The organism is Vibrio sp. S/42/10 (assembly GCF_029890535.1).
Lineage (GTDB): Bacteria > Pseudomonadota > Gammaproteobacteria > Enterobacterales > Vibrionaceae > Vibrio > Vibrio cyclitrophicus.
Genome location: NZ_JAKMZC010000007.1, coordinates 1 through 115,343 on the forward strand (window position 1 = coordinate 1; position 115,343 = coordinate 115,343).

92 protein-coding genes, 3 tRNA genes, 1 other RNA gene, 1 pseudogene and 1 riboswitch (1 of these 98 running past the window's edge) are annotated in these 115,343 nt (G+C 43.3%); of the genes and pseudogenes, 49 read left to right on the plus strand and 48 right to left on the minus strand.

Annotated elements, in window-relative coordinates; translation table 11 throughout:
- Window positions 1-35 precede the first annotated feature (35 nt).
- The 4 genes from L8S15_RS09615 (at window position 36) to L8S15_RS09630 (ending at window position 1,574) form a co-directional block, all read left to right on the plus strand.
- Window positions 36-120: transfer RNA gene (locus L8S15_RS09615), tRNA-Leu, on the plus strand.
- Window positions 121-152: 32 nt separating this feature from the next.
- Window positions 153-229 (plus strand) — tRNA-Met (locus L8S15_RS09620).
- A 55-nt stretch (window positions 230-284) separates the two neighbouring features.
- Window positions 285-369: transfer RNA gene (locus L8S15_RS09625), tRNA-Leu, on the plus strand.
- Window positions 370-527: 158 nt separating this feature from the next.
- Window positions 528-1,574, plus strand: coding sequence for a lactonase family protein (locus L8S15_RS09630; protein WP_016787610.1), 1,047 nt, complete (start codon window positions 528-530; stop codon window positions 1,572-1,574).
- A gap of 68 nt (window positions 1,575-1,642) precedes the next feature.
- On the opposite strand, the gene L8S15_RS09635 is transcribed toward L8S15_RS09630, so the two are convergent.
- Window positions 1,643-2,818 carry a 2-octaprenyl-3-methyl-6-methoxy-1,4-benzoquinol hydroxylase gene (locus tag L8S15_RS09635; protein WP_010439139.1) on the minus strand — a complete coding sequence of 392 codons (1,176 nt, stop codon included), beginning with the start codon at window positions 2,816-2,818 and terminating at the stop codon, window positions 1,643-1,645.
- 308 nt (window positions 2,819-3,126) lie between these two features.
- Here L8S15_RS09635 and miaB point away from each other — a divergent pair, with 308 nt between their 5' ends.
- From miaB to lnt, 5 genes are all read left to right on the plus strand, one after another.
- The gene (gene miaB, locus L8S15_RS09640) at window positions 3,127-4,551 is read left to right on the plus strand and encodes a tRNA (N6-isopentenyl adenosine(37)-C2)-methylthiotransferase MiaB (RefSeq protein WP_010439137.1); all 1,425 of its coding nucleotides are present in this window, start codon (window positions 3,127-3,129) and stop codon (window positions 4,549-4,551) included.
- Between the two features lie 164 nt (window positions 4,552-4,715).
- A complete protein-coding gene (locus L8S15_RS09645) occupies window positions 4,716-5,837 on the plus strand; it encodes a PhoH family protein (protein WP_010439135.1) in 1,122 nt (373 codons plus the stop codon).
- Complete coding sequence (ybeY, locus tag L8S15_RS09650; RefSeq protein ID WP_016768321.1) at window positions 5,838-6,299, plus strand: rRNA maturation RNase YbeY; 462 nt, start codon at window positions 5,838-5,840, stop codon at window positions 6,297-6,299.
- Between the two features lie 120 nt (window positions 6,300-6,419).
- Window positions 6,420-7,310: a CNNM family magnesium/cobalt transport protein CorC gene (corC, locus tag L8S15_RS09655; protein ID WP_010439130.1), complete on the plus strand. Its 891-nt coding sequence runs from the start codon at window positions 6,420-6,422 to the stop codon at window positions 7,308-7,310.
- A gap of 32 nt (window positions 7,311-7,342) precedes the next feature.
- Window positions 7,343-8,866: an apolipoprotein N-acyltransferase gene (gene lnt, locus L8S15_RS09660; protein ID WP_016768322.1), complete on the plus strand. Its 1,524-nt coding sequence runs from the start codon at window positions 7,343-7,345 to the stop codon at window positions 8,864-8,866.
- Window positions 8,867-8,965: 99 nt separating this feature from the next.
- Here lnt and L8S15_RS09665 read toward each other — a convergent pair whose 3' ends face one another.
- Window positions 8,966-9,436 (minus strand): zinc ribbon-containing protein, encoded by a 471-nt coding sequence (locus tag L8S15_RS09665; protein WP_016768323.1) that lies wholly within the window; start codon window positions 9,434-9,436, stop codon window positions 8,966-8,968.
- Window positions 9,437-9,702: 266 nt separating this feature from the next.
- On the opposite strand from L8S15_RS09665, the gene leuS reads away from it, so the two are divergent.
- The 12 genes from leuS (at window position 9,703) to lipA (ending at window position 22,486) form a co-directional block, all read left to right on the plus strand.
- Window positions 9,703-12,279: a leucine--tRNA ligase gene (gene leuS, locus L8S15_RS09670; RefSeq protein WP_010439121.1), complete on the plus strand. Its 2,577-nt coding sequence runs from the start codon at window positions 9,703-9,705 to the stop codon at window positions 12,277-12,279.
- Window positions 12,280-12,461: 182 nt separating this feature from the next.
- Window positions 12,462-13,118, plus strand: coding sequence for an LPS assembly lipoprotein LptE (lptE, locus tag L8S15_RS09675; protein ID WP_010439119.1), 657 nt, complete (start codon window positions 12,462-12,464; stop codon window positions 13,116-13,118).
- Between the two features lie 9 nt (window positions 13,119-13,127).
- The gene (gene holA / locus L8S15_RS09680) at window positions 13,128-14,153 is read left to right on the plus strand and encodes a DNA polymerase III subunit delta (RefSeq protein ID WP_016768326.1); all 1,026 of its coding nucleotides are present in this window, start codon (window positions 13,128-13,130) and stop codon (window positions 14,151-14,153) included.
- A 66-nt stretch (window positions 14,154-14,219) separates the two neighbouring features.
- Complete coding sequence (gene rsfS, locus L8S15_RS09685) at window positions 14,220-14,537, plus strand: ribosome silencing factor (protein WP_004735247.1); 318 nt, start codon at window positions 14,220-14,222, stop codon at window positions 14,535-14,537.
- Window positions 14,538-14,540: 3 nt separating this feature from the next.
- Window positions 14,541-15,011 (plus strand): 23S rRNA (pseudouridine(1915)-N(3))-methyltransferase RlmH, encoded by a 471-nt coding sequence (rlmH, locus tag L8S15_RS09690; protein ID WP_004735246.1) that lies wholly within the window; start codon window positions 14,541-14,543, stop codon window positions 15,009-15,011.
- A 6-nt stretch (window positions 15,012-15,017) separates the two neighbouring features.
- Complete coding sequence (mrdA, locus tag L8S15_RS09695) at window positions 15,018-16,910, plus strand: penicillin-binding protein 2 (RefSeq protein ID WP_016785975.1); 1,893 nt, start codon at window positions 15,018-15,020, stop codon at window positions 16,908-16,910.
- Window positions 16,910-18,031 (plus strand): rod shape-determining protein RodA, encoded by a 1,122-nt coding sequence (gene rodA, locus L8S15_RS09700; protein ID WP_010439095.1) that lies wholly within the window; start codon window positions 16,910-16,912, stop codon window positions 18,029-18,031. Before mrdA ends, rodA begins: the two co-directional genes overlap by 1 nt.
- 3 nt (window positions 18,032-18,034) lie before the next feature.
- Complete coding sequence (locus L8S15_RS09705; protein ID WP_016785976.1) at window positions 18,035-18,877, plus strand: septal ring lytic transglycosylase RlpA family protein; 843 nt, start codon at window positions 18,035-18,037, stop codon at window positions 18,875-18,877.
- A 93-nt stretch (window positions 18,878-18,970) separates the two neighbouring features.
- On the plus strand, window positions 18,971-20,152 hold the full coding sequence (locus L8S15_RS09710; RefSeq protein WP_010439089.1) for a serine hydrolase: 1,182 nt from the start codon (window positions 18,971-18,973) through the stop codon (window positions 20,150-20,152).
- Between the two features lie 231 nt (window positions 20,153-20,383).
- Window positions 20,384-20,662 (plus strand): DUF493 family protein YbeD, encoded by a 279-nt coding sequence (gene ybeD, locus L8S15_RS09715; RefSeq protein ID WP_026084358.1) that lies wholly within the window; start codon window positions 20,384-20,386, stop codon window positions 20,660-20,662.
- Between the two features lie 194 nt (window positions 20,663-20,856).
- The gene (gene lipB, locus L8S15_RS09720; RefSeq protein WP_010439081.1) at window positions 20,857-21,516 is read left to right on the plus strand and encodes a lipoyl(octanoyl) transferase LipB; all 660 of its coding nucleotides are present in this window, start codon (window positions 20,857-20,859) and stop codon (window positions 21,514-21,516) included.
- A gap of 4 nt (window positions 21,517-21,520) precedes the next feature.
- Window positions 21,521-22,486, plus strand: a complete 966-nt coding sequence (gene lipA / locus L8S15_RS09725; protein ID WP_010439078.1) for a lipoyl synthase — start codon at window positions 21,521-21,523, stop codon at window positions 22,484-22,486.
- Window positions 22,487-22,658: 172 nt separating this feature from the next.
- On the opposite strand, the gene L8S15_RS09730 is transcribed toward lipA, so the two are convergent.
- The 3 genes from L8S15_RS09730 to L8S15_RS09740 all read right to left on the minus strand — a co-directional run bounded on the left by L8S15_RS09730 (window position 22,659) and on the right by L8S15_RS09740 (window position 25,689).
- Window positions 22,659-24,020, minus strand: a complete 1,362-nt coding sequence (locus tag L8S15_RS09730; protein ID WP_016768331.1) for a sodium-dependent transporter — start codon at window positions 24,018-24,020, stop codon at window positions 22,659-22,661.
- 313 nt (window positions 24,021-24,333) lie between these two features.
- Complete coding sequence (locus tag L8S15_RS09735) at window positions 24,334-25,128, minus strand: YggN family protein (protein WP_010439072.1); 795 nt, start codon at window positions 25,126-25,128, stop codon at window positions 24,334-24,336.
- 87 nt (window positions 25,129-25,215) lie between these two features.
- Complete coding sequence (locus L8S15_RS09740; protein ID WP_010439069.1) at window positions 25,216-25,689, minus strand: GreA/GreB family elongation factor; 474 nt, start codon at window positions 25,687-25,689, stop codon at window positions 25,216-25,218.
- Window positions 25,690-25,834: 145 nt separating this feature from the next.
- Between L8S15_RS09740 and L8S15_RS09745 the strand changes: the two genes are divergently transcribed.
- The gene (locus L8S15_RS09745; RefSeq protein ID WP_010439066.1) at window positions 25,835-27,769 is read left to right on the plus strand and encodes a RecQ family ATP-dependent DNA helicase; all 1,935 of its coding nucleotides are present in this window, start codon (window positions 25,835-25,837) and stop codon (window positions 27,767-27,769) included.
- A 95-nt stretch (window positions 27,770-27,864) separates the two neighbouring features.
- Here the strand turns inward: L8S15_RS09745 and dinB are convergent, their stop codons facing one another.
- Complete coding sequence (gene dinB, locus L8S15_RS09750) at window positions 27,865-28,941, minus strand: DNA polymerase IV (protein ID WP_010439064.1); 1,077 nt, start codon at window positions 28,939-28,941, stop codon at window positions 27,865-27,867.
- A 163-nt stretch (window positions 28,942-29,104) separates the two neighbouring features.
- Here dinB and L8S15_RS09755 point away from each other — a divergent pair, with 163 nt between their 5' ends.
- Window positions 29,105-30,355: a response regulator gene (locus L8S15_RS09755; RefSeq protein ID WP_010439062.1), complete on the plus strand. Its 1,251-nt coding sequence runs from the start codon at window positions 29,105-29,107 to the stop codon at window positions 30,353-30,355.
- Between the two features lie 94 nt (window positions 30,356-30,449).
- Here the strand turns inward: L8S15_RS09755 and nqrM are convergent, their stop codons facing one another.
- From nqrM to bolA, 9 genes are all read right to left on the minus strand, one after another.
- Window positions 30,450-30,704: a (Na+)-NQR maturation NqrM gene (nqrM, locus tag L8S15_RS09760; protein ID WP_010439061.1), complete on the minus strand. Its 255-nt coding sequence runs from the start codon at window positions 30,702-30,704 to the stop codon at window positions 30,450-30,452.
- Between the two features lie 16 nt (window positions 30,705-30,720).
- A complete protein-coding gene (locus tag L8S15_RS09765; protein WP_010439058.1) occupies window positions 30,721-31,725 on the minus strand; it encodes an FAD:protein FMN transferase in 1,005 nt (334 codons plus the stop codon).
- 173 nt (window positions 31,726-31,898) lie between these two features.
- The gene (gene nqrF, locus L8S15_RS09770) at window positions 31,899-33,125 is read right to left on the minus strand and encodes an NADH:ubiquinone reductase (Na(+)-transporting) subunit F (protein ID WP_010439056.1); all 1,227 of its coding nucleotides are present in this window, start codon (window positions 33,123-33,125) and stop codon (window positions 31,899-31,901) included.
- Between the two features lie 29 nt (window positions 33,126-33,154).
- Window positions 33,155-33,751, minus strand: coding sequence for an NADH:ubiquinone reductase (Na(+)-transporting) subunit E (nqrE, locus tag L8S15_RS09775; RefSeq protein WP_009848375.1), 597 nt, complete (start codon window positions 33,749-33,751; stop codon window positions 33,155-33,157).
- A gap of 7 nt (window positions 33,752-33,758) precedes the next feature.
- Window positions 33,759-34,391, minus strand: a complete 633-nt coding sequence (locus tag L8S15_RS09780) for an NADH:ubiquinone reductase (Na(+)-transporting) subunit D (protein WP_010439052.1) — start codon at window positions 34,389-34,391, stop codon at window positions 33,759-33,761.
- A complete protein-coding gene (locus L8S15_RS09785; RefSeq protein WP_010439050.1) occupies window positions 34,391-35,158 on the minus strand; it encodes a Na(+)-translocating NADH-quinone reductase subunit C in 768 nt (255 codons plus the stop codon). The genes L8S15_RS09780 and L8S15_RS09785 overlap by 1 nt, the downstream gene beginning before the upstream one ends.
- A complete protein-coding gene (locus tag L8S15_RS09790) occupies window positions 35,148-36,392 on the minus strand; it encodes an NADH:ubiquinone reductase (Na(+)-transporting) subunit B (protein ID WP_010439046.1) in 1,245 nt (414 codons plus the stop codon). Before L8S15_RS09790 ends, L8S15_RS09785 begins: the two co-directional genes overlap by 11 nt.
- 5 nt (window positions 36,393-36,397) lie before the next feature.
- Window positions 36,398-37,738, minus strand: a complete 1,341-nt coding sequence (locus L8S15_RS09795; RefSeq protein WP_010439044.1) for a Na(+)-translocating NADH-quinone reductase subunit A — start codon at window positions 37,736-37,738, stop codon at window positions 36,398-36,400.
- Window positions 37,739-38,257: 519 nt separating this feature from the next.
- Entirely contained in the window at window positions 38,258-38,566 is a 309-nt protein-coding gene (gene bolA, locus L8S15_RS09800; protein WP_010439043.1) for a transcriptional regulator BolA, read from the minus strand.
- A 173-nt stretch (window positions 38,567-38,739) separates the two neighbouring features.
- Here bolA and L8S15_RS09805 point away from each other — a divergent pair, with 173 nt between their 5' ends.
- The 4 genes from L8S15_RS09805 to L8S15_RS09820 are packed head-to-tail and all read left to right on the plus strand — an operon-like array spanning window position 38,740 to window position 42,478.
- Window positions 38,740-39,891, plus strand: coding sequence for a methyltransferase (locus L8S15_RS09805; protein WP_280572871.1), 1,152 nt, complete (start codon window positions 38,740-38,742; stop codon window positions 39,889-39,891).
- 57 nt (window positions 39,892-39,948) lie between these two features.
- Window positions 39,949-40,518, plus strand: a complete 570-nt coding sequence (locus L8S15_RS09810; protein WP_010439040.1) for a YajG family lipoprotein — start codon at window positions 39,949-39,951, stop codon at window positions 40,516-40,518.
- On the plus strand, window positions 40,518-41,066 hold the full coding sequence (locus tag L8S15_RS09815; protein ID WP_010439038.1) for a peptidylprolyl isomerase: 549 nt from the start codon (window positions 40,518-40,520) through the stop codon (window positions 41,064-41,066). Before L8S15_RS09810 ends, L8S15_RS09815 begins: the two co-directional genes overlap by 1 nt.
- A gap of 53 nt (window positions 41,067-41,119) precedes the next feature.
- A complete protein-coding gene (locus L8S15_RS09820; protein WP_010439036.1) occupies window positions 41,120-42,478 on the plus strand; it encodes an MFS transporter in 1,359 nt (452 codons plus the stop codon).
- A gap of 68 nt (window positions 42,479-42,546) precedes the next feature.
- Here L8S15_RS09820 and L8S15_RS09825 read toward each other — a convergent pair.
- Window positions 42,547-43,892, minus strand: a pseudogene (locus L8S15_RS09825) (DUF4397 domain-containing protein).
- 583 nt (window positions 43,893-44,475) lie between these two features.
- Between L8S15_RS09825 and L8S15_RS09830 the strand changes: the two are divergent.
- From L8S15_RS09830 to csdA, 3 genes are all read left to right on the plus strand, one after another.
- Window positions 44,476-45,291 carry an outer membrane protein OmpK gene (locus L8S15_RS09830; protein ID WP_016784788.1) on the plus strand — a complete coding sequence of 272 codons (816 nt, stop codon included), beginning with the start codon at window positions 44,476-44,478 and terminating at the stop codon, window positions 45,289-45,291.
- A 110-nt stretch (window positions 45,292-45,401) separates the two neighbouring features.
- A complete protein-coding gene (panE, locus tag L8S15_RS09835) occupies window positions 45,402-46,295 on the plus strand; it encodes a 2-dehydropantoate 2-reductase (protein ID WP_102360681.1) in 894 nt (297 codons plus the stop codon).
- Window positions 46,296-46,382: 87 nt separating this feature from the next.
- Window positions 46,383-47,594 carry a cysteine desulfurase CsdA gene (gene csdA / locus L8S15_RS09840; protein ID WP_016790317.1) on the plus strand — a complete coding sequence of 404 codons (1,212 nt, stop codon included), beginning with the start codon at window positions 46,383-46,385 and terminating at the stop codon, window positions 47,592-47,594.
- Window positions 47,595-47,677: 83 nt separating this feature from the next.
- Here csdA and csdE read toward each other — a convergent pair whose 3' ends face one another.
- The 4 genes from csdE to L8S15_RS09860 all read right to left on the minus strand — a co-directional run bounded on the left by csdE (window position 47,678) and on the right by L8S15_RS09860 (window position 50,738).
- A complete protein-coding gene (gene csdE / locus L8S15_RS09845; protein ID WP_016768336.1) occupies window positions 47,678-48,106 on the minus strand; it encodes a cysteine desulfurase sulfur acceptor subunit CsdE in 429 nt (142 codons plus the stop codon).
- Window positions 48,107-48,147: 41 nt separating this feature from the next.
- Entirely contained in the window at window positions 48,148-48,957 is an 810-nt protein-coding gene (gene tcdA / locus L8S15_RS09850; protein WP_016768337.1) for a tRNA cyclic N6-threonylcarbamoyladenosine(37) synthase TcdA, read from the minus strand.
- 113 nt (window positions 48,958-49,070) lie between these two features.
- A complete protein-coding gene (gene mltA / locus L8S15_RS09855) occupies window positions 49,071-50,183 on the minus strand; it encodes a murein transglycosylase A (RefSeq protein ID WP_016787619.1) in 1,113 nt (370 codons plus the stop codon).
- Between the two features lie 81 nt (window positions 50,184-50,264).
- Window positions 50,265-50,738 carry a DUF2850 domain-containing protein gene (locus L8S15_RS09860; protein WP_010438996.1) on the minus strand — a complete coding sequence of 158 codons (474 nt, stop codon included), beginning with the start codon at window positions 50,736-50,738 and terminating at the stop codon, window positions 50,265-50,267.
- 161 nt (window positions 50,739-50,899) lie between these two features.
- Here L8S15_RS09860 and argA point away from each other — a divergent pair, with 161 nt between their 5' ends.
- Together argA and L8S15_RS09870 are read left to right on the plus strand one after the other, a co-directional pair.
- Window positions 50,900-52,237, plus strand: coding sequence for an amino-acid N-acetyltransferase (gene argA, locus L8S15_RS09865; protein ID WP_010438993.1), 1,338 nt, complete (start codon window positions 50,900-50,902; stop codon window positions 52,235-52,237).
- A gap of 279 nt (window positions 52,238-52,516) precedes the next feature.
- On the plus strand, window positions 52,517-52,708 hold the full coding sequence (locus L8S15_RS09870; protein WP_008223046.1) for a hypothetical protein: 192 nt from the start codon (window positions 52,517-52,519) through the stop codon (window positions 52,706-52,708).
- Window positions 52,709-52,821: 113 nt separating this feature from the next.
- Here the strand turns inward: L8S15_RS09870 and recD are convergent, their stop codons facing one another.
- The 4 genes from recD to L8S15_RS09890 all read right to left on the minus strand — a co-directional run bounded on the left by recD (window position 52,822) and on the right by L8S15_RS09890 (window position 63,715).
- Window positions 52,822-55,062 carry an exodeoxyribonuclease V subunit alpha gene (gene recD / locus L8S15_RS09875; protein WP_029189382.1) on the minus strand — a complete coding sequence of 747 codons (2,241 nt, stop codon included), beginning with the start codon at window positions 55,060-55,062 and terminating at the stop codon, window positions 52,822-52,824.
- The gene (gene recB / locus L8S15_RS09880; protein ID WP_010438988.1) at window positions 55,059-58,733 is read right to left on the minus strand and encodes an exodeoxyribonuclease V subunit beta; all 3,675 of its coding nucleotides are present in this window, start codon (window positions 58,731-58,733) and stop codon (window positions 55,059-55,061) included. Before recB ends, recD begins: the two co-directional genes overlap by 4 nt.
- 427 nt (window positions 58,734-59,160) lie before the next feature.
- Window positions 59,161-62,637: an exodeoxyribonuclease V subunit gamma gene (gene recC / locus L8S15_RS09885; protein WP_280572879.1), complete on the minus strand. Its 3,477-nt coding sequence runs from the start codon at window positions 62,635-62,637 to the stop codon at window positions 59,161-59,163.
- A gap of 127 nt (window positions 62,638-62,764) precedes the next feature.
- Window positions 62,765-63,715, minus strand: coding sequence for a TDT family transporter (locus L8S15_RS09890; RefSeq protein WP_016797246.1), 951 nt, complete (start codon window positions 63,713-63,715; stop codon window positions 62,765-62,767).
- A gap of 207 nt (window positions 63,716-63,922) precedes the next feature.
- On the opposite strand from L8S15_RS09890, the gene L8S15_RS09895 reads away from it, so the two are divergent.
- From L8S15_RS09895 to L8S15_RS09915, 5 genes are all read left to right on the plus strand, one after another.
- Window positions 63,923-64,819, plus strand: coding sequence for a LysR family transcriptional regulator (locus L8S15_RS09895; RefSeq protein WP_280572882.1), 897 nt, complete (start codon window positions 63,923-63,925; stop codon window positions 64,817-64,819).
- A gap of 88 nt (window positions 64,820-64,907) precedes the next feature.
- Window positions 64,908-65,201, plus strand: coding sequence for a YebG family protein (locus L8S15_RS09900; protein ID WP_010438976.1), 294 nt, complete (start codon window positions 64,908-64,910; stop codon window positions 65,199-65,201).
- Between the two features lie 154 nt (window positions 65,202-65,355).
- A riboswitch (Fluoride riboswitch) is annotated at window positions 65,356-65,439 on the plus strand.
- Window positions 65,440-65,633: 194 nt separating this feature from the next.
- Window positions 65,634-66,326, plus strand: a complete 693-nt coding sequence (locus tag L8S15_RS09905) for an iron-sulfur cluster assembly scaffold protein (protein WP_016768344.1) — start codon at window positions 65,634-65,636, stop codon at window positions 66,324-66,326.
- A 24-nt stretch (window positions 66,327-66,350) separates the two neighbouring features.
- Window positions 66,351-67,340 carry a GGGtGRT protein gene (locus tag L8S15_RS09910; RefSeq protein ID WP_016790314.1) on the plus strand — a complete coding sequence of 330 codons (990 nt, stop codon included), beginning with the start codon at window positions 66,351-66,353 and terminating at the stop codon, window positions 67,338-67,340.
- A 232-nt stretch (window positions 67,341-67,572) separates the two neighbouring features.
- The gene (locus tag L8S15_RS09915; protein WP_010438967.1) at window positions 67,573-68,214 is read left to right on the plus strand and encodes a MarC family protein; all 642 of its coding nucleotides are present in this window, start codon (window positions 67,573-67,575) and stop codon (window positions 68,212-68,214) included.
- Window positions 68,215-68,285: 71 nt separating this feature from the next.
- Here L8S15_RS09915 and ushA read toward each other — a convergent pair whose 3' ends face one another.
- Window positions 68,286-69,986 (minus strand): bifunctional UDP-sugar hydrolase/5'-nucleotidase UshA, encoded by a 1,701-nt coding sequence (gene ushA / locus L8S15_RS09920; protein WP_016792172.1) that lies wholly within the window; start codon window positions 69,984-69,986, stop codon window positions 68,286-68,288.
- A 505-nt stretch (window positions 69,987-70,491) separates the two neighbouring features.
- Between ushA and dapD the strand changes: the two genes are divergently transcribed.
- Window positions 70,492-71,523 (plus strand): 2,3,4,5-tetrahydropyridine-2,6-dicarboxylate N-succinyltransferase, encoded by a 1,032-nt coding sequence (dapD, locus tag L8S15_RS09925; protein ID WP_016785980.1) that lies wholly within the window; start codon window positions 70,492-70,494, stop codon window positions 71,521-71,523.
- 98 nt (window positions 71,524-71,621) lie between these two features.
- Here the strand turns inward: dapD and L8S15_RS09930 are convergent, their stop codons facing one another.
- Both L8S15_RS09930 and purL read right to left on the minus strand, forming a co-directional pair.
- On the minus strand, window positions 71,622-72,155 hold the full coding sequence (locus L8S15_RS09930) for a DUF3332 domain-containing protein (protein ID WP_010438960.1): 534 nt from the start codon (window positions 72,153-72,155) through the stop codon (window positions 71,622-71,624).
- Window positions 72,156-72,408: 253 nt separating this feature from the next.
- On the minus strand, window positions 72,409-76,320 hold the full coding sequence (purL, locus tag L8S15_RS09935; protein ID WP_102424104.1) for a phosphoribosylformylglycinamidine synthase: 3,912 nt from the start codon (window positions 76,318-76,320) through the stop codon (window positions 72,409-72,411).
- Window positions 76,321-76,649: 329 nt separating this feature from the next.
- On the opposite strand from purL, the gene mltF reads away from it, so the two are divergent.
- Complete coding sequence (gene mltF / locus L8S15_RS09940; RefSeq protein WP_016784801.1) at window positions 76,650-78,218, plus strand: membrane-bound lytic murein transglycosylase MltF; 1,569 nt, start codon at window positions 76,650-76,652, stop codon at window positions 78,216-78,218.
- Window positions 78,219-78,594: 376 nt separating this feature from the next.
- Window positions 78,595-78,729 carry a hypothetical protein gene (locus tag L8S15_RS09945; RefSeq protein ID WP_010438952.1) on the plus strand — a complete coding sequence of 45 codons (135 nt, stop codon included), beginning with the start codon at window positions 78,595-78,597 and terminating at the stop codon, window positions 78,727-78,729.
- Between the two features lie 67 nt (window positions 78,730-78,796).
- On the opposite strand, the gene tadA is transcribed toward L8S15_RS09945, so the two are convergent.
- The 7 genes from tadA to L8S15_RS09980 all read right to left on the minus strand — a co-directional run bounded on the left by tadA (window position 78,797) and on the right by L8S15_RS09980 (window position 85,561).
- The gene (gene tadA / locus L8S15_RS09950) at window positions 78,797-79,321 is read right to left on the minus strand and encodes a tRNA adenosine(34) deaminase TadA (protein WP_010438950.1); all 525 of its coding nucleotides are present in this window, start codon (window positions 79,319-79,321) and stop codon (window positions 78,797-78,799) included.
- Between the two features lie 135 nt (window positions 79,322-79,456).
- Complete coding sequence (locus L8S15_RS09955; RefSeq protein WP_010438948.1) at window positions 79,457-80,746, minus strand: hemolysin family protein; 1,290 nt, start codon at window positions 80,744-80,746, stop codon at window positions 79,457-79,459.
- Between the two features lie 209 nt (window positions 80,747-80,955).
- Complete coding sequence (locus L8S15_RS09960) at window positions 80,956-82,518, minus strand: AbgT family transporter (protein ID WP_010438945.1); 1,563 nt, start codon at window positions 82,516-82,518, stop codon at window positions 80,956-80,958.
- Window positions 82,519-82,788: 270 nt separating this feature from the next.
- The gene (locus tag L8S15_RS09965; RefSeq protein ID WP_016768353.1) at window positions 82,789-83,199 is read right to left on the minus strand and encodes a prepilin-type N-terminal cleavage/methylation domain-containing protein; all 411 of its coding nucleotides are present in this window, start codon (window positions 83,197-83,199) and stop codon (window positions 82,789-82,791) included.
- Window positions 83,189-84,484, minus strand: a complete 1,296-nt coding sequence (locus L8S15_RS09970; protein WP_010438941.1) for a hypothetical protein — start codon at window positions 84,482-84,484, stop codon at window positions 83,189-83,191. The genes L8S15_RS09965 and L8S15_RS09970 overlap by 11 nt, the downstream gene beginning before the upstream one ends.
- Window positions 84,481-85,083 (minus strand): hypothetical protein, encoded by a 603-nt coding sequence (locus tag L8S15_RS09975; protein ID WP_010438939.1) that lies wholly within the window; start codon window positions 85,081-85,083, stop codon window positions 84,481-84,483. The genes L8S15_RS09970 and L8S15_RS09975 overlap by 4 nt, the downstream gene beginning before the upstream one ends.
- Window positions 85,061-85,561: a GspH/FimT family pseudopilin gene (locus tag L8S15_RS09980; protein ID WP_010438937.1), complete on the minus strand. Its 501-nt coding sequence runs from the start codon at window positions 85,559-85,561 to the stop codon at window positions 85,061-85,063. The genes L8S15_RS09975 and L8S15_RS09980 overlap by 23 nt, the downstream gene beginning before the upstream one ends.
- 102 nt (window positions 85,562-85,663) lie before the next feature.
- Here L8S15_RS09980 and L8S15_RS09985 point away from each other — a divergent pair, with 102 nt between their 5' ends.
- A complete protein-coding gene (locus tag L8S15_RS09985) occupies window positions 85,664-86,095 on the plus strand; it encodes a type IV pilin protein (RefSeq protein WP_010438935.1) in 432 nt (143 codons plus the stop codon).
- A 129-nt stretch (window positions 86,096-86,224) separates the two neighbouring features.
- Here L8S15_RS09985 and dnaJ read toward each other — a convergent pair whose 3' ends face one another.
- From dnaJ to grpE, 5 genes are all read right to left on the minus strand, one after another.
- Entirely contained in the window at window positions 86,225-87,373 is a 1,149-nt protein-coding gene (gene dnaJ / locus L8S15_RS09990) for a molecular chaperone DnaJ (protein WP_010438932.1), read from the minus strand.
- 306 nt (window positions 87,374-87,679) lie between these two features.
- Window positions 87,680-89,593 carry a molecular chaperone DnaK gene (gene dnaK, locus L8S15_RS09995; protein WP_010438931.1) on the minus strand — a complete coding sequence of 638 codons (1,914 nt, stop codon included), beginning with the start codon at window positions 89,591-89,593 and terminating at the stop codon, window positions 87,680-87,682.
- A 371-nt stretch (window positions 89,594-89,964) separates the two neighbouring features.
- Window positions 89,965-91,002, minus strand: a complete 1,038-nt coding sequence (locus L8S15_RS10000; protein ID WP_010438927.1) for a polysaccharide lyase family 7 protein — start codon at window positions 91,000-91,002, stop codon at window positions 89,965-89,967.
- Between the two features lie 259 nt (window positions 91,003-91,261).
- Window positions 91,262-92,536, minus strand: a complete 1,275-nt coding sequence (locus L8S15_RS10005) for a dicarboxylate/amino acid:cation symporter (protein ID WP_010438926.1) — start codon at window positions 92,534-92,536, stop codon at window positions 91,262-91,264.
- A 359-nt stretch (window positions 92,537-92,895) separates the two neighbouring features.
- Window positions 92,896-93,477: a nucleotide exchange factor GrpE gene (gene grpE / locus L8S15_RS10010; RefSeq protein ID WP_010438924.1), complete on the minus strand. Its 582-nt coding sequence runs from the start codon at window positions 93,475-93,477 to the stop codon at window positions 92,896-92,898.
- A gap of 143 nt (window positions 93,478-93,620) precedes the next feature.
- Here grpE and nadK point away from each other — a divergent pair, with 143 nt between their 5' ends.
- The 3 genes from nadK to bamE all read left to right on the plus strand — a co-directional run bounded on the left by nadK (window position 93,621) and on the right by bamE (window position 96,979).
- Window positions 93,621-94,505, plus strand: a complete 885-nt coding sequence (gene nadK / locus L8S15_RS10015) for an NAD(+) kinase (RefSeq protein ID WP_010438923.1) — start codon at window positions 93,621-93,623, stop codon at window positions 94,503-94,505.
- A gap of 282 nt (window positions 94,506-94,787) precedes the next feature.
- The gene (gene recN, locus L8S15_RS10020; protein WP_010438921.1) at window positions 94,788-96,452 is read left to right on the plus strand and encodes a DNA repair protein RecN; all 1,665 of its coding nucleotides are present in this window, start codon (window positions 94,788-94,790) and stop codon (window positions 96,450-96,452) included.
- 167 nt (window positions 96,453-96,619) lie between these two features.
- Complete coding sequence (gene bamE, locus L8S15_RS10025) at window positions 96,620-96,979, plus strand: outer membrane protein assembly factor BamE (RefSeq protein ID WP_010438918.1); 360 nt, start codon at window positions 96,620-96,622, stop codon at window positions 96,977-96,979.
- A gap of 199 nt (window positions 96,980-97,178) precedes the next feature.
- Here bamE and L8S15_RS10030 read toward each other — a convergent pair whose 3' ends face one another.
- Window positions 97,179-97,490 (minus strand): RnfH family protein, encoded by a 312-nt coding sequence (locus L8S15_RS10030; RefSeq protein WP_010438916.1) that lies wholly within the window; start codon window positions 97,488-97,490, stop codon window positions 97,179-97,181.
- A 3-nt stretch (window positions 97,491-97,493) separates the two neighbouring features.
- Window positions 97,494-97,922: an SRPBCC family protein gene (locus tag L8S15_RS10035; RefSeq protein WP_010438915.1), complete on the minus strand. Its 429-nt coding sequence runs from the start codon at window positions 97,920-97,922 to the stop codon at window positions 97,494-97,496.
- A 119-nt stretch (window positions 97,923-98,041) separates the two neighbouring features.
- On the opposite strand from L8S15_RS10035, the gene smpB reads away from it, so the two are divergent.
- The 5 genes from smpB to L8S15_RS10060 all read left to right on the plus strand — a co-directional run bounded on the left by smpB (window position 98,042) and on the right by L8S15_RS10060 (window position 103,358).
- Window positions 98,042-98,527, plus strand: a complete 486-nt coding sequence (smpB, locus tag L8S15_RS10040; protein ID WP_004735156.1) for an SsrA-binding protein SmpB — start codon at window positions 98,042-98,044, stop codon at window positions 98,525-98,527.
- 66 nt (window positions 98,528-98,593) lie between these two features.
- Window positions 98,594-98,960, plus strand: a transfer-messenger RNA (tmRNA) gene (gene ssrA / locus L8S15_RS10045).
- Window positions 98,961-99,052: 92 nt separating this feature from the next.
- Window positions 99,053-100,327, plus strand: coding sequence for a site-specific integrase (locus L8S15_RS10050; protein ID WP_280572892.1), 1,275 nt, complete (start codon window positions 99,053-99,055; stop codon window positions 100,325-100,327).
- A gap of 239 nt (window positions 100,328-100,566) precedes the next feature.
- Window positions 100,567-101,739: a site-specific integrase gene (locus L8S15_RS10055; RefSeq protein ID WP_280572894.1), complete on the plus strand. Its 1,173-nt coding sequence runs from the start codon at window positions 100,567-100,569 to the stop codon at window positions 101,737-101,739.
- Window positions 101,736-103,358 carry a DUF3987 domain-containing protein gene (locus L8S15_RS10060; protein ID WP_280572896.1) on the plus strand — a complete coding sequence of 541 codons (1,623 nt, stop codon included), beginning with the start codon at window positions 101,736-101,738 and terminating at the stop codon, window positions 103,356-103,358. The genes L8S15_RS10055 and L8S15_RS10060 overlap by 4 nt, the downstream gene beginning before the upstream one ends.
- A 135-nt stretch (window positions 103,359-103,493) precedes the next feature.
- Here L8S15_RS10060 and L8S15_RS10065 read toward each other — a convergent pair whose 3' ends face one another.
- The 7 genes from L8S15_RS10065 to L8S15_RS10095 all read right to left on the minus strand — a co-directional run.
- Window positions 103,494-104,513, minus strand: coding sequence for a hypothetical protein (locus L8S15_RS10065; protein WP_280572898.1), 1,020 nt, complete (start codon window positions 104,511-104,513; stop codon window positions 103,494-103,496).
- A 4-nt stretch (window positions 104,514-104,517) separates the two neighbouring features.
- Entirely contained in the window at window positions 104,518-107,787 is a 3,270-nt protein-coding gene (locus L8S15_RS10070) for a DEAD/DEAH box helicase family protein (RefSeq protein ID WP_280572900.1), read from the minus strand.
- Window positions 107,780-108,532, minus strand: a complete 753-nt coding sequence (locus L8S15_RS10075; protein ID WP_280572903.1) for a hypothetical protein — start codon at window positions 108,530-108,532, stop codon at window positions 107,780-107,782. Before L8S15_RS10075 ends, L8S15_RS10070 begins: the two co-directional genes overlap by 8 nt.
- Window positions 108,519-109,880: a restriction endonuclease subunit S gene (locus L8S15_RS10080; protein WP_280572904.1), complete on the minus strand. Its 1,362-nt coding sequence runs from the start codon at window positions 109,878-109,880 to the stop codon at window positions 108,519-108,521. Before L8S15_RS10080 ends, L8S15_RS10075 begins: the two co-directional genes overlap by 14 nt.
- Window positions 109,880-112,243, minus strand: a complete 2,364-nt coding sequence (locus tag L8S15_RS10085; RefSeq protein WP_280572906.1) for a class I SAM-dependent DNA methyltransferase — start codon at window positions 112,241-112,243, stop codon at window positions 109,880-109,882. Before L8S15_RS10085 ends, L8S15_RS10080 begins: the two co-directional genes overlap by 1 nt.
- Entirely contained in the window at window positions 112,240-115,128 is a 2,889-nt protein-coding gene (locus L8S15_RS10090; RefSeq protein WP_280572908.1) for an N-6 DNA methylase, read from the minus strand. The genes L8S15_RS10085 and L8S15_RS10090 overlap by 4 nt, the downstream gene beginning before the upstream one ends.
- A gap of 82 nt (window positions 115,129-115,210) precedes the next feature.
- Window positions 115,211-115,343, minus strand: the 3' end of a protein-coding gene (locus L8S15_RS10095) for a hypothetical protein (RefSeq protein ID WP_280572910.1). It continues 254 nt past the right edge of the window; only the last 133 of its 387 coding nucleotides appear in the window; the start codon falls outside the window, past its right edge; it ends in the stop codon at window positions 115,211-115,213.

Sequence of the window (115,343 nt, forward strand, 5' to 3'; positions counted from 1 at the left end):
TTAACTATACTCTTCGCTAGAGTAAAAGCTTTGCTGCGGTCGTGGCGGAATTGGTAGACGCACCAGATTTAGGTTCTGGCGCCGAGAGGTGTGAGAGTTCAAGTCTCTCCGACCGCACCATTATTTAATAATGAATCTATTAGATTTATTATGGCTACTTAGCTCAGTTGGTTAGAGCACATCACTCATAATGATGGGGTCGCAGGTTCAAATCCCGCAGTAGCCACCACTTATACAACGTCTTATTGAAGCACCAATATTCGATATGACTATAAAGATTTGCTGCGGTCGTGGCGGAATTGGTAGACGCACCAGATTTAGGTTCTGGCGCCGAGAGGTGTGAGAGTTCAAGTCTCTCCGACCGCACCATCATTAAATAGAACCCAGCTTTTTAGCTGGGTTTTGTTTTATCTGGAATATGCAAATCTGCTAGCCAAGTCACCAAGTATTCTCTTCTATAACCTCACTTTTAATACAATTTTATAAGACAATGTCAGCTCCATTTTCTAATTGAGTATGACTAGCCTATGAAAACCCTCCCTTTAACGATCGGTTGCTACACGGATACGCCAAGTAAAAGCCAAGGTGTTTATCAAACTCAGTTAGATCTAGAAACTGGAAAACTATTATCTCTAGAGCTGATCAGAAAATGCACTAACCCCTCTTTTGTTACTGCAACAAAGACAGGGATCTATACTGCATCTGAAGTTAATCAGCAAAAACAGCCCCAGCTCATTCATATACCTAATGTTGATTCGCAGATAACGTCCAATGCAAGTCCCATCTCAGGAAATCACCCCTGTCACATCGCGATAGATCCACACAATAAGTTTGCTATCACGTCGCAATACTCATCAGGCACATTCGATATCTTTAGCTTGAGTATCAATGGCAGCATCGATAAGCGACTCAAAACAATCAAGATGGTTGGTTCCGGGCCAAACAAAGAGCGACAAACCAGCCCACACGCCCATCAATGTCTGTTCCTACAAAACTCACCACAGTTTGTGACCGTCGATCTCGGCACCGATCGCATCAACTTCTATTGCTTTGATGAAGAACAAGAAGAGTTCCTTGATGAGCCAATGCAGTCTATTAAGGTGCCCGCCGGCAATGGACCTCGTCATTTAATCTTTAACAAAGCTGAAGACAGAGCCTATGTGGTCTGTGAACTCTCTGAAACGTTACTGATTTTGGAAAAGGTTTTAGGCATTTGGAATGTAGTGGAAGAGATTGATGCATTGCCTAATATGGAGAAGGGAGAAGCCGCAGCTGCGATTAAGCTATCCCCTGATGAGCAATTCCTTTATGTGTCATGTCGACACCAATCAAGAATCAGCAACTTCAAAATCGACTCTGAGACTCAAAAACTGAATTTCATTGAAAGCTACGACACTGAAGGTAAATTCCCAAGAGACTTCCATATAACTGACGATGGGAAATGGCTTATCGCCGCCAACCAACACTCCAACAACATCACCTCATTCAAGCGAGATAATGAGGACGGTTCTTTGGTTTATACAGGCTACTCGTTAGAGCTAGATGCGCCTGTTTGTGTGACGCAACAGCGATAGTAATCACCAGATACAAAAAAGGAGAGCATCAGCTCTCCTCTTCTTTTGTAACCAATTAAACTAGCGACTTAAAGACCCAAGGCGTATTTCAATACTTGAGTTTTAATCGGCCCAGAGTTCTCTGCTAGTTTTAGTGCGGCATTACGTACAAACTTAAGCGGACCAATGTCGTTGCTGAATGTCTTGTAGAAAAAATCCATGCCACTCTGCATCATAAGGTTGTCGCCTCTTCTTATCACTTCGTAGCGTCTTGCTACAGACTGATTCAATTCCCCCTTTTCTTTGGTGACATCCAACAATACTGATACATCTTTGAAGCCCAAGTTAACACCCTGCCCAGCCAAAGGGTTGATCGTATGCGCAGAGTCTCCGACTAAAATACAGTTATTCTTCGAGTATGATTGAGCATGACGCCGAGTAAGGGGGAACGAACCAGAGTTGAGGACTTTGATGTCTCCCAATTCCGTAGGGAAATTAACAAGTACTTCATTACGTAACTTTTCAGGGGTCATCGATGATAATTGCTTAATGCGAGATGGGGAGTCATACCAAACCAACGATCCCTGCCCGACTTCTTGACCGTCAGAGATTAAAGAACACAAAGGCAGAAATGAACGAGGGCCACTTGGTAGAAATTGTTGCCAAGTAATATCTTGCTGAGGTTGTTCTGTTTCGACATTGATAAGCATACAGTGTTGTCGATAATCCCAAGCCGTAATGCCAATTCCAGCATGTTGACGAACGACTGAGTTAGCACCATCAGCACCAACCACCCACTTCGCTGATAACTCAGTTCCTGATTGAAGCTTAACGATATTGGTTTCACCATACTCAATCTCATCCAACTTTTCTGGACATAACAGTTCGAGATTGTCATGGGCATCAAATTGAGACCATAAGCCTAACTGAATCAGTCTGTTCTCGACAATATAGCCTAGACGGGGCAGATCCAGTGATGCAGCATCAAAACGAGTACGACACTCTGGATGTTCCCAAGTTTCCAATCGCTTGTAAGAACAAACGCGCATCGCTGCAATACTTTGCCATGCACCAAGAGCTTCAAGTAAATCGACCGATGCTTGAGAAATCGCCGACACACGAATGTCCATCGCTTGCGACTCATCAAAAGCTTGTGGGGCAAAACCTTCAATCACAGCAACACTCAGCCCTTGTTTCGCAAAGCCGATCGCTGTTGCCGCACCAACCATGCCACCACCAACTACCACAATATCGTAACTGTTCATATTTTGTACTTATCAGTTTGATTCTTTGACTATTTTTGATTGTACTTTTTCATAACTAACTTGTAACCAAAAACCTTATTTGAAAAAAGGGTTATCCCTTATGGTATATGGCGTTAACGATAATAAAAACCAAGACAAAAGAGATTTGTTCAGACTACTAGTCAGTCGGTTTTGAAACCAGTACAATACGCCGCTTGCCGCTATAGACCGTCATAAGATTGAATACCGATTTATGACGAACCAGACTAGCGGATGAATAATGGGCGATTTGCTCCCTTAAATTAAACTAACGATCGAGCGAACATATAATGAGTAAGAAACTGCTAATTAAAACTTGGGGCTGTCAGATGAATGAATACGATTCATCAAAAATGGCCGACCTGCTTAACGCTGCAAATGGCTATGAGCTAACTGAAGTACCTGAGGAAGCAGACGTACTACTACTGAATACTTGTTCTATCCGCGAAAAAGCGCAAGAAAAAGTATTCCACCAGCTTGGTCGTTGGAAAACGCTTAAAGATAAAAAAGAAGGTGTAGTGATCGGTGTGGGTGGCTGTGTAGCCACTCAAGAAGGTGACCATATCCGTCAACGCGCTCCGTACGTAGACGTTATCTTTGGCCCACAAACATTACACCGCCTGCCAGAAATGATTAAGTCATCACTGTCTAACGAAAAGCCTGTAATGGACATCTCGTTCCCTGAGATCGAAAAATTTGATAACCTGCCAGAGCCAAAAGCAGACGGTGCAACTGCATTTGTTTCAATTATGGAAGGCTGTTCGAAGTACTGTACTTACTGTGTTGTGCCGTACACACGTGGTGAAGAAGTTAGCCGCCCAATGGATGATGTACTATTCGAAGTTGCTCAACTTGCAGAGCAAGGCGTACGTGAAGTTAACCTACTTGGTCAGAACGTAAACGCGTATCGAGGCCCAACACACGAAGGCGATATCTGTTCATTCGCAGAGCTTCTTCGTCTTGTTGCTTCAATTGATGGTATCGACCGTATTCGCTTCACGACAAGCCACCCACTTGAGTTTGGTGACGACATTATCGAAGTTTACAAAGATACACCTGAACTTGTGAGCTTCTTACACTTACCAGTACAAAGTGGTAGTGATCGTATTCTTACAATGATGAAGCGTCCACATACGGCTATCGAGTACAAGTCTATTATCCGTAAACTGCGTAAAGCTCGTCCTGATATTCAAATTAGTTCAGACTTTATTGTTGGTTTCCCAGGAGAGTCTAAACAAGACTTCCAAGATACGATGAAACTGATTAAAGAAGTTGATTTCGATATGAGCTTCAGCTTTATTTTCTCTCCGCGCCCAGGCACACCAGCAGCAGATTACCCATGTGATGTACCAACACAAGAGAAAAAAGATCGCCTGTGGGAACTGCAACAGACAGTAAACACACAAGCTATGCGCTTTTCCCGCCTAATGCTAGGCACAGAGCAGCGCATCCTTGTTGAAGGTCCATCAAGAAAGAACCTAATGGAACTGCGTGGCCGTACTGAAAACAGTCGTGTTGTGAACTTCGAAGGTTCTGCTGACCTAATCGGCCAGTTCGTAGATGTGAAGATCACCGAGGTGTACACCAACTCACTACGTGGTGAGTTAGTTCGCACAGAAAAAGATATGGGCTTACGCGTTGTAATGACTCCAGCAGAAATGATGGAAAAAACAAAACGCGAAGATGAGCTAGGTGTAGCCACGTTTACGCCATAGGTAATACAACTGTTTGAGCACAAAGCTCAAACACAAAGCTTGAAATTACCTAACTAAGTGACCATCTTAGAAATAGGGAATCACCATCAGAAGCCCGGTCTAAATCGGGCTTCTTGCTCTTTTTTTTTTATTTAAGAGAGAATGGTACAAAATGAGAGGCTAATTTGAGCAATAAAATCGTTACCTTAGAGATAAATCTAGAACCAGCAGATAACAAGCGCTTGGCAAGTTTATGCGGACCATTCGACGACAACATAAAGCACCTTGAGCGTCGTCTTGGCGTTGAGATTAACTACCGTAGCAACTTCTTCACTATCGTCGGTAAACCTCACACTACAGCCGCAGCTTTAGACATCATCAAGCACCTCTATGTTGAAACGGCTCCTGTTAAAGGCAACATAATTGATATCGAACCAGAGCAAGTGCATCTAGCGATCGCGGAGTCTGGTATTTTGGAGCAACACGTCGAGTCTGAGATTGACTACGGCAAAGAAGTGACCATTAAGACTAAAAAAGGCGTCATTAAACCTCGTACGCCGAACCAAGCACAATACCTAATGAATATGGTCACTCATGACATCACTTTTGGTATTGGACCTGCTGGTACGGGTAAAACGTACTTAGCTGTTGCGGCTGCGGTTGATGCACTTGAACGTCAAGAAGTTCGCCGAATCCTACTAACTCGCCCAGCCGTCGAAGCAGGTGAGAAGCTTGGTTTCCTTCCTGGAGATCTAAGCCAGAAAGTCGATCCATATTTGCGTCCACTTTACGATGCGCTGTTTGAGATGCTCGGCTTTGAACGAGTTGAGAAATTGATTGAACGTAACGTAATTGAAGTTGCACCACTGGCTTACATGCGTGGTCGTACATTGAATGATGCGTTCATCATTCTTGATGAGAGCCAAAACACTACGGTAGAACAGATGAAAATGTTCTTAACGCGTATCGGCTTTAACTCACGCGCTGTCATCACAGGTGATATCACTCAAATCGATTTACCTCGAGGGGCAAAATCAGGCCTACGCCATGCAACTGAAGTGCTTAGTGAAGTTGATGACATTAGCTTTAACTTCTTCATGTCTGAAGACGTCGTTCGTCATCCTGTCGTTGCTCGTATCGTTAATGCCTACGAGAAGTGGGAAGCCAAAGACCAAAAAGAGCGTAAAGAGTTTGAGGCCCGTAAACGTGAAGAACGAGAAGCCAAACTTCTTGAGGCTCAGCAAGCTGTTACGACACAATTAGCAACACAAAATAGTTCTGTCATTGCAGAGCAAGGTGATAAATAGATGTCTATTGAACTAGACCTACAATTAGCGGTCGAAAATGAGCAAGGTCTTCCAACCGAACAAGATATTCAGCTTTGGTTAAATAAGACTATTCCTCAGTTTCAAGAGAACGCCGAGTTGACGGTTCGTATCGTAGATACACAAGAAAGCCACCAGCTTAATCATGAATACCGTGGAAAAGATAAGCCAACTAACGTGCTGTCTTTTCCATTCGAGGCTCCTCCAGGGATAGAGTTAGATCTACTTGGCGACCTCATTATCTGTCGCCAAGTCGTCGAAAAAGAAGCAGAAGAGCAAAATAAGCCTCTGTTAGCACACTGGGCTCATATGGTTGTACATGGCAGTCTGCATCTGCTAGGTTATGATCATATCGAAGATGATGAAGCTGAAGAGATGGAGTCACTCGAGACAGAAATCATGCAAACTATGGGGTTTGAAGACCCGTATATTCTAGAAAAGTAAATTGATTCTAGTAAAGTAGGTTGCAGAGAAACAATAACTCATCGAACCTGTGGTTTTCGCAGGAATCTGAGTTGTAACGTGTGCTATCACACTTCTGATAGCGTTATTTTTTGAGAAATCATGAACGAAGGTAACCCCCCCACTTCTGAGGGAAGTAAAAAATCTGAAGGTCCGAGTAGAAAGTCCTTCTTTGAACGCCTAGGCCAACTATTTCAAGGTGAAGTAAAAGATCGCCAAGAGCTCGTAGATGTAATCCGCGACTCAGAAATTAATGACCTAATTGACCACGACACGCGCGACATGCTCGAAGGTGTTATGGAAATTTCAGAGATGCGAGTACGCGATATCATGCTACCTCGCTCTCAAATGGTTACAGTTGAACGCACCGATGATTTAGATACATTGATTGCGCTTATTACTGATGCTCAACACTCTCGCTACCCGGTGATCAGTGAAGATAAAGACCATGTAGAAGGCATTCTATTAGCGAAGGACCTACTTAAGTATTTGGGTTCAGAAAGCGCCCCATTTGACATCGAACAAGTGATCCGCCCTGTTGTAGTTGTACCTGAAAGCAAACGCGTTGATCGCCTGCTCAAGGAATTCCAAGAAGAGCGTTACCACATGTCTATCGTTGTGGATGAATTTGGCGGTGTATCTGGCCTAGTAACCATTGAAGATATCCTCGAAGAAATCGTTGGTGAAATTGAAGACGAGTTCGACGATGAAGAAGAGTTAGACATTCGTAAGCTGAGCAAGCATACCTTCTCTGTTAAAGCTTTAACCACTATTGAAGATTTCAACGATACATTTGGAACCACCTTTAGTGATGATGAAGTGGATACAGTTGGCGGTATGGTGATGACAGCACTCGGTCATCTACCGGTTCGTGGAGAAATTGTAGAAATTGGAAGCTACCATTTCAAAATAACGTCCGCAGATAATCGTCGTGTGATTCAGCTACAGGTAACTATACCTGATGAGCAACCTCTTCCGACTATCGAAGAATAACAACTTCTCTCTAAAGAGATGACAGAAATTAGATGACTAAGACCTTTATTCATCGCCTATTACGGCCGCTTGCGGCCGTTTTTGTTGGCGCTATAACCACCCTTTCATTCGCTCCATATTCCATATGGCCTCTTGCTATTATCAGCCCTGCTTTGTTGCTGCTATTGATCCACAACCGCTCTCCTAAAAGTGCGCTTTGGATTGGCTACGCATGGGGTTTAGGTCAGTTCACAACAGGTATTAGCTGGGTATACGTCAGCATTGATGGTTTTGGCGGCATGCCACTTGCGGCCAACCTGTTTTTGATGGCATTGCTTGTAGGCTATCTAGCCGTATATTCAGGCCTCTTTACCTGGAGTCTAAACAAATTCTTCCCTGCTAATAACCTAAGTCGCTTTTTCCTCGCGGCCCCAGCATTGTGGTTAATCTCTGACTGGTTACGCGGTTGGGTAATGACAGGATTCCCTTGGCTTTGGTTAGGCTACAGCCAAATCGACTCTCCACTAAGTTCATTCGCACCGATTGGTGGTGTCGAGCTTGTGACGCTAGCGATTATTGTGTCAGCTTCTGCACTCGCTTATACGATCATAAATAAAGCGTGGAGTGTCGGCATCATACCTGCAGTTGTCTTAAGTGCAGGTTTCGGTCTTCGAAATATCGATTGGGTGACACCGAACCCTGAAAAAACCACCTCAGTGGTATTGATTCAAGGTAACGTCGACCAAGACAGCAAATGGCTACCTAGCCATCGCTGGCCAACGATGATGAAGTACACCGATTTGAGTAGAGAAAACTGGGACGCTGATATCATCATCTGGCCTGAAGCCGCTATTCCAGCATTCGAAGTTGAGATTCCATCTTTCCTACGTAACTTAGATAGCGCAGCGAAAATGAACAACAGTGCAATTATCACAGGTGTGTTAAATCAATCTGAAGATAAGAAGTACTACAACAGTGTTCTTTCTCTGGGAGTCAATCCATACGGTGAGTACAGCTATGATCCAGACGAACGCTATCATAAACATCATCTTCTACCATTTGGTGAATTTGTGCCGTTTGAGGATATCCTACGCCCGTTAGCACCGTTCTTTAACTTGCCAATGTCATCATTTAGCCGTGGCGATTTCGTTCAGCCAAACATCGTGGCAAATGGTCGTCATCTAGCACCAGCGCTTTGTTATGAGATCATCTTCAATGATCAAGTGAGACAAAACGTAACGGATGAAACTGACTTTATTCTAACGCTCTCTAACGATGCGTGGTTCGGCCGTTCGATTGGACCATTACAACATATGGAAATCGCACAAATGCGTGCTCTGGAGCTTGGTAAGCCACTAATTCGCTCTACCAACAACGGTGTGACGGCTGTAACAGATTACAAAGGCAATATCATCAAGCAAATACCTCAGTTTGAAACTGCCATTTTAAAAGCAGAGCTTGTTTCAACCGACGGTCAAACCCCTTATAGAGTCGTGGGTACTTGGCCGCTGTATATCTGGGCAGTACTGAGTTTAATTGCAGGCTGGATTATGAGAAGACCAAAAACTGATACGTGATACGTGATACGTGATACGTGATACGTCGAAAATTTTAAGGTTGACGTGAGAGCGTCAACCTTTTGTTTTATGGTACTTAAACGATTTGGAAGAAAACGTTTAAGGTTTTAATGACTTGCGGCTAAACCCTTTCGAGCCGCATTTAATACAAGGAATAATCATTGTAGGGTGATTATATTCGGTTTGATGCCCACATTCATCACATACCAATGTGCCTAACCCTATCACTTCATCTGCTTGATATAATCCTTGATGCTCTAGATCTTGGAACAGCTCAACCCACTCCACCTTAGTACGATCAGTTATGTCCAGTAACCCTTGCCAAATAGAGTCAGTAATCATCAAATAGAATGGGCCATTTTTGCTCTCTTCATAGCTTTCTGAGAACTCTTTCAAGTCCGACTTCACATAAGCTGAGATCAGCGACAGCTCATCTTTGGTCATGTCGTTGGCCGCTTTTGCTAACTTACCTGATGTTTCAATTTTGTTGTTGAGTTCTTCAGGACTATGCTTCAGCGTTTCAATCACCTCTTCGACAACTTCTTCATAAAGTGCTTTTTTCTTCGGCATAAAAAACCTCCTCAAGATTACATACTTTTATCTTAGTTAACGTGTGCAAAGTTAAGCGACGAATCCTTAACAAACAAATGCAATTCGTACCTTTAAGCATAGCTGTCGTGAGTAATTAGGTGGAATTTACGTAATCAACCATGCAGCAACTGCAAGTATGACGGGTATAACTATTGTTGTACTCAGCTGCTTTAGGTATTCTATGACGATCTGTAAGATTCTGTTCTAACCGAACTCACAAATTCCAAGATAACCGGATACCATCGATGCAAGAACAATATAACCCGCAAGAGATTGAACAAAAGGTTCAACAACACTGGGATAACAGCGAAACTTTCGTTGTAAGTGAAGACCCAAACAAAGAAAAATTCTACTGTCTTTCTATGTTCCCATACCCAAGTGGTCGACTGCACATGGGCCACGTGCGTAACTACACCATCGGTGATGTGGTATCTCGTTTCCAACGTCTACAAGGTAAAAACGTAATGCAACCAATCGGTTGGGATGCATTCGGCCTGCCTGCAGAAAATGCAGCTGTAAAAAACAACACGGCGCCTGCACCATGGACTTACGAAAACATTGAGTACATGAAAAACCAACTAAAGCTTTTAGGCTTTGGTTACGACTGGAACCGTGAATTCGCAACGTGTACACCTGAGTACTACCGTTGGGAGCAAGAGTTCTTCACCAAGCTTTACGAAAAAGGCCTAGTTTACAAGAAGACCTCTTCTGTGAACTGGTGTCCAAACGACCAAACTGTACTTGCAAACGAGCAAGTGGAAGACGGTTGCTGCTGGCGTTGTGACACCCCAGTAGAACAAAAGAAGATTCCACAGTGGTTCATTAAAATCACTGAATACGCTCAAGAGCTACTAGACGATCTAGATAACCTTGAAGGTTGGCCTGAAATGGTTAAAACCATGCAGCGTAACTGGATCGGTCGCTCTGAAGGTGTTGAGCTATCTTTCGCTGTTAACGGCGAAGAAGCACCGCTAGAAGTTTACACAACACGTCCAGACACGCTAATGGGTGTTTCTTACGTTGGTATCGCTGCTGGTCACCCACTTGCAGAGAAAGCATCGAAGAACAACCCTGAACTTGCAGCATTCGTTGATGAATGTCGCAACACGAAAGTGGCTGAAGCCGAATTAGCAACAATGGAAAAGAAAGGTATGGATACTGGCCTAACAGCTATCCACCCTCTTAACGGTCGTGTTGTGCCAGTTTACGTAGCAAACTTCGTTCTTATGGATTACGGCACAGGTGCGGTAATGGCGGTTCCAGCTCACGATCAACGTGATTACGAATTCGCAACTAAGTACGGTATCGATATCATTCCGGTAATCAAACCTGAAGATGGTTCTGAACTGGATGTATCTGAAGCGGCTTACACAGAGAAAGGTGTACTGTTCGATTCTGGCGAATTCGATGGTCTTGCGTTCCAAGAAGCATTCGATGCAATAGCTGCGAAACTTGAAGCTGAAGGCAAAGGTAAGAAAACAGTAAACTTCCGTCTACGTGACTGGGGTGTTTCTCGTCAGCGTTACTGGGGCGCTCCAATCCCAATGGTAACGACAGAAGACGGTGAAGTTCACCCAGTACCAGCAGACCAATTGCCCGTTATTCTTCCTGAAGACGTGGTAATGGATGGCGTTACTAGCCCAATCAAAGCAGACAAGTCTTGGGCTGAAACAACATTCAATGGCGAACCTGCGCTGCGTGAAACTGATACGTTTGATACTTTCATGGAATCTTCATGGTACTACGCACGTTACTGTTCACCACAAGCTGACGACATTCTAGATCCAGAGAAAGCAAACTACTGGCTACCGGTTGACCAATACGTTGGTGGTATCGAGCATGCTTGTATGCACCTGCTTTACTCTCGTTTCTTCCACAAGCTTCTACGTGATGCTGGTTACGTGACATCTGATGAACCGTTCAAGCAACTTCTATGTCAAGGCATGGTTCTGGCTGACGCGTTCTATCACGAAAACGAAAAAGGCACCAAAGAGTGGATTGCTCCGACTGACGTAACGGTTGAACGTGACGGTAAAGGTCGCATCGAAAAAGCAGTCGACGCTCAAGGCCGCGAAGTTGAACACTCAGGCATGATCAAAATGTCTAAGTCTAAAAACAACGGTATAGACCCACAAGAGATGGTAGACAAGTACGGCGCTGATACTGTACGTCTATTCATGATGTTTGCATCACCTGCAGATATGACTCTTGAGTGGCAAGAGTCTGGCGTTGAAGGTGCAAACCGTTTCCTTAAACGTGTTTGGAAACTGGTTCATGCTCACTCTTCTAAAGGTGCTGCTGAATCTGTTGATGCTTCTGCGCTATCTGGCGACCAGAAAGCACTTCGTCGTGATATCCACAAGACTATCGCGAAAGTAACGGACGATATCGGCCGTCGCCAAACGTTCAACACAGCCATCGCTGCAATCATGGAACTGATGAATAAGCTAGCGAAAGCACCTCAAGAATCTGTACAAGATCGTGCAATCCTTGATGAAGCACTAAAAGCTGTCGTTCGCATGCTTTACCCAATGACGCCACACATCTCTTACGAAATGTGGATTGCACTGGGTGAATCAAACGTAGATTCAGCAACATGGCCAACCTTCGATGAGAAAGCGCTAGTTGAAGACGAGAAGACTATCGTTGTAATGATCAACGGTAAGCTGCGTGCGAAACTGACTGTTGCTGCTGACGCAACCGAAGAGCAAGTTCGTGAACTTGGTCTAAACGATGAGAACGCTAAAAAGTTCCTAGATGACCTAACGATCCGTAAGGTTATCTTCGTACCTGGTAAGCTTCTAAACATCGTTGCTAACTAATTTCGTTAGCACAATGCAATTGCTAAAGAATTAACGAACTTAATTCATCAAAAGCAGTCTGTAGACAGGGTAGCTAATTACCCTGTCTACTTATTTAAGCGCTTTACTTTCAGTGACTAACCCCACGCCAAAAAGCTAAAGCCTTTAAATAAGTATTCTACCTTCATGAGAGCCATCAAATAATGCGCCTGATTTCACTATCTTCATTGAAAGTTACTATTGTTATTCTAACCGTTAGCCTATTGAGTGCCTGTGGTTTCCACCTACGCGGTGATTACTCAGTGCCAGAAGAACTTAACAAGATCTCTGTGACCAGTTACGACCAATACAGCACGTTTACACGTATGATGAAAGGTCAGCTGCGTATGAACGATGTAGAAATTATCCCACCAGCTGGAAACACACCGAATTTGCATATTATTAGCGAAAGCGTGAGTGAGCGAACTCTATCTCTTTATCAAAATACTCGTGCGGCAGAGAAAGAGCTGACGTTCAGAGCTAGGTATCGCGTAACGATACCAGAGCTTGGTGATAAAACATTCTCGACTAGCGTAACCCGTAGCTATCTAGATAACCCGTTAACTGCACTTGCGAAGTCGGTTGAACGAGACATGATCGAAGATGAAATGCGTAAGTTGGCAACAAGCCAAATCCTTCGTCAGATGGCTCGATTAAAAGCCAACATAGCGGCAGATAACATGGACCTAGAAGCGTTAGAGCACGTTCAAGTAAAAGAACTTGAGAAGCAATACAACATCAAAAACATCGAAATTGAAGACGCAGAAACAGTACCGACTTCCGAAGAGCAGTCAACACTAAGCGAATCGGCTGAACAATAGGTTTATTTGATGCGTATTTTTGCCGATCGTTTACCTGAGCAACTTGCAAAGCAGCTAAGTAACGTTTATCTGATTTTTGGCAACGAGCCTTTGTTGCTACAAGAAAGTAGAGAATCGATTCAAAAGGCAGCTAAAGAGCAAGGCTTCGATGAACGCCATCGCTTTGCGATTGATAATAGCCTCGACTGGAATCAAGTCTACGACTGCACTCAAGCGCTAAGCCTATTCTCTAGCCGTCAGATCATCGAACTTGAGCTACCAGAATCAGGAGTCAATGCCGCGATAGCAAAAGAGCTTCTCGCGATCTCCGAGCATATCCACAGTGATATATTGTTGATCTTGGTGGGCACTAAACTCACTAAAGCTCAAGAGAATGCAAAATGGTTTAAGGCGCTCTCGAATCAAGGACATTGGGTCAGCTGCCTAACTCCGGATGTTGGCCGACTACCTCAGTTTGTTCAAGCGCGCTGTCGTAAAATCGGTTTACTGCCAGATCCTGAAGCTATTCAAATGCTGGCACAATGGCATGAGGGTAATCTATTTGCTCTAACACAAAGCTTAGAAAAATTGGCGCTTCAATATCCAGACGGAAAGCTTACGTTAGTACGCTTAGAAGAGTCTCTAAGCCGCCACAATCACTTTACTCCCTTCCATTGGAGTGATGCATTACTGGCAGGTAAAGGCAATCGAGCACAACGAATTCTGAGACAATTGGAAGCGGAAGGTGTCGAGCCAGTTATCTTGCTGCGTAGCATACAGCGTGAACTTGCTCTGCTATTGCAAATGCAGCAACAAATGAAACAGATGCCGATCAGCCAAGTCTTTGAAAAGCACCGTATCTGGCAATCTAAAAAGCCTCTTTATAACGCCGCGCTAACAAGAGTTTCAATTTCTCAATTACACTCTTTGTTTGCGCTGCTCACACAAGCAGAATTGATGACAAAAACTCAATATGAACAGTCGCCTTGGCCACTAATTCATCAGTTAAGTGTAGAGTTTTGTCTCCCTACAGCTTCAATACCATTTCACGCATAAAAGCGTGTTATATTCTAGGGTCAATAGATCCTAAACAAAGCTAATTTCAGATTAAAGGAACACCCTGTGTTACGTGAAGAACTAAAAGATTTTCTTGCAGACAAAGCCGACGACATGAAAGCAGAATCGATTGTTACCATCGATGTAGAAGGCAAATCAAGTGTTACTGATTACATGATCGTTTGCACTGGTACTTCTAAGCGCCATGTTGCCTCTATTGCACAACATGTTGCTGATGAAGTCCGTAAAGCAGGTATGCAGCCACTAGGTATGGATGGTCAGCAAGAAGGTGAATGGGTTGTTCTAGATATGGGCACCAGCATGCTTCACGTTATGCAAGAAGAACATCGTGAACTTTACCAACTAGAAAAACTTTGGGGCTAAGCGTTGAAGATCCAGTTAATCGCAGTTGGTACAAAAATGCCAAAGTGGGTTGAAGAAGGGTTTAAAGAATATAAACGCCGCTTCCCTCATGATATGCCATTAGAACTCATTGAGATCACTGCGGGGAAACGCGGTAAAAATGCTGATATTGCACGAATTCTTCAAAAAGAAGGCGAAGCAATGTTAGCAGCGGTTCCAAAAGGAAATCGCATTGTCACGCTCGATATCCCAGGTAAAAAATGGGATACACCACAACTGGCTGAGCAATTGGAAAGTTGGAAACTGGATGGACGTGACGTTTCTATCCTGATTGGCGGGCCTGAAGGATTAGCTCCTGCATGTAAAGCGGCAGCAGATCAAAGCTGGTCTCTGTCTGCGCTTACTCTCCCTCACCCATTAGTACGCGTTATCATGGCTGAAAGCTTGTATCGAGCTTGGAGCATCACTGCTAACCATCCTTATCATCGAGAATAAGCGTTAATGTTACGTAAACGTAGCCAAATCCGTGATTACAAAGCAGAAGCACGACTATTTACTAGCCGTGCTTTTGTTGCGTTTATGGGGATCATAGTGATGATGTCGATGTTGGTCGTTAACCTGTATAACATTCAGGTCAACCAATATCAGGACTATAAAACTCGCTCTAACGACAACCGCATCAAGGTCGTGCCAATTGCACCTAACCGTGGTCTAATTTACGACCGAAACGGTGTACTCCTGGCTGAAAACCGTCCTGTTTTCAACCTAGAGATCATACCTGAAAAAATTAAAGATATGGATGATACGATCATCCGTTTGCAAACATTAATCGAGATTCCGCCAGAACGAATCGAACGATTTAACCGTGAGCGTCGCAACTCACGACGTTTCAAATCAGTACCCATTCTAAATCAGCTTACCGAAGAACAGGTTGCGATCTTCTCTGTAAACCAACATAAATTCCCGGGAGTTGAAGTGACAGGAACGTTGAAGCGTTTCTATCCTTATGGTGATGTGCTGACTCACGTCATAGGCTATGTATCACGTATCAATGATCGCGATATGCAACGCTTAGTTCGAGAAGAGAAAGACGCTAATTACCAAGCTACACGCGATATCGGTAAGCTTGGTATAGAGCGCTATTATGAAGATATGTTACACGGCACGGCTGGTTATCAAGAAGTCGAAGTAAACAGTCGCGGGCGAGTGATCCGCACGCTCAAGTTTGTTCCTTCCGTTCCAGGCAAAGATATCGTGCTGAACTTAGATATCAAGCTGCAGTTATACGTACACAAACTACTCGATGGTCGACGTGGTTCGGCGGTCGTTCTCGATCCCAAAGACAATGGCGTACTAGCGATGGTCTCTAGCCCAAGCTATGATCCCAATGCATTTGTGCATGGTATTTCCTCTAAAGGTTATAACGCGCTATTGCAAAACAAAGATCGACCTTTGGTTAACCGTGCCACGTTGGGGATTTATCCGCCAGCGTCTACGATCAAACCGTTCATCGCGGTAGCTGCTTTACAAGAAGGCGTGATCACGCCAAATACAACACGTAATGACCCTGGTTATTGGAAAATACCAAACTCTAAGACAAAACCTTTCCGTGACTGGCTTCGCTGGGGTCACGGAGTCGTCGATATAGAGAAAGCAATTGAAGAGTCGGTAGATACCTTCTTTTACCAAATAGCCTTTGATCTAGGCATCGATCGCCTATCTAAATGGATGATGATGTTTGGCTTCGGTGATTACACTGGCATCGATATTCACGAAGAAAGTAAAGCCAATATGCCAACGCGTGAATGGAAAATGGCAAGACACCGTGTGCCTTGGTATCAAGGTGATACGATCCCTGTTGGTATTGGCCAAGGCTACTGGACAGCGACACCGATGCAAATCGCGAAGGCAACCTCAGTATTAGTTAATGAAGGGGAAGTAATCGCCCCTCACTTGTTGCGCTCAACAATTGATAATGGTCAGCCATTCGATGAACAAACAGTATCGGAAATCGAAACCTATCCACCGGTCACTGGGGTTAAACAAAAATATTGGGATATCGCACAAGAAGGCATGAGGTTGGTAAACCACGGACGCAAAGGAACGGCAAGGCGTTCGTTCCAGAATATGTCTTACCAAACCGCTGGTAAATCAGGTACCGCACAAGTCTTTGGCCTAAAAGAAGATGAAGAGTACAACGCTGACGAAATCGCAGAGCATTTACGCGATCACGCACTCTTTACTGGTTATGCGCCTTTTGAAGATCCGGAAGCGGTTGTGACTATCGTATTAGAAAACGCAGGTGGTGGTTCATCAAATGGCGGCCCTGTCGTCAGAAAAATATTGGACCACATAATCCTCGCTAAAGAAGATGAAAGTAAGGCAACGAAATAATGAAACTTGATCCTTCTACCGGACGAAATAGAGCCTTGTTTGAAAGGCTGCATATCGACCTACCACTATTACTCGGCATTCTTGTCTTAATGGGTTTTGCCTTATTGATCATGTATAGCGCCAGTGGACAAAGCCTCGCGATGATGGACCGCCAAGCGATGCGTATGGTGCTGTCTTTAGGTGTGATGATCTTCTTAGCGCAACTTTCACCCCGAACCTATGAAACCTTGGCACCGCTACTGTTTGCAGGCGGTGTCATCTTGTTGTTAGGCGTGTTGTTCTTTGGTGAAGCCTCTAAAGGTGCTCAGCGCTGGTTGAACTTTGGCTTTATCAGATTCCAGCCCTCAGAACTGCTGAAGCTTGCAGTACCTTTAATGCTGGCTCGATTTATCGGTAAGCGCTCACTTCCACCGACTTTCCAAACTTTGGCTATCTCGTTGGTAATGGTGTTTGTACCCACGATTCTTATCGCTAAGCAGCCCGACTTAGGCACTTCAATACTCATTGCAGCATCTGGTATCTTTGTGATATTCCTTGCTGGTATCAGCTGGAAAATTATAGCGAGTGCTGCGATTGCCCTGGGCGCATTTATTCCGATTTTGTGGTTCTTCTTGATGCGCGAATATCAAAAAGTACGTGTAAGAACCCTTTTTGATCCTGAATCAGATCCATTAGGTGCGGGTTACCACATTATCCAAAGTAAGATTGCGATAGGTTCTGGTGGGATATCAGGAAAAGGTTGGTTGCAAGGTACTCAGTCCCAACTGGAATTCATTCCAGAAAGACACACCGACTTCATCTTTGCTGTCATTGCAGAAGAGTGGGGCATGATCGGAATTTTGTTCTTACTTGCTATCTACCTATTCATTATTGGACGTGGCTTAGTACTTGCTAGCCAGGCTCAAACAGCATTCGGTAGAATGATGGGCGGCAGCATTGTACTGAGCTTCTTTGTCTATATATTTGTAAACATAGGCATGGTAAGTGGCATTCTTCCAGTGGTTGGGGTTCCTCTTCCTTTGGTTAGCTATGGTGGTACTTCAATGGTTACCCTAATGGCTGGTTTTGGTATTTTAATGTCAATCCATACACACAGAAAAGCATTTTCAAAGGCGACTTAATCGATGTCTATCAATACAACGTTAATCAAAAAAGCCCCCTTTGTTGATAGGCTGTCAATCAAAAAGATAGTCTCGATAGTAGGCTTAGCGATGGTAATCAACGGTTGTTCTTCTCAGAAACCAACAGGCCGCTATGACATTGATTCGGATATTGCGCCAGATACGCCAATATCAGTCGAGCACTTAGAAGATGCTCACCCTCAGTATGAACCTTACAGTTTAGGCGGTAATAATAACTACACTCTGCGTGGTGAAGATTACAAAATCGTCAGGAAAACAGAAGGGTTTACCGAGAAAGGAAAAGCCTCTTGGTACGGTAAGAAATTTCATGGTCATTTAACATCAAATGGTGAGATCTATGACATGTATTCGATGTCTGCTGCTCACAAAACCTTGCCAATTCCAAGCTATGTAAAAGTGACGAATACCGACAATAATAAAACGACGATTGTTCGTATCAATGACCGAGGTCCATTCCATGAAGGCCGAATTATTGACCTTAGTTATGCGGCGGCTTACAAGCTCGATGTTTTGAGAACGGGCACAGCTAATGTTGAGATTGAAGTCATCACTGTGGCTATGCCAACTGACGCAAATAAAAAGGCGGCTTTACCGCAATTTATTATTCAAGTGGCCACATCACCTCATAAAGATAGAACTGAGAAGTTAGCCAAAAATTTAGGCGAAAAGCTAGCAGTAGCAACGTTTTTGCAGCCAAATGATGACAACTACCGATTGATGCTTGGGCCATTTCATGACTATGCTCTGACTCAAGAGAAATTGGAACAAGTTAAGCTAATGGGTTACCCGTCAGCTTATATAAAGAAACACACGCTAACCCGCTAATTAATCTAACAGTTACTTCTGGTAATCAGCGCTCTGGTGTGACAGAGTGATTCTGTTAATATATGAATAGTTCACCAAATAATTGCATTCAAAATGATTAAATCTAATAAACTTGTTAAATCGATTTTTGCTACTTCTGTTGCTCTTTCTGCAACGATAGCTACATCGTCATTCGCCGCTCCTATTGTTGTTCCTGATGCACCTCAAATCGCCGCTAAGGGTTTTGTTCTGATGGATTACCATTCAGGCAAAGTACTAGCAGAGAAAGAGATGAACACTCAGCTTTCTCCAGCAAGTTTAACCAAGATGATGACGAGCTACGTGATCGGCCAAGAGCTGGATCGTGGCAACATCAATCTAACCGATGACGTTGTTATCAGTGAAAATGCTTGGGCTAAAAACTTCCCTGATTCTTCTAAGATGTTCGTGGAAGTGGGCACAACCGTGAAGGTTGAAGAGCTGAACCGTGGCATCATCATTCAATCAGGTAATGATGCTTGTGTTGCGATGGCTGAGCACATTGCAGGTTCTGAAGATGCATTTGTTGACCTAATGAACGCATGGGCAAGCTCTATCGGCATGAAAGACACGCACTTTGCTAATGTGCACGGTCTAGATAACCCGAATCTGTACTCTACCCCTTACGATATGGCTCTACTTGGTCAGGCACTCATTCGTGACGTTCCTGATGAGTACCGTATCTACTCAGAGAAAAAATTTACATACAACGGCATCACCCAATACAACCGTAATGGTCTGTTATGGGATAAAAGTATGAACGTTGATGGCATCAAAACGGGCCACACAAGTAACGCAGGTTACAGCCTAGTAAGCTCAGCGACAGAAGGCAAAATGCGCCTAGTTGCTGTTGTTATGGGCACTAAAAATGCTAACGCTCGTAAAACAGAAAGCAAAAAGCTACTAAGCTACGGCTTCCGTTTCTTCGAAACAGTGGCACCGCACACAGCTGGAGAAACCTTCGTAGAAGAAAAGATCTGGATGGGTAGCCAAGATACTGTGGCACTGGGTGTAGACGAAGATACATTCGTTACTCTACCTCGAGGCCAAGCTAAGAACCTGAAAGCAAGTTTCGTTCTTGAAAAAGAACTTGAAGCACCAATCAGCAAAGGCGATGTAGTTGGTAAACTATTCTACCAAGTCGACGGTGAAGACGTAGCTGAATACCCACTACTAGCACTTGAAGATGTCGACCAAGGCAGCCTATTCAGCCGTCTATGGGACTACCTAGTTCTTCTGTTCAAGGGTTTATTCTAAACAAGCTAAAGGTTTGTTCTAAGTAAAACCGAATTTGTTGTATAGCTAACCTAATGAGTAAGTTCATGATTTACTCATTAGTGAACTAAAAGCCGCTCTGTGCGGCTTTTGTTGATCTTGAGTTCGGTGATATTTACACGTAATATTCCGCCTTATTATTCGTGTCTGTTGACCGAAAACGTTTTTTATCGACATTTCGCCTATTTGCGAGATTCTAGCCTTTTGGAGCTAATCATGAACATCAATTCTGATGCAAAACTAAAAGATCTCTTAGAGTTCCCTTGTTCATTCACTTATAAAGTTATGGGCCACGCGAAGCCAGAACTGACTGAGCTAGTGCTAGAAGTGATTCAGCGTCATGCTCCTGGTGACTACAGCCCAACGCTAAAACCGAGTGCAAAAGGTAACTACCACTCTGTTTCTATCAACATTACAGCGACATCAATTGAGCAAGTAGAAACGCTATATAAAGAACTGGGCGAGATCGAAATCGTTCGTATGGTTCTGTAATCTTCGATTACACATGAAAACAGCGGCTTATTGCCGCTGTTTTTGTTTAAAGCGACCTATCAGCACCCAAAACATTCAACTTAATTTTCAATAAATACAAAGAAAGTTGAAAAACCTTGCAGTCCGTCTGTAGTTAGAATCATGTTTCGCGTTTATAATGCGTTCACTTTATTAATCCTTGAGGGAGTGCTGCTTTGCAAAATAAGCTAATCGTAAAAAAATTAGGCCGTCAGGATTACGAACCTGTGTGGAAAGCCATGCATAAGTTCACAGACGAACGCACGGAAGAAGACGTAGACCAAATTTGGTTGGTTGAACACAACCCTGTCTTCACTCAAGGACAAGCAGGTAAAGCTGAGCATGTATTAAATGCTGGTGATATCCCTGTGATACAAAGCGATCGCGGTGGCCAAGTGACTTATCATGGTCCAGGTCAGTTAGTCGCTTACTTTCTGATTAACATCCGCCGCAAGAAATTTGGAGTTCGCGATTTGGTGACTCATATCGAGAACCTCGTAATCAATACTCTGAAAGCTTACAATATAGATTCATCTGCCCGACCTGACGCTCCTGGTGTTTATGTCGATGGCAAGAAAATCTGTTCACTTGGATTGCGTATTCGACGTGGCTGTTCGTTCCATGGGCTAGCACTCAACGTCGATATGGACCTGTCTCCATTTCTTCGTATTAACCCGTGTGGTTACCAAGGGATGGAAATGGCGCAGGTAAGCCAACTCGGCGGGCCAAGTGAACTAGAAAACGTTGAGCAACAGTTAATACAAGAGCTCGTAGAGCTACTCGGCTATGACCAAGTAGACATTCAGGCCACCAGTAACATTACAGCAGAAGCATAAAATCATGAGCAAACCAATCCAAATGGAAAAAGGCGTTAAATATCGTGACGCTGACAAAATGGCATTAATTCCCGTAAAGAATATGCCTGCTGAACAGAAAGAAGTTTTACGTAAGCCAGAATGGATGAAGATTAAACTTCCTTCAGACAGCCATCGTATCCAAGAAATCAAATCAGCAATGCGTAAAAACAACCTGCACTCAGTTTGTGAAGAAGCGTCTTGCCCTAACCTAGCCGAGTGTTTTAACCACGGTACGGCAACGTTTATGATTCTTGGCGCTATCTGTACTCGTCGCTGCCCTTTCTGTGATGTTGCCCATGGTCGTCCTGTTGCTCCTGAAACAGAAGAGCCGAAGAAACTGGCTAAGACGATTAAAGATATGAAACTGAAGTATGTAGTAATCACCTCGGTTGACCGTGATGACCTGCGTGATGGTGGTGCTCAGCACTTTGCTGACTGTAACCGTGAAATTCGCGAACAGAATCCAAACATTCGCATTGAAACACTGGTTCCAGATTTCCGTGGTCGTATGGACGTTGCACTTGATCTAATGAAAGACAACCCGCCAGATGTTTTTAACCACAATCTAGAGACAGCGCCGCGCTTATACCGTAAAGCTCGTCCAGGCGCGAACTACAAGTGGTCTCTCGATCTGTTGAGAAAATTCAAAGAGCAGCACCCAGACATTCCAACGAAGTCAGGTGTGATGATGGGGCTTGGTGAGACGAAAGAAGAGATCGTTCAAGTGCTGAAAGACCTTCGTGAACATGGTGTAACGATGCTAACACTTGGCCAATATCTTGCGCCAAGCCGTCACCACTTACCCGTTGAACGTTACGTGCCACCTTCAGAGTTTGATGAGCTGAAAGAAATTGCTCTAGAACTAGGCTTCACTCACGCAGCTTGTGGCCCGTTTGTACGTTCTTCTTACCATGCAGACTTACAAGCACAAGGTATGGAAATTAAGTAGTCACGATTACTTAACTAAAAATACAAAGGCGCTGACTATTATGTTCAGCGCCTTTTTTCTATCTTGCAAATTCAGCTATACCTTCATATCGAAACAACAAAGCCACTCCCTATGAGTGGCTTTGTGCTTAACATTTCAAGTTCTGAGTGTTTAGGTTCAGATGAGCTCTGCGTTAACCAAATGAAGCCCAGATAACCGTCGCCACTAAGATTGGGCACACGAACTTCACATACATTGGCCAAACCTTACCAAACCAACCCAATTGGAAGTCAGGGCAACCTTGCTCAAGCTCTTTCACTTTTGAAGCTCGGCTCCATACCCAACCACCAAATAGGCAAAACATCAGTGCAGCAACCGGTTGAAGGTACTGAGTCGCTATCATCGCAACCATTCCAAACATCGCGGCAAAGTTGTAAACAATCACCACACTGAACAGTGCAATAACACCACCAATCACCCAACTCGTTGGTGTTCGTCTGGTATTGAAACGCTCACTCACTAGCGCTACAGGCCCTTCCAGCATCGAAATCGATGAAGTCAGCGCGGCAATCGTTAGCAACAAAAAGAAGACAATCGCGAAGATCTGACCAAGTACGCCTAAACTGTCAAACATCAAAGGCAGAACCGTGAATACTAGCGTATCAGAGCTTAATAATGAGCCATCTTCAGCGTAGATTTGAACACCTTTTTGCATCGCAACAAACATTGCTGGCATCACAACTAAACCCGCAATAAAAGCAACAGCTGTATCAACTAAAGTAACGTTCATTGCCATTTTTGGTAAATTCTCTTTCTTGCTTAAGTAAGAGCCATAAACCAACATTGAACAACCACCAATGGTGAGCGAGAAGAACCCCTGTCCCATTGCCGCCAGAATCAGTTTTCTATCCCACACTTTCTCGAAGTCTGGAACTAGATAATGTTTTAGACCTTCCATCGCGCCAGATTGCGTCATGATGTAAATAAACAATAAACCAAACAAAACAAACAGCGCTGGCATCAAACGAGTCGACCATTTCTCGATACCTTGCTTAACACCGCCCTGAACAATCAAAATAGTCAGCACATAGAATGCGACAGTGCCAAATACATTTCGCTCAACACTGAAGCCTTTAAACCAATCCGCAGCAGCCTCCAGACCAATCAGATCAGCGACAGCACCAATTAGGAAGCAGATCAACCAGCCACCAACAATACTATAAAATGCCAACACGGCGCTTGGCACACTCAACCCGACCCAACCGACAAACTCACCGACTTTCTTACCCAAAGGGCTAGTGGTCAACGAGCGCATACTATCGACAGGATTTGCTTGACCATGACGGCCAATCGCCATCTCAACCACCAGCATAGGGAAGGCAACTACGAAGATCATGATCAAATAGACAAGAAGAAAGGCACCACCACCGTTACTGGCAACTTGAGTTGGGAACCCCCAAATATTACCCAAACCAACAGCTGCCCCCGCCGCTGCCAAAATAAAACCTAAACGAGAGCTGAAATGCTCTCTTGAAGAGGAAGATTGTTGATCCATATTGCCTGCACAAAAATCAGTGAACTAGTTGAGGAGTACAGTAATAAAAAGCAATGATAGGCACAACTAATAAATGAACAATTCTCTAATTTTTACAATCAATACGCTATTTATAACCACATAGTTAACAAATAACTGGTCTTATCGTTTACTGGATAACGACAAAACGAGATGCGGGCTAAGAAAAATAGAGTATCTCGAGTTAGTTGCTCGTGCGGCTGAACCCATAGCTCCATAAACACCTACATCCATAAAGACACACATACAAAAAGAGCACCAACCGGTGCTCTTATTCTTCATCGTTAAATTCAGATTAAATAGTGAATACTTGATAGTCTTTTAGGTTAGGGATGATTTCATGCAATTCTTTCTCTTGTTCTGCCATCTCATCAAGAGAATCACAGAACTCAGTGCCTTCCTCTTCCATTTGTTGAGCATGCTCTTTCATCCGCTCTTCAACTTTAAGCTTTAATTCAGCCATACTATCAGCCAATTCGGTAAGGTTTAAACCACCGTCTTGCTTCATCTTTTCAGACATCGCATTAAAGGCACTTGAGATAAACTCTTGGTTAAAGATCTCCTTAGCCTTTTCGAAATCTTCAGACCAGCCATTGGCCATAGAATCGAAACTGTCAGCCGGCAGGACTAACTCGCCATCTTTATAGTAACGAGACTCTAATTCAGCAAAGTACGTTTTCATTGATTCTTTTACATTATCAAACGACTCTGGAGAATCTAGGCTGGCAGCGATGTCATCAATAACATCATTCGCCAAGGCTAAGCTGTCATTCGCCATTTGTTTTGCACGAGGCAAATACTCATTCATGCTGTCGCGGTATTTTTCAATCGCCGCTTGTTGAACGGCATCAAGTGCCACCTTTTCACCATGAATATAAAGATCGTTGTTGCCATCGAGAATCGCTGTATCACCGTTTACTTGATGGATTTCGACTTTTTGATCATCAATTCGTAATTCATTCTTCAAATCAACTCGACACTGGGCAGCAAAAGTTGGCAGGCTCACAAAAGAGATTACCGCTGTTAACGATGCGATTAATACATTGTTTTTCGTAAATACACGGTTTTTCGTAAATACATTACTTTTCATAACATCCTCTCATTAATCTGACTAATGACTATACCCTTGGTTTATGCTTCTTTGTCAGAGAAACGTTTATATTTATTGGTCTAATATTCAGTCAATCGATACCACTTCATAGAAAAATCGCTTATCAGCAACCATGAACTCAACCTCATCACCGATTTCTTTACCCATTAGAGCCTGACCAAAAGGTGCGTTCACCGTTACGATAGCAACCTCATGATCATTCCACGCGACAGAAAGTCCTCCGACTCTTGGCCCAATGAAAAAGTGTTTACATTCATCATTTTCGTCAATAACCACAACATAGCTGCTTACTGCAATCTTTTCACTGTCTCGTAAGACGAGATTTCGGTAGCACTGGATATCATCTTCACACTCCTGCACTCGCATCGCTTGACCATGGGCAAGATATGAAGCTTCTAGTGCCAATGTATCGTACTTATGCTCAGGTACTGTCTCTTCATCTGTCGCAGCGTCAATGGCGCGTTGAGTCGCAGATTGTGCGATACGTAATCGGGATTCAAGTTGCTCTATGATTATTTGTAGAAGCTCAGACTTATTCATACTTTTGAAGTGCTTTTCTATAGGAGCTACAGAATAGAATTAGGTACAATCAGGTGCAAGACATTTGATTCATAAAGCAGCGCTATCATCGAGAGGTGACCGCTTTAGCATCAATACGACACTTAATAACTCAGGTAGAACATAAATGATTGAGCAGAAGTTAAAACAAGTATTCGGATTCGACTCACTGCGTAATGGGCAAAAGCAAGTCATTGATAATGTTCTATCTGGACACTCTACTGCCGCGATATTCCCTACAGGCTCAGGCAAGTCGCTTTGCTATCAATTACCAGCACTAGAGCTACCACACTTAACCTTAGTGATATCTCCACTGTTAGCCTTAATGAAAGACCAGCTCAACTTCTTGCACAGCAAAGGCATAAGCGCGGCCGCCATCGAATCAAGCCAAGACAGGCAAACCGCCCAACAAGTGATGCAGTCGGTACGTAACGGAGACACCAAGATCCTGATGATCTCGGTCGAACGCCTGAAGAATGAACGCTTTCGTCAGTTTATTTCCCAAGTACCGATCTCGTTACTCGTGGTCGACGAAGCGCACTGTATTTCAGAATGGGGGCACAACTTCAGACCAGACTACTTGAAGCTGCCTCAATACCAAAAACAGCTCAATATTCCTCAAGTATTGCTGCTCACAGCAACCGCAACAACATCTGTTATCCAAGATATGAAATCTAAGTTTGAGATCGCTGAAGAGCGTGTTGTGGTCACGGGTTTCTATCGTCAAAACCTCGACCTATCGATTCAACCTTGTGAGCAAACTAATAAGCTAGAAACCTTGTGTAATGTCGTTAACCAGGTATCTCAAGCGCCAACCATTGTTTATGTCACTCTTCAGCAAACGGCAGAAATGGTAGCTCAACAGCTTCGTAATGCTGGCATTAACGCCGTAGCTTATCATGCGGGTCTTAAGCCAGAAAATAGAGATACGATTCAACAACAATTCATGAATAACGAAGTGAACTGTATTGTGGCTACGATTGCTTTTGGAATGGGTGTCGACAAATCAAATATTCGACGAGTCATTCACTTCGACCTACCAAAATCGATAGAAAATTACTCGCAAGAGATTGGACGAGCAGGACGAGATGGTCAGCCATCTGAATGTATTTTACTCGCCAACAAGTATGGCCTAAGTACTCTAGAGAACTTTGTCTTTGGCGACACGCCAGACAACATATCCATTCAAGCGGTCTTAAAAGAGATATACGAAAACCAGAACATTGGTGCTTCTGGCACGAACCAATGGGAGATCATGCTCAACCAACTATCGCGAGAGTCCAACATTCGTCAGTTACCGCTAAAAACACTACTGGTGTATCTCGAAATTGAAGGTGTGATTGAGCCTAAATACAGCTACTTTGCCGATTATAAATTTAAGTTCATTCGCCCTAAGCAGCAGATCACGGAGCAGTTTCAAGGAGAACGTCGACACTTCGTAGAAGCAATTTTCCAATGTTCTCCTCAAGCGAGAGTTTGGTGCCAAGTTGATTTCGATGCGTTGTGGACACACTTCCAGGCTGATCGTCAGCGTGTTGTTGCGGCTATCGATTACTTTAATGAACAAGGCTGGATTGAGCTAGAAAGTAAGCAGATCACGGATGTGTATACAATCCACAATACCTCTGAAGATATGATGCAACTGTCGGAACGTCTAACTGAGCTATTTAAGGCGAAAGAAAACAGTGAAATCAACCGTCTTAACCAAATGCTGAGTTTCTTTGAAGGCGATACTTGCCTAAGCTCTCGTCTTGCGAGCTATTTTGCCGATGACAAAGCGCCAACAAACTGTGGTCACTGCTCTGTATGTCGAGGAGAAATTGCAATACTACCAACTGTCGATGTTGAATCGGTTGACGATGAGACTGTGATGACATGGATTCATGAGTTCGTATCTAAGAGTCAACAATTGATTACCGACGAAGCCATTACTCGTTTTCTATGCGGAATCGCCACCCCGCTTTCAACCAAGCTTAAAGCCAATAAAATGGTGGGTTACGGAAAATTAGAACAACAGCCATTCAGTGATACCTTAGCGCGAGTTAAACAGCTTCCTAGGTAAGCCAACTTCCATATTTAGATAAACCGATTAGGCTGTGAAGTCTAGTCGGTATTCAAACACCAGCACTTCTAAACTCAAGCTCTCAACGCCTTCCCCTAAAAGAAACTCAACTGACGCATTTGGTCTTTGGGTTGCAGCATTACGCTTAAACCAAGAAGGCGTATTTCTCGCCCCTGTTGTCTTTTCAGTATTTCACTTAACAGTTCTTTGAAGTGTTCGCGATCTAAAGAGGCGTGGATGTGTTCAATAGTGGTTTGTTGAAAATCAGCAAACTTGAGCTTAATTCCTTGCTTGATAATCGCTTTACTTGGGCTGGCTTTTTCTAAACGAGTTTCAAGTTCAGGAAATAGCTTATCTTCTATCACCTGCCAACACTCAGCATATGTTGATATGTTCTGAGTGAAGGTACGTTCTACGCCTACCGACTTTCTCTCTCGCTCAATGATAACTTCTCGGTCATCAATGCCGTGGCTACGCTTCCAAAGTGATGCACCTTGGCGGCCAAACCTCAGTAGTAAGTCTCGATAGTCAGATTCTTTAATGTCCTTACAAGTAAAGAAACCCGATTGATGCAGCTTCTCAATACTCACCTTACCAACACCGGGAATCTTTTCGAGTGGTAATTCGTCAATAACAGCTTGTACGTCTTGAGGCGGAATAACAAACTGACCATTGGGCTTGTTCAGATCTGAAGCCACTTTCGCCAAGAACTTTATTGGGGCAATGCCAGCAGAAGCCGTCAGGTTGAGTTCATTCCAAATATCACGACGAATCGACTCCGCAATCAATGTTGCTGAACCAAGACACTGCTTCGAATCCGTAACATCAAGAAAGGCTTCATCCAAAGACAGAGGTTCAATGATGGATGTATATCGAGAAAATATCTCACGAATCTTTTTAGAGGTCTCTACATAGACCGGCATCCTTCCTGGAACAACTAGCAAACCAGGGCACAGTTGTAGAGCTTTAGCTGTCGGCATTGCAGAACGAACACCAAACTTTCGCGCTTCGTAATTACACGTACTCAAAACACCGCGCTGTTTTTCATGACCACCCACTGCGAGCGGTCGATTGCGATAAGACGGGTTATCTCGCATTTCTACAGCTGCGTAAAAACAATCCATATCAACATGGATTATTTTTCTCACTTTCTCTTGGTCCGCACTACGCATCTAGAAATAACTCAACCTTACAACTGTATCTATGAACAGTATAATCAATTATTCTCAAATTTAAAATGATATAGAGTCCAGCTCAACAGGTTTCACTTCAATAGCCACCTACAATTCTGATAGTATTGTTAACGAGTATTTAGTCTATAAGTAGGGATCGCTTTTGAGTGAAAAAATACTAGTGGTAGAAGATAGCCGTGCATTCAGAAACTACCTTTACCAACAACTTAAGAACGATGGCTATGACGTAAAGTTAGCCGAATCAGTGGCACAAGCGAAAGCTATCTTAGAGCAAGAGACAGACTTCTTGTGTGCGGTATTAGATTACTGCTTACCCGACGGTCAAGATGGCGAGATCATTGATTTAGTACTTGGCTACCAACAAAAGATCATAGTGCTCACTGGCATGTTCAACAACACACTTCGAGAGCAGGTGCTCGCTAAAGGTGTGCTTGATTACATCCTCAAAGACAGCATGTCATCGGTAAGTTATTTACTTCCTCTCGTCAAAAGAATCTCGAATAATCGACATCACAAAGCTCTGGTCGTAGATGACTCAACTGTGGTTCGTCGGTATATCGTGCAACTTTTAGAACATCAATACATTCAAACGGTCCAGGCCGAAGACGGAGAACAAGCACTAAAGCTTCTCCGAAACGATCCTGATATTACTTTTGTCGTTACTGATCACGATATGCCAAACAAAGATGGTATTTCGATGACCCGCGATATTCGAGTTCACCACGACCGTAATCAACTCGCGATTCTAGGTCTATCTGGCAGTGATGACCGCACCATGACAGCACGCTTCCTCAAAGCTGGCGCGAACGACTTCCTTTATAAGCCCTTTAACCAAGAAGAGTTTTTCTGTCGTATCCATCAGTTGCTAGATATGAAAGAAGCGACCAACGAGCTATTTCGACATGCCAACGAAGATGCCTTAACTGGCCTTTGGAATCGTCGTTACCTATTCAATCAAACATGTAAAGGTTGCGAGCAACGAAGCATCGCGATGATGGATATCGACTTCTTCAAGAAAGTGAACGATACCTACGGCCATGACGGTGGCGATGCAGTGCTGATTGAAGTAGGAAAGATCATCAAAGACCACTTTAAAGATGACGTAGCGGTTCGTTTCGGTGGTGAAGAGTTTTGTATTCAATCATGTGGCCCATTTGAGGCCTTTGTCGAGAAGTTAGAATTAATGAGGGTTGCGATACAAAGCCAAAACGTAATGCATGATTCACAATCGATTAAAGTAACCATGAGTATCGGTGTTACTGACTTGGTTGGCAGTTTGGATGAACAAATCAAAGCCGCAGATGAATTGTTGTATACCGCAAAAGAGCAAGGTAGAAACCAGCTCATATTCGCTCGCAACAACCAACAAATTGAAAAATCGCAACTAAACTGACTAAACCAAAACAAAAGAGCTCAAGACCATTGGCCTTGAGCTCTTTGCATTTTAAGGAGCTCGGTGACACCAGCTCCAGAATCAATATCGCAAATTAAGCAATACGGTCTTTATTCCAAGACGCTTCTTTTTGTTGGCGTTCAGCCAGTTTTTCTTCACGGTATGCTTCGCGCGCTTCACGTTTCTTACGCGCATCACAAGGTTCTGGGCAGTTACATACTTTATCGATACCAACAGCACCTAAGCCACCACAGCTGCCTTTCACAACTTTCTTTTGGACTATATAGCCAATAGACATTGCTGTGATTACGGCAAGAAAAACACCAAATGTAATCAGAAATGTATTCATAATTCTCTCGCTTACCTTATTTACCTAAGTATGGCTTAAATGCTTCAGAAGCAATTTCTTTAAAGCCATCTGCTGTTTTTACCACCATGAATGCTGGGATGTCATGTTGGTTTGCGACTTCCATTCCTTTAACCTCACCTAAGACCATTAAGCCAGTAGATAAGCCGTCTGCAGTCATTGAAGACGGGTTTAAAACTGTCACAGAAACCACTTTATGGTGAAGAGGCTTTCCTGTTTCTGGGTTAATGATGTGAGAGTAACGCACACCATCACGCTCAAAATAGTTACGGTAATCACCAGATGTCGCGATCGCCATATCACCTGGTTCAATAATCTCTTGGATGTTACGCTCTTCAACGCTTGGTTTTTCGATAGCGATACGCCAGCCTACACTTTCGCGATTTAAACCCTTCAAGCGGATTTCCCCGCCCACTTCTACCATATAGTTGTGAATGCCAATTGAATCCAGATAATCTGCAACAACATCAACGCCCCAACCTTTTGCAATAGTTGAAAGATCAACATACAAGTTTGGTAAGTCTTTTTTCAGTTTATTGCCTTCAACGCTAAGATGATGAATACCAACCTTTGCCTTGCGAGCCGCTAATTCTTCATCTGTTGGAACTACTTCAGGGCGAGCTTCAGGGCCAAAACCCCACAGATTAACCAGAGGACCTACAGTAACATCCAACGCGCCTTCAGTAAGACCGTTCAAACGAATTGCTTCTTTCACTACAAGAGCAGTTTGTTCAGAAACTTCGAAAGCGTCAGCACCACGATGTTGATTAAAACGGCTCAGCTCAGAGTCCTCACGGTAAGTCGACATTTGATCGTTCACTTCTTCAAGCAGACGATCGATCTCGGTATGAACTTCATTTGACTCAGGAAACTCATCACCATTGATATACTTAATGTTATAACTGGTGCCCATTGTTGGGCCACTTAAATGCACTTGCTCTCTTGGCTGCTCACAGCCAGCAAGAAAAATCAAAGAAGTTAATGCAACAAGCCAAATTCTCACTTGCTTACTCCTATTTAATGTTGAGGATTTATATAAGGAAAAATAAGAGAATAAATAGGTATTTTTAACACCTTACTCTTTCTTATATAAGCCGTTGTATTGTCAAAAGCTATCTTAGAAAAACAAATGGCTGACTCGTAGGAGTCAGCCATAATATCAATCACTTAAATGGATTAACCACCAAAGTCATCTAGTAGGATGTTTTCATCTTCTACACCAAGATCTTTAAGCATGCCGATAACAGCAGCATTCATCATTGGTGGACCACACATGTAGTACTCACAATCTTCAGGAGCTTCATGATCCTTCAGGTAGTTTTCGTACAATACGTTATGGATGAAACCTGTGTAACCGTCCCAGTTGTCCTCTGGTTGAGGATCAGACAGTGCACAGTGCCACACGAAGTTTTCGTTTGCAGCCGCTAGGCCGTCGAAATCTTCAATGTAGAACATCTCACGCTTAGAACGTGCACCATACCAGTAAGACATCTTACGAGTAGAGTTAAGACGCTTAAGTTGGTCGAAGATGTGTGAACGCATTGGCGCCATACCTGCACCACCACCGATGAATACCATTTCATTGTCTGTGTCTTTAGCAAAGAACTCACCAAATGGACCAGAAATAGTACATTTGTCGCCTTCTTTAAGAGACCAGATGTATGAAGACATCACACCAGGAGCTACATCAGGGTTATTTGGCGGCGGAGTTGCGATACGCACGTTAAGCTTGATGATGCCTTTCTCTTCTGGGTATGAAGCCATAGAGTAAGCACGGATCGAATGCTCTTTAACGATAGACTCGTAACGGAACAAGTTGAACTTATCCCAGTCACCACGGTATTCCTCAGGAATATCGTAATCTGCGTATTTCACGTGATGTGGTTCAGCTTCAATCTGAATATAACCACCCGCGCGGAACGGAACCTCTTCACCTTCAGGGATTGCTAGAGCCAATTCTTTGATGAAAGTAGCTTCATTGTTATTCGAGATAACAGTACATTCCCACTTTTTAACACCAAAGATATCTTCGTCTAGTTCAATCTCCATGTCAGTTTTCATAGCAACTTGACATGCAAGACGTTCGCCTTCGCGAGCTTCACCTTTTGTGATGTGATCAAGTTCAGTAGGTAAGATGTCGCCACCACCAGACTTAACTTTTACACGACACTGACCACAAGAGCCACCGCCACCACAAGCAGAAGATACGAAGATACCAGCGCCAGCTAGGGCACCAAGTAGCTTGCTACCAGGTTGAGTAACGATCGCCTTTTCAGGGTCGCCGTTTACTGAAATAGTGATGTCACCTGATGGTACTAACTTAGACTTAGCGAAAAGAATCACTAGAACTAGAGCCAGTACAATAATGGTAAACATCGCTACGCCAAGAATAATGCTTTGCATTTGTTATTCCTTATTACTGGGTGCTTACCCTACAGTTGAACACCAGAGAAAGACATAAAGCCTAACGCCATCAAACCAACAGTAATGAACGTGATACCAAGGCCACGTAGACCTGGAGGTACGTCAGAGTACTTCATCTTCTCACGGATACCCGCAAGAGCAACGATAGCTAACATCCAACCCACACCAGAACCGAAGCCGTAAACAACAGACTCAGCAAAGTTGTAGTCACGAGTTACCATGAAAGATACACCACCAAAGATTGCACAGTTAACTGTGATCAGTGGAAGGAAGATACCTAGTGCGTTGTACAAAGGTGGGAAGAAACGGTCTAAAACCATCTCTAGGATTTGTACAAGTGCCGCGATAACACCGATGAATGCGATGAAGTTAAGGAAACTTAAATCGACACCTTCAACAAGCGCGTTTTCTTTTAGGATGTGTGTGTAAACAAGGTTGTTTACAGGAACAGCGATTGTAAGTACTACAACTACCGCAACACCAAGACCAAAAGAAGTTTTAACTTTCTTAGATACCGCTAGGAATGTACACATACCTAGGAAGAAAGAAAGCGCCATGTTTTCGATGAAAATCGATTTAACTAGCAGACTAATATAATGTTCCATGACTACCTTACCCCTTCGCTTCTACTTGTTCTGGTTTGAACACACGAATTGCCCAAATCAAGAAACCAATTAGGAAGAACGCAGAAGGTGCTAGAAGCATCAAGCCATTTGGCTGATACCAACCACCGTTGCTCACTAGAGGTAGTACTTCCATACCAAATAGTTTGCCAGAGCCTAGAAGCTCACGGAAGAAACCAACAGTGATAAGAACGAAACCGTAACCAAGACCGTTACCAATACCATCGATTAGAGATGGGATTGGTGCAGACTTCATTGCGAATGCTTCAGCACGACCCATTACAATACAGTTAGTAATGATTAGGCCTACAAATACAGATAGCTGCTTAGAGATATCGTATAGGTATGCTTTAAGCACTTGGTCTACCACGATTACTAATGATGCGATAATTGCCATCTGAACGATGATACGCACACTGTTAGGAATGTGGTTACGGATCAAAGAAACGAAGAAGTTAGACAGAGCAGTAACAAACATTACCGCGATAGTCATAACAAATGCTGTTTCTAGCTTAGTGGTTACCGCAAGAGCAGAACACACACCAAGAACCTGTAGCGCGATAGGGTTGTTATCCAACACTGGCGCTAAGATGCTCTTTTTAATTTCTTTTGCACTAGACATTAGTTCAGACCTCCATCACGAACTTTTGCTAGGAACGGACCAAAGCCCATTTCACCTAACCAGAAGTCAAATGTATGTTGAACGCCAACGCTGGTCAGTGTTGCACCTGAAAGGCCATCAACACCGTGCTCAGAACCTTGAGGAGCACCACCTTTAACTACCTTGATAGCTGGCTTGTGGTTGTCGTCGAATAACTTCTTACCAACGAATTGAGCACGCCAAGTTGGGTTCTCAACTTCACCACCAAGTCCAGGAGTTTCACCTTGCTCGTAGTAAGTGATACCAGAAACTGTGTTGCCATCAGTTTCTACCGCAACGAATGCGTACATCATTGACCATAGACCGTTACCGTGAACAGGGATGATAACTTTAGAAGTTTCAGCGCCATCTTTCACTAGGTAAACCGTACCAATGTTAGCACGACGAATGATCTTAGCGATGTCATCTTCAGCTGAAAGCTTGATTGACTGAGCTGGATCTTTTGCCGCTTTACGTTGGTCGTATGCAGCAGCATCGCCGTCAACGAAATCGCCAGTAGCGAAATCAACTAAACGAGGTTCGATGTTCTCTGCGTACAGTGCTGGAATATCACCTGCAAGTTCAATGCCCGCAACTTCAAGGATCTTAGTTTGCTGATCCAGAACTGCGTTAGCTTGTTGCTTAGGTTTAAGAACAACTGCAGCTGTTGAAACGATGATTGAGCACACTAGGCTCAATGCGATAACAACAAACAGCGTCTTTTTAATGCTATCGTTATTACTTGCCATAGCGCGCTAGTCTCCGCTTAATGTTCTTCTCGATTACAACGTGGTCAAACAGAGGAGCAAATAAGTTTGCGAATAGAATCGCAAGCATCATGCCTTCTGGGTATGCAGGGTTAACTACACGAATCATTACACACATTGCGCCGATTAGGATGCCGTACCACCATTTACCACCGTTGGTAAATGACGCTGATACAGGGTCTGTTGCCATGAAGAACATACCAAATGCGAAGCCACCTAAAACTAGATGCCAGTGCCAAGGCATGCTGAACATTGCATTAGTGTCAGAACCGATCACGTTAAACAATGTTGATACAGCAATCATACCGATCATTACACCAGCAATGATGCGCCATGAAGCAATGCCCATGTATACAATCATTGCAGCACCGATCATAAGTGCAAGCGTTGATACTTCACCGATAGAACCTGGGATGTTACCAATGAACGCATCCATCCAAGTGATCGTCTCACCAGATACTGTATTCATTAGTGCACTACCACCGCCTTGAGCCCATTGGCTAAGCGCAGTTGCACCAGAGAAACCGTCAGCTGCAGTCCAAACTACGTCACCTGAAATCTGTGCAGGATATGCAAAGAACAGGAACGCACGACCAGCAAGCGCAGGGTTCAGGAAGTTACGACCCGTACCACCAAAGATCTCTTTAGCAACAACAACACCGAAGGTAATACCTAATGCTGCTTGCCATAGAGGAAGTGTTGGCGGAACGATAAGCGCAAATAAGATAGAAGTAACAAAGAAACCTTCGTTGACTTCGTGTTTACGTACCATACAGAACAGTACTTCCCAGAAACCACCAACGATAAATACCGTTGCGTAGATAGGTAAGAAGTAAGTCGCACCCAAGAGCATCTTACTGCCCCAACCTGCATCGGCCCCTAAGGAGGCGCCTAACATTTCGGTTAGCCAGTAGTGCCAGTTACCATCAATGATAGAAACCAGCTCTGCACCTGAATACATGTGGTTTAGTGCTGCGATAGCTTGACCACCTGCGTTATACATACCCCAGAACATTGCTGGGAATACCGCAAGCCAAACCATGATCATGATACGTTTTAAGTCAACGCTGTCACGGACATGTGAGCTTTTCTTTGTAACTGTACCTGGTGTGTAGAACAGTGTTGCTGCAGCTTCGTAAAGCGCAAACCACGTTTCGTGTTTACCACCTGGTTCAAAATGATGCTCGATGTCTTCAATAAACTTTTTAAGGCCCATGAAAATTACCCTTCCTTCACAATTATATCTAGGCATTCACGAAGTAACTGACCGTACTCGTACTTACCAGGACATACAAAGGTACACAGTGCTAAATCTTCTTCATCTAGCTCTAGCGCACCAAGTGCTTGTGCACTATCAACGTCGCCAGCGCATAGATCGCGAAGCAGCAAAGTAGGCTCCATATCTAATGGCATTACTTTCTCGTAGTTACCAATTGGAACCATAGAGCGATCACTACCGTTTGTTGTCGTTGTCATGTTGAACAACTGACCTTTAAACACGTGACCAAGGAATGAACGAGTAACAGAGAACTTGTTCTTACCAGGCATTGCCCAACCAAACAGCTCTTTATCACGACCTTCACGAAGAACCGAAACCTGTTGATGGTAACGGCCAAGGTAAGCATGTGGACCTGAAGCGTGAACACCAGATAACACTGAACCTGAGATCAGGCGAACTTCACCTGGCATCAACTCGCTGTCCGTTAACTCTTCAAGGCTAGCACCAATTTGAGTACGAACTAGACGTGGGTTGTTAACTACTGGACCAGCCAGAGAAACAACACGCTCAGAGTAAATCTCACCAGTAAGGAAAAGCTTACCGAATGCGATAACATCTTGGTAGTTAATGCTCCACGCTACGTTTTGTGCATTTACCGGGTATAGGTAATGCATATGCGTGCCTGCAAGACCTGCAGGGTGTGGGCCATCAAAAACATGTTCTTCAACGTTAGACTGAGCTGAACGAGGTAAGCTAGTACCTTTTTTACAAACGTACACTTTACCGTTAGTCAGAGTTGAAAGAAGATCCAAACCAGCAACGAAAGCATCAGACTGCTCGTTAATGATTAATTCTGGCTCAGCTGCCAACGGATTAGTATCCATAGCAGTTACGAAAATAGCCTGAGTTTCAGAATCAATGGCTGGAACCTTGCTGAACGGACGAGTTCGCAAAGCGGTCCATGCGCCAGACTCAACTAACTGAGATTTAACCGTTTCACGGTCAAGACCTGCTAGTTGGCTAGCTTCATAGCTATTGAACGTGATTTGCTCATTGCCTGCTACTTCAATCACTACTGATTGAAGAACACGCTTAGCACCACGGTTCACTTCAATAACTTTACCGCTTGCTGGAGAAGTAAATACAACACCTGGGTTCTTTTTATCTGCAAAAAGAACTTGGCCTTTCTTCACTTCATCACCAACGCGAGCATGCATCGTAGGACGCATACCAACGTACTCTTCGCCAAGCAAGGCGACTTTAGTGATGGACTTACCATCATTAATCACCTGGGATGGAGTTCCTGCGATAGGAAGATCCAAACCCTTATTTATTGTAATCATACGCACTTGCACTACTTTATCGGGAAAAAGATTCTTTTAATTGCGTAAATTCAGGACGTTTTAAACTCGCCCTTAGACACGACATTACAGTGTCCGGTTTTGGTAAATTTGAGATACCAAAATCGCAACATTTTCATAATAAAATCACCACACGAATCATGTGAGATTTATCAGGTGCGATATTCTAGCATTTTTTGACAACTCGATGCCATGACCAATAACTTGAATACAGCCTTTATTTGGTGAGATTTGAAGCATATGGCCTCTCAAATATGTATAAATTTGACGAGCCGCACAGATAAAATGGCTTTTGAATCGTGTTTTAAACAAGAGATTAATACTCTGTCACAAACTAATATTTTACTAGTTATGTTGAAACACTGTTAATAAAAACATTACTCATTGTAGGTATTTGAGCCCGTTCAATTTGACATCAGTTTGGGTGATATAAGAACGAAAAATACATAAGTTTGACGACAAAAAAAGCGCCATGGCGCTTTTCTCTGTATATAGGCCTTCTTACTTTCCGCCACCCATACACATTGGACTGTCTGGCACGCTATCTAGCTGCTTCATCCATTCATCTTTTGTATAAGTGTGAATAGACAGTGCGTGGATATTATTGGCTAACTCTTCTGAAAGTGCCTTATTTACCGCTCGATGACGAGCAATAAGGCGCAAACCTTCAAACACATCACTGACAACAATCACTTTAAAATGACTCTCAGAACCAGCCGGAACATTGTGCATATAGCTCTCATTCACCACGCTTAAATGACTTGGTGAAAACTCATTGTGCAATTTTGTTTCGATAACTTCTTGGATCATTGTGATTCCTTAATAACGTATTGGCATTACTGTGAGGTGATTATAAACCCTAACAGGTCGACTGTCTGAGTATTTCATTGCAGACGGCATCGGTTTGGTTGAGTTTTTTCTATCTTGTTTAGCCTGCATTTGAGACAATATCTCTGTTATTTCTTATTATAAGCACCTCAAGTATGAAAACCGATCTTACCCTTCTCGATAGAACTTTGACCTTACATCGTTTCCCTAAACGTTCAAATGAAACTCTTCAAGCTTGGGATGCGGGCGACGAATACATTATCAACCATGTTGAAGAGATGAATCTTGAACCTGGTAAACACATTTTAATCATGAACGATAGCTTTGGTGCTCTATCTACTTGGTTCTCCAAAGATCATGATATCACGATGATGAGTGATTCTTTTATCTCCCATCGTGGCGCACTGAAAAACTTACAACGTAATCAAAGTAATCGTGTGAGTTTCTTAAACACAATGGATGCGATCCCACACGGGATTGATCTTGTGATTATGCAGTTGCCGAAAACAAACCGTCACCTGATTTGGCAGTTAAGCCAATTACGTCAAGCGTTACCTGAAGGCTGCCAAGTCATTGGGGTAAATAAAGTGAAAGAGATACACACTTCAACGCTTAACATTTTTGAAAAATATCTAGGCGAAACAAAAACATCGCTAGCAAAGAAAAAACATCGCTTAGTCTTATCTTCTCCAAATTGCCAGCCGATTCAAAAAGTCGAACCTTACGTTGAGTGGGATGTAGACGGTGAAGATATCCGTCTGAAAAATTTACCAAATGTTTACTCAGGGGAAGCACTCGATCAAGGCGCTCGTTATATGCTAGAGCACATCCCTCAAGATCCTGAACTACGTCATATCATCGACTTAGGCTGTGGTAATGGCGTATTGAGTGTAAAAGCAGGCCAATTAAACCCACAAGCTCGTATCACTTGTGTGGATGAGAGCTTTATGGCTGTGGAATCAGCACGACAAAATGTAATAGATAACCTAGGTGAAGAAGGCAACTTTCAGTTCATTGCTAACAACTGTTTAGATGGCTTTAAGAAAAACAGCACTTACTTGGTTATGTGTAATCCTCCATTCCACCAGCAACAAGCGATTACTGATCACATTGCATGGCAAATGTTCTGTGATGCAAAGCATGTTCTAAGCAATGGGGGCAAATTAATTGTTATTGGTAACCGTCACCTCGGATACGATGTAAAACTAGCGAGATTATTTGGTGAAGCGAACGTTGAAACGCTTGAATTGAACCAAAAATTTGAGATATTACAAGCAACAAGAGAACCTGCTAACTTTAACAAATAGGCAGTAGACCGCTTTAAAATACCGAGCTTCTTGTGTGAATTTAGAAAGGATAAAGGAATGAAAAAACTGATTTTGGCTGCCTCTATTATGGCTTTAACAGCATGTTCAGCCCCTCAGCAAGAACAGATCAACGTAATGCCAGAAGCTTCATTAAGCTCAAGCAACCTTGTGCAAGGCAAAACATACACGTTAACCAGTAAAGATGTACGTGCTGCTCAGTATGTTGCATTGGTTGATAGTGGACGTTCAAATATCCAACCAATTCACGCAAAGCAAAATATGCGTATTTCTCTGGAAAACGCTTTAGCACAACAGCTAGAGTCACAAGGTTTTCGTGCAAGCGTAAACAGTGAAAACTCTGTGGTTTTAGAAATTCAAGAAGCACTTGTTACCGTCAAGCACACCATTATGGAAAACCAAATGGACGGTAAAGTGACGCTTGAAGTAACTGCTGAAACACCTGAAGGTAAGCTAGTTAAAACATTCAACGGTACAGCGACTCGTACCGGAGCACTAAGCGCATCAAACGACGACATCTCAATGGTGCTTAACGATGTGATCAACTTGGTTCTTACTGAAATCGCGAATGACCCTGAACTACAAAACTACATGAAGGAACGTTTCTAATGAGCCGCATTCTTACTTCTATCGCATTAATGCTGGTGAGCGTGAGCGTTTGGGCTGGTCCTAAAGTGAACGTTGAAACAACATTAGGTGACTTCACTATTGAACTAAACCAAGAACAAGCACCGATTAGTGCTGAGAACTTCCTAAAATACGTTGAAGACGGCAGCTACGAAGGCACTATCTTCCACCGAGTTATTCCGGGCTTTATGGCACAAGGTGGTGGCTTCGATCAGGACATGAATCAACAAGCGACTTATGCTCCAATCAAGAACGAAGGCAGTAACGGTCTAAAGAATGATACAGCAACGATCGCTATGGCTCGCACTAATGCGCCTGATTCTGCGACTCGTCAGTTCTTCATTAACTTTGCTGACAATGATTTCTTAAACGCGAAAGGCGGTAATCCTGGTTACGCTGTATTTGGCAAAGTGACTGAGGGGTTTGATGTCATTCAAAAGATGGCCACCATTCCAACTAAACGAATGGGACGTATGTCAGACATCCCAACCGACCCAATCGTCATCACCAACGTAACCCTTCTTAAGTAACCTCATCAAACGCCCTTATTTCTTAAGGGCGTTTTTCTATACAAGGACGCCCTATGTCATCAGGCACTCCCTCTCTTACTTGGATGCAGACTTTCCGCAGCTACCTAGATAAACGCTTACTTTGGGTGTTTATGTTAGGTTGTTCGAGTGGCTTCCCATGGGTTCTTATTGGCTCCAACATGTCTGGATGGCTTAAAGATGCGGGCTTAACTCGCGCTGCAATCGGCTATTTTGGTAGCGTATTTGCAGTCTACGCCATTAATTTTTTATGGGCTCCCTTGGTTGACCGAGTCAAGTTGCCAATCCTGCACTCCATTCTAGGTCAACGACGCAGCTGGATATTTTTATGTCAAAGCTTTGTATTGATCTGCACATTATTAATTGCAGGAGTGAACCCAGCCAATGATCTGATGTTCACTTCCATGCTTGCGCTTGGAATTGCAATTGCTTCTGCTACTCAAGATATCGCGATTGATGCTTTCCGTATTGATTCATTTCCAAAATCAGAATCATCAAAATTGCCACAAGCTTCTGCTATGGCCGTTGTCGGATGGTGGACAGGTTACTCACTTCCGGGTTATCTGGCATTTATCAATGCCGATTCTATAGGTTGGAACGGTGTATATTACGGTATGGCTGGTGTCGTCGTCGTTCTGATGTTGTTCACGCTGTTTGTTGGTGAGCCGATTACCAAACGTGAAGCACTACAAAAAGAAGCTCTGCAACGTCATAATAAAGTGGTGGGTTCAAAAGTTGTGGCGTGGTTCAGTGTCACAGTATTAGAACCGTTTTATGATTTCTTTAGGCGGAATGGTGTTCAGGTAGCGATTACTCTTCTGCTGTTTGTATTCCTATTTAAGATAGGCGAAGCTTTCTTAGGGCGAATGTCGATCCCCTTCTACAAAGAGATAGGCTTTAGCAACGAACAAATTGGTCACTACTCCAAGCTAATTGGCTGGGGCGCAACAATATTCTTCACCTTGTTAGGCAGTATCTTCAATGTCAGGTTCGGTATTGTGCGCGGGTTGATGATTGGCGGTATAGCAATGGCAGCCAGTAACCTGATGTTTGCATGGATAGCTAAAGCGGGCCCAAGTGAAACTCTGTTCTTGGCAACAATTATTGTCGATAACTTTACAACGGCATTCTCGACAGTAGCATTCGTGTCTTTCTTAACACTATTAACTGGGCAAGCCTTCTCTGCAACCCAGTATGCATTACTCGCATCCTTGGGTAACTTCGGTCGCACCACGCTGGCTTCCTTCAGTGGTGAGTTGGTTGATTTCCTCAATGATTGGTCAACCTTCTTTATACTGACCTCATTAATGGTCATTCCAAGCTTGATCATGCTTTATTCGTTACGCCACTTTTTCACTGATTTATTAGAAAAAGCTAAAACCAACCAAGAATAAGAGCAAAAGAAAAAAGAGGATAGCATTGAGCTGCCCTCTTTTGTTTTCTGATTACTGACATCACAGATCTAGTCTGTTGTATCACTCACTAATAAGTTGAAGCCCATTCCCGCCACATCATCAATCGCCACAACTTGATAAACGACACCATCAGCTAAGGTTGCAGGCGCAGAGTCAATGGCAACAGTAGTTGGGTCTCCTGCTACAGTAATCGTCACGTAGTAAGATCCCGCTGCCACATAAATACCATTCGCGTAATCTTTGAATTTCACGTTACTCAATGCCGGTGTACTTCCTGAAATTCCCACGTTTTCGGTTAAGTAAATGTCAACTAACGCTGCGATTGGGTTAGCCGCTGCATGAGTAATATTCAATACCGCACTAGTGGCAACAGGGCGTCTATTTTCCGGTACAACCAGAGCTTCCAAATTAAGATTCGATACTGTTCCTACTGCATACACACTGTAATCCATACCAGTAAACACAGCTAAACCATCAACATCAATAAATGTGGGAGACGTCGTCGCAGTTTCATAGATGTCAATATCGTAGCTCCCTGCCGCTAGATCTAAGAACCCACGAACTTCTTTAAACATCAAATCATCAAGCGGAGCAAACTGGGTTGAATTCACATACACATCTACATTTGGTGCACCATCCACAAGGTGCCCCACTCTTACTTCTGCGGTTTCTGCCATATCGTAAATCAAAGATGAGCCTTTACCATCCATCACCATAAGTTTCACTGGAGACGCACTGTTTGAATCAGCTCTAGGTACCGCCGCTATAGTCAACTCACTACCGCCAGACAGAGTAATTTCTCCGAATCAAAAGCAATAGCACTACCACTCACTGTTTCTAGTCTCACTCGATACTGCCCAGCAGGGATATTCAGAACGTCTGTGAAATCTTTATACCCTAACGTCCCGAGAGGTGTGCCTAGAGGATAACTCGGACCTGTAACGTATAAGTTCACATCCCCAACACCAGATGCCGCATGAACAACCTGCACATCTAAACTTGAGCTTGTTGCTGTACCACTCGCAGGTCTCGTCACGACTAACGCTTCAACTGGATTATTCGAACCGTCAGCATCACCAACTACCATCACTGTATAATCAGTATCGCTGCTCAATTCAAATTGGTTTTGAGGTAATACAGTTAAAACGACATCGCCAGGGAGTTGAACGTCAACTTGAACGGAAGTCTGCCCAGCTGTCACTGATGTATACCCTGATGCGTTGGCATAATCGACACCCGTCCAACGTGCCTGACTGTTAATCAAAACATTCGCAAGCGGCGCATCTGGTGACGCATGTACCGCTTGAATTTGCGTTGTGGGCTCATCGTCGTCATTACAGCCGACAATAAAAAACGCTGAAATTGCTACTGCTAAAATTGGTGAATATTTCATTAGTCTTCTCTCCAAAACATTTAGAACAGCTCAACGCACAAAAGGAAGTTTCTTAAAAGTCTGTCAACACTCAATCTGTGTATAGCGCAAAGAACTGTCTCGTTATCTCTTTTTAGTGGTAAGCAACAGGGTTTGTAATCCGATTTACTCGTCACCAGAGTTCTTCATTAAATGACTCCAACTTCATTACGGAGTCGGTCAAAAATAGATCAAAGCAAAGAAAACGAGACAGACGATTTAACCCATTTTGGGGAAGAAAAAGCTTAGAAAGGAATACTGTTGATTTTGATATGCATGTCACTCTATTCAGTAGAATCGTTTGCTTAGGATGGTATTTCGCCAATTTATCCACAAAATAATCAAATTTCACAAAACCAATAGAATTAGTGGTGCATCAAGATGCATTGCAATCTTAAAGTTCCGTCATTTAGATCATTAGTGTGATCAGCCTCACCATAATAATTATAGTTTTCACTCCGTCTCACTTTTATTTGAGAACAAAATCGCTATTATGCTCGGCATTCGGACATATAAACACGCACGGATTAGCGGGTTACTTATTTCAAACATAGAGAGTTCCATTATGCGTAAATCACTTTTAACTCTTGGCCTACTTGCAGCAGCATCTGCTCCAGTAATGGCGGCTGATTATTCTGACGGCGACATCCACAAAAATGATTACAAGTGGATGCAGTTCAACATTATGGGTGCAATCAACGAGAAAGGTCCTTACGAATCTACTCATGATTATCTAGAAATGGAATTTGGCGGTCGCTCAGGAATCTTCGATCTGTACGGCTATGTTGATGTATTTAACCTAACATCAGACTCAAGCAGCGATAAAGCAGACAAAGACGGCAAAATCTTCATGAAGTTTGCTCCTCGTATGTCTCTTGATGGCCTAACTGGTAAAGATTTGTCTTTTGGTCCAGTTGAAGAGTTATACCTTTCAACTCTTTTCGAGTGGGATGGTAACAATGGTGGTGTTAACACTCAGAAAGTTGGTCTTGGTTCTGACGTAATGGTTCCATGGTTCGGTAAAGTTGGCCTAAACCTATACGGTACATACGATTCAAACCAAAAAGATTGGAACGGCTTCCAAGTTTCAACTAACTGGTTCAAACCATTCTACTTCTTCGAGAACGGTTCATTCATCTCTTACCAAGGTTACATCGATTACCAATTCGGTATGAAAGATGAATACGCTCAAGTAAGCAACGGCGGCGCAATGTTTAATGGTATCTACTGGCACTCAGATCGCTTTGCAGTTGGTTACGGCTTGAAACTATATAGCGATGTATACGGTTTTGAAGACGGCGCTGACCTTCCATGGGATGCAAGTTCACAAGCTGAATCTTCTGGCGTAGGTCACTACGTAGCGGTAACTTACAAGTTCTAATCGAACTTCTAAGAAAGTTTCCTAAATGGCACCCTCGGGTGCCATTTTTTATTGCTTTCATTTAATGCCTCGCTATCCTTGCAGCACCACTTTCTTATCTCGGTATTGCTGTGAACATTACTATTGTTGGGCCTGGGGCTATTGGCTCTTTGTGGGCGATAAAACTACTTCAAGCGGGTCATAATGTCTCTTTGTGGGGCCGCTCTGCTAACAACTCAATGGAACTATCATTGGATGAGCAAGCTTCTCTTTCCTTCAGTAATCACAATGTCGAAAAGCTATCTGAAAGTGATCTAGTCATCTTCACGGTCAAAGCTTGGCAAGTAGAAGAAGCAACCACTCCGCTACTTCAACACCTCGATCCCGACACCATTCTCATGTTCCTGCACAACGGAATGGGTGCGGTCGATCAGATAGCAACTCAAATTGATGCTCACCCAGTAGTATTGGCGACTACCACCCAAGCTGCATTCAAACCCGACCGCAATAATGTATCTCACACAGGAATCGGCCAAACACAATTGGGGACTTTTAACCTCAAGGGTCAACAGTGCACTTTTTTAGTCGATGTGTTGGAACATGCCTTACCAACTGTAAGTTGGAACCCAGAGATAAAAACAGCGCTATGGACTAAGCTCGCCATCAATTGTGCCATCAACCCATTGACTGGGCTGGAACAAATCACAAACGGAGAGCTTGTTGACCAAAGATTTAGCGAAGTTTTGAGTTCTATAATTAGAGAAATCACACAAGTGATGCTGGCAGAAGGCATTACTTGTTCATTCGACGAATTAGAGACAAGCGTCAACAAGGTTATTCAAGCGACAGCAAAGAACAACTCTTCAATGAAGCAAGATATGTTTTACCAACGAAAGACAGAGATCGACTTCATTACCGGACACCTAATAAAGACGGCACTTAAGCATCAGATAGATGTTCCTGTTAACCAAAAGCTCTTCGATCAGGTTAAAGAACGAGAAAATAGTTGGAATCAGCAAGATTAGTCAGCAACCGTTCACAAGTCGCGATAAAATAACGATACCGCTCAGCATAACGCTAGCACCAATTTCCAAGATTTTAGGTAAAAATAGATGCTTGATATCAATCACATCCGAGAGCAGTTTCCTGCGCTATCACAAACCATCAACCAACAACCGTTGATTTACTTAGACAGCGCGGCAACGACACAAAAACCTCAGGTGGTTATTGATGCCATTAGCCAGTATTACTCCAAGCAAAATGCCAATGTTCATCGTGGTAGCCACAGCTTAACAGCGAACGCGACCAGTCAGTTTGAAGCAGCAAGAGATAAGGTCGCTCAGTTTATTGGCGCGACATCGTCAAAAGAGATCATCTGGACTCGCGGTGCCACCGAAGCGCTCAACCTAATTGCTCAAACCTACGCAAGAAGCACGCTTCAGCCCGGCGATGAGATCTTGGTTAGCGAAATGGAGCATCACGCCAACATTGTACCTTGGCAAATTGTGGCAGAACAAACCGGCGCTAGAGTCGTTAAAGTACCGATGACATCAGATTGTGAATTTGATCTACAAGCTTTTGATCATCTGCTTAATGATAAGACCAAAATTGTTGCATTAGCTCAGATAACCAACGTTACCGGTTCTCGTCAGCCGATTAAAGCTGTCATAGAAAAAGCCCACATGAAGAATGCGATTGTTGTGGTCGATGGCGCACAAGGCATCGTTCATGAGCCAGTTGATGTTTCTTCTTTAGATGCGGATTTCTATGTTTTCTCAGGGCACAAGCTCTATGCCCCTGCAGGTATCGGTGTCCTTTATGGCAAACTTGAATTGCTCGAAGTAATGCCACCTTGGCATGGTGGTGGCAAAATGGTCGAGCGCGTCTCTTTCTCTGGCACCACATTTTCTGAACTGCCTGGTAAATTTGAAGCTGGCACGCCAAACGTGGCGGGAGCCATCGCATTAAGTACAGCGATAGAATGGTTACATAAGTTTGAGCAGCACGATGTGGAAACTCACATCCACCAGCTACAACAGAAAACCTACCAAGCACTCAACCAATTGGATGATATCCAGGTTCTTGGCTACAAACCCAATTCAAGTGTGATTACTTTTGTGATGGACGGTGTTCACCATCAAGATATTGCGACACTGTTGGATCAACAAGGTATTGCGGTTCGAGCAGGACATCATTGTGCTCACCCATTGATGGATGCGCTTAATGTAAAAGGAACGGTTCGAGTTTCATTTGGTATTTACAACAACATGGATGATGTTGAAAAGCTCGTTGCGGCGATAGAAAAAGCCGTTGATATGCTATAAATAGTAAAGAATAACGAGTAGCGAAATTATTTAGGGTTGGCGTTTAGCGCCAACCCTTTTTGTTTCTGTATATCTAAGAGATGCTAAGCACTTAGCTCTTGGATTTGAGCAACAATCGCTTTTAATCCATTACCGCGAGATGGGCTTAGATGAGTAATTAGACCGATGTTTTCAAAGTAACTATCAATATCGAACGATTGTATCTGTGCTGATGTTTTTCCATCAAAAGCAGACATCACTAATGCGATAAGGCCGCGAACGATACGAGCATCAGAATCAGCACAAAAGTACCAAACACCGTCGATGTTCTGAGAAACTAGCCAGACTTGGCTTTCACAACCAGAAACAACAACCTGCTCATTTTTCAGCTCGTCAGGCATGGTTGGCAGTTTCTTGCCCCATTGAATCACTTGACGATAACGGTCTTCCCAACCGCTGAAAGTCTGCATCTTTGCGACAATATCATCACTGGTAATTTCTTGGCCGAATGGAGAACTTGGAAATGACGTCATTTTTATATCCAGTAAATTCTTAGTAAGCTCAAAGTAACGAGTTACTTAGTATGCTTTTGAACGATCTTTTCTACGATACGTGAAACCGCCACAAAACCAAACGTAGCCGTTACCACCGTTGCTGCGCCAAAACCTGTCGCACAATCCATTCGTTTTGGCCCTTCTGCGGTCGCTTTCGCAGCACATACACTGCCGTCAGCTTGAGGGTATTTAAGTTGCTCAGTCGAGAACACACAATCGATGCCAAACTTACGTGCTGGGTTCTTAGGGAAATTGTGATGACGACGTAATGTGTCTTTCAACTTCTTCGCTAACGGGTCTTGAATCGTCTTAGTCAGATCAGCCACTTTGATTTGAGTTGGGTCGACTTGGCCACCCGCACCACCCGTGGTGATCACTTTGATTTTGTTACTACGACAATACGCCAACAGCGAAGCTTTAGCTTTCATGCTATCAATCGCATCGAGAACAAAATCGAACTCTTTCGACAAATACTCAGCCTGATTGTCAGGACCAATAAAGTCATCAATCAGGTTCACTTTACACTCAGGGTTAATCAACTTAACGCGCTCAGCCATCACTTCGATTTTGCTCTTGCCAACCGTACCCGACATAGCGTGGATCTGACGGTTAATGTTAGTCACGCACACGTCATCCATATCGATCAACGTTAGCTCACCTAAACCAGTACGTGCAAGCGCTTCAACCGCCCATGAACCGACGCCACCAATACCGATCACACACACATGTGCCGCTCTAAGTATGTCGACTTCACTATTGCCATACAGACGGCGAGTGCCACCAAATCGTTGGTCATAGTTTTCTGAAGCTGGTGTGGTCAATTCACGCATTATTGCCGCCAATTTATTTCTGAGAAAAAGAAAAGAGTGCGTTTTATACGCACTCTTGAATTAAAAGTCTAGGGGATTAGCGATTCGCTTTCAATGCCCTATTTTATCGTCGTTTACTCAACCTTCTCAGGAGGCAAAGCCCAAGGCGCTTCGGTTGCAGAGCCATCTAGGCCAAGTTTCCATACACGACCAAAGTGCTTATAGTGACCCGCTTCAGTACCCGCTCTTGGCCCCATACCATGGTAGAGATCTAAATGGTTCTGCTTAACTGCGCCGCCCGTATCCAAAACCAGTAACAATCTTAGTTGGTGCGCGCCGCTCCACGTGCCATCGGCATTCAACAATGGAACCTCAGCCAAAATAGGTGTACCCATAGGTAATATCGAACGATCTCCAGCAACGGCAGCCATTGGTAACAATGGAATACCAGCACTTCCCATTACCGACAAATCTGCTCTAGAACTAAAGAATACAAAAGAAGGGTTTTGTTCAAGTAGCTCTTTTACCACTTCAGGCTCATTCGCCAATACCCACTCTTTGATTGCTTTCAGTGACATTTTTTCACGAGGAACCAAGCCTCTATCGATCAATACACGACCAATACTCACATAAGCTTTGTTGTTCTTTCCTGCATAAGCAAAGTACTTGAGCGTGTCGTCGTCACCAAAATGCACAAAGCCACTACCTTGCACTTCCATCATAAACGGGTCGATACGGTTTGCTGCATAGCCAAGTTCAAGGCCTTGCCCATCCAACGCACCATTGTAGATTTCTTCGCGAGTGGGACACTCTTTACCGCAATCAGGGAGCCCATAGACAGGAAATTGATATTCTTCGTTCGCTTCATGGCGTAATTCTATGACTGGAGAAAAGTAACCAGTAAACAAAACATTACCTTGCTTATCGCCACCACCAAGTTGAGCGGTTTGAACACCGAAATTAGCTAATTCGCTAGGATCGCCACTCAGCATCGCCCACTCATTGAGTTGCTGATACAACGGTTCATAGATCTTAGCCATTGAAGGAGATTTAGAAACCACCATCTCAGCTTGTTCTGCAAATGCGGTGTAGTCTCTTGGTTTGTTGGATTCAACCTGATCGACCTTATTTAAGGTACGAGGAAATTCATCATCAAGGTGTTGTTGAGCACGATCGGTGGGTTGAGCACAGCCAAATAGTAAAGAGGCAGCAACAAGGGGAAGCCATTTTTTAATCACAAGAGTCATCCTAAAAATTCTATGCATCGAGGATGACAAAAACGGTCAGATAACACAATCTTAGATTGTAAGAGTTTACAGTAAGATAACCTATCGAACTGAATTAACCATATGTCCCTTAAGACGGAAGACAGGATTATAGTGAGCGTCTGAATCGAGCACCATCTCTGTGTTGTCAGAGTTAGTGATACGAAAACGATAGGCTCTATCTCCCGTCTTATATTCGAAGTAGTTCCCATCGAAATCAAAACTAGTCGACACAACAGATCCTCGCACTGACACACCATTGGCATTGAGCACAAATTCGTCCGTTACATAATGTGCAACGTCCTGCTCTACCCAAGTGCCATACAACAAGTGGTCAGGCGTTGCTGCATCTTGTACTCGTGAAAGCACATCGCTGAATAAAGAAACCACAGCAAATGAACCCACTAGGGCCAATACCATCAAGCAACGTTCGATGATCTTACGCTTCAATTTAGACTGATTGCGTTGTTCTGCTTCGCTGTAAAGGTTTTCCGTTATCTCATCGATCTTGTTCTTTCTTGCTGGCGCTTGCTGCATTCGGTTACTACTCATAAAGATGCTGTATATATTCTACACTGAGACCGTTTGTATAATGAAGTCTCGATGAGAATAGTTTGCGCTTTATTCCAAAAACATGTTGTTTAAATTTGAATTTAAATGCTAAATTATCGAATAAATAAACAAAATGGACTTGTTCTGTGAAATTAAGAAGTACAGCGCTAGTAAAAGGCTTCAGACAATCAACACCTTACGTAAATGCTCACCGTGGCAAAACCATGGTCATTATGCTAGGAGGCGAAGCTGTTGCTGACAAAAATTTCGGCAACATTATTAGTGATATAGCCCTACTCCACAGCCTAGGAGTCAAGATTGTTCTCGTTCACGGGGCAAGACCACAGATAAATCAGCTGCTAGCAAAGCAAGATTGCCATACGCCTTACCATAAGAACATTAGAGTCACTGACGAATATTCTTTAGGGGTAGCGATGCAAGCCGCAGGTCAATTACAGCTGGCTATTACAGCTCGTCTTTCGATGAGCCTTAATAACACCCCAATGGCAGGCACTCAACTGAATGTGATGAGTGGTAACTTCATTACGGCTCAGCCGCTAGGCGTAGATGACGGTACGGATTATTGCCACAGCGGACGTATTCGTCGAATCGATATCGAAGGGATTAATCGCACACTTGATCAAGGCTCTATTGTCCTGTTAGGTCCAATTGCTAGCTCCGTGACAGGAGAAAGTTTTAACCTGCTTTCTGAAGAAGTCGCAACACAAGTCGCGATTCGCTTAAAGGCAGACAAGCTGATTGGATTTTGCTCCGAACAAGGGGTAACCGACGAAAGCGGTAATGTACTCGCCGAACTGTTCCCTAAAGACGCTAAACAAATCCTAGAACGCTTAACGGAGTCTCAGAATCCGACCGAAGATATGAGCACGGGAACACTACGCTTCCTAAAAGGTGCTATCTCCGCTTGTCGAGCCGGTGTTCCACGTTGCCACTTAATCAGTTACAAGGTCGATGGCGCGTTAATCCAAGAGCTGTTCTCTTTTGACGGTATTGGTACCCAAGTCGTGATGGCAAGTGCTGAGCAAGTAAGACAAGCTCAGATTGATGATATTGGTGGCATATTTGATCTCATTCGGCCCCTGGAAGAACAGGGTATCTTAGTTCGTCGCTCAAGAGAGCAGTTAGAACAGGAGATCCATCGCTTTACCATTATTGAAAAAGACGGGCTTATTATTGGGTGCGCTGCGCTTTATGCGTATCCAGAAGATCACATGGCAGAGATGGCGTGCGTCGCTATCCACTCTGATTATCGAGATGGGAACCGTGGTCAATTGCTACTGGATTACATGCGTCACCAATCCAAGTCTCGAGATATCGACCAGATATTTGTTCTTACCACGCACAGCCTTCATTGGTTCCGCGAACAAGGGTTTTACGAGATTGGGGTTGATGAATTACCGATGGAAAAGCAGGGGCTTTATAACTATCAACGAAATTCAAAAATCTTAGCATTGAACGTATAATTAAAAATTTAGATCGAAATCTCACTTTGTTCCAAAAATAATTGCAAATGTAATCGTTTACTATATGAGTTTTATCAAGTATGCACTTTAACTCACACCAATAATTGTATAGAATTTGCACGTTTTATGGATATAAACAAACGTTTTTATTGGAATACCCCCAATGTTTGAACCTGTAACATTGAGGAGGTCACTGCACGGATTGCTATCCCCGTTAACGTTTAGCACGACATCAATATGTTGAGCGTTAATATAAACAGCAAAAAGAGCAACATTGATATGAGAACCATTGTTTGTAATTCGCTGCAAAGTTTTTGGGATATGGCTGATAACCAATTCTTAGAAGGTTTAGACGTACACTGCGTTTTCCCTGTGAGCGAGAATCTAAAAGAGTTTATCTTGAACTGCCAAGCCAAATACAAGATAAACCATATATCATTTACTCGAGCGTTTTTAGGAACAGATTCTTAATAACGCTCAAAGCGACCAGGGATGGTTGCTTTATGTACTACCTTTTAGCCATTTAGCCATTTAGCTGCGTTACCCCTCACTAGAACCCACTAACAGTTAAAGTGAACAACTCATTAGCCGGTTAAACGACTTCCTAAACCGCTAACTCGCTCTGTTTTCACTTTAATACCACGTTTTAGTACATTGGTATCACTGAACATCATCAATCGTTTCTTTGCACGCGTAATACCGGTATAGATAAGCTCTCGCGTTAGAATCGGGCTAAAATCTGGCGGCAGGATCATTAAGGTCAAATCAAATTCGCTACCCTGAGATTTGTGAATCGTCATCGCATAAGCCGTTTCATGATCGGGAACTCGGCTTGGAAGCACCGCTTTCACGCTGCCATCCGGCAATTCAAAATACACCTTCAATCTAGGCGCAGAACTCGCAGCTATTGAATGGGAAATATCATAAGAAGCACTACTGGAATCGGCCTCAAGCATGCAGATACCAATATCACCATTATATAAACCTAAACCATGGTCATTACGCGTTACCATTACTGGTCGCCCGTGATACCACAATTCGTCATTGTGCGGATTCACCAAACGTCTTGCTGCTAGCGCCCTTTCGATCCTGTTATTCAAACCTTTAACACCAAAATCGCCTTCACGAACGGAGCACAGCAATCGACATTTGCTGAACAAATCGAGAACCGATTTAGCTCGCGCTTCTTGAGTCTCTAGCTCGTTTAAAGGAACATTCATTCTATTGAGATACTCACCATACTCATTAACTAAGGTACGCAGCATCAAGTTATAGCTATCACTCGACAGCGGGTGATTTTCAATGTCTCCAAATCCTTTAGCAAACACTTGATCGACCTGATTAGCAGAGCCGTTATTGATTGCTTTTGCCAACTGCCCGATACCTGAACGAGCATCGAAACGATAACTCTTCTGCAGCATACACAAGCTATCTGCAATCGCAGGAGGGTTAACCGATCCAGCTTTGACCTGCCCTGTATTAGCTATCGCGTCAAAGCCTGTCATCTCCGCAATCAAATTACCTTGCGCTGTGCTGTAGCCTGTTGAATTAAACGAGCAGATATCACCTAACACCGCGCCCGCTTCAACTGAAGCGAGTTGGTCTTTATCCCCCAACAAGATAAGCCTTGCGTGTTCAGGGAGTGCATCCACCAGCTTATACATCATGGATAAGTCGACCATCGAAGCTTCATCCACCACCAAGATATCAAGGTGAAGTGGATTACGTCGGTTGTGTCTAAATTCCGCTCGATTAGGGATCGCGCCGAGTAATCTGTGTAAAGTACTCGATTCCGTTGGTATGTTGGCTTTTACTTCAGGCGCTAAAGGCAGCTGCTCAATCGCTTTGCCAATCGACTCTGTTAAACGTGCCGCCGCCTTACCTGTCGGTGCCACTAGCTTGATCGTCGGTGTTTTACCTTGGCTTAACGATTGCTCGACCATAGCCGACAGTAATTTGGTTACCGTGGTCGTTTTACCAGTACCCGGCCCACCAGAAATCACAGCAAAACGACGACTTAACGCCACTGCTGCTGCGACCTTTTGCCAGTTCAAACAGACGGATAACGGCACTAGGCTATCCAACACCTCTAGATCCATTACTTGCTTGGCTTGAACAATCACTTGGTCGATCGCGCCCCAATCTAGAGCCTGTTCATCAACGATATCGAGATGGTCACACACCAACTGTTGGCGTAACACCTGAGAGGTTTGTTGACTCGAACCAGCCTTGGCTAATGCGTTAAACAAAAAGTGATAACTGCGTGCGAATAACTGATTCAGCGTTTCAGTCAGCGCCTTCTTCTGTTCAATATTGAACTCTACTGGCTTACTTAAACGGTTTAACGTTTCAGCCAACACAACTTCGTAGTTCCAATAGCGCTGTAAATAAACTCGCTGTCCATCAAACATCAGCGGCTTAACGCAATCATTAGTTGTGCCAACTAGGTTTGACGATTGAAGTACCGCCACCCAATCAATACCTAATAACTTTTGATTCAGTTGCAGTGCCGTTTCACCGTACAACCCAAGTAACTGAGCAAGATCCGCCGTTTGTTCAGGGCCTACCGTATACTGCTGTATAAGCTGAGTACAGATATGCCCCTTGCCTAATTCATGGCTCACCACCCCTGCGAGAAAACCGACTTCTTGAGAGTGAGCCGCGGCTTGCTGAGCAATAAAACGGGCAAATTGATAATCCAACTGACGAATTGAGCCCTTATCAGCGAGGAACTTTAATACATCCATGAGTTGCTCAGGGATAAGTGAAACTGGCTTAACTGAGTTCGCTGTCTCTATGCTGGTATTAGTGGTCGTTGTCATTATAAAAGCCCCATCTGTCCAGTTTCATCGTCATTCAATTGTGCTAAACGTCTGTCTATCACTTTACCGTCAATCAATTGATCCATTTCATCGAGCAAAGCCAAGGTTGGTTTAGCCGAGAAAATACCTTGTTGAGATTGTCCGTCCATTCCTCTTAAGAACAAGTAATAAACCCCACCGAAATGTTGCTCATAACTGTAGTCAGCAACGCGGCTGCGTAAAAAGCGATGCAATGCCAACGCATAGATTTGATATTGCAGATCATAGCGATGGTCGGCCATCGCCGATTTCAATGCCTCACCATGATAGACGGCAACATCATCACCTAGATGGTTCGATTTCCAGTCGAGTACATAGTATTTACCTTGATGCTCAAACACTAAATCGATGAAGCCTTTCAGCATGCCTTGCACGGTTTGGAAACCTAGGTCGCCCGCCTTGGCCGACAAGGGATCATGATACTGAATGGTTTGATTCAGCTCAGATGCGGCCAACACTTCTATCGGCAACAAGAACTCCATCTCGACCAATCGTTGCGTTGAGTCTTTCTTGCTTAGCTTTAAGTCCTTACCATCTAACGCGGTGTTCAGCACCGTATCGACAAGTTGTTGAAGTACAGGTAACCACTCTATTTCGTATTGCTCTGATTCTAATAAGTGAGTGATTACTTGCGTGTTATATTCGCTGGTTGCTGGCTCGGTAAATTCAACATCCTCAAACAAGGTATGTAAGAAGGTACCTGGGCGAGCACCGCGAGGGAACGAAAATATAGAACGTTCCGGTTCAATCAATTCCGACTCGTCTTGTTCATCCGCTGAGTCGATATCGAAACCAGACACCTCAATGGTCGCATCATGGCTCGCGCCGTGACTGCCCTGTTTGACTAAGCCCGAATAACTGGTGATTCGCCAAGCTCGGTCAATTGAAGCCTTGAGTTCGTTGGCCTGTAACTCGTCACTCACTTGCTCTGTTTGTACAAACACTTGCTCGTGAGCTGTCGGAGTTTCAGACAGTAATACGCTTGAATTCTTACCCTCAATCGCTGACAAAGCTTGATGCAACTCAGCAATGCCTTGCTCTTGTCCGTTTTGAATCAAGTAGCCCATAGCACTTAAGTGAACACCGGTCGGCTCTTTGGTTGAGCGCCCTTTACGTAAAGGAGCCATACCAATAAAACAGCCATAAACCGCACGAGTAAGCGCCACGTAAATCAAACGTAGATCTTCTGCCAATCGCTCTTTATCCGCTTGTGCTAAAGCACTATCACTGCCCGTAATATCAAGTACCGTGGTATCTGAGTCATGGTCGTAGAATTTACCTTCACTCGCTTCTCGGTAGCTCGCCACGAACGGCAAAAATACGAGGTCATATTCCAAGCCTTTCGACTTATGAATAGTAACAATTTGAACTAAGTTTCTTTCTGATTCAAGGCGTTGAATGTCGTCTTCACTGCCACCTAAACCATTTTGAGCATCGGAAATCGCTTCTGCTAACCAGCGCAGCAAGCCATAATCACTGTCGAGTTCCTGCCTTGCTTGCTGTAGCAATTCGCCAATGTGCATTAAATCAGTGAGTGAGCGCTCACCATTTTCTTCTTCCAGTAAACGTTCCGCGAGATGTCGTTTACTGATCACACTGCGAAGCATTGGTAACACACCACGTTGCAGCCACAACTTACGATATTCTCGAAATTCGTTAACGACGTTTTCCCAAACCACTTCATCGTTGTTGAGTTCATCCAATGAGGCGGCATCCAGAGCAAACAACTCCGACGCTAAACTGGCGCGTAATGCACGGTCATTTTCAGGTGTCAGCACCGCCTGTAGTAAACGCTGAATATCTTGTGCGACCAAGCTGGTGAAAACGCTATCTCGGTTAGACAAATACACGCTTGCAATGCCTTGTTCAGACAACGCGTTCTTAATCAGGCGACCTTCACTACCAGTACGAACCAAGACTGCAATATCACCTGCATTCACAGCATGTTGTTTTTTGCCGTTATCAAAATAGGCTTGTTGATTTTGAGAAGCGGTCAGAATGGTTTGAATTTGACTCGCCGTCGCCTCAGCCATGGCTTTGTGATATTCGCCTTTCGATAATGGCTTATCTTCCGCTTCTTGTAGCCAAAAGGTCAATGCATGCTGAGTTTCACCATTCATCACCCACTGGCGTTTGTCAGCCGACGGGCTGGCTGCGACAGGTAAGAATGGAATATCTTGATCATAGATAAACGGGCTATCCGAATTCATAAACACTTGGTTTACCGCACTGACCATGTCAGCACTCGAACGCCAGTTAGTCCCCAGCGTGTAGTGAGCACTAACTTGGTTTCTCGCCTTAATGTAGGTAAAGATATCCGCACCACGGAAGCCGTAAATTGCCTGCTTCGGATCACCGATCATAAACAAACCGCATTGCGGGTTATCTAAATAGATTCGGCTAAAAATACTGTATTGCAACGGATCGGTATCTTGGAATTCATCAATCATCGCTACTGGGTATAAGGTGCGAATTCTCTCCACCAGCAGTGATTGCTCATCTACATCGATTGACGCGGATAACTGAGTCAGCAAATCATCAAACGATAACCACTGCTTCTGCTGTTTAGCCTTAGCCAACATAGTTCGACAATGAATAATCGCATGTGCCAGCAAAGGAGCTTTTAGATCTGCTGGAGAATTTAAGAAGTCTTCAATCGCTTCGAAAACTGCGTGTTGAGGTGCAGTGCCTTTTGGTGTTTTTTCAATTAACGTTGCTTGTGAGAACTTCTCTAGTTTATCTGGAAACTGGTAATCATGAGTGTCGCTTTGCGCCCATGCTGTGACGGCTTCTAACCAAGTCGGCAAAGACTTCTTAGTGTAGCTGCGCTTATTCACATCCGATCCAGAAATCAAAGCCAAAAAGTCCGCTTCGGATTCACACCACAACGCCTTAAGTTGCTTCACTTTATCTAAGTTTTGATTGTGCAGAGTTTGCAGGTCTCCCGACATCGCATCTACCGTCAATTTCAGCGGAGAGCCCGTCAGATAGCGATTTACATCGGCAAGTAACGAAGCGGGAGAACCCCAAATATTTCGCACCTCACCTGCAAGTTGAATGGGTAACGGATAAAACTGTTTACGCCAATAGTCGGCAACCACTTGTGCTTTCAGATGGCTTTCATCGGTCACAAATTCATTATCAAAGCGGCTTCCAGACTCGAAGGCATTCTGAGTCAACATTCTCTGACAGAAACCGTGAATGGTGTATACCGCCGCTTCATCCATTTGCCTTTCAGCATTGAGCAGAGTTTTCGCCGCACCAGCATGATCATCGATGGCTTGTAAGAGAGGAGCAATCACTGGGTCGTCACTTTGACCACGAGCAAACGCAATACGTGCATCATGGATTCGCGCACGAATACGATCGCGTAGCTCTGCGGTTGCCGCTTCAGTAAAAGTCACAACCAGAATTTGGTCTACGGTCAGCGGCTCATGGTGTCGAGTAGCTTCCGTCAGATCGCCTTGCGGCGCAGCAGTACCGTGCCCGAGCAGTAAACGTAAATACAAGCCAGCAATAGTAAATGTTTTACCCGTACCCGCTGATGCTTCAATTAAACGCGCGCCATGAAGTGGAAACGTCATGGTATCAAGTGTTTGTGGAACGATTACCTGAGCACTGCTTGTAGTCGTCATGCCTTACTGCCTTCTGATAAATGTGTTGTTACAAATGTGACCTAGCGTAGAAAATGTCATTCAATTTACGTCCTACGCCAATTTGTTAATAGTTAGTGCGATCTCTCTCACGGATCAATTCAGATCGCCTCGCTACTATGCGCCCACGAGTTCAGGAGCGCCTACGAGTTTTATACTCATGCGTTACTTTGAACCACTGAATAATGGTCCCTCTGACCTGTGGCCGTACAGCGAACGCCCTACACTAATAATGATTTACTGGCGGCCACTTTATTTCCTGTACCTTGATTCCTCATAAACGACTTCCTCTCGTCATTTTATAAGCCCTGCACACCAAGTTTACATCTAACTCTTTATTTCCCATGCTTTTATTCAAACGCATCTCTTTGATAAGCATATTGTTGGTGATCTTGCTGATCACTGCCGATTATTCCTGATCTTCAAGATCGGCAGCGGCGAGTCTTGCGGCCTGCAGCACAAGCGTTGAATACATTCGCGACTCAGCAGCCAGAGCATCATCCCACTTAGACCAAATACGTGAGATGTAAGTATCTCGACCCTCGCCAGTAAAGGCGAAGCTGTCATTAAAGGTATCAGCCATTTTCTTTAGGGACTTTTCTTCGTCATCAACCCATTTACCGCGGCTAAAGCCCGCTTCAACACCAGCTAACGCGGTTTTCGGGAAGTAAGGCAGTGGTGCTGTCATGCCTTGATAAAACAGTCGTACTAACTCAGCCAGCAAACTCTTCGCCTGAAGCGCATCGCCAATAGGTTGTAGCGTTTGGTGAACCACGCCTTCTTTTCTGTCGTAGCCAATAATATGGGTCGTTTTTCCATGTCCCATCACTGCACAACATAGATGATCAATCCACGCTGCCAAATAATCTTGAGAGCGTATTTTACCGCTACGGAAACGAACTAGACCCGATTGATAGTTTTTAGTTAACCAACCCATCAAACGAACAGGTTTGCCTTCGCCTAACACATCAAATTCGATATTCACTTCGAGATCTTGCTGCGGTGATCCGCTCACAAATCGAATTTCTTTGGCTAAGTCTTCCGCTTGAACACGGTTGGTTTCAAATTCGATATCACCAAAGGCGCCGACCGGTAATCGACCCTGTGCTTTTTGCTCAGAGACAAACAGGCGCACCGCTTCATCTGCACCTTCAGGATGGTCCAGCAACACTTGCAGCAGCGCATCTTTAAGCTGGAAGCTCTCTAGTCCATTGAGTACGAACGGCTCATCGTCTTCCATCACAGGAAGTGGCGGTTCAAACACCACTTTTAGACGGCGATTAAAGAAGTACTGCACTGGCAAACGCCAAAAACGCTGTAACTCAACCAAGTCGAGTTCCAACGGGTACGTTGCACCCAACAAATAGTCATCCAAGGCACGATTGAATTCACCACTACGTTCACCGGAACGGTTAGCCGCAGGAAGCCATTCTTTGGCGTAACTCAGCACATGGTTTGCGTCACCTTGAGTAAAGGCTGCAGGGCTAAATGGTGTCATGGTATGTTCAAAGCTGATCGCTTGAGTCAGCTTGATACCTGAATCATCACTTGGTAGGGATTGGTCTTCACTTAAGCAGTAGTTCTGTTGGCAGTACTCAATTAACTCTGAAACCAATACCGACGGCACTCGCTCAGTATTATCTTGAATCGAACGGCCGACATAACTGATGTACAAGCACTCTTGCGCCGACAACATAGCCTCTAAGAATAGGTATCGGTCATCATCACGACGAGAACGGTCACCCGGACGAGTGCGTCCGTTCATTAAATCAAAACCTTCTGGTGGCATTGACCGAGGATAAACACCATCATTCATACCTAACAAACAAACCGTTTTGAACGGAATGGAGCGCATGGGCATCAGGGTACAAAAGTTAACTTGGCCAGCTAAGAAACGTTGGCTAATGCGCGCGCCAGATAGCTTATTATTGAGGTACTGGTAGATAATGCTTGGCGACAATTCTTGTTCATACAAGGCATCGTCAAGTTGTTCATTCAGTTGCGAAAGCGCATCACGAATCGACTTAAGTACCACCTCGCCTTCCAGCTCGACCGCAAAGAAATCATCAATCATTTGCAGCAAGATTTCACGCCACATATCGATAGATTGTGTTTCAGTTAAGCGTTGACGGTAATGGGTAATACGATCGATAAAGTGCGCTAACTTACCAGCAAGTTCGGCGTTAATGCCTTGAACTTCGTTATAAGCAGCAATCGGAGAGTGTTCGGTTTCAAACAAACCTGCGGAATCCGACATCGCATAGCCTAAGAGCATGCGCTGGATACCGAATAGCCAAGTGTTTTGCTCAGTAGCAGGCAAGTCAAACTCCGTTGCGGTAGACGAGTCGACGCCCCAACGAATACCCGCTTCTTCAACCCACAGCTTAGCTTGCTCGAATTGAAATTCATCGATACCAAAGCGTGCCATCATCGCTGGAATTTCTAATAACTCTAATAACTCAGAAGCTAAACAACGCGTGTTCGGTAGCGCGACCAACTGCATGAAGGCGGTCAGAATTGGGCTTTCTTGGTCAGCCGTTCTATCAGAGATCGAGTAAGGGATATAACGCTCACCCGGAGCATTACCAAATACCGCCTGAATCGCTGGGCTATAAGCATTAATGTCAGACACCATCACGATGATATCGCGTGGTTTCAGTGTCGGGTCTGCATCAAACATTGCCAACAGTTGGTCGTGGAGGACTTCCACCTCACGCATTGGGCTGTGACACGCATGCACGGTCAGCGAGCGATCGCCAAGCTCAACCACCTGTTTATGATTACTGGAATCTAAGATGTGATCATCTTGATGTTCTTCTAGCTGGAGAATATCGGCTTGCAATTGATGGAGCAGGCTGTCTCTCTCTACATCAATAAAGAACTCGTGCTCTTCACTGTCTGATTGAGATAGCAAAAACAGGTTATCTCTGCCCAATTTACCCATAGACGCCAACAAGCTATTACCGACAGCTTGGCTAGTATGCAGTTCATCTTCAACGTTGGCTTCAATGCCATCTTTCAAAGGTGATACTTCACCTTCTAGCTGAGGTAAACCATCAACCAACGCAAACTGCTTACGACGCTGCGCTTCAACTCTTGCCAAGTATTTACGATCGCGAATATCGCCCCAATAATGTTGGCAAGGATTGGTAAACATCAAATGAACATCAATCTGCTCACCAAGTGCTTTCAACGCGTCCATATAACGAGGAGGCAGCGAAGAGATACCAAACACAAACAGACGCTTAGGTAAGTGTTGTAGCTGACCTTGTTGATTGGCTAACGCTTCAATAAAGTCGTGATACAAGTTACCACGGTGATACTTCGATTGGCCTTGAGACAGGGTTTGCTCATAGAGTGTCTTCCACAAAGTTGGCTGCCAAGGATGTTCTTGTTGCCCCTCATCATCAATTAACTCGGCAACGGGCTCTCCCGCTTCCCACATCGCCATCCACTCCGGTCGATACACCAAGTATCCATCGAAGATATCGGCAATTTTCTCTGCCAATTGGTACAACTTCGAATCATCTTCGTCGTTTTCAAGGTAGCGTTGTAGAGGTAAAAAATCAGGGTGGTCAAGCTTAGCGGGTAGCAAACTCATCAGCTTCCACGTCATCGCTTCTTTGTTAAAAGCACTGCGTTTAGGTACATCAGGAAGCACTTGGGTAAACATATCCCAAATGAAGGTTGCTGGAAGTGGGAAATCGATATTTGCTGCTACGCCAAACTCTTTGGCGAGTTCCATCTTAAGCCATTGAGACATGCCTGGGCTCTGAACCAAGATCTGCTCTTTTTCGAAAGGATTGGCTAAAGGGTCACTTTTAATTAAGTGAACGAGAAGGATTTTTAAAGTATCAACTTTATTGGAATGGTAAACAGTAAACAAAGTGCACTCACGCTAATCTTGCCACAATATAAAGCCAGATTAGCATAAGTGCTGAGTTTGGATTAGGAATATAAGCTGATGAAATACCGAAAGCTTAAGCTCTGTTTACCTTTTGAACTATTGCTTCTTACAGTCGACCCGCTACCGCACCTAAAACACGATGAGGTTTGTAGTTCATGTAGTAACGAACAGCGACATAACCGACCACCAAGGTTGCCACAATCAGTTCTAGGTACGCTAGATTGAACACTTGGCTAATGTAGTGTGCTTCAACACCTTGTACTTGCATCCAAGCCGCCAATTTAAACAAAGCTGTTGCACCGATTACAATTGGGAAGGTAAACGCTGCGTAACCTGGGCTAAATGGTAGGCGAAGTAGTTTGAAGAACGCCACGTAAATAATGAACGTCATTAACACCGCTATACCAAATAACAGACCAATGATCACTGGTGAAGGTGTTGCAGTAACCGTTAAGTAACCCGCTAAAGATAAACTCGCTGGTGCCGCCATAATTGCAATGGTTGGTTTTGCTGCATCTGGCACTTCATGAGAAAAGATCAAACGGTAGATCATGAGCGGTAGCATTACAGCATAAACCAACAAGCCAAACACTAAAGTTGCGTGTGCCACTGGTTCTAAAATAGGGTTCCCAGAGAAAGAAACGTCTGCCACGATAATACCGATCGGTGGGACAAACCAACTCGGTACCATGTGGTGTATCTCAAAGTTTTTAGCTCTGTGGTACAAAAAGCTCACTAAGAAAACAACATGCAAAGCCACTGAAGCTAACCACATTGCTTCTTGCAGAAACTGAGAGATTGGGGCCAACGAAGCTGAAACCACCATACAACCCATCGCGAATGTAGGAACAACACTGCCGACAACAGGATGAGCAAGATCTTCACGCAAAAGGTGACCATGAATTAAAAATTTCACGGCTAAAACAAGAAGTAATACCGCAGCAATACCAGCACTGATCCACTGCACCAAACCCGGAGTGGATAAGATACCTTGCGCGACTAAAACGCCATCCCAACACCAGCCCAAGCTTGCAATTGCTAGTGCCAACCCAGCCATGGGTGTTGGAGCTCCTGTTAATCTATATTTAATACGTTGAATCATGTCAGCCTCTCTTAAACTTAATTCACTCAATTTGTGAACTCATCAGCTTGTTGAAGCCATAATACGCTTGCGCTTCGTTTAACAATATCCAATTATATATAACAAGCGTTCATTAATTCTGAACGAAATTTATTTCACCAACAGTGTAGAAATAGGAATCTGATGGCTAATATTTCAATCAAACAACTCAAAGTGTTTGTCACCATTACCCAACACTCAACGCTTACCTCAGCGTCAGAAGCCCTGTTTTTATCAAAGGCAGCTGTGAGCATGGCGCTAGGTGAAATGGAAAAACAACTGGGTCACTCTCTATTTGACCGGGTCAACAACCGATTAATTCTCAATCAGGAAGGACAAAAGTTGCTTCCCTTAGCTGATGAAATACTTCACCGAGCGGCAGGCATCGATGTGTTGTTCCGTGATGACCAACCATTAAGTGGCAATCTAAAGGTCGGTGCGAGTGACACGATTGGTAATCAAGTGGCACCCTTTATTTTGTCAGGCTTCCGTGAGCGAACTCAGCATCAAGATCAAAGCTTGTTCATTTCAAACAGTGCCCTGATCTGTCAAAAGTTGGTGGATTATGAACTGGATATTGCGCTAATTGAAGGGAAAACACTTCATCCAGAACTGCTCTCAAGCCAATTCAGTAGCGATGAAATGTGTATTATTGTTAGTAATCAACACTCTTTAGTGGCAAAAGACAAAGTTAATTTGAGAGATTTAGAAGGCAGCCACTGGATACTTAGGGAATCAGGTTCAGGAACTCGTGAGTTCTTCCTGCGTACCGTTGCTCCTCGTATAGAGCATTGGTATGAGTCATTTGAGCTAAATACCACGGAAGCGATCATCAACTCTGTTTCTGCAGGTCTTGGCTTTGCCTGTTTATCGCGTTTAGCGGCACAACGCTCGATTGATTCAGGCCGAGTGAAAGCACTTGATGTACCACTCGACATGAAACGCCGATTTTGGATACTGGTCCATAAAGACAAATATCAAAGCCCACTGCTGAAATCTTTCATGGGTTATTGTGAAGACTGGGCTACACATCAAGATTGAGGCCGCATAGTTAGGCCCTCAACTGGACTTTTTGCACCAGAAACTGTATAAAAAGCCAGTAAAATTTATCAAACTTAGAGGATTAACCATGGCTGTTATCGTCAAGTACGTGGTGGAACGCAACGGAGAAGAGAAAATGACTTTTACCTCTAAAGCCGAAGCTGACGCATACGACAAAATGCTGGATATGGCTGATGAGCTTTTTGAACTGTTAGGCAAAAGCGATTTAGTTGAAGATGAAGGCAAGCAAGAAGAACTTGCAATGTACCTAGCGAAGAATAAAGAAGAAGTTCTTTACGCATTGGGCGCTAAGCGCAAACCAGTACCAAAGAAAGCGAAGAAGCTTGAAGCTGTTGAAGATGCAGAAGAAGATGCAGCATAACTAGCTGTTCCCTTTCTAAAAAACGTCAATAACACCTCTAACAAGAGTCCGTTATTGGCGTTTTTTTATACTTATTGAAATATAATAAAGCTTGTTATAGTCGAAATCGCTCTAAACATTCGCTTGCACAAAAGTGTGATAAAGATCTAATCTATAGCCATCAGGTGATGGGGTTCCACCTAAGCTTTTGCTTCAACCGCCCGTTCTTTCGAGCAGTGCTAATGACTCCTACAGAATCGAAAACAGGTAATACTGTTGGACGTATCGCTACTCCTCCATTTTGAAATGGACTTAGTCTATCAAGACCAAGCTTCATGACACCTTTGGATTATCGATACTCAAGATCTGTAGTGAATTAGCCGCACCTCTTCCAACACGTCCTGTTTTCTCAACGCCCTAGGTCTTAAATGGCTCTATCAATGAGAAAACATTATGCACTACTCTTCAGAAATTCAATCAATGTGCCCTATTCAAAGGGGTGATCTTCACACTTCAGCTCCAATTCCAGTTGAAGGCGCCATGGTTAGCCCAAAAGATGTCATCGCTATTTCTGGCTTAAGCCATGGCGTAGGCACTTGTGCACCACAACAAGGTGCAGCCAAACTGACGCTCAACGTAAAAAACGGCATCATCGAAGAAGCACTAATCGAAACGATTGGTTGTTCAGGCATGACTCAATCAGCCGCGATGGCAGCCGAAATCCTCACAGGAAGAACCATTCTTGAGGCCCTGAATACTGACTTAGTGTGTGACGCGATTAACGTAGCCATGCGCGAAATCTTTCTGCAATTTGTTTACGGTCGAACTCAATCTGCATTCTCTGAAGGCGGCCTAGAAATTGGCGCGGCATTAGAAGACCTAGGTCAAACACAACGTAGTCAAGTAGGTACTAGCTATTCAACTTCAGCGAAAGGCGTTCGTTACCTAGAGCTAGCCGAAGGTTACGTGACCAAGCTTGCACTTGATGACCATAGCGAAGTAATTGGCTACGAATATCTCAACCTCGGCAAAATGATGAAGGCGATGAATCAAGGTATGTCAGCCAATGAAGCAGCAGACCTTGCTATGGGAACCTACGGTCGCTTCGATGAAGCTGTAACCACCATTAATCCACGCCAACAATAATTTTTGCCAATTTAGAGGAAAGATATGATGAACACTCAATTTAATGAATCAGTAACTCGCGTATTGGCAGAAATGAACTTCGACTCTTTAGAGCAAGCGAACCAATACTGTAAAGCCCACAACGTTGATCCAAAAGCCATGGTGATGGACACCCAACCTATTGCTTTTGAAAGCGCTGCCGATGCTTATATCCTTGGTTCAGCACTAGCTCTATTCCGCAAAGCAAGCAACGCTGAACAAGCTGCGAATATCATTGGTGAAGGCCTTCAAGCATTCACCAAACCTGGCAGCGTTGCTGAGCAACGCCAAGTGGGGATCGGCCACGGTGCGCTAGCTGCGCGTCTTCTAAATGAAGAAAGCCACTGTTTTGCTTTCCTTGCGGGCCATGAATCTTTTGCTGCTGCAGAAGGTGCGATTAAAATTGCACTCAACGTCAACAAATCACGTCACAACCCATTAAAGGTAATACTCAATGGTCTAGGTAAAGATGCGGCTTACTTAATTTCTCGCATCAATGGTTTTACCTACGTGCGCACTCAATACGATTACCAAACGGGTGAGCTTGTTGAAACAGAACGTCGCCGCTTCTCACAAGGCCCTCGCGGAGAGATCTTGTGTTACGGCGCTGATGATGTACGTGAAGGCGTGGCAATCATGCACAGAGAAGAAGTAGATGTAAGTATTACAGGTAACTCAACTAACCCAACGCGCTTCCAACACCCTGTTGCAGGTATCTACAAAGCAGAGCGTACTCGCCAAGGTTTACCTTACTTCTCAGTTGCTTCAGGCGGCGGTACAGGTCGAACATTACACCCAGATAACGTGGCAGCAGGCCCTGCGTCTTACGGCATGACAGATACCATGGGCAGAATGCACGCTGACGCTCAGTTCGCTGGTAGCTCTTCTGTTCCGGCTCACGTGGCAATGATGGGCTTCATCGGTATGGGTAACAACCCAATGGTAGGCGCGACAGTCGCTCTCGCGGTTGCTGTTAGTGAAGCTCAAAACGCCTAACGACTGAACTTAGTAAATCTAATTAGAGGCTCCATAAGAAATCCGTTAATTGATAAACCGACAATAACGCGCAAATGAACCTCGACATCTATCACTAAATCTAAACAGCCAGTTTGAAGCTGGCTGTTTTTCATCCATATTTGCTCTACTATCTATTCCTAATCGTTATTTATCTATAAGATTAAATGCACCTATCGCTAGGTATTTAACCTTATATTTTTAAAGGAATAATATGAAAGAGTTGATCATTCATACCATCACCGTATTCATGGGCTTTTTTGCCATCATGAATCCCATCGCCAATACCCCAATATTTTTGGGTTTAACGGCTGATAGCAATAGAGAGATGGTTAAGTCGATCGCTTTCCGCTCAGTGTTCATCGCCTTTATCATCGTGAGTACCTTTGCTATTTCCGGCAAGCTCATCTTTGACCTGTTTGGTATCACGCTTTACGCACTGCGCATAACCGGCGGTATTCTTGTATTTCTGATTGGTTTTCACATGCTACAAGGTGACTCGACGCATGCCAAAGCAAAAGAGAAGGTCAATTCAGACGCGCAGCAAGATGCAGCATTGAGTATCGCGGTATCACCTTTAGCCATGCCAATACTAGCGGGTCCCGGCACCATTGCAACTGCGATGAACTTTGCCAGTACAGAGGGGATTTACGAGACCATCATTACCATTGTGGCGTTTGGCCTCCTATGCACCCTAACCTACATACTGTTTGTATTCGGGGAGCGCTTTGTTAAAGCTGTCGGACCAAGTGCGTTGAACGTAATTACTCGAATGATGGGTTTGATACTTGCAGTTATTGGTATGCAGATGTTGATTGAAGGGATAGAACAGGCTTACAAGGCGCTGTTTATCTAGTTAATACCTCAAAATTCCAATACAAAAATAGCCAGCAATTTGCTGGCTATTTTTTAAGGCTTGTTTGTGAATTAGTTCGCTGGGCAGCCTTTCACTTCTAAACCATTACTCATATAGATTAGATCACCATCTGCTGGTGCGTACTGCGCGGCAGTGACATTAGGGTTATTAACAAAGAACTCGCGCAACACAGCGGCATCCGTTAACTGCGTCGAATCAACATCAATTATTGGGTAGTCATCACCGCCAGCGGCACTAAAGCTGATCACGGAGAACGTGTAGGTGTCCGCTAAATCAAAGCCTTTGCCATTGATATCTCGAATGGTCACATCACTCAAATCACAGTCGACGGTTAAGCTAATATTGTCGAGCTGGGCATAAGCGCCAGATCCTGCAGTCATCGTCGCAACAACGTCTAAATATGCTTTAACCTCAGCCCCTGTCATCGTTGCTTTAGTCACGAAGTTTCCGAAAGGTTGAACCGTCAGCACATCACGATAAGCAATATCACCCGCCGCAATTGAGTCACGAACACCACCAGAGTTCATCACACCAAAATCAGCATTAACTAACTTATAAGTGCGATAAGCTTCCCCTAACAAATGACCAAGGTTAGTTTGCTCAGATCGAACCACATTACGGTCACCTTCAAGCTTCGCATCGGTTTTAGAGATAATGACATCTAACAACTCTTGTCCCTGCTGCTGATACGCGGAAAGAGTAGCAATTACTGTTGAATTAGGTTCAATTTCAGATTGGATAAATTGGTAATCACCATTTTCATCCTTCTCTTTTAAGTTCACGGGTATCAGGTCGTACTTCGCTAAATGCAGCTTTCCATCGTAAAACTCAAAATCAGCTCTACCTACATATTTACCCCATTCGTGAGCTTGCATGATGTAGGTACCATTTTGCTGATCCGGCTTACAGTCATCTCCCGGATTGAAATCAGCATATTCATTACCTTCCATACAAACAGGATTTTGAGAGTGCCCGCCAATAATGGCATCTAACTGACCTTCTTCTAGAGAGCGAGCAAGCAACACATCGCCAGGCGCTTCACTACCATGCTGACCATCTGCGTAATGCCCCATATGAGTCGTAGCAAAAATCAAATCAACCGTTTCATTGGCCTCAATTTCTTTTATGGCTTTTTTGATTTCGACTTGCGGGTCGGCAAAGTGAATCGTCGCGACGTTGTCAGGGTTAACTAATTTCGCCGTATCTTTAGTTGTCAGGCCAATAACCGCAACCTTTAAGCCATTGATAGTGAATACTTTATATGGAGAGAAAAGGCGTTCATCAGTAACTGTGTCTCCATCTTTGATATAAATATTAGCCGCTAGCATCGGGAAGTCGGCCAATTCCGCCTGCATATCTAACACATCCAAGCTATTGTCGAACTCGTGATTACCTAACGCCATCGCGTCGTAACCAAGAAGATTCATACCTACAAAATCTGGTACCGCATCCTGCATATCAGACTCTGGCACACCAGTATTAATGTCGCCACCGGACAATAGTATCGTCTCACCACCATTTTGAGTAACTTCTGCACGAATACTATCAATCAGCGTCTTACGAGCCGCCATCCCATACTCACCCTTACTGTTCTCCCAAAAACGACCGTGATTATCGTTAGTATGTAACACAGTAAACTTGGTACAAGAAGCAGCTGTGTCACACGTTACCGTGATGTCGTCACTATCCGAGCCACAACCAACCATCGCTATGCCGATAGAGAGCACCAGTAAAGACTTAGTAAAATTCATAGAAGATCCTTTATTAATCGTTTTAATGTCGTTATGGCAGGCAATATACTGACATCTTGCAGGGTTTTAGTGATCGTTCTCTTAATTACACTTCTGGAAAATTGGGTATTTACCCTAACTGTAGGCACAAGCGATTAATCAACAGAAGTCGAATAATTCTGATAATAAACATGAATTTATAAAGAAAGTGTGACTCACTCTATTGATACTGCTAACAAGAGGATGGGCTAAAGATAAGTGTCAGGTGTGGAAATGAAATGGCACAGCGCTACTTAAGCAAGCACGCCCCTGTTTAAGAGCGAGGTATAATATCCGGATAATGAAAACTATCGCTAAAAAGACAAGCAATATCATTTTACAGACTTTATCCCGATACGCCCTTTCATAACGAGGGCGCTCTCTTTATGATGAACGCAATTAAATTAACTTTGCTAACGGCAGCGCTTGTTATTCGAGCTTCTGTTATTGAATAGCAAAATCAAGACTCAACACATGGAGATTCAACATGGCTTACTTTTCACTAGCCTTCGGTACGGCAACCACAAATCGCGACAATAAAATTATTGAAGCGTTCTTCCCTAATCCACTTCTAAATCCAAGCGACGCTCTTGTGGCCGCAGTGGCTGAAGTATCAGGTTACTCTGAAGGCAACCAAGCTATCGAAATCTCTGCTGCACAAAGCGCAGAACTAGCGAAAGCATTCGCAGCAAACGACGAGGCAGCAAACGCATCTTTCGCAGAAAAAGCTGCAGCGTCTGAACAGCCACTTGTTCTTGTTATTCTTGCTACTGACGAGAAGCCAGCATCTGTTGCTGAAGGCTTCCTAAAGCTACAACTTATCTCTAACCGCTTAGTACAACCGCACGGTACGGTACTAGACGGTATCTTCGGTTTACTGCACAACATCGCATGGACAAACGAAGGCCCTATCGACCTTCCTGAACTAGCGGAGCGTCAAATTGAAGCTCGTCTTGCTGGTCGTGCTCTGACTGTAGATTGCGTAGACAAATTCCCTAAAATGGTGGATTACGTGGTACCAACAGGTATTCGTATCGCTGATACTTCTCGTGTTCGTCTTGGCGCACACGTAGGTGAAGGCACAACAGTAATGCACGAAGGTTTCATCAACTTCAATGCAGGTACAACTGGTGTGAGCATGGTTGAAGGTCGTATCTCTGCTGGTGTTGTTGTGGGTAACGGTTCTGATATCGGCGGCGGCGCTTCTATCATGGGTACTCTGTCAGGTGGCGGTACTATGGTTATCTCTATCGGCGAAAACTGTCTACTAGGTGCAAATGCAGGTCTTGGCTTCCCAATGGGCGACCGTTGTACGGTTGAATCGGGTCTTTACGTGACTGCGGGAACTAAAGTTCGCATGCTAGATAAAGAAGGCAACGAAGTAGAAATCATTAAAGCTCGTGACCTTGCTGGCGTTTCTGATCTGCTGTTCCGTCGCAACTCGATCACAGGTCAAATTGAGTGCCTAGCGAACAAGTCTGCTGTTGAACTAAACAGCGAGCTACACAGCAACAACTAATCTAAACGTTAGACGCTAAATTACTAGATACTAAAAACTACAAAGCCGCTGGGGGTTTAATCCAGCGGCTTTTCTTTTATAAGAATAAACAAACTAGATTATGCTTTTTCGGCTGCCAGCTGCTCAAGAGCCTGAATAGAAGTTTCTGAAACCAATGTTCCATCCATGTAGTAACTGACCTTGTCGCCATCACGAACACCCATCAGTACAGCTTTTTGGCCATCATTATAGGTAATGTCCATACGTATCGTATTTTCATCGATTTGTTGCATTTCGCCTTGCTCGATATGACGATTGTTGAAACCAAGTGGGGCTTCTTTCAGCGAATCATCTAGGCTGTCGTTCACATCAATCATGGTGTCGACTTTGCTATCAAAGATGTGAGGCGCGCCAGTGAGTGGGTTTTTGCCTACCCAGAATTCGATCGAGTTGAATACGATGTAATCGGCTGCGAATGTTAAAGCGTAAACTGGAGCAAGCAAGAAGTTGACCCCGGCACGAGCGTAACGGTTGTCTACAACCTCAACGTTAAACTTCATTAGTTTCCCAGTAACCGCATTACTACCAACACACCCAGCTAACGACATGACAATCGCTGCTACTGCAACGGCTTTTGTAATTGTTGTTTTCATAGTTCCCTCTTATGCCACAATGATTGATTCAGTTTCTTGCATAGCCAAACAGCAGTCTTCCTGTTCACGTACAGAAATTCAGAGCCTAACAAATTGATTCCATAACATTTAGCGTAGTGGAGTTTTTTAGAACAGCAAACTGCAAACGTTAATTGTTTCGCTCTGGTTCCTAAAGAGTTGCCAACAAAAAAGCGCAGACCTTTCGGTCTGCGCTTTTATTGGCTTTTCAAATGATTCAGTTTAGTGAACCAGATTAACCCACATTCTTACGTGCGTTTTGGAACATACGCATCCAAGCGCCATTCTCGCCCCAACCTTCTGGAGACCAAGAGTTAGCAACCGTACGGAATACACGCTCTGGGTGAGGCATCATAATAGTTACGCGGCCATCGGTAGTCGTTAAACCTGTGATAGCGTTTGGCGAACCATTCGGGTTGTTCGGGTATTGCTGCGTTTGGTTACCGTTGTTATCAACGTAGCGTAGAGCAACCGTACCTGAGTTTTCAATCGCGTTTAGGTGGTCGTTGTCACGCACTTCTACGCGGCCTTCACCGTGAGAAACAGCGATAGGCATACGAGAACCTTCCATACCGTTGAAGAATACAGAATCAGACTTCTGAACTTCAACTAGGCTGAAACGAGCTTCAAAACGCTCTGATTCGTTACGAACGAAACGTGGCCAGTACTCGGCACCAGGGATAAGCTCACGTAGGTTAGACAACATCTGACAACCGTTACACACACCTAGAGAGAAGGTATCCTCACGCTTGAAGAAGTTTTCAAATTGATCACGAGTCGAGTCGTTAAATAGAACCGACTTAGCCCAACCTTCACCTGCGCCTAGTACGTCACCGTAAGAGAAGCCACCACAAGCCACAAGGCCGTTGTACTCTTCTAATACCGCTTGACCGGTTAGGATGTCGCTCATGTGAATATCCGTCGCTTCGAAGCCTGCACGGTCGAATGCTGCTGCCATTTCAACGTGAGAGTTAACCCCCTGCTCACGTAGAATCGCCATCTTAGGCTTAGCGCCCGTGTTAATGAATGGCGCTGCAATATCTTCGTTTACGTCAAAGCTTAGTTTCACGTTCAGACCTGGATCTGAGTTGTCTTTCTTCGCTTCGTGCTCTTGGTCTGCACAGATTGGGTTATCACGTAGACCTTGCATCTTGTGCGTGGTTTCAGCCCAGATAGTACGTAATTCAGTGCGGTTACGTTCAATCACTACAGACTCGCCAGACTTAATCACTAGCTCATCAGAGGCTTCAACAGAGCCGATTACGTGTGAACACGCTTCTAGGCCATTTGTTGCAAGAGTTGAAAGTACTGTGTCTAGGTCGTCGTTACGAACTTGGATTACCGCACCCAGTTCTTCGTTGAATAGTGCTGCTAGAGCATCTTCGCCTAGCGCTGCAATATCAGCATTAACACCACAGTGACCTGCGAACGCCATTTCAGCTAGCGTTACGAATAGACCGCCATCGCCTTTATCGTGGTAAGCGACAACTTGGTCGTTCGCTACAAGTGCTTGAACGCCTTCGTAGAAGCCTTTTAGCTGTGCCGCGTTGTCTACGTCTGCTGGCTTATCACCAAGCTGCTTGTAAACCTGAGCAAGTGCTGTTGCACCCATGCGGTTTTTGCCGTTACCTAGGTCGATAAGAACTAGACTTGTATTACCTAGTCCTTCAAGGTTATCAGGGGTGCGTAATTGAGGAGTAATCGTTTTACGAACATCTTCAACACGTGCAAACGCAGTGATAACAAGAGATAGCGGAGACGTGACTTCTTTCTGCTCGCCGTTCTCTTCCCACTTAGTCTTCATCGACATTGAGTCTTTACCCACAGGGATAGTTAGACCCAGTGCCGGACATAGCTCTTCACCCACGGCTTTAACCGCTTCATAAAGGCCTGCATCTTCACCAGGGTGACCTGCTGGAGACATCCAGTTAGCCGACAGTTTAATGTGTTTGATATCGCCGATGTTGGTCGCTGCAATGTTAGTGATTGCTTCACCAACCGCTAGACGAGCTGACGCGCCGAAATCAAGTAGTGCAACTGGCGTACGCTCACCAAGAGACATCGCCTCACCGTGGTAAGAGTCGTAACTTGCTGCCGTTACCGCACAGTTAGCAACTGGAACCTGCCATGGGCCAACCATTTGGTCACGAGCTACAAGACCCGTTACCGAGCGGTCACCGATAGTGATTAGGAATGTTTTCTCTGCCACTGTTGGTAGGCGAAGAATACGGTCAACCGCTTCGTTTAGTTCGATACCAGAACGGTCAATCGCAGGATTGTTTGCTTTTAGCGTCTTCGCGTCACGGTGCATCTTAGGTGTTTTACCTAATAGGATGTCCATAGGCATGTCGATTGGCGTGTTGTCGAAGTGTGAATCTTCTAGTTTCAGATCACGCTCTTCTGTTGCCTTACCAACCACTGCATATGGTGCGCGTTCACGTTTACAAATCGCGTCGAACGTTGCCATGTCTTTATCAGCAACCGCCATAACGTAACGCTCTTGAGATTCGTTACACCAGATCTCAAGTGGGCTCATGCCCGGCTCATCGTTTGGTACGTCACGTAGATTAAAGATACCGCCACGCTCGCCGTCGTCGACTAGCTCAGGAAGAGCATTCGAGATACCGCCCGCGCCCACATCGTGGATGAATGCGATTGGGTTCGCATCACCAAGCTGCCAACAACGGTCGATAACTTCCTGACAACGACGTTCCATCTCTGGGTTTTCACGTTGTACAGAAGCGAAATCTAGGTCTTCAGAAGATGAACCCGAATCCATTGAAGATGCAGCACCGCCACCAAGGCCGATGTTCATTGCTGGACCACCAAGAACGATTAGGCTTGCACCTACTGGGATCTCTTTCTTCTGAACATGATCATCACGAATGTTGCCTAGACCACCAGCAAGCATGATTGGTTTATGGTACCCACGCACTTCTTCGCCTGCGTGAGAATTTACTTTCTCTTCGTATGTACGGAAGTAACCTAATAGGTTTGGACGACCAAATTCGTTGTTGAATGCTGCGCCACCAAGAGGACCTTCAAGCATGATATCCAAAGCAGTAACGATACGGCTCGGCTTACCAAAGTCAGTTTCCCAAGGTTGAACGAAGTTCGGGATCTTAAGGTTAGATACAGAGAAAGCAACAAGGCCAGCTTTTGGCTTACCACCAATACCGGTTGCGCCTTCATCACGGATTTCGCCACCTGAACCTGTTGATGCGCCCGGCCATGGAGAGATTGCCGTTGGGTGGTTATGCGTTTCAACTTTCATCAAGATGTGTGTTTTTTCTTGGTGGTAGTTGTATTGGCGAGTTTCTGGATCTGGGAAGAAACGACCCACTTCAGAACCGGTCATTACCGCTGCGTTATCTTTATAAGCAGACAGAACGTGTTCTGGTGTCGTTTCAAAGGTGTTCTTAATCATCTTGAACAATGATTTTTCTTGCTTAACGCCATCGATAGTCCAATCAGCGTTAAAGATCTTGTGACGACAGTGCTCTGAGTTCGCTTGTGCAAACATCATTAGCTCGATGTCAGTCGGGTTACGACCTAGCTTTTCAGTAAAGCTTTCAAGAAGGTAATCAATCTCATCTTCTGCAAGTGCTAGACCTAGGGTAACGTTTGCTTCTTCAAGCGCTTTACGCCCACCAGTTAATAGGTCAACTTCCGCATATGGAGCAGGCTCAGCAACTGTAAATAGTGCAGCCGCTGATTCGAAGTCAGTGAAAACCACTTCCATCATACGGTCGTGCAGGATTGCTTTCAGCTCAACAAGTTGAAGCTCAGAAAGTTCAGAAGAGGTTTCAATGTAGAAAGCAGTACCGCGCTCTAGACGTGACACTTTAGCCAGTCCGCAGTTATGTGCGATATCTGTTGATTTTGAAGACCAAGGCGAGATAGTGCCTGGGCGTGGCGTTGCAAGCAGCAATAAACCTTCAGGCTCATGCTCTTCAATCGTTGGACCGTAAGTCAGTAGCTTTTCTAGCTTCTCAACTTCAGACTCGTCTAGGTCTGCCGTTAGATCAGCAAAGTGGGCAAACTCAGCGTAAATACCTGTTACAGGTAAGCTTAATTCACGACAAAGCTCTAAAAGCTTGTTAACACGAAACTCAGATAGAGCTGGGGAGCCACGCAAAATTCTCATGTGCTTAGGTCTCTTATGCAGTTGATTAAGGTAGTATTGGAATAAATTCAGTGGGTTATAGGAACAACCTAACTGTTTTCTTCGAAGCTATTCCCGAAGGTTGCCAAACCTATGCCGATCCCACCTCTTCAATGCGAGCGCATTATAAAGCATTTCTTTTTGTGACGTAACACCAAAAGCAACCGTTTGCGTTATTTTTTTTATCTTTCTGCTCAAATGGAACTTTTGCTGCATTTATCAGCACTTTTACAACTGTTTAATTAAAGCAGCTTTGCCAGTCTTGCGGGGTTTGGTATAAAGGAGCTTCTACTTTTTGAGATTTCATTTTGATGCCTAAATTTACGCTCATCTTTTCGTCTAAATTCCTTCTGATCGCTATCGCTCTGTTTGGGTTAGCGGGATGCCAGATTGAATCTGAACCTAAAAGTGTTCTTGAGCAGATACGAGACCGTGGCGTTCTTCGTGTCGGCACCTTGAATAACCAACTCTCTTATTACATCGGTCCAGATGGCCCAGCAGGCTTGGATTACGAATTAGCTCGTGAGTTTGCGCAAGAGCTTGGTGTAAAGCTTGAGGTTAAACCCGCTTACCGTTTATCCGGCCTATTCCCAGCGTTACAGAAAGGCGAAATCGATCTTATCGCAACTGGGTTAACGCAAAATAGTAACCTGACACGCGCTTATCGCGCTGCGCCAGCTTATTATTATGTAAGCCAACAAGTCGTGTACAAAAAAGGCCAGTGGCGACCAAGAAACCTTGAGCAACTGATCAAGTTTGAAAATGAACGTCAGGCTGAGTTTGAAAAAGCACAAACTGAATCAGAAGAGGCGTCATCAAGCGAAACACTGACCCCCTCTTTAGTTGTAGTAAAAGACTCACACTTCGAGCCAACACTAAAACAGCTACAGAACACACATGATGACTTTACCTACGATGCGGTCGGTAATGCGGACGTCAACGACCTACTAAAAGAAGTCTCGACAGGAGAGCGACTGTTTACCGTTGCAGATTCAATTGAGCTTTCATTGGCGCAACGTTTGTATCCAGAGGTCGCTCTCGCTTTTGAGCTAACAGAAGACCAACCTATCTCTTGGTACTTACAGAAATCTGAAGACGAAAGCCTGTATGCTTTACTGATTGAATTCTTCGGCAACCTAAAACAATCTGGTGAGCTCGCATCACTCGAAGAGAAGTACATAGGTCACATTGGTACCTTTGATTACGTTGATACTCGCGCCTTTATCCGTGCACTGGATAGCAAACTGCCAAAATGGTCGCCACTCTTTCAGGAATACTCTCAAGAGTTTGACTGGCGCTTGATTGCCGCTTTGGCATACCAAGAGTCACACTGGAATCCTGTTGCTCGCTCACCAACCGGTGTACGTGGCATGATGATGCTGACGCTACCCACAGCGAAAAGCGTTGGCGTGACTAACCGTCTTGACCCTAAACAGTCGGTACAAGGTGGTGTTGAATACTTGCGTCGTATCGTTAACCGAGTTCCAGACTCAATCACCCAACACGAAAAAATCTGGTTTGCCCTAGCCTCATATAACGTCGGTTACGGACATATGATGGATGCACGTCGCTTAACCAAAGCGCAAGGTGGCGATCCTGACGCTTGGGGTGATGTAAAAGATAGGTTACCTCTGCTAAGACAAAAGAAATATTACAGCCAAACTCGGTACGGGTATGCACGTGGTGATGAAGCTAGGAACTACGTAGAGAACATTCGCCGTTATTACCAAAGCATTATTGGCCATGTAAATAAGCGAAATAAAGAACAAGAGGCTAACCTTGAAGATTTGGTGGTGATCCCACCTCTAGAAATCTCAGGTGCTGAATCGACTATCAGCGCAGCTCAGCCGACAGTCAGCAGTTCAGAATCCTTGCAGTAAAATCCAAAAGAGCAATGCCAATTAGCATTGCTCTTTTTTATTGTCTGCAAGATAAGAAGCAAAATAGCAGAATCTCTGACTGAGTAACTAAGTAACTAGCAACTAAGCAACTAAGCAACTAAGCAACTAAGCAACTGGGGATTCTCACCATAAAACTGTGTTGTGAAATTAGGAATGTCATATTGCAGTAACAATCGAACCTTATAACGGCACACCACAATCAAGATTATGCTCTGTTGAACTTCGATGCTGGCTTTAGACTAGAACTGCTCTTCTAAGTAAGCCAAGCGTACGACAGGCCAAATAAACGAATAACACTATAATTAAATCGTTAGTCCAAATTAAAAAGTCAGACGACAAATAGGAAGTCATTGAAATGATGAAGAACAAGCTGAAATCGAAACGCCTTGATAAGACTGTTGCTGCAAACCGTCGTAAGCGTATGCTTTCAAATAATAAGAAAAAGATCATTTGGCGCAACCGTGCTTTCATGCAGATGATTGCTGAGTAAATGCCATGATGACCAAGTAAGTTTGCTTAGGCACTCTTAAAAGATAGAGTGCCTATTTAGATGGGCCTTATTTCTGTCTCGATTCTTCCTCTGAGCGCTCTTGCTTTCTTTTCTCTTTGATCTCTTTTCTACGACGCTTGAAAAACGCCTGCAATTGCTCACGACACTCAGCTTCTAGCAAGCCATGTTCAACGTCGGCATAGTGGTATGAGGCTTGGCTTTCAAACAAATTAAGTACTGTACCTGCAGCTCCCGCCTTTAAGTCTGGCGCTCCAAAGACAATTCGTTTTACGCGGCTGTGTAACAAAGCACCTGCGCACATAGGGCATGGTTCTAAAGTGACGTATAACGTAGTATCAAGTAAGCGATAATTTTCCAAAGCTTGGCCCGCTTTGCGTAAGGTTTCGATTTCAGCATGTGCTGTCGCATCGTGGCTGCCAATCGAACGGTTCCACCCTTCAGCGATAATCTCTCCACCTTTAACCAGTATCGCACCAACGGGAACCTCTCCCTCTTTCTCAGCTTGCTTCGCTACCTCGATGGCGCGTCGCATGAAGATTTCATCTTGAGGGCTAAATTGATGGTCTGACAAAGGGAACTCCAAAAAGGTAAAGCAAAAAATAGGTATGCGGTGAAGCATACCTAATCTTAGTAATAATGAACAATAGCGAGACAACGAACAATAGCGAGATTAAAGATATTAACGGCAGGCCTGTTCATTGAGTCACTAACGACTAGCGTCGCTAAAGTCGTTGGTTATCGGAGTCGCTTTGACGCTGACAATTCGATTGTTTTCAACCGAGGTAATTTCAAACTGCCATTGCTGATATTCGACAACCTCGCCAACCTCAGGTAAGCGACCAATTAACCAAGAGATTAAGCCGTTCAACGTCTGGAAACCTTCTTTCTCAACTTCTAGCTCTGATAGCTCTAAGCGATTCTTTAGTTCACTGAGCGGGATCAATCCATCCACCAGTAAACCGTCTTCGACCTCCTCAGTCCACAGGTCTTGAGGGTTATTAGACAGCTCACCGGCGATCGCTTCAAGAATGTCATAGTGCGTCACAAGGCCTTGCACATCGCCATATTCATCAACAATAAAGACCATCTCAGCACCTGAACCTTTAAAGTAGCTCAGTAAGCGCAACGCCTTCATCGACTCTGGAACATAGATTGGGGATTTAGAGAGCCCCATAATAACTTGAATACTTAAATTGCCCGCCTGATTCAGCAAAGCTTTGGCTGACACCGTACCGACGACTTGATTAAGGTGGTCTTGGCAAAGTGGAAATACGCTGTGCTTTGATAAACGCAGCTTCTTCAGCAACTGCTCAACAGGTTGGTCAATATCCAGAAAATCGACGTCTCGCCGTGGGGTCATCAACGAGCTCACAAGACGATCATCAAGCTGCAAGATATTACGAATCATCTCTTGCTCGCCACGTTCTATCACACCAGATTCAGAGCCTTCTTTCACTAGGGCATGAATGTCATCTTCAGTGACACTATCTTCTTCACCACCACGTCCCATTAATTTGAGAATACCTTCGGTTGAAGCAGACAACGCAAACACAAATGGTGTCGCGATTTTAGATAACCAGAAGATAGGCAATGCGACTAACACGGCGATGTTTTCAGCTTGGGATTGAGCAAAACGCTTTGGCACCAACTCACCCACAACAATCGCGAAATAAGTAATACCAACAACGACGATCGCAGTAGACAGGATATTTGCTTGTGCAGGGTCGAATTCCCAGAGTTCAAGTTGAACGGCCAGTGGCGCAGATAGGGTCGCCTCACCCACAATACCGCTGAGTAGGCCTATCACTGTAATACCAATCTGAATGGTTGAAAGGAAACGAGTAGGATTTTCTTTGAGCTCGAGAGCAACCTGAGCGGAGCGATGTTTTTCGGCTAAGCGTTTCAACCGACTATTCTTTGCTGCTACCAGTGCAATCTCTGACATAGCAAACAGACCATTTAAAACAATTAACCCCACTAAAAGCAGAATCTTCATGTGGCTTGGATTTCCTAATTTTACCGGCCAACAATTAGCCGTAATCCGGAGTATAAGCTGAGTGCCTTGATTTTGAATATAAAAAGTTGTGGATATAAAAAGTCTTAGATATAAAAAAATAGACAAAAATAGCGAAAAAAAAAGCCCGCACATTTTGGTGCAGGCTTCGATGATTTTATCTTACTAACTTTTTGCTTTTCTTACTTAGCTTACATTGTGTAAGTGTAAGGAGCTTGGATACCTAGTGGGATACCAAGAGCCCAGTAAGCTAGCAAGAAGATTGACCAACCGATTAGCATAGCAATCGAGAATGGCATCATTAGAGAAGCTAGAGTACCGATACCTGTCGACTTAACGTAACGTTGACAGTAAACAACAACCAGTGGGAAGAACACCATCAATGGAGAGATGATGTTAGACACTGAATCACCAACACGGTAAGCCGCTTGAGATAGCTCTGGAGAGATACCCACAACCATTAGCATAGGAACTAAGATAGGACCAATAAGAGCCCACTTAGCTGAAGCTGAACCCACAAGAAGGTTAACTGCAGCCGTTAGTAGAATCATACCAACAACCGTTGCTTCACCTGGAAGGTCCATCGCTTTCAAGCCTTCTGCACCATAAAGTGCCAGCATAGTACCGATGTTTGATTGAGCGAATGCAGATAGGAACTGAGCACAGAAGAACGACATTACAATGTACGCGCCCATCGTTGCCATTGTCTCAGACATTGCTTTGATAACATCATTACTATTCTTGAAAGTACCCGCTACACGGCCGTAGACGATACCTGGAATAATAAACAGGATGAAGATCAGAGGAACAATAGACTTCATTACTGGCGCTGAGAACGCTGTTAGTTCACCTTCAGGCGAACGAAGTGCTGAGTTTTCAGGAACCAAAGCTGCGATAAGTAGACCAATACCCGCAACCATTGCCCAACCAGCAAATTTGAATGCTTTAGATTCAATCGCTGTGAATGTACCTAGGTCAGGTGCCTGTTCTGCATCTTCATCAACAGGTGTGTTAGCAAGACGAGGCTCAATAACCTTCTCTGTTACGTACCAACCGATACCAACGATTAGAACTGAAGATAGGCCAGTAAAGAAGATGTTCGCTAGAGGGTTAACCACGTATGCAGGGTCAAGAACGTTTGCCGCGGTTTGAGTGAAACCTGCTAGTAGCGGATCAATACCTGAAGGAATGAAATTCGCTGAGAAACCACCTGATACACCAGCAAACGCTGCTGCAATACCCGCTAGAGGGTGACGACCCGCTGCGTGGAAGATGATACCGCCAAGAGGAATGACTAGAACGTAACCTGCATCTGCTGCTGTGTGAGACACGATAGCAACCAAGATTAGCATTGGCGTTAATAGCTTAGCTGGCGTGAAATTAAGCATCTTCTTAAGGCCAGTCGTAATGAAGCCTGAAGAGTCAGCAACGCCAACACCTAGCATAGCAACAAGTACGATGCCTAGAGGTGCGAAACCTGTGAACGTGGTAACCATATTCGCGAGGAAGCTAGCAAGCGCTTCACCAGTGAGTAGGTTGTTAACTTCTAGAGCAGCACCCGTTTGAGGGTTGATTAGATCGAATGAAAGATTCGACAAAAGTGCAGATGCTACCCATACAATAACTAGAGCCCAGAAGAACAGAATTGCTGGATCTGGAATTTTGTTGCCGGCGCGTTCAATGAAGTTTAGAAAGCGGTCCATTCCACTGATCTTCTCAGTCGATGGTGCTTTTTTTACGGCTTGGTTACTCATGGTAACTCCATATGTGATGTTGTTTGTTTAGGCCTAATATAAGTTTGGACCATGGCCTATTGGTGCAGCACATATTCTATTAAAGTCGTCATTAAAAAGCACAAGATTCCATCTTATTTTCCATAAATGGAGACATATTTTGCAAAAATACCATACAACAGCAACAATATAAAAACACAAAACATACCATTCCATATACAGAGTTTTAACTGGCACATAAAGAATGTCCGAGAAGAGCAAACTATCACGACATTGAAGTTATAAACCCAATCAATCGAACTCGCTGTATTTAGAAATCATGGTATGTAATTCGATCTCTTGATTATTACCAAACCGGTCTTCCCATGAGCTTGTTATCTGAACGGTCTTCAGCGCTCCGGATAAACTGTTCGTCACTGTCCAATCAAGTTGATATTTAAAATGCGAGTGATCCATGCCATCAACAATATCCGTAGCAAAATCCGCAGGCGTTATACTCGATAAAGCGGCAGATGCGCCTCGAGTTCTAAACCATTCCAGCTTATTTTCAGCCAAATTCAAAGCTTCTACACTATGAATAGCAAAGTCAGACTTTTGCTCAACATATGTTTGTAACTTAATTAGCCCTAGCGAACCGACTCCTATCAATAAAAATGAAATGAGTACTTCAATTAGGCTAAAACCTTTTTGCTTATAAATCATTCCATGAACCTTTTTGCCATCTTGGCTTGGGTGAAAATTCGAACTCATCAATAACATCTGAATTGAATGAAAAATTCAGAGAGTTATTAAATAGCGCCATTTGCCCTTCTGTATCAAAAAATTGTCCCCCCGTGAAACTGAATGCGCCAGCTTGCGCATAAGTTGCATGATATGGCGTAAGAGTACTTGAAGAACCATACATAGTATTAATTAGGTCACTAAATACTGAATTTACAAAAGGTTTCACTTCCGTCATCGAGTCCCATTGAGAAGGAGTGGGAGAGTAAGTATTATTAAAATGAAAAAATACACCGCTAATATCGCCAGAACCAGTGACCCCAAAAACACCGTCATGAACAAGTAAAAACAAATCGGTTCCCGGGTGTGCAGCCTGTAAATTTACAATATTCGTCACATCAACTGGAGCTAGTTGGCAAGAGCCATCAATCCAAACTTTATTGGGCTGTCCATTCACTATTGAATCAGAAAATTGGCTATAGCAATCAACACTACTAGAAGGCATTGAAACTTTAATAAATTCGTTATCTACATCATCACGAACCTCTTGCCACTTACTTTTATCGACTCCGAAAAAATCTTTAAAAGGGTCGATAGTGTCATCTCGCTGAATATCTAACCCAACATTATGAGAACTTATCACTCCAAAGGAGTTCTCCCATATCCCTGATTTAACAGCTGTCGATGTCTTATGAGAAGGCTTACAATCCTTAGTGGGATCATGCCCGGCTCCTGGAGATTCAATAGAACTACTTACGCCATGATTGGTAATACCAGTCGCAATAAACCTATATTTAACCACAGCCCCGATACACTCATAAGCTTCAGCAGCCGAGTCAAATTCACCAGGGTCTGGTGGTGAAAAAAGTGCTGAGCCAAAAGAAATAACATCAGAAGTCGACTTCATAGCTCCATAACCAACTGAAGATGAAAAGATTATTTTTTTATTAACACTGCTATGACCAACTTGAGAAAGCAAAATTTCAGGGTTTGTAAAGTCAGCATTTAAGGAAGAAAAACTATACGAGTTACAAACTGTCGCTAAATTATTGGGTATTGATTGCAATTTTTGATTAACAATATATGTAAACCCACACTCTAGACCTCCCTCTGCTTCCCAATGTTGCTTGCGCGCTTCTACTTCATTCTGAGATCTTTTTATTTGATAAAAAACAGAGCGATAACTACCAAAAGTCAACATTAACGCAGTAACTAGTAATACACTTGTTGTAAGTAAAACAACCGCACCTTGTTGATTTTTATTCATCGCCAATTCCTATTTTTTACAATCACACTTGATGAATAATTAACGGACGTATCTCCTACTAATTCAGCAGAAATCATAATGGTTGTAATACCTGAACTAACCCCTTGAGATTCAATACTTGACTGATTCGCATGAAAATCAACGACTCTAATTTGATTCGGCTCAAAGATAGAAGAGCACCCACTAATCGCCGCTGATACTGTTTTTACGATACTGGAGGGGCTATCACACACCTTGACCAAACCTGAATCAAATACAAAAGCGACATTTCGAATCTCTGATTGATGAGTGTAAGCATATGCAACCGTTTTTGAATCAGGAGAAATATATAAAGTATCGGTGGAGCCTGATAATTTTAGAGATACACCTGTCCCTCCATCGTAGCCCGCACGCTGGATATCTTCTTTAAAGTATTGAAGAGCTCCTGAAACTTGTTGTAATAGTAATAATTCTTTACTTCTCTCGGATGCGATGTTTTGTCCGGATATAAATACCGACCCCACACTTCCAATAACGACAATTCCCAAAATGGAAGAGATCATAAATTCGACTAATGTTGCACCGAACTGCTGCCTCCTAAGTGCAGATCTGATAACCATAAAAGTCTCCTTCTACACCACAAATTCTCATTCTTCCTGAAGTACGATATGTTATAAGCTTTAAAGGCTTAGAGTTCATATCAAATAAGAGATGGCCATCTTTAGCTTTACCGTTTACTCCACTAAATTTAATTTGTTCAGAACTGTAGTTAACGGTGAAATCTACGTTTCGAAATGAAGCACCTTCCAGTGTAAGAATTGTCGTACCAGTATTCGGAATATCGAATTCGGTCAATTCAATTTTCCAATCACCGGTGTCATTTGAATTACCATTCATTAAAAAATGAGCCCAAAGATCAGTATTTCTCATAACTGCCTCAGATTTTGCCTGCATCATAAAACCATTCAACTCAGTAGCTAACCGTTGCATCTTCACTGTTTCCGAGACAGAACTAAAACTTGGAGCGGCAACAGCCAATAATATAGAGAGCACTGATATGGTTATGAGTAGCTCTAAGAAGGTAAACCCGCGAGACATTTCCCAAATTCCTATGTAAACCGATACGTAACCGTATTTAATCTTGCAAGGATGCTACCACCGAAGAAAAATAGGCTGAATATAGAGAAGGAACTACTCGTGATGATTCGAAAAAATAAATGCAACAACAACAACTTAAGTTGCAAAGGGATGACATTGATCGAACTATTGGTCGCAGTGGCTATTATTGGAGTGCTAACCGCTATCGCCTACCCAAGCTATACCGAACATGTCATTAAATCGCATAGAACAGCAGCATTAGCTGATATGGCAAAAATACAACTCACACTTGAGCAGTCATACAACGGTGTCTATAACTGGGGCAGTATTATTTCAGGAGGGGCTTGTGCTATATGTGAATCACCAAGTGATCGCTATGTATTTTCTGTCGCAAGTTCAAGCAGCATGGCATATACAATAACCGCCACGGCACAGTCAACTAAGGGGCAAAGTGGTGACTCTTGCCTAGGCACTCCCAAAACAATGACGCTCAAATCTTCAGGTGAAGAATCCCCTGTAAATTGCTGGAACTAATAGAAGTTAATATCCTTGGTATGAGTAATGAATGACTAAGCATATACATAGCTGCATTTTTTAACTAAACGAGAAGATCAAAAAAGCCTGCACATAGGCAGGCTTTAAAATTTTCAAACCACGATCTAATTACTTAGTAAGGTCATCGAAGAAGTTTTTAACACCGCTGAAGAAACCTTCAGACTTTGGCTTATGTTTGCTTGCTGCTTCGCCACAGCATGTTTCTTCGAACTCACGCAGTAGTTCTTTTTGACGAGAGCTTAGCTTAACCGGTGTTTCAACCACTAGCTTAACGATTAGATCACCCACACCGCCGCCACGAACGCCTTTAACGCCTTTGCCACGCATACGGAACATACGGCCCGTTTGTGTCTCTTCTGGCACCTTAAGGTTTACACGGCCATCCAATGTCGGAACTTCAACTTCACCACCTAATGCTGCCATGGTGAAACTAACTGGTACTTCGCAGTAAAGGTTGTTGCCGTCACGCTCAAAGATGTTGTGCTCTTTTACGTGAACTTGTACGTACAGGTCGCCAGCTGGAGCGCCCTGCTCTCCCGCTTCACCTTCGCCAGATAGACGAATACGGTCGCCAGTATCAACACCAGCAGGGATCTTAACGTTAAGCGTTTTAGTCTTCTGTTTGCGACCTTGGCCATGACATGAGTTACATGGATCCTTGATGATCTTGCCTTTACCATTACAAGTAGGACAAGTCTGTTGAACCGCAAAGAAGCCTTGACGCATTTGTACTTGGCCATGGCCATGACAAGTGCCACATGTTTGTGCTGAAGAGCCCGCTTTAGCGCCACTACCATCACAAATATCACACTCAACAAGTGTTGGTACTTCGATTTCTTTAGAAACACCACGAACCGCTTCTTCTAGAGAAAGCTCCATGTTGTAACGTAAATCTGAACCACGTTGTGCACGCGCTTGACCACCACCACGACGACCACCGCCGAAGATATCGCCAAATACGTCACCGAAAATATCGCCGAAATCACCTTGACCACCGCCGCCGAAACCGCCGCCGCCGCCCATACCGCCTTGTTCAAAAGCGGCATGACCGTATTGGTCATAAGCTGCTTTCTTTTGTGGATCGGTCAGGATCTCGTACGCTACTTTTACTTCTTTAAACTTCTCTGGCGCAGTATCGTCACCTTGGTTACGATCCGGGTGAAACTTCATCGCTAAGCGTTTGTACGCTTTTTTAATATCGCGCTCTGATGCATCGCGGCTTACGCCTAATACTTCGTAAAAATCACGTTTTGACATGTTCTAGGTCACCAAAATAATTGCTACTACCGAATGATCACTTCAGTAGTCTGTGTATCAATCTAGATAAAAGTTCTGTCGGCTGAAATACCGAATAAAGCTATTATCTAGATAGACAAGTCTAAATACAAATTTACGGGCGTTAGAGTTACCTCTGACGCCCGTATATTTAGAAATCGAAAAACGACTTTTTCTAAGCTAAAACACGTTAGTTCAAGGAGAAGGCACGGACTTTCTTAACCAACCAAAAGGTAAGTGTAAGTGAGTACCTTCGACGCAGAAATCACGTGTTATAGCGACGAAAAATTATTTTTTGTCGTCTTTAACTTCTTCAAACTCCGCGTCAACAACATCGTCGTCTTGCTTAGATTGTTCACCAGCGTCAGCACCTGCTTGTTCAGCTTGAGCTTTCTGTTGAGCAATTTCCATTAGCTTTTGAGCAGCTTGCATAAGTTCTTGAACTTTAGCGTCGATAGCTTCTTTGTCGTTACCAGACTTAACTTCTTCTAGTGCCGTGATAGCCGCTTCGATCTTCTCTTTCTCGTCAGCAGGTAGAGCTTCACCAGCTTCTTCTACTTGCTTCTTAGTGCCGTGGATCATTTGGTCAGCTTGGTTACGTGTAGTAACTAACTCTTCGAACTTTTTGTCCGCTTCTTTGTTAGCTTCTGCTTCTTGTACCATCGCTTCGATCTCTTCCTCAGACAAACCGCCTGATGCTTGGATAGTGATCTTTTGCTCTTTACCTGTTGCTTTATCTTTAGCAGATACGTTCAGGATACCATCAGCATCTAGGTCGAATGTTACTTCGATTTGTGGCATGCCACGTGGTGCTGGTTGGATACCTTCTAGGTTGAACTGACCAAGAGACTTGTTGTAAGTCGCTTGTTTACGCTCACCTTGAAGAACGTGAATAGTTACTGCGTTTTGGTTGTCTTCAGCTGTAGAGAACACTTGATCCGCTTTAGTAGGGATAGTTGTGTTTTTCTCGATAAGCTTAGTCATTACGCCACCCATCGTTTCGATACCGAAAGATAGAGGAGTAACGTCTAGTAGTAGAACGTCTTTAACGTCACCAGCTAGTACACCACCTTGAACAGCAGCACCCATTGCAACAGCTTCGTCAGGGTTCACGTCTTTACGTGGCTCTTTACCGAAGAATTCAGTTACTTTAGCTTGAACCATAGGCATACGAGTCTGACCACCAACTAGGATAACGTCAGTGATTTCGCCTACAGATAGGTCAGCATCTGCTAGAGCTACTTTTAGTGGCTCTAGAGAACGTTGAACTAGGTCTTCAACTAGAGACTCAAGCTTCGCACGAGTCACTTTGATGTTCATGTGCTTAGGACCAGTCGCATCAGCAGTAACGTAAGGTAGGTTTACGTCAGTTTGAGTAGTAGAAGAAAGCTCGATTTTCGCTTTTTCTGCTGCTTCTTTAACACGCTGCATTGCTAGTGGATCAGCTTTAAGGTCGATACCTTGCTCTTTCTTGAACTCATCTACTAGGTAGTTGATCATGCGGTTATCGAAATCTTCACCACCAAGGTGAGTATCACCGTTAGTTGAAAGAACTTCGAAAGTCTTCTCGCCTTCTACTTCATCGATTTCGATGATAGAGATATCGAATGTACCACCACCAAGGTCGTATACAGCGATAGTGCGATCACCACCTTGCTTGTCTAGGCCGTAAGCCAGAGCAGCAGCAGTCGGTTCGTTGATAATACGTTTAACATCTAGACCAGCGATACGACCAGCATCTTTCGTTGCTTGACGTTGAGCATCGTTGAAGTAAGCAGGAACAGTTACAACTGCACCAGTTACTTCTTCACCTAGGAAGTCTTCAGCTGTTTTCTTCATTTTCTTAAGAACTTCAGCAGATACTTGAGGAGCAGCCATTTTTTGGCCTTGCGCTTCAACCCATGCATCACCGTTGTCAGCCTTAACAATGTTGAAAGGCATGATTTCGATATCGCGTTGAACTTCTTCATCTTCAAAACGACGACCGATTAGACGCTTAATAGCGAACAGTGTGTTTTGAGGGTTAGTAACAGCTTGACGTTTTGCAGGTTGACCAACTAGCGTCTCGCCTTCAGTGTATGCGATTACCGATGCTGTTGTGCGTTCGCCTTCAGCATTCTCTAGTACGCGTGGTTTGTCGCCGTCAAGAACAGCAACACAAGAGTTAGTAGTACCTAAATCAATACCAATGATTTTACCCATCAGGCCATCTCCGAATATATATTATTTAGTTTTTTGCTATACCCACATATGTGGGGGTGGTAATCAGGGAATCAACCCTAATACACAAAATTAAAGTGCAAATGTAATTTGCTTTCGTATGCACCATAGATAAGGGCTGCAAACTGGTTTTCAAGGGAAAAAGTAAAAAAAATCTGATTTTTTCCCTATCTTTCTGCTTAAGAAGAAAAAGTAGCTCATCCCTTACGGTTTAAGGCGCCAAAGTTGACACATTCATGCGTTCACCTTCAGCAATAAAATAGTCGCCCTATTCTATTTCACATAAAAAAAGACCTTCACTAGGAAGGTCTTTTTCAAATAACGCTTGTTCAGTTAGTTATGGATTCGCAATATTATTGATTGAGAATTAACTGGTAGAAGCTCGCTTGTGTGTAGTCACCCGCTTCCATACCACGCCACTCACATGCCGAACTCGACTTCTTAGTGTTACATTGATTGTATGCACCCGCTTTGAAGTACATCCAATCTTGACCATAGCCAAGATCAACGTCGTGTCCTTGATATTTACCTTTCGCCAGATCAACATCATATGTCTTCACAATTGGATCCGACGAGTTTGGATTCTTAGTAAACGTTAAGTGCATGATGTTATCTTTAATATTTACATCATATGAAAAAACTTCACCTAACTTAATGCCATCGCTAGGGTCAGAACTGCCCTTTTTCAAATTGTATTGACCAAATACATCATGGCGAATGTCTTTACGAAGTTTCTTTCCATTTTCATCTTTCGCGTTTTTCAATTCTTTCGGCGGGTTGAGCTCGTAGTTCCATGTTAATGAACCATGCTCATGCTCTGGTAGTTTACGGTAAACAATTTTAAGAGGTTCATTGTCCGAGCCGTGAATTTGCCCGATGACGACTGAAAATGCGCCTGTTTTATTGTAGTTACCACTGGTACTCACCTGATCGACAGAAAGCGTCGCCGTCATTTGGCCGCCAATAGAGCCAAACTCTTCTGCATTCTTATGGCTCGAAATAGCAAAGTTGTTACTCGGAGCTGAGTAACTATCCGCCAGCATTGCTCTTAGCTCACTACGAGTGTTCTTACTGTTTGGTGTCGTTGGTGCCGTATTCGGAGCCACAAATACCATCGCCCCAGATTCTGCATCAGTGTAGAACCATTTCGGGTGAACGTAAGGTGTGTCTACATTCGACAGTTCTTTCTTACCGATCTCTAGCGTTTTGCCTTTTCTAGATCCTTCGGTCGTTAACTCAGGTAAGTTAATTTTCCATTTAGATAAATCAAAGTTTTGTGCTGGTGCTTTTGCAGGGTCAAGATCAAATTGTTGACCAACATTGATATTTGAAGCGAGAGCTGGAACAGCTAAAAGAGTGGCCGTCAGTAAGCTAAGGTAAGACAACTTCATTATTGGGTTTCCTTTATGTCGTCAGAATGTAGGTTGTCAAAACAATAAAATAATATTGTATTATTATATGTGATCGAGATTAAATATTGAAAATTGATGGCCTATTACGGTGCCAGAAAAAATAAAAAATGAGACTTACACCAGATACTCCCTATCGATTGACTAACCAATTCAACAGATCCGACGCACTTTATGACAGACACAAAAAAGCCCCGCTCTCATTGAGCGAGGCTTCCAATTATCAAATCTTAATTAGGTATTAAGCTTCTGCTTTCTGTAGTTCAGTTTCTTCGTTCTTTTCAACGCCGATTGCGCCTTCAGACTTAGCAACGATAGTGTTAACCGCTGTATCACCTACTACGTTAGAAGAAGTACAGAACATATCGTTGATACGGTCTACTGCAGCAATGATAGCTAGACCTTCTGGTGGTAAACCTAGTTGGTGCAAAAGAACACCGACCATTACAACACCGCCACCCGGAACACCACCAGCACCGATAGACAGTAACAAGATAGTTAGACCAAGAGTAAAGATGTCAGCAGTGTTGATTGGTTGACCGAATGCGTTTGCTACGAACATTGTCGCTAGTGCGATGTAGATAGATACACCAGACATGTTCATTGTCGCGCCTAGTGGAACACCGAAACCAGCCACTGATTTAGATACACCAAGCTTTTCAGTTAGGGTGCGCATTGTTACAGGAATTGTCGCATTCGAACTTGCTGTTGATAGTGAGAAAAGGATTTGCTCACGGATTGCACGTAGGAATTGCTTAGGTGTAATACCTGTCGCGATGCCAACCATCATTGGGTAGAAGAAGAAAATCCAGAACACTAGCATTGCAACAACCAGTGCTACATAACCAGCTACCGACATTAGCGTGTCTGCATCAAGTGTTGCACCTAGTTGAATCATCAGTGCGAATACACCAAACGGAGCCAGACTCATTACTAGGCCGATAAGCTTCATCATGATTTCATTAGCCATCTTGAACGTTTTGATCGCTGGACCACCACGTGAGTCAAGCGCTTGAATAGCAAGGCCTGTCAAAATTGCCATGAAGATAATTTGTAGCATGTCGCCACTTGCAAACGCCTGAACAGGGTTGCTAGGAACGATATTTACAACTAGAGAGAAGATATCTGGAGTTTCAGTTGTTGTTAGTTGAACTGTCTCTGAAATCGTACCCGCTAAGTCTGCGCCTGCACCTGGTTGGAAAATAAGGCCAACAGTGAGAGCTGCAGAAATCGCGATGATGGTGTTGATAATGTAAAGAGCAAAAGTTTTACCACCTAGGCGACCGAATGAACGGATGTCTTTCAATTCAACGATTCCACATACAATAGAAACGTATACCAGCGGAACAACCAATAGTTTGATCAAAGAGACAAACATCCCACCGACACCTTCTGCTAAACCAAGCAGGTAAGTATCGAATACCGCAATACCGCTGAATAGGTACTGAATAGCAGTACCAATAAGTAGGCCAGCAAACAAGCCTACAAAAATCTTACTTGAGAGCGATTTATCCATCGTTCTTCTCCAGTTTGTTGTGTTTGAAATTTGTACTTTTATAGTTATATATGCGACCAAAATCGCTATATTGCAGTGGATTTTACATACAAAGATAACAATTAAAAGCATTTATTTACAAAAACATTACAAATGTGACATCAAAACATTTCACAGATATCAACTAGTTTCATAATATAAAACTCTAAATTAATAATCTGGGTAAAATTAAAGGAACGACATTCTTAATGCACCAATGATGACTATTTACGTGGATTCTCAAGTGATAGGCATAAAAAAAGAGAGGCATAAGCCTCTCTTCTCATTTCACATTAATTAGTGAATTATTTCGCGACCGCTAAAAGTCACTTAACGATAAATTACTTAGCAACCATTACCATCGCAGGGCGAACTACACGACCGTTTAGCTCGTAGCCTTTTTGCATCACGAACATAACCGTGTTTGAATCGTGGTCAGGGCTCTCTTGAATAGACATCGCTTGGTGGAATTCAGGATTGAACACTTCACCTTCAGGATTAATCTCTTTAAGGCCAAATTTAGCAACAGTATCTACGAATGTTTTATGCGTTAGCTCAACACCTTCAAACAATGGTTTAACCACTTCGTTTTCTGCATCTGCAGCTTGCATTGCACGCTCTAGGTTGTCGATCACAGGAAGTAGACCTTCAGCAAATTTGTTCAAAGCGAATTTACGCGCTTTATCAATTTCTTGCTCGCTACGACGACGCATGTTCTCAACTTCAGCTTTTGCGCGAAGAACAGAATCTTGCTGCTCTTTCACTTTAGATTCGCTAGAAAGCAGTGCCGCTTCTAGTTGAGCAATTTTTGATTCCTGCTCATCAGCCGCGTCTTCATTCAGTTCAGCTTCTTCAACTTTCTCTGCTTCAGCAATGATCTGATCTAGTTCTTCTTCGGTTACTTTGTTTTCTTCGTTGCTCATGATATCTCCAGAATTCGTTTTCAATGCCAGTGACAGGCGTGTTTGCGCCTCAAATTGATATAAAACACTCGCATAGACGTTCAACTTGCCTTTATTATGGGGATGAAGAATTTTGATTCAAGCCTAATTCGTTTGGAAACGTTATGAAAAAGCCATTTGAAGTCATCGCTATTATTGGTAAACCTCGAGATCAGCAAGCAATTCAGACTCATAGAGAGCTCTATCAGTGGTTAAGTACTGAGGGTTATCAAGTATTTGTTGATGATAGGCTCTCCAGTATTTTGGACGATATCCCACAAGAACATTTTTCTAGCCTGATTGAGTTAGGTAAACGAGCCGATCTCGCAATTGTTGTGGGTGGTGACGGAAATATGCTCGGTGCGGCTAGAATATTGTCGCGTTTCGATATTTCAGTCATCGGTGTGAACCGAGGAAACCTTGGCTTCCTAACCGATCTCAACCCTGAAAACTTCCAAAGCGCACTTATCGATGTACTCAAAGGTGAGTTCATGGAAGAAGAACGCTTCCTACTAGAGACTGAAATTCATCGTCATGGCCAAATAAAAAGTCATAACGCAGCGCTCAACGAAGCCGTACTTCACCCAGGTCAAGTCGCACACATGATCGAGTTCGAAGTGTATATTGATGACAGCTTTGCGTTCTCACAGCGTTCTGATGGTTTGATCGTATCGACTCCAACGGGTTCAACGGCTTACTCGCTTTCTGGTGGTGGCCCTATCTTGTCATCAAGCCTCAATGCAATCTCGCTAGTGCCAATGTTCCCACACACGCTTTCAAGTCGTCCATTAGTGGTTGATGGCAAACGTCGTATTAAACTTATCGTATCGCCTGATAACCGCGGCACTCAGGAAGTAAGCTGCGATGGTCAAATTTCACTGCCTGTTTCTCCTGGCGATGAGATCCACATTTACCAAAGCCCGAATGTACTCAAGCTGATTCACCCTAAAGACTACAACTACTACCATGTCCTACGTAACAAACTAGGCTGGTCAAGTAAGCTGTTCTAATTGAATTAGCGACTCTGGCAGTAGACGAAAATTTGAAAGGTTGACGATGTTCGTCAGCCTTTTTTTTGCCCGTCGAAACCTTATAAGTCCTCATAGCCCTAATGTACCTCATCCCTTCACGCCCAGACTAAGTTGGGAATCTATAGCAGTTTCAGTAGCCTACAGGCAACCTCAATTCTGAGATCTGTCACAAAAAAATTTCACCTGTCGACTTTACTGTATAAAGAAACAGTATATACTGAGCTTATATACAGTATTGTTCAGTTATACAGGTAAATAAAAATGCTGGCTCATTTAAGTGTTAATAATTTCGCTATTGTTAAGTCTTTACAGCTAGAACTCTCTAAAGGCATGACAACAATCACCGGTGAAACGGGTGCGGGTAAATCTATCGCTATCGATGCTTTAGGCTTATGTCTTGGGGGAAGATCTGATGCAGGAATGGTAAGACAAGGAGAAGATAAAACCGAAGTCAGTGCCGCTTTTTTACTTGAGAACAATCTGCACGCTACACGCTGGTTAGAAGACAATGAACTGCTTGATGGCAGTGAATGCATCCTACGTAGAACCATCTCCAAAGAAGGTCGCTCTCGTGCATTCATCAACGGTAGTCCTGTCCCTCTTTCACAATTGAAATCACTAGGGCAGTTGTTGATCAACATTCATGGCCAACACGCGCACCACCAGCTGATGAAAAGCGACCACCAAATGGCCATGCTTGATCAATACGCAGGCCACTTAAACCTATTGAAATCGACACGTAATGCTTACCAAGCATGGCGACAAGCCGATAACCACTTAAAAGAGTTACGTGAAAATAGCCAGCAAAACCAAGCTCAAAAACAGCTTCTAGAATATCAAATCAAAGAGTTAAATGAGCTATCTATTGGGGAGGAAGAATATGAAGACCTCGAACAAGAGCATAAGCGCCTCTCCAATAGCGGAGAATTGGCCTCAACCTGCCAGCAGGCTATCGAGCTTATTTACGAAGGCGAAGAAGTTAATGCGCTTAGTATTCTGCAATCGGCCAATCACTCCCTAATTCAATTAGCTGAGCTTGATGAAAGGTTAGTTGATCTGCCCAACTTACTCTCTGAAGCCATCATTCAGATTGAAGAGACCAACAGTGAACTAAGAACCTACCTAGACAGCATTGATGTCGATCCAGGTCGTATGGTTTACGTTGAAGAACGCTTCTCAAAAGTGATGTCGATGTCTCGCAAGCATCACGTGTTGCCAGAAGAGCTTTACAAGCATCACCAAGATTTATTACAACAAGTTGAAGCGCTTGATTGTTCCGATGAAAAATTGGATGAATTGGCAAACGAGGTAGAAAACCAATACCAATCGTTCGTTGCTAAATCAGAGAAGCTTCATAAATCTCGAACTCGTTACGCAAAAGAGCTCAACAAGCTGATCACGCAAAGCATGCACGAACTGAGCATGGAAAAAGCACAGTTTGCCATTGAAGTGAACAACACCAACACACACCCTTCTCCATTGGGTATGGATAATGTGACCTTCATTGTTTCGACCAACCCAGGCCAACCAATGCAGCCCATTGCTAAAGTAGCCTCTGGTGGTGAACTTTCACGTATTTCATTAGCGATCCAAGTTATCACAGCGCAAAAAGTGGACACACCAAGCCTGATTTTCGATGAAGTCGATGTGGGTATCAGTGGGCCAACAGCAGCAGTTGTCGGAAAAATGCTACGTAAGCTGGGCGAATCGACACAAGTAATGTGTGTGACGCACTTACCTCAAGTTGCCGGTTGCGGTCACCAACAACTGTTTGTAGCGAAGAACACGAAATCAGGTAAAACCGAGACCCAAATGCACACGCTTGATGAGCAACAACGCGTCTCAGAGCTTGCTCGACTGCTTGGTGGCAGCCAGATTACCGAATCGACACTGGCCAACGCAAAAGAGTTATTAATCGCTGCTTAGGTTACATATTCAGCAACTTTCTGATAATTTACCGAAAAATCTTGCCAATTTTGCAACTTAATTCAAAATTGCCAGTCATAACAAGCTCAAAGCGCAAGGAGCTTTTTACTTCTTGCTGGAGCTTGTTTATTATCAGGCAGTATTTTAGCGAAGAAAGATCTCAGACTATGCGAATTAAAAAGTGGTTAGTTGCAGTTCCACTTGCACTAACAATGTTGACCGGTTGCTCTCTACTAGAGAAGTTGGTTTATCGAATTGACATCAATCAGGGTAACTATGTTGAACAAGAAGCTGTCGATCAGCTGAAGTTTGGCATGACAAAAACACAAGTTCGTTACGTTATGGGCTCACCTATGCTTATCGAAAATGGCTACCCAGATACGTGGTACTACATTTACCACCACACAAAAGGCCATGAAGACTCGATTCAAAAAAATCTTGTTGTTAACTTTGATGCAACGGGCACCTTAGTGACGATCAATGGTGATTTTGAAGCCAGTGATGAATTCTTCGAAAGCCTTCGCTAGCTTTCAACCAACAAAGCTTTCCAGTCAAAAGCTATCAGTCGACAAAGCTCTCAGCCGACAAAGTAAGAATCGCAAAAGCCTGCTCACATGAGCAGGCTTTTTAATATCCTGTAACAAATTAATCTTCATTTTCAGGCTAACGGACACAAAAAAGCTCGCCAATATAGCGAGCTCTCTTCTTACTCAAATTTGTTTAGCATTACGATTTAGCTGCAGCCGCTTTTGCTTGTTCAGCACGCTTACGGCGAATCTCTTTGGGATCAGCTAACAGTGCTCGATAAATTTCGATACGATCTTTATCTCGAACGGTTGCATCTAACTTAACGTTGCGGCTGTATACGCCAACTTTATTTTTCGCCAAGTCGATTTCTGGATACAACTCTAAAACACCAGACTGCGCAATAATCTCTTCAACGGTCGCGTTCTTATTTACCACTAAGGTAAATACACGCTGCTCATGTGGAAGCGCAAACACAACTTCTACGTGGATCATATCTGATTCAATAGTCATGGCTTAGTAAACCTGTTTCGCTCGTTGAGTAAAAGCACTGACCATATTGCTTGTCAGTTCATTGAAAATCTTGCCAAATGCCATTTCAATCATTCGACTAGAAAATTCAAATTCTAGTTTAAGTTCAACCTTACATGCTTGGTCGTCTAGAGGAGTGAAATACCAGCCCCCCTCCAGCTTCTTAAACGGGCCATCTACCAGCTCCATTAAAATTTCAGCACCATCCGCCATTCGATTCGACGTAGTGAATGTTTTACTGATACCAGCTTTAGAGACATCAACCGAAGCCACCATCGCGGAATCTGAAGATTCGATCACACGAGAACCAGAACATCCTGGCAAAAACTCAGGATAACGAGCAACATCATTGACCAAGCTGAACATCTGGTCGGCACTAAAAGACACTAATGCTGAACGAGTAACCTTTGGCATATAGACTCCTGTTAAAGACAGCGTTACATTAACACAAACTGCAATTTTAATTGTATTGGGCCAGAGCGCAAATAAAAAGGATTCCCCATCTAGGGCGCATTCCGTATAATGAGGCCATTATGGCAAAGAATAAATCAAAATCAAAAGCCGGTAGTAATACCATTGCGCTTAATAAGAAAGCTCGCCACGAATATTTCATCGATGATGAGATAGAAGCGGGGCTTGAGCTACAAGGCTGGGAAGTAAAATCCCTACGTGAAGGCAAAACCAATATCGCAGAAAGCTACGTATACATCCGAGATGGCGAAGCATTCATCAGTGGTATGACGATTACTCCGCTAACTCAAGCGAGTACTCATATCGTGGCGAACCCAACACGTATCCGTAAACTATTAATGTCGAGAAAAGAGCTCGACAACCTTATCGGTCGTATTAACCGTGAAGGCATGACACTTGTCGCAACCGCACTTTACTGGTCTCGCTCTTGGGCGAAGATTAAAGTTGGCGTAGCGAAAGGTAAAAAGCTGCACGATAAACGTACTGATATGAAAGAAAAAGATTGGGCGAGAGATAAAGCACGAATTATGAAGAGTAATTTGCGTTAATTTTAAGCACTTAAACGCACAGTGCTAGACAGGCAAAGCTTTTCTGGTACTATGCAAATAACACTTGGGGCTGATTTAGGATTCGACAGGAATTTTGAAGTCTGAGGTGCATGCCGTGGGGCGGTTGGCCACGTTAAAAGCCGCAAAAAAATAGTCGCAAACGACGAAAACTACGCACTAGCAGCTTAATAACCTGCTCAGAGCTCTCTTACCCTAGCTTCCGCTCGTAAGACGGGGACCAATAAGAGATCAAACCCAAACTAGCTAGCGCGGATTCTCCCACCTGAGAGGAAAAGCGCGAATTATAATTCAGGTTAGCCTTTAACTAGCGTGTCGGTTCGCAGGTTGCTGGTGAAATTAAAGATCGACTAAGCATGTAGTACCAATGATGAATGATTTTTGGACGCGGGTTCAACTCCCGCCAGCTCCACCAAACGTTTGGAAAGGGCGATAAGTTACTGACTTATCGCCCTTTTTTTGTTTGTTTTTTTGATTCGTGTGCACTTGTACTAAAAGTTGGTACTAATGCGATATCTAAAAATTTCTTCATCGGGAATCTGGCAATTTCGATTTCAAGTTTCTCCCCAGCACCGTCACCTATTCCACAATCGACGCGAAATCAAAGTTTCCCTTCGTACATCTTCACGAGACTTAGCTCTATTGCAAGCATTGGAGCTAGAACTCAATATTCGAAAACAAATAGCAACGTCATCCGACATTGGTAGTTATCAGATACAGCCACAAGTACCTCAATGCTATGGGCGCCCTAAGCGCTCCCTAAAACGCTTAGAGCCATCAGTAGCATTAGATGAATACTACGAGTATAAAAAGGCACATGTAAGCGAAAAGACTGCTCGTGGTTCCTACATGAAATGTAAAGTTGCACTAGAACTACTCAATAAGCAATCTATACCATTGATCAGAAGAATAGACGCAGAGCAAGTCAGGAAACAGCTTTCCAAGTACCCCTCTAACATCAAAAAACATAAAGCCTTTGATGGATTAACAGGAACCGAGGCCATAAAACTCAATCAAGATCTGAGTTATCAAGTACTCAGCGAAGATAGTGTTAAAGACTATTTCCAAAAACTGTCTTCTTTCTTCAAATGGTGTCGACAAATGGAATATACGGATATCAATCCATTTGAAGGTTTTAGGTTCGCTCGCAAGAAGAAAGCAAGTGAGGAAAGACACTCATATTCGAAAGACGACCTAGCCAGGATCTTCCAGCAAGATATTTTCACGAAGCACAACTTTAAACACCCGTATCAGTACTGGCTCCCGCTTCTCGCAAGGTTTTCAGGTGCTAGATTAAATGAGCTGTGCCAGCTTTATGTCACTGACATACATCAAGTCGATGATATTTGGTGTATTCACATTAACGATGTTCACCAAGATAAAAGACTTAAAAATATAGGTAGCCGAAGGTTTGTTCCAATACATTCAGCTTTGATTGAGCTTGGGTTTCTAAAATACATAAATACACTAAATACCGACAGAGTTTTTCCGGAGCTAAAACTAGAAAGAGACGGATATGGAACAGCAGCCTCAAAGTGGTACGGACGTTTCAAATCAAAACTGGGCTTCAGAAAAGGACTAGACTTTCATTCATTTAGACATACTTTTGCGAATGATCTAAAGCAAGAGCTAACCTCTCAATTCATTACCGCTCAGCTACTGGGTCATAACAACCAAAGTGTTACGTATGACAGATATGGTAAAGACTTAAATATAAAAACGTTAAAAGTTAGCATTGAGATAATCAGTAATAATGACACTCGATTCGTTAATAAATATTAAAACACAAGCAGAATTAATTAAGAACATTCCCATCAAATAAAAACCAAATTACTTGTTTTTAAAAACACTTATTAAACCAATATTTGTTTTTAAAAACACTTATTAAAATAACATTTTGTTTTTAAAAACAAAGTTAAGTAAGCTGTTGTTTTTAATAACATTTGATTGAAAACTTACGATTGAACAAAAATAAAGCAAACAGATGTAAGTAGCATTATTTCTAACGAAAAACACTTGCAATGAAAATACATAAGACGGTATTAATAAAAAGGAAATCAATACTGGGAAATATAATGAAACTCTCTTGTTTTTTGAACAGAATAGCTTTGTTCATTAATAATAACTTCGCTCACACTTTCTATCGAAAAAAAGAAGATCTTTTTTCTGTTGTGATCAGACAATATAAAGAAGATCTAAGAACTGATGGGTACAGCGAACACTCAATCAATACGAAGATCTCAAAAGTAGTTCAAGTTATTGAGCTTACTGGAAAGCAAAAGCTAGGAGACATCACAGGAACAGAAGCACGACTAGCAAGGGAGCAACTTAAACTCTTACCTTCTAACATGCACAAAATGAGTGAATTTAAAGGTCTTGATTCAACTTCAATAATCCAACTAAATCGTTCACTCAACAAGCCTTTACAAGCTCCATCTACAGTACAAGGTAAGCTACACGAAACTTCAACGTTCTTTAAGTACCTAATCAACAACCGGATTGTTCAAATGAATCCTTTTACCAGTTTGAAAATCGGTTTGTTCGATCAAGACTCGACTCCAAGGAAACCACTAACTGATGAACAACTTTCTAAGTTATTTGACTTAAAGTGGTTTAAAACAGCTCACCCGAAGAAAAACTTCCAATATTGGATTCCTCTATTATTGAGATTTTCCGGCGCTAGAGTGAACGAAATTGCACAGCTAACGAACTCTGACATCAAGCAAGTTGAAGGGATCTGGTGCATAGCCATACACAATGACAAGCCATCGAACAAACTCAAGACAAAAAACGCCAACAGAGTGGTTCCTATCGCCGATGCGCTACTTCAGCTAGGTTTCTTGGAGTTTGTAAACTCCAAGGAAGGCAGACTTTTCCCTGAAATACCAATGTACCGAGGAACATACAGCGGTTCAGTCTCAAAGTGGGCTGTGTATTGGAGAGGGAAACTAGGCTTTGGGCGCGGCAATGATCTGCACTCCCTGAGACATAACTTTACAAGCGAACTAAAACAGGGAGGAGTCAGAGAGGACATCGCAAGTGAAATAGTTGGACACTGCACAGAAGGTTTTACATACAGAGTTTACGGGCACTCACACCTTCTAGAAGAACTACATCGTTGTGTAAACATGATTAAAACAAATCATATTGAGAACGTGGCAATATTCCACTCGGCAATTAAGGTAAGTCAATGAGTAACACTCTAGAAAAAGTACTCGGGCTCTTAAAAAATCAAGTGGTCGAGTTAGCTGGCTCAAGAACTCAGCCTAATGAAAGCTGCGGTAGAAATACTGAGAATCAGGAACCAACCTCGAAGAATTCACATCGAGAAAAGAAGGTTGATTTGTCATTGAACTGGGAAAAACCAAGGACTCTGCAAGGCGAACTACCGACTGTCCCAGAATTTCTCCCGAAATTGCTACCAGACGTAATAAGTAAAGTCGCTATGTCTGAATCAAGAAGAATGGATAATGCTCCCGCTGAGTACGTAGCTGTATCAACTCTTGTCTGTCTCGCTAGTATTATCGGTAATACCGTAGGTATAAAGCCGAAGCTCAATGACTCAGGTTGGTTAGTATTTCCGACTCTTTGGAGCATGATTGTAGGTTCTCCATCGATGAAGAAAACCCCAACAATGGAAGTAGCCATGAGATTCCTAAGTAAGTGTCAAACTGAGTACTTAGATCCATTAAATCGTGAGAAAGCTAAGCAAGCTGAAATTCACAACAATGTAACTGATACAAGGAAAGAGTCCCTATCTCAAGAAGCTGAGTACGCTCTGAGTGAGGGGGATATAAAACTAGCAAATCAGCTAGCTAAAGAAATATCTCAACTAGAAGAACAACCTAGCTCCCCGCGCTCATTAATTATTAATGATGCAACAATTGAAGCGGTTATCATTCGTTTATTACATAACCCTGTGGGAATACTCTTCTTTCGAGACGAGCTATCCGGATGGTTCGCAGAGCTCCAAAAGAAAGGACGAGAACACGAAAGAGCCCTCTACTTACAAGCATTTAATGCTTCAAAGACACCGTATATTGTTGAACGAGTCGGACGTGAGAACATAACCGTTCCGTCATTAACAATCTCAATTCTTGGGGGAATTCAACCTAAAAAACTCGAAAGTTTGTTAGCGGCAAAACAATCGGGACAAGATGACGATGGTTTATTTGAAAGGTTCCAACTTTGCGTATATCCCGATGAAAATAAATGTTGTTATGTTGATGAGTCACCCAATGAAGAAGCGATTTCAGCACTGTATTCTGTATTTCTCAAGCTAGCAGCTCTAGCTGAGAGAGATGCCGTCATTTGTGAATTCGATGATGAAGCACAGGAAGTCTGGAATAAATGGTCTTTACAACACTCTAAGTCGATAAAGGCTGTAAATTCTGAGTGGCAAGCAATGAAAGGGAAACAACCAGCCCTTTTATCTAAACTATCGCTTATCTTTCACTTGGTTGAAGAGGCTGAAAAGTGTAATTCTCAGATATTTTCGTTCTCGAAAAAGATCGGTGTAAGACACTTGAAACGAGGCATTGCATGGCTCACATATCTAGACTTCCACTTAGAAAAGATTATGCAATTAGGTCGTAATGAGCCCAATCTAAATTCTGCAAAATCATTACTGAAGAATTTAGCTAAATTCGAAAACAAGTTTACAAAACAACAACTCGCCCAAAAAGGGTGGCGTTGTCTGAAGACGCCAGAAGATAGAGAAAAAGCAATATCCGCTCTCGTTTCTTGTGGGTATATTCAAGAGGTAGCTCAGCCAAATAAGCACTTCGTAATCCATCCTGATTTCTGTCGGTAAAAACAAATAACCTACAACACCTACATAACTATCAATATGTAGGTGTTGTAGGTTCTCAGGATCTACTAGCCTTTAAATAAATCTTTACCATCAACCGCGAGTCGGCAATAAATGAAATTTATTGTTGGATCGTGGTTAACACTCCCACTCAAATCTCAACATAGGGAACTGGTCGTGAATCTCACTAATGAAGCGACTCGTGTTATCCCGTCCCCAATTTCTTGCAACATAGAACTCTTCACCTTGGTAGCTCAACTCTGGCTCTCTATTAGCACGATATTTTTTGTATTTATCTTCAGTCCCTTTGATCTCATCTAACCTCTTTAACAACTGAAATGAGCAACTTTTGTTATTTCGCAAAAACTTAAAACCTTCACTGTCAATTAAGCCGTATTTATCCAAAGCTCCGACTGCACAAAAACCCACGTCAGATTTTTTAAAGCCTTGCTGGTAAAGTTCATCATTTACATAAAGGTTAAGTAGAGAGCGATCTTTACTGCTCGATCTCGCAGCTCGCTCTTCTCTTTTCTTATGGCGAACTTCAATCTGATAATCCAATGCTTCAGGGAGTGGAATTATTTGTTCTACATTGAGCAAAAGGCGCTCATCTAGTCGAAGTGGGTTTAAACGAACACAGGTGATGTCTAGCCCCATATCATTAACCCAAAGCACCGATGTCGTGATCTCTTTGGAAAAATTTCGCGCAGCAAGAACAATGCGAACATCCTTGCCAAATTCATCTTCTTGAGGCGAATCCCAATCAAGAAAATCAAGCAACGAGCTTTCGGCATCCTGCTCTTGCTCTGTCTTAGCTAAGAACTCTTTATAAGCACTAACAGCTTGATCCCAAGTAAGGTTAGCCACCATAGCGGCATAACGAATGGCTTGAAGCTCCATATGACCACCATCGTCATCCCTTTTTAGTTCAATGACGACGAGGTTCGCTGATTTGTCTATCCCTAACAAATCAATACGGCGATTAGACTCTACAAAATGGCCGTACTCTTCTGCGATCACCAGAGTATCAGGGCTAATAGCCTCGATATTGGCTCTCAATAAGCGTTGAATATCTTGCCTTTCCTTTAGCTTCTCTACTTCAAAAGAAGTCGGTTCTATCTTAACTAGGGTATCTTTCGCTAACTCATAGATTGCCATTTTCTTACTCCTTATACCCACTCAACATATCAAAGATAACCCGTGCAAACTGCTGAGTTTTTGTAGGGTCAGAAAGCAACTGCATCATCTGTTCTTGATGCGCTTCATTACTTCCAAGAATCGCATCATCAATCGCTTGCGGGAAATCACCTAGCATCGCCTGTTCACGCGTGTTATTGGCAATTTGACTCATTACCGCTTCATTCTCGGTGAGCTTGTCTCGAACAGTAAAGGCATAATTGATCATGTCTTTGTCTGACAGATTATCAGTAATGAACACTTCATTTAGCTTATCGAGGATATGAGAAAGGAACTCTTCCTTCTTATCTTTGGCCTTTGCAGTACCGATATCGGTACTTGGCTCAAGTTGGTAGTCAGGAGCATCTTCTTTGAGCTGTATATCTTGCTGGCGGATCTTAGATAGACGGTAGTGGCTCATTACCACGTTATCTAAATCTAACTCATCTTCCTCAATCACCTTCTCACGCAACAACGGGCGCAAGTGACGCGCATACAAGCTCAGTTTTTCTAGCTCTTTATCATCGTAATCAACGAGCTGAGACATAAACTCATAGAAACGGGTAAAGCTGCCGAGATCCTTCTTGAATACCTCAAGACGGTCTTTCTCTTGCTTGCAGTCTTTGAAACTATTCTCTGCATTGGCAATAAGAACAGCGTCACCCGTTTTCTTAGTGCGTTCAAACATCTCTTTGGCTTTAATATAAGCCTCTACCGCTGAGGTATAACGCTTTTGCCAACGCTCTTTGGCTGGGTGACAGATGTTACTGATTGCTGCATTAGATTTGTTCTTGGTGAAAAAGGCTTCGCAAAACTGCTCTACTTCAGACCATAAGAAGATGCCACTGGTACGTAGCTTCTCATACAGGTCAAATACCATGCTAGGATCGGTTACATCCGCTAGCTCTGCGGTTTGATAATAGGGCTGGAAAGAACCCAAAATCTCATCTGGCTCATTGTAAAAGTCTAAGACGAAGGTGCCTGTTTCTGCCTTACCCGGATAAGTACGGTTAAGACGAGAAAGTGTTTGAACACACTCAACGCCGCCGAGCTTCTTATCAACATACATAGCGCATAGCTTAGGTTGGTCAAAGCCAGTTTGGAACTTGTTCGCGACAAGCATTACCTGATAGTCATCACTATCGAAGGCTTTACGCATATCCCGACCTTTTAAGTCTGGGTTCATGTTCTTCTCAGTGAACTTCTGATCGATATAAGCAAAGCTATCAGGATCATTGGCGTTAAATTCGACTTCGCCCGAGAAGGCTACCATAGCGCGAATCGCATCATAGCCACTCTTGTTCTCGGCGAGCGCATCCGCCACGTACTTATCAAAAGCTAGTTTGTAACGCACCGCCTCTTTACGAGAGCTAGTAACCACCATTGCTTTAGCCTGACCACCTAATAAGCCCATGACGTTATCTTTGAAGTGTTCAACAATCACTTTGACCTTTTGAGAGATATTGTGATCGTGTAGGCGCACCCACTGACTTAACTTCACCTTAGCTCTCTTGCTATCGACTTCTTTATCGGCGGCTTCCATCTTCTGCGCTAATTGATACATCACCTTATAGTTGGTGTAGTTCTTTAGAACATCGAGAATAAAACCTTCTTCGATAGCTTGGCGCATCGAGTAAACGTGGTATGCCTTAGGCTTATTCTGCTTTGATGGCGCAAGTTCAGGCTTAGGTAAACGCCCAAATAACTCCATAGTCTTTGGCTTTGGGGTTGCCGTGAATGCGTAGTAGTTGAGATTGGCGCTGCCTTTACGTGCAGCAATGGTCGCATCCAAAATATCTTCCGAGGACAACTCGACATCATCATCGGCTTCTTCGGTCATCAATACTTCTTTTAACTGACGAGCAGTAGAACCACTTTGTGATGAGTGCGCTTCATCCGCGATTACAGCATAGCTACGCTCTTTCAGGCTGGTACTGTTTTCTATCGCACGTAACACAAACGGGAAGGTTTGTATGGTTACGATGATTATAGGTTGCGAGTTCTCTAACGCTGAAGCCAGCTTCTCAGACTTAGAACCATCGCCCTCTTTGTTATTGATACGCCCTACCACACCATCGGCATGTTCAAATTGGTAGATAGTATCTTGCAGTTGGTCATCAAGAACGGTTCTGTCAGTTACAACAATGACAGAATGGAATTGCTTGTTACCTTCAGCATCATAAAGCGTAGAAAGCTGATGCGCAGTCCATGCAATAGAGTTCGACTTACCCGAGCCCGCACTGTGCTGCACAAGATACTTGTTACCAGTACCCTCTTCGATAGCGGCGTCAATCAGCTTAGTCACGACATCCCACTGGTGGTAACGCGGGAAGATAAGCGTTTCCTTTTTGTATTTACGCCCTTCCCAGTCTTCCTTCTCTTCAATTTGAAGGTGAACAAAGCGACCGACGATATTCAATAGGTTGTCAGGGACTAACACCTCATTCCACAGATAACCCGTGGCATAAAGGCTCTTATCTTTGGGTACATCATTGCCCGCACCGCCTTCTTTAGTTCCTTTATTGAAAGGAAGGAAGAAGGTGTCATCACCTGCCAGTTTGGTTGCCATATACACTTCATACTGGCTCACAGCGAAATGCACCAAAGCACCGCGCTTAAAGCTCAATAAAGGCTCTGGTTTCTTGGTCGCAGGGTCTTTCGGTAGGCGTGTACGTTTGTACTGCTTAATCGCGTTCTCTACCGCTTGCTTGAACTCTGATTTCAATTCAAGCGTTGAGACTGGTAAGCCGTTAACGAACAGCACCAGATCAATACGCCATGCCTTAGCCTTTTTACCTGTCGCTTCTAGGTGCTCTTTAGTGGCATAAGGGCTATAAACAAGCTCAGGAACGATACGGCAGATATTCTGCTGATAACGCGCCAAGGTTTCAGGGTTTAGATTATGCTCCGGCTTAAACTGACATAATGAGAAACGTGCATTACGGATCTTCAAGCCGTGACGAAGCACACCCAAAGTACCAAAACTACGTGAGGCTTGATCGGTGGCGTTCACATCGGCTTTTTTTAGTTGAGCAACCAGTGCTTCAATATAGTGACGGTCGGACTCATTCGGGTAAACCTTACAAAACTTCTCCCACTCTTTGGGTTGCGTTTCTTTAACAAAGTTCAGCACATCCTGTTCGTACAGTGCTGACTCTCGGTTATAACCTTCGGGTTTACCTTCTATCCAACCATTCGCCACCATCTGACGAATGATGTCATCTTGGAAGATACGCTCTTGAGTTGAATCAAGCATGATTACCCCCTAAGTTAAACCACCATTCTGAAACAAGGTTCGTGAAATGAGAAAAAACAAGAAGAACCCCATCATGTGAAACACACCCAACAGCAAATAGTGCAATAAAGTATGGTGCATATAAATCAAGTGATGCTCTATATCTTATTTGAGCATCCCACCATGTTTGATAAATAATCATCAGTGCTTTTAATGAATGAACAAACGCTATAGGGCTAGCCAACTGAACAATATAAACCCTCTGGTTTTCATCTCTATCAGTACTACTATGGTTGTACAAGTCATACTCTATCTGTGAGTTAAAAAACCAATTTGGATGGATACGAGTTGTCAGCGTCAAGTCCCCATCATGAGCAATACCCGGATCATCAGGACTCAAGTTCGCTGGAGCCACATCAACAACAAAACCTGAAACTTCAAAGGGAGGTTCGTTAGGAGGTGCGGGTCTCTCAAAAAAGTGATGTTTTAGAACCCTTGAAGTCCAATCATTTCGTATCACAGCCTGATACTGAGCAGCATAAGCATGATAACGAATAAGCAAAAAGCCGACAGAGAGAAGCAACAGAGTCATGACACCATCCATATTTTCAAATGACAATTTGAAAATAAATGTGTTGACCTCTTCCAATTGAGCCTTGGTTAAAAAACTAGCTAGAACCAGCATAGATATAATAACCAACAGCCGCCTTTTTTGTGCTAACGGTTTATCCTCTAAAATCGTGCTACTCAGTTCATTTGGTGTCATTACTTACTCCATCAAAATCACGCACATCGATTTTTCCGGTAACGGCGGCTGAGATTAGGGCGGTACGGCGCTCTCGCAGTAAACTAACCTGCTTATTAGCTTGTGTTTCAAGTTCTTGGAACTTCACCAATTTAGACTGAACATACTCAACAATCTCGATTTGCTCATCAATCTGTGGGAATACACCAAATACCTTTAACAGGTTCTGTATAGACAAACGGCGTAAAGCTGCCCCCTTAACAAAGCTCTCTACCTGCTCTTTAACAAGAGAGCTTTGAAGAATGAAGTCCAAAAATTCGGGGGTAACTTTTGCTCTATCAGGACGAATTATGATCAAAGAGGAAGCCACAACAAAATCAATTTGAGAAGGTGTTATAGCCGTTTGACCGATAGTCCCATCCTTACTGAACAACACGTCACCTTCAAATGGCATACAACCTGTTTTTACAAGGTATTGATAGCTTGAAGGAGACGTTAACAGAGCACCATTAAAATTGATAACGCCATCTTTAATATCTCGAATAGATACAAAGTAATGTTCACCACCATTTGTCTCAGGTGATATATGAGCACCATCCGTGACTTCCGAACATTTGTATTTGAACAGGCAAACATCCCAATGCTCCGGCACTTCCCCCAGCCACTCCACACCGGAATCTTTCATCTGTGCATCTGCATTTAGTCCTTTAGTTACCGCATGACTGATCACCGCTTGGCGCTTTTCTTTTAGCAGCTTGATAAGTTGCTGCTGCTTGTCGATCAAAGTATCGATTTTGGCGATTTCGTGATCGAGGAAGTGAACGATGTGCTCGACGTGAGCGAAATTTCTAGGAAGCGCTACCTTTATGTCGCCAACAGTGTCTGTATTGAGGTTGAGCTGAGTTCCCATTTTACCCAACCCCTTATACGCTTGCTCACCAGCGAAAACGTAGAAAAGATATTTATTTGGTATTTTCAAGTCTGGAAAGTAAACAAAACCATCGTGAATACACGCTTTAATTTTGTTTATACATGGTTTTCCTACTGTACCCGCAATGCTCAAGAAAAGCTGGTTTGGCTCTAACCTGACGCTCAAAGAGCTACCTAGCTCTGACAATGTCTGAGTAGTGGTTTCTAGGAACATTTTGGAAGCAGAAACATCAGCAATCCTTACCCATGCATATTCTCCCTCTTCATCAAAGTATTTAGGGTCATCAATCGGACGAGGTGATGCCCCTCGCTTTACAGGGCTGAGGTGCTTGATCTTAATAATATCCCACTCACTTGGAACATTTTCCAACCATTCAACGCCAGAGTCCTTATATTCTGGATACGCCTGATATCTTTTGGTTTCGCTCAAGACTGTCATTACGAATGCACCTCTTGCAGTAGTTTCATAATGTTTTTACTCACCAAATCTAAATCAGCATCAATTACTTCTAGTTCACGTGGTGGCTGGTAGACATAGAAATGGCGGTTAAATGGAATCTCATAACCCACCACACCAATCTCATTGTCTTTGTCATCGCGCTTGTCAGCGTTAATCCACGCATCGGCAACGTGTAGCGCGACTTCTTTATTGAAATATGTTTCGATCAACTCAGAGGTGCTTACACTTGGATCTAGTGGCACGTTCTCGTTATCGCGCAGGTCGCCATCTTGCTGGAACTCAACTACTTTACCTTTGTATTTAAACGCGCCGTATAATGGCTGTGCATCTTCTTTTAGGGCTTTTTTGACGACAGGTTCAGCCTCTTGGTTTTTCCACGTTACCGCATCAAGGAACTGCTTTTTCTCTTTGGTATCCAATTTGATACCTGTGTTTTTAAGCGCACCTTTCAGCGTCAATTCAAACTGGTTGAAGTCATCAGACTGGTGCGTTTTCCCACCAAGAGATTGGCCAATTTCAGCTTGAAGCTGTTGGGCTTTTTCCATTAGAGATTTTTGGAATAACCAAACTTTGCTATCCAAGACATCTTTGATTTGCTTCTCTTTTAGCTCTAGGAAATCCGCTTTAATTAAGGCACGAACCTCAGTTTCAACATCACCTAACAGACCATATGCCTCGTCTGTCCACTCTGAACCAAACTTCTCATAAATTGCAGGCATAACTACATTAAATGGCTTAGGAGCAAAACGGAGAGTATTGATTCGCTCATCCGTTAGTTGTGTAGACAAACGTAAAGGGCGCTCAATCGTTAGGCGGCGATAACCAAACTCGTGGGTACTGAAAATCTTGCTGGCGAAAGTTTTAGGTGCTTCTGTTTTTGGTTTCGCTGACTGACGTCCACGATTAGACTTTTGCTCTGCTGGCTTATCAAGCTCACGAGCATCAACTACTTCAAAATCACCAAAGCTACGCGTAACAGCTTTAATATCGTCTTCACTCATTACGTTACGCTTAGAGCCTAGCGACTTACGCATCTTGCCACACAGGCTAGAGCCATCAATTAATTGAACTTTGCCTTTACGTTCTGAGGCTTTCTTGTTGCTTAGCACCCATACGTAAGTTGCAATACCTGTGTTATAGAACATGTCGGTTGGTAGCGCGACGATAGCTTCAAGTAAGTCAGCTTCAAGGATGTAGCGACGAATTTCACTTTCACCACTACCAGCACCACCTGTAAATAGTGGCGAACCATTCAGAATGATGCCGATACGACCACCATCCGTAACACTACCGTCAACAGCGTGAGTGTCACGCATTTTGCTGATCAGGTGCATCAAGAACAGTAAAGAACCATCAGACACACGAGGTAAGCCCGCACCGAAACGACCATCGAAACCTTTTAGGGTATGTTCGTCTTTGATCTCACCTTCAATCTTCTTCCAATCAACGCCGAACGGAGGGTTCGATAGCATGTAGTCAAATTGGTCTGCTGGCAGTTGGTCATTAGATAAGGTGTTACCTAGTTTGATACGGCTAACATCTTGCCCCTTAATCAACATATCCGCTTTACAAATTGCGTATGACTCTGGGTTTAACTCCTGACCAAATGCACGCATCACTGCTTTAGGGTTCAGCTCATGAACATATTCCATACCTGAAGATAGGAAGCCGCCCGTACCCGCTGTAGGGTCGTAAATGGTACGAATAATGCCGTCTTTAGTCAGAGCATCATCATCTTCCGTAAACACAAGCGATGTGGTTAAGCAAACAATATCACGAGGGGTAAAGTGCTCACCCGCCGTTTCATTCGAGCTTTCAGCAAAGCGTCGAATCAACTCTTCAAATACCAAACCCATTTCATGGTTGGATACTTTGCTTGGGCTAAGGTCGGTAGTCGCAAACTTCTTCACCACCTTGTATAACAAGTCAGCGTCATCTAAAAGACTAACAAACTCATCAAACTTAAAGTGCTCAAAGATTTCACGAGCGTCTGCCGAGAAACATTGAATGTAGTTATCTAGATTATCCTTTATGCCACCCAACCCCATCTTACCTAGGTTCATTGGTGAGGTATTGAAGAACGACAAGCCTTTTTCGTTGCTAGGTGACTGAGTCGCGCGAAGCAGCATCTTCTCTTGAGCTTCTTCAGGTAAGTTCATTGCTTTCACTTTCTCAGCCTGAACTACGACGGCATCTTTGCTTTCTTCTAATACACATTCAAGGCGACGAAGAAGAGTGAAAGGCAAGATAACGCGCCCGTATTGAGATTGTTTAAAGTCACCGCGAAGAAGGTCGGCAACCGACCAGATGAAGGCCGCTTGATTGTTTGATGAAGTGCTCATGGATAAATAGCCTCTAAACGATTATTTTTGTGTAGTTGTTTTTGTTTATGTATTTGTTGGTGAGATATGAACATGAACTCAACATCGTCACTATCAGGTAATTTTTTGCTATAAAAGTAGAACGCTTCTAGGCCGGAGTCCTCTTCTAGGTCAATCAATCTCACAAAAGGAAATAGTTTAACTTTGTCTTCGCTATTTTGAGATGATACAAAATAAAGCTCATCATCTGCGAATGGTGTTTTCGATGACACTTTTTTTAAGCCAAAGGGATAGCACCCTAAACCACTGTACTCTTCAAACTCATATGTATATTCTTTTTCATTCCAAACACCTGAAATTGGCCGTACTAAATAGTAACTCCCAAAAAACTCATGGAATATATTAAGGAAGTCTAAGTATAATTTATCAACTTTTTTAAAGATTCCCCTTGCTGCCGATTTTGTTGGGTAACTTCCATGACCAGACGTATCATTCCTTATAGTTACACTCTTATCAAACAACTCTAATAATTTCTCATTAAAAATAACATCAACAAGCAAAGTCTTATTATTCAAGTTAGAAGATTCTTTTATTATCTCTTCAAGTAACTTAACCCATGTTCCAAAAGTTGCATTTTTAAGAAAATGTTTCTGTGATCTTAATATTTTCAAAACATGATCCAATCCAGACTCTTTCTCGACAAAACCTAATGCAACTGACACAGAGAATATTGATAGGCATTCAAATAACTTAAGTAATATTTCATAGCGAGCTTTATAATCAACTTCACTTATACTTCCATAATGATGCATTATATTAGCAAAAGGGTATGGTGCTAGCTCTATCATTCTAGAATGAAGGTCTTTATCAACAGGTAAACTATAACGTTCAAGACTATAGTCATTTTTGTCTTCCATCCAAAGATCAGTCTCTAGAGTCGACAATCTTTGCTTCCATTTAGCAGTTTCATCCAGAAGCAAAGCAATCTCTTGTTGTGTCTTTAATTCTGGAAAATCAATATACTTTCTGAGGATGTTATATTTGTTCGGGGTATTTAAAACACCACTAGAACTATAGGTTATTAGCCACTGCTTCCACTTTTCGCTATTAAAAAAATATTTCAAATAGTCTAAATCAAAGTCAAAACTTAATGAAAATAAGTAGTACTTACTCTTATCAACGGATAATAAGTGGTTTTTCTCTTTGAATATTACTTTATTCCACCTCTTAGATATTGCTATGTCCCAGCATTCATCATTCTCTTTAAAATAATATCTAAATTGTTTAACCGCATTTTCATTTACATCATTAAGTAGATCAAATGAAAACTCAACACCAATTTTACCTAAAGCACCATCTTTATCATCAGTATAACTCCGATCAACCTCATAACCTTCATGAATATCATTTAACATCTCAACTAAGTGCGCATTAGTATCGACATTTAAAGGAACACGCTCATACTCAAACTTTCGACTATTTAAACCAACCTTAACCTGCCTATATTTAAAGTCATTGTTATGTACAATTTTACAGCCATCTCCACCTTCAAAATCGTAATATTTAGAAACCAACTCAGAAATTGAATTATCATCAAGGTAGACATTTTTCATACCTACCCCTTTTTTTAAGTTAAGCCCTAAATCACCACCATCTATTAATTGAACGACGTTCTTTCTTTTTGGCTTTTTATTGCTATTCAATATCAGGACATATGGTTGAACCGACGTGTTATAAAACATATTTTTAGGTAATGATACAATAGCTTCCAGCAAATCAGCTTCAATAATATATCGTCGAATTTCACTTTCACCACTACCAGCATCACCACTAAATAAACAAGTACTATTCACTATTATACCGGCTCTGCTTCCACCTTCACTCTTATCTTTGAGCTTACTGATTGTATGAAGTACAAATAGCAATGTCGCATCAGAAGCTCTAGGTAACCCTGCACCAAAACGTCCATTAAAGCCTTGCTCTTCATACTCATTCTTAATTAGGCGCTCTACATTACTCCATTTTAACCCAAATGGAGGGTTAGAAAGTACATAGTCAAATGTATCAGTAGGGAGTTTATCTTGAGAAAGAGTGTTACCTAGTTTGATACGGCTAACATCTTGTCCTTTAATCAACATATCAGCTTTACAGATCGCGTATGACTCAGAGTTTAGCTCTTGACCAAATGCACACATCAAGGCTTTTGGGTTCAGCTCATGCACATACTCCATGCCTGAGGATAGGAATCCTCCCGTACCGGCCGTAGGATCATAAATAGAACGAATGACACCATCTCTGGTAAGAACATCATCATCTTCCTTGAGCACAAGAGATGCAGTCAAGCGTACAATGTCTCGTGGAGTGTAATGCTCACCAAAACTCTCACTTGAGCTTTCAGCAAAACGACGATTCAATTCAGAGAACACAGTCCCCATTTCATAATTTGAGAGGGTACCTACACTTAAATCGAGCGTAGCAAATCTTTTAACAAAAGCGGACAGTAAATTAGCTTCTTCTAATAAAGATAAGGATTCATCAAATTCGAAATGTTCAAAGATATCTTGGGCATCTTTAGAAAAGGATTGTATATATTTGTTTAGATTAGCTTTAACATCACCTTCTAACGTATCGACAAGGCTCATTGAAGATGAGTTAAAGAAAGAGAGACCATTTGTAGCGCGTAACAACATCTTTTCTTGCGCTTCTTCTGGTAAGTCCATTGCTTTAACTTTATTAGCTTCAACTACAACAGCATCTTTACTTTCTTCTAACACACATTCAAGACGTCGAAGAAGTGTAAATGGCAAGATGACACGTCCATATTGAGAGTGTTTGAAATCACCACGAAGTAGGTCGGCAACCGACCAAATAAAAGCGGCTATTTGAGAAAGGTTTATAGTGGTCATAAAGAAAAAAACCTGAAGTAGCAATATGCATAATTCAGGGAATTATATCTGAGTAGTATCTATCTGTCTGATATGTTGAACGTTATTTCATATCTAATTTTTGCTTTGAGCTCGACGCAGTATCAACACTATGTGGAGAAGGATATTGGATAGCCGTTGCCATAACCCTTTTCGCAATATCTTTGACAATTGAGGCAGCTTTTGCATCAATTTCA

What these genes read in the sequence shown, in the direction of transcription:
- L8S15_RS09740 (WP_010439069.1), bottom strand. Translation starts at nt 25,689, where the DNA reads ATGAATAAGTCTGAGCTTCTACAAATAATCATAGAGCAACTTGAATCC.
- tcdA (WP_016768337.1), bottom strand. Translation starts at nt 48,957, where the DNA reads ATGCGTGAATTGACCACACCAGCTTCAGAAAACTATGACCAACGATTT.
- corC (WP_010439130.1), top strand. Translation starts at nt 6,420, where the DNA reads ATGAACGAAGGTAACCCCCCCACTTCTGAGGGAAGTAAAAAATCTGAA.
- smpB (WP_004735156.1), top strand. Translation starts at nt 98,042, where the DNA reads ATGGCAAAGAATAAATCAAAATCAAAAGCCGGTAGTAATACCATTGCG.
- nqrM (WP_010439061.1), bottom strand. Translation starts at nt 30,704, where the DNA reads ATGAATACATTTCTGATTACATTTGGTGTTTTTCTTGCCGTAATCACA.
- L8S15_RS10080 (WP_280572904.1), bottom strand. Translation starts at nt 109,880, where the DNA reads ATGACAGTCTTGAGCGAAACCAAAAGATATCAGGCGTATCCAGAATAT.
- L8S15_RS09820 (WP_010439036.1), top strand. Translation starts at nt 41,120, where the DNA reads ATGTCATCAGGCACTCCCTCTCTTACTTGGATGCAGACTTTCCGCAGC.
- L8S15_RS09905 (WP_016768344.1), top strand. Translation starts at nt 65,634, where the DNA reads ATGCACTACTCTTCAGAAATTCAATCAATGTGCCCTATTCAAAGGGGT.
- L8S15_RS09710 (WP_010439089.1), top strand. Translation starts at nt 18,971, where the DNA reads ATGATTAAATCTAATAAACTTGTTAAATCGATTTTTGCTACTTCTGTT.
- nadK (WP_010438923.1), top strand. Translation starts at nt 93,621, where the DNA reads ATGAAAAAGCCATTTGAAGTCATCGCTATTATTGGTAAACCTCGAGAT.
- L8S15_RS09745 (WP_010439066.1), top strand. Translation starts at nt 25,835, where the DNA reads ATGATTGAGCAGAAGTTAAAACAAGTATTCGGATTCGACTCACTGCGT.
- L8S15_RS09895 (WP_280572882.1), top strand. Translation starts at nt 63,923, where the DNA reads ATGGCTAATATTTCAATCAAACAACTCAAAGTGTTTGTCACCATTACC.
- L8S15_RS09910 (WP_016790314.1), top strand. Translation starts at nt 66,351, where the DNA reads ATGATGAACACTCAATTTAATGAATCAGTAACTCGCGTATTGGCAGAA.
- L8S15_RS09815 (WP_010439038.1), top strand. Translation starts at nt 40,518, where the DNA reads ATGAGCCGCATTCTTACTTCTATCGCATTAATGCTGGTGAGCGTGAGC.
- L8S15_RS10035 (WP_010438915.1), bottom strand. Translation starts at nt 97,922, where the DNA reads ATGCCAAAGGTTACTCGTTCAGCATTAGTGTCTTTTAGTGCCGACCAG.
- L8S15_RS09630 (WP_016787610.1), top strand. Translation starts at nt 528, where the DNA reads ATGAAAACCCTCCCTTTAACGATCGGTTGCTACACGGATACGCCAAGT.
- L8S15_RS09730 (WP_016768331.1), bottom strand. Translation starts at nt 24,020, where the DNA reads ATGGATCAACAATCTTCCTCTTCAAGAGAGCATTTCAGCTCTCGTTTA.
- leuS (WP_010439121.1), top strand. Translation starts at nt 9,703, where the DNA reads ATGCAAGAACAATATAACCCGCAAGAGATTGAACAAAAGGTTCAACAA.
- L8S15_RS09975 (WP_010438939.1), bottom strand. Translation starts at nt 85,083, where the DNA reads ATGGTTATCAGATCTGCACTTAGGAGGCAGCAGTTCGGTGCAACATTA.
- dapD (WP_016785980.1), top strand. Translation starts at nt 70,492, where the DNA reads ATGGCTTACTTTTCACTAGCCTTCGGTACGGCAACCACAAATCGCGAC.
- L8S15_RS10085 (WP_280572906.1), bottom strand. Translation starts at nt 112,243, where the DNA reads ATGAGCACTTCATCAAACAATCAAGCGGCCTTCATCTGGTCGGTTGCC.
- L8S15_RS10055 (WP_280572894.1), top strand. Translation starts at nt 100,567, where the DNA reads ATGAAAATACATAAGACGGTATTAATAAAAAGGAAATCAATACTGGGA.
- grpE (WP_010438924.1), bottom strand. Translation starts at nt 93,477, where the DNA reads ATGAGCAACGAAGAAAACAAAGTAACCGAAGAAGAACTAGATCAGATC.
- L8S15_RS10065 (WP_280572898.1), bottom strand. Translation starts at nt 104,513, where the DNA reads ATGGCAATCTATGAGTTAGCGAAAGATACCCTAGTTAAGATAGAACCG.
- L8S15_RS09635 (WP_010439139.1), bottom strand. Translation starts at nt 2,818, where the DNA reads ATGAACAGTTACGATATTGTGGTAGTTGGTGGTGGCATGGTTGGTGCG.
- nqrE (WP_009848375.1), bottom strand. Translation starts at nt 33,751, where the DNA reads ATGGAACATTATATTAGTCTGCTAGTTAAATCGATTTTCATCGAAAAC.
- mrdA (WP_016785975.1), top strand. Translation starts at nt 15,018, where the DNA reads ATGTTACGTAAACGTAGCCAAATCCGTGATTACAAAGCAGAAGCACGA.
- L8S15_RS09985 (WP_010438935.1), top strand. Translation starts at nt 85,664, where the DNA reads ATGATTCGAAAAAATAAATGCAACAACAACAACTTAAGTTGCAAAGGG.
- dnaK (WP_010438931.1), bottom strand. Translation starts at nt 89,593, where the DNA reads ATGGGTAAAATCATTGGTATTGATTTAGGTACTACTAACTCTTGTGTT.
- L8S15_RS09960 (WP_010438945.1), bottom strand. Translation starts at nt 82,518, where the DNA reads ATGAGTAACCAAGCCGTAAAAAAAGCACCATCGACTGAGAAGATCAGT.
- L8S15_RS09805 (WP_280572871.1), top strand. Translation starts at nt 38,740, where the DNA reads ATGAAAACCGATCTTACCCTTCTCGATAGAACTTTGACCTTACATCGT.
- nqrF (WP_010439056.1), bottom strand. Translation starts at nt 33,125, where the DNA reads ATGCAAAGCATTATTCTTGGCGTAGCGATGTTTACCATTATTGTACTG.
- L8S15_RS10090 (WP_280572908.1), bottom strand. Translation starts at nt 115,128, where the DNA reads ATGACCACTATAAACCTTTCTCAAATAGCCGCTTTTATTTGGTCGGTT.
- holA (WP_016768326.1), top strand. Translation starts at nt 13,128, where the DNA reads ATGCGTATTTTTGCCGATCGTTTACCTGAGCAACTTGCAAAGCAGCTA.
- L8S15_RS09830 (WP_016784788.1), top strand. Translation starts at nt 44,476, where the DNA reads ATGCGTAAATCACTTTTAACTCTTGGCCTACTTGCAGCAGCATCTGCT.
- csdA (WP_016790317.1), top strand. Translation starts at nt 46,383, where the DNA reads ATGCTTGATATCAATCACATCCGAGAGCAGTTTCCTGCGCTATCACAA.
- L8S15_RS09980 (WP_010438937.1), bottom strand. Translation starts at nt 85,561, where the DNA reads ATGTCTCGCGGGTTTACCTTCTTAGAGCTACTCATAACCATATCAGTG.
- mltA (WP_016787619.1), bottom strand. Translation starts at nt 50,183, where the DNA reads ATGACTCTTGTGATTAAAAAATGGCTTCCCCTTGTTGCTGCCTCTTTA.
- bolA (WP_010439043.1), bottom strand. Translation starts at nt 38,566, where the DNA reads ATGATCCAAGAAGTTATCGAAACAAAATTGCACAATGAGTTTTCACCA.
- L8S15_RS09890 (WP_016797246.1), bottom strand. Translation starts at nt 63,715, where the DNA reads ATGGCTGGGTTGGCACTAGCAATTGCAAGCTTGGGCTGGTGTTGGGAT.
- L8S15_RS09860 (WP_010438996.1), bottom strand. Translation starts at nt 50,738, where the DNA reads ATGCAGCAAGCGCCAGCAAGAAAGAACAAGATCGATGAGATAACGGAA.
- L8S15_RS09870 (WP_008223046.1), top strand. Translation starts at nt 52,517, where the DNA reads ATGAGAACCATTGTTTGTAATTCGCTGCAAAGTTTTTGGGATATGGCT.
- L8S15_RS09930 (WP_010438960.1), bottom strand. Translation starts at nt 72,155, where the DNA reads ATGAAAACAACAATTACAAAAGCCGTTGCAGTAGCAGCGATTGTCATG.
- bamE (WP_010438918.1), top strand. Translation starts at nt 96,620, where the DNA reads ATGCGAATTAAAAAGTGGTTAGTTGCAGTTCCACTTGCACTAACAATG.
- recN (WP_010438921.1), top strand. Translation starts at nt 94,788, where the DNA reads ATGCTGGCTCATTTAAGTGTTAATAATTTCGCTATTGTTAAGTCTTTA.
- dinB (WP_010439064.1), bottom strand. Translation starts at nt 28,941, where the DNA reads ATGCGTAGTGCGGACCAAGAGAAAGTGAGAAAAATAATCCATGTTGAT.
- L8S15_RS09735 (WP_010439072.1), bottom strand. Translation starts at nt 25,128, where the DNA reads ATGAAAAGTAATGTATTTACGAAAAACCGTGTATTTACGAAAAACAAT.
- lipA (WP_010439078.1), top strand. Translation starts at nt 21,521, where the DNA reads ATGAGCAAACCAATCCAAATGGAAAAAGGCGTTAAATATCGTGACGCT.
- L8S15_RS09785 (WP_010439050.1), bottom strand. Translation starts at nt 35,158, where the DNA reads ATGGCAAGTAATAACGATAGCATTAAAAAGACGCTGTTTGTTGTTATC.
- miaB (WP_010439137.1), top strand. Translation starts at nt 3,127, where the DNA reads ATGAGTAAGAAACTGCTAATTAAAACTTGGGGCTGTCAGATGAATGAA.
- L8S15_RS09915 (WP_010438967.1), top strand. Translation starts at nt 67,573, where the DNA reads ATGAAAGAGTTGATCATTCATACCATCACCGTATTCATGGGCTTTTTT.
- L8S15_RS09970 (WP_010438941.1), bottom strand. Translation starts at nt 84,484, where the DNA reads ATGAATAAAAATCAACAAGGTGCGGTTGTTTTACTTACAACAAGTGTA.
- lptE (WP_010439119.1), top strand. Translation starts at nt 12,462, where the DNA reads ATGCGCCTGATTTCACTATCTTCATTGAAAGTTACTATTGTTATTCTA.
- dnaJ (WP_010438932.1), bottom strand. Translation starts at nt 87,373, where the DNA reads ATGTCAAAACGTGATTTTTACGAAGTATTAGGCGTAAGCCGCGATGCA.
- L8S15_RS10060 (WP_280572896.1), top strand. Translation starts at nt 101,736, where the DNA reads ATGAGTAACACTCTAGAAAAAGTACTCGGGCTCTTAAAAAATCAAGTG.
- purL (WP_102424104.1), bottom strand. Translation starts at nt 76,320, where the DNA reads ATGAGAATTTTGCGTGGCTCCCCAGCTCTATCTGAGTTTCGTGTTAAC.
- L8S15_RS10000 (WP_010438927.1), bottom strand. Translation starts at nt 91,002, where the DNA reads ATGAAGTTGTCTTACCTTAGCTTACTGACGGCCACTCTTTTAGCTGTT.
- L8S15_RS10070 (WP_280572900.1), bottom strand. Translation starts at nt 107,787, where the DNA reads ATGCTTGATTCAACTCAAGAGCGTATCTTCCAAGATGACATCATTCGT.
- L8S15_RS09705 (WP_016785976.1), top strand. Translation starts at nt 18,035, where the DNA reads ATGTCTATCAATACAACGTTAATCAAAAAAGCCCCCTTTGTTGATAGG.
- L8S15_RS09955 (WP_010438948.1), bottom strand. Translation starts at nt 80,746, where the DNA reads ATGAAGATTCTGCTTTTAGTGGGGTTAATTGTTTTAAATGGTCTGTTT.
- L8S15_RS09965 (WP_016768353.1), bottom strand. Translation starts at nt 83,199, where the DNA reads ATGATTTATAAGCAAAAAGGTTTTAGCCTAATTGAAGTACTCATTTCA.
- L8S15_RS10030 (WP_010438916.1), bottom strand. Translation starts at nt 97,490, where the DNA reads ATGACTATTGAATCAGATATGATCCACGTAGAAGTTGTGTTTGCGCTT.
- L8S15_RS09790 (WP_010439046.1), bottom strand. Translation starts at nt 36,392, where the DNA reads ATGGGCCTTAAAAAGTTTATTGAAGACATCGAGCATCATTTTGAACCA.
- L8S15_RS10050 (WP_280572892.1), top strand. Translation starts at nt 99,053, where the DNA reads ATGCGATATCTAAAAATTTCTTCATCGGGAATCTGGCAATTTCGATTT.
- L8S15_RS09795 (WP_010439044.1), bottom strand. Translation starts at nt 37,738, where the DNA reads ATGATTACAATAAATAAGGGTTTGGATCTTCCTATCGCAGGAACTCCA.
- ybeY (WP_016768321.1), top strand. Translation starts at nt 5,838, where the DNA reads ATGTCTATTGAACTAGACCTACAATTAGCGGTCGAAAATGAGCAAGGT.
- lnt (WP_016768322.1), top strand. Translation starts at nt 7,343, where the DNA reads ATGACTAAGACCTTTATTCATCGCCTATTACGGCCGCTTGCGGCCGTT.
- csdE (WP_016768336.1), bottom strand. Translation starts at nt 48,106, where the DNA reads ATGACGTCATTTCCAAGTTCTCCATTCGGCCAAGAAATTACCAGTGAT.
- L8S15_RS09780 (WP_010439052.1), bottom strand. Translation starts at nt 34,391, where the DNA reads ATGTCTAGTGCAAAAGAAATTAAAAAGAGCATCTTAGCGCCAGTGTTG.
- L8S15_RS09945 (WP_010438952.1), top strand. Translation starts at nt 78,595, where the DNA reads ATGATGAAGAACAAGCTGAAATCGAAACGCCTTGATAAGACTGTTGCT.
- mltF (WP_016784801.1), top strand. Translation starts at nt 76,650, where the DNA reads ATGCCTAAATTTACGCTCATCTTTTCGTCTAAATTCCTTCTGATCGCT.
- recB (WP_010438988.1), bottom strand. Translation starts at nt 58,733, where the DNA reads ATGACGACTACAAGCAGTGCTCAGGTAATCGTTCCACAAACACTTGAT.
- ushA (WP_016792172.1), bottom strand. Translation starts at nt 69,986, where the DNA reads ATGAATTTTACTAAGTCTTTACTGGTGCTCTCTATCGGCATAGCGATG.
- L8S15_RS09810 (WP_010439040.1), top strand. Translation starts at nt 39,949, where the DNA reads ATGAAAAAACTGATTTTGGCTGCCTCTATTATGGCTTTAACAGCATGT.
- L8S15_RS10005 (WP_010438926.1), bottom strand. Translation starts at nt 92,536, where the DNA reads ATGGATAAATCGCTCTCAAGTAAGATTTTTGTAGGCTTGTTTGCTGGC.
- rodA (WP_010439095.1), top strand. Translation starts at nt 16,910, where the DNA reads ATGAAACTTGATCCTTCTACCGGACGAAATAGAGCCTTGTTTGAAAGG.
- L8S15_RS10075 (WP_280572903.1), bottom strand. Translation starts at nt 108,532, where the DNA reads ATGACACCAAATGAACTGAGTAGCACGATTTTAGAGGATAAACCGTTA.
- L8S15_RS09900 (WP_010438976.1), top strand. Translation starts at nt 64,908, where the DNA reads ATGGCTGTTATCGTCAAGTACGTGGTGGAACGCAACGGAGAAGAGAAA.
- L8S15_RS09665 (WP_016768323.1), bottom strand. Translation starts at nt 9,436, where the DNA reads ATGCCGAAGAAAAAAGCACTTTATGAAGAAGTTGTCGAAGAGGTGATT.